At 60.2% G+C, this 115,343-nt stretch carries 106 protein-coding genes and 1 pseudogene (2 of these 107 running past the window's edge); 72 read left to right on the top strand and 35 right to left on the bottom strand.

What is annotated here, in order from left to right; translation table 11 throughout:
• From nuoF to AC1U7K_RS12865, 28 genes are all read left to right on the top strand, one after another.
• Positions 1-958, top strand: the 3' portion of a protein-coding gene (nuoF, locus tag AC1U7K_RS13000; RefSeq protein WP_480251821.1) for an NADH-quinone oxidoreductase subunit NuoF. Its footprint begins 356 nt before the window's first position; only the last 958 of its 1,314 coding nucleotides appear in the window; its start codon lies beyond the left edge, outside the window; the stop codon is at positions 956-958.
• A complete protein-coding gene (gene nuoG, locus AC1U7K_RS12995; RefSeq protein ID WP_480251820.1) occupies positions 958-3,621 on the top strand; it encodes an NADH-quinone oxidoreductase subunit NuoG in 2,664 nt (887 codons plus the stop codon). The genes nuoF and nuoG overlap by 1 nt, the downstream gene beginning before the upstream one ends.
• A 31-nt stretch (positions 3,622-3,652) precedes the next feature.
• Positions 3,653-4,726 carry an NADH-quinone oxidoreductase subunit NuoH gene (nuoH, locus tag AC1U7K_RS12990; protein WP_480251818.1) on the top strand — a complete coding sequence of 358 codons (1,074 nt, stop codon included), beginning with the start codon at positions 3,653-3,655 and terminating at the stop codon, positions 4,724-4,726.
• Positions 4,727-4,749: 23 nt separating this feature from the next.
• The gene (gene nuoI / locus AC1U7K_RS12985) at positions 4,750-5,289 is read left to right on the top strand and encodes an NADH-quinone oxidoreductase subunit NuoI (protein WP_480251817.1); all 540 of its coding nucleotides are present in this window, start codon (positions 4,750-4,752) and stop codon (positions 5,287-5,289) included.
• Positions 5,290-5,291: 2 nt separating this feature from the next.
• Positions 5,292-5,810, top strand: a complete 519-nt coding sequence (locus AC1U7K_RS12980; RefSeq protein WP_480251815.1) for an NADH-quinone oxidoreductase subunit J family protein — start codon at positions 5,292-5,294, stop codon at positions 5,808-5,810.
• Positions 5,811-5,817: 7 nt separating this feature from the next.
• On the top strand, positions 5,818-6,120 hold the full coding sequence (gene nuoK, locus AC1U7K_RS12975) for an NADH-quinone oxidoreductase subunit NuoK (protein WP_480251814.1): 303 nt from the start codon (positions 5,818-5,820) through the stop codon (positions 6,118-6,120).
• A gap of 21 nt (positions 6,121-6,141) precedes the next feature.
• The gene (gene nuoL, locus AC1U7K_RS12970) at positions 6,142-8,031 is read left to right on the top strand and encodes an NADH-quinone oxidoreductase subunit L (protein ID WP_480251813.1); all 1,890 of its coding nucleotides are present in this window, start codon (positions 6,142-6,144) and stop codon (positions 8,029-8,031) included.
• A 25-nt stretch (positions 8,032-8,056) separates the two neighbouring features.
• On the top strand, positions 8,057-9,586 hold the full coding sequence (locus AC1U7K_RS12965) for an NADH-quinone oxidoreductase subunit M (protein WP_480251812.1): 1,530 nt from the start codon (positions 8,057-8,059) through the stop codon (positions 9,584-9,586).
• Positions 9,583-11,064, top strand: a complete 1,482-nt coding sequence (locus tag AC1U7K_RS12960; RefSeq protein WP_480251811.1) for an NADH-quinone oxidoreductase subunit N — start codon at positions 9,583-9,585, stop codon at positions 11,062-11,064. The genes AC1U7K_RS12965 and AC1U7K_RS12960 overlap by 4 nt, the downstream gene beginning before the upstream one ends.
• Before the next feature lie 27 nt (positions 11,065-11,091).
• Entirely contained in the window at positions 11,092-11,937 is an 846-nt protein-coding gene (locus AC1U7K_RS12955) for a YihY/virulence factor BrkB family protein (protein WP_480251810.1), read from the top strand.
• Positions 11,938-12,066: 129 nt separating this feature from the next.
• Positions 12,067-13,407 carry a hypothetical protein gene (locus tag AC1U7K_RS12950; RefSeq protein WP_480251809.1) on the top strand — a complete coding sequence of 447 codons (1,341 nt, stop codon included), beginning with the start codon at positions 12,067-12,069 and terminating at the stop codon, positions 13,405-13,407.
• Positions 13,407-14,201: a polysaccharide deacetylase family protein gene (locus AC1U7K_RS12945; protein ID WP_480251807.1), complete on the top strand. Its 795-nt coding sequence runs from the start codon at positions 13,407-13,409 to the stop codon at positions 14,199-14,201. Before AC1U7K_RS12950 ends, AC1U7K_RS12945 begins: the two co-directional genes overlap by 1 nt.
• The gene (locus tag AC1U7K_RS12940; protein WP_480251806.1) at positions 14,179-14,658 is read left to right on the top strand and encodes an N-acetyltransferase family protein; all 480 of its coding nucleotides are present in this window, start codon (positions 14,179-14,181) and stop codon (positions 14,656-14,658) included. Before AC1U7K_RS12945 ends, AC1U7K_RS12940 begins: the two co-directional genes overlap by 23 nt.
• A gap of 65 nt (positions 14,659-14,723) precedes the next feature.
• A complete protein-coding gene (locus AC1U7K_RS12935) occupies positions 14,724-15,122 on the top strand; it encodes a VOC family protein (protein WP_480251805.1) in 399 nt (132 codons plus the stop codon).
• 178 nt (positions 15,123-15,300) lie between these two features.
• Positions 15,301-17,106, top strand: a complete 1,806-nt coding sequence (gene uvrC, locus AC1U7K_RS12930) for an excinuclease ABC subunit UvrC (RefSeq protein ID WP_480251804.1) — start codon at positions 15,301-15,303, stop codon at positions 17,104-17,106.
• Positions 17,107-17,190: 84 nt separating this feature from the next.
• The gene (locus tag AC1U7K_RS12925; RefSeq protein ID WP_480251802.1) at positions 17,191-17,577 is read left to right on the top strand and encodes a response regulator; all 387 of its coding nucleotides are present in this window, start codon (positions 17,191-17,193) and stop codon (positions 17,575-17,577) included.
• Positions 17,578-17,711: 134 nt separating this feature from the next.
• A complete protein-coding gene (locus AC1U7K_RS12920) occupies positions 17,712-18,032 on the top strand; it encodes a ComEA family DNA-binding protein (protein WP_480251801.1) in 321 nt (106 codons plus the stop codon).
• A gap of 52 nt (positions 18,033-18,084) precedes the next feature.
• Positions 18,085-18,681 carry a LemA family protein gene (locus tag AC1U7K_RS12915; protein WP_480251800.1) on the top strand — a complete coding sequence of 199 codons (597 nt, stop codon included), beginning with the start codon at positions 18,085-18,087 and terminating at the stop codon, positions 18,679-18,681.
• Positions 18,682-18,811: 130 nt separating this feature from the next.
• Positions 18,812-19,675 (top strand): TPM domain-containing protein, encoded by an 864-nt coding sequence (locus AC1U7K_RS12910; RefSeq protein WP_480251890.1) that lies wholly within the window; start codon positions 18,812-18,814, stop codon positions 19,673-19,675.
• 286 nt (positions 19,676-19,961) lie between these two features.
• On the top strand, positions 19,962-20,597 hold the full coding sequence (locus tag AC1U7K_RS12905; RefSeq protein WP_480251799.1) for a TPM domain-containing protein: 636 nt from the start codon (positions 19,962-19,964) through the stop codon (positions 20,595-20,597).
• Between the two features lie 58 nt (positions 20,598-20,655).
• Positions 20,656-21,258, top strand: coding sequence for a TIGR00645 family protein (locus AC1U7K_RS12900; protein WP_480251798.1), 603 nt, complete (start codon positions 20,656-20,658; stop codon positions 21,256-21,258).
• A 663-nt stretch (positions 21,259-21,921) separates the two neighbouring features.
• Positions 21,922-23,841, top strand: a complete 1,920-nt coding sequence (locus AC1U7K_RS12895; RefSeq protein ID WP_480251889.1) for a hypothetical protein — start codon at positions 21,922-21,924, stop codon at positions 23,839-23,841.
• 28 nt (positions 23,842-23,869) lie between these two features.
• Positions 23,870-24,832, top strand: coding sequence for a hypothetical protein (locus AC1U7K_RS12890; protein ID WP_480251797.1), 963 nt, complete (start codon positions 23,870-23,872; stop codon positions 24,830-24,832).
• A gap of 23 nt (positions 24,833-24,855) precedes the next feature.
• Positions 24,856-26,061, top strand: coding sequence for a GNAT family N-acetyltransferase (locus AC1U7K_RS12885; protein WP_480251796.1), 1,206 nt, complete (start codon positions 24,856-24,858; stop codon positions 26,059-26,061).
• A 298-nt stretch (positions 26,062-26,359) separates the two neighbouring features.
• Positions 26,360-28,327: a peroxidase family protein gene (locus AC1U7K_RS12880; protein ID WP_480251795.1), complete on the top strand. Its 1,968-nt coding sequence runs from the start codon at positions 26,360-26,362 to the stop codon at positions 28,325-28,327.
• Between the two features lie 703 nt (positions 28,328-29,030).
• Positions 29,031-30,200 carry a lipoxygenase family protein gene (locus AC1U7K_RS12875; RefSeq protein WP_480251794.1) on the top strand — a complete coding sequence of 390 codons (1,170 nt, stop codon included), beginning with the start codon at positions 29,031-29,033 and terminating at the stop codon, positions 30,198-30,200.
• 45 nt (positions 30,201-30,245) lie between these two features.
• Positions 30,246-33,173 (top strand): c-type cytochrome, encoded by a 2,928-nt coding sequence (locus AC1U7K_RS12870; protein ID WP_480251793.1) that lies wholly within the window; start codon positions 30,246-30,248, stop codon positions 33,171-33,173.
• A 381-nt stretch (positions 33,174-33,554) separates the two neighbouring features.
• Entirely contained in the window at positions 33,555-36,929 is a 3,375-nt protein-coding gene (locus AC1U7K_RS12865; protein ID WP_480251792.1) for a hybrid sensor histidine kinase/response regulator, read from the top strand.
• Positions 36,930-37,031: 102 nt separating this feature from the next.
• Here the strand turns inward: AC1U7K_RS12865 and AC1U7K_RS12860 are convergent, their stop codons facing one another.
• The 9 genes from AC1U7K_RS12860 to AC1U7K_RS12820 form a co-directional block, all read right to left on the bottom strand.
• Positions 37,032-39,473 (bottom strand): ATP-binding protein, encoded by a 2,442-nt coding sequence (locus AC1U7K_RS12860; protein ID WP_480251791.1) that lies wholly within the window; start codon positions 39,471-39,473, stop codon positions 37,032-37,034.
• Positions 39,474-39,996: 523 nt separating this feature from the next.
• On the bottom strand, positions 39,997-40,218 hold the full coding sequence (locus AC1U7K_RS12855; protein ID WP_480251790.1) for a CsbD family protein: 222 nt from the start codon (positions 40,216-40,218) through the stop codon (positions 39,997-39,999).
• Positions 40,219-40,712: 494 nt separating this feature from the next.
• Positions 40,713-41,042, bottom strand: a complete 330-nt coding sequence (locus AC1U7K_RS12850) for a DMT family protein (RefSeq protein ID WP_480251789.1) — start codon at positions 41,040-41,042, stop codon at positions 40,713-40,715.
• 161 nt (positions 41,043-41,203) lie between these two features.
• Positions 41,204-43,714, bottom strand: a complete 2,511-nt coding sequence (uvrA, locus tag AC1U7K_RS12845; protein ID WP_480251788.1) for an excinuclease ABC subunit UvrA — start codon at positions 43,712-43,714, stop codon at positions 41,204-41,206.
• A 202-nt stretch (positions 43,715-43,916) separates the two neighbouring features.
• Entirely contained in the window at positions 43,917-44,138 is a 222-nt protein-coding gene (locus tag AC1U7K_RS12840) for a type II toxin-antitoxin system HicA family toxin (protein ID WP_480251787.1), read from the bottom strand.
• A gap of 2 nt (positions 44,139-44,140) precedes the next feature.
• Positions 44,141-44,350 carry a type II toxin-antitoxin system HicB family antitoxin gene (locus AC1U7K_RS12835; protein WP_480251785.1) on the bottom strand — a complete coding sequence of 70 codons (210 nt, stop codon included), beginning with the start codon at positions 44,348-44,350 and terminating at the stop codon, positions 44,141-44,143.
• A 481-nt stretch (positions 44,351-44,831) separates the two neighbouring features.
• The gene (locus tag AC1U7K_RS12830) at positions 44,832-45,575 is read right to left on the bottom strand and encodes a hypothetical protein (protein ID WP_480251784.1); all 744 of its coding nucleotides are present in this window, start codon (positions 45,573-45,575) and stop codon (positions 44,832-44,834) included.
• Entirely contained in the window at positions 45,572-45,742 is a 171-nt protein-coding gene (locus AC1U7K_RS12825) for a hypothetical protein (protein WP_480251782.1), read from the bottom strand. The genes AC1U7K_RS12830 and AC1U7K_RS12825 overlap by 4 nt, the downstream gene beginning before the upstream one ends.
• Positions 45,742-46,068, bottom strand: coding sequence for a hypothetical protein (locus AC1U7K_RS12820; RefSeq protein ID WP_480251781.1), 327 nt, complete (start codon positions 46,066-46,068; stop codon positions 45,742-45,744). Before AC1U7K_RS12820 ends, AC1U7K_RS12825 begins: the two co-directional genes overlap by 1 nt.
• A 204-nt stretch (positions 46,069-46,272) precedes the next feature.
• Between AC1U7K_RS12820 and mpqE the strand changes: the two genes are divergently transcribed.
• From mpqE to AC1U7K_RS12765, 11 genes are all read left to right on the top strand, one after another.
• Entirely contained in the window at positions 46,273-47,058 is a 786-nt protein-coding gene (gene mpqE / locus AC1U7K_RS12815; protein ID WP_480251780.1) for a methyl-plastoquinone biosynthesis methyltransferase MpqE, read from the top strand.
• A 70-nt stretch (positions 47,059-47,128) separates the two neighbouring features.
• Positions 47,129-48,745, top strand: coding sequence for a B12-binding domain-containing radical SAM protein (locus AC1U7K_RS12810; RefSeq protein ID WP_480251779.1), 1,617 nt, complete (start codon positions 47,129-47,131; stop codon positions 48,743-48,745).
• 186 nt (positions 48,746-48,931) lie between these two features.
• Positions 48,932-51,037 carry a universal stress protein gene (locus AC1U7K_RS12805; protein ID WP_480251778.1) on the top strand — a complete coding sequence of 702 codons (2,106 nt, stop codon included), beginning with the start codon at positions 48,932-48,934 and terminating at the stop codon, positions 51,035-51,037.
• Between the two features lie 131 nt (positions 51,038-51,168).
• Positions 51,169-52,545: a radical SAM protein gene (locus tag AC1U7K_RS12800; protein WP_480251777.1), complete on the top strand. Its 1,377-nt coding sequence runs from the start codon at positions 51,169-51,171 to the stop codon at positions 52,543-52,545.
• Positions 52,546-52,630: 85 nt separating this feature from the next.
• A complete protein-coding gene (locus AC1U7K_RS12795) occupies positions 52,631-53,119 on the top strand; it encodes a DUF4149 domain-containing protein (RefSeq protein ID WP_480251776.1) in 489 nt (162 codons plus the stop codon).
• Positions 53,120-53,400: 281 nt separating this feature from the next.
• Positions 53,401-53,757, top strand: coding sequence for a DUF433 domain-containing protein (locus AC1U7K_RS12790; RefSeq protein WP_480251775.1), 357 nt, complete (start codon positions 53,401-53,403; stop codon positions 53,755-53,757).
• A gap of 137 nt (positions 53,758-53,894) precedes the next feature.
• Complete coding sequence (locus AC1U7K_RS12785) at positions 53,895-54,122, top strand: DUF4258 domain-containing protein (RefSeq protein ID WP_480251888.1); 228 nt, start codon at positions 53,895-53,897, stop codon at positions 54,120-54,122.
• Positions 54,119-54,358: a type II toxin-antitoxin system MqsA family antitoxin gene (locus AC1U7K_RS12780; RefSeq protein ID WP_480251773.1), complete on the top strand. Its 240-nt coding sequence runs from the start codon at positions 54,119-54,121 to the stop codon at positions 54,356-54,358. The genes AC1U7K_RS12785 and AC1U7K_RS12780 overlap by 4 nt, the downstream gene beginning before the upstream one ends.
• 576 nt (positions 54,359-54,934) lie before the next feature.
• Positions 54,935-55,066 (top strand): hypothetical protein, encoded by a 132-nt coding sequence (locus tag AC1U7K_RS12775; protein WP_480251771.1) that lies wholly within the window; start codon positions 54,935-54,937, stop codon positions 55,064-55,066.
• A gap of 263 nt (positions 55,067-55,329) precedes the next feature.
• Positions 55,330-55,614 (top strand): type II toxin-antitoxin system HicB family antitoxin, encoded by a 285-nt coding sequence (locus AC1U7K_RS12770; protein WP_480251770.1) that lies wholly within the window; start codon positions 55,330-55,332, stop codon positions 55,612-55,614.
• A complete protein-coding gene (locus AC1U7K_RS12765) occupies positions 55,611-55,895 on the top strand; it encodes a type II toxin-antitoxin system HicA family toxin (RefSeq protein WP_480251768.1) in 285 nt (94 codons plus the stop codon). Before AC1U7K_RS12770 ends, AC1U7K_RS12765 begins: the two co-directional genes overlap by 4 nt.
• A 96-nt stretch (positions 55,896-55,991) precedes the next feature.
• On the opposite strand, the gene AC1U7K_RS12760 is transcribed toward AC1U7K_RS12765, so the two are convergent.
• Positions 55,992-56,246 carry a hypothetical protein gene (locus AC1U7K_RS12760; RefSeq protein ID WP_480251766.1) on the bottom strand — a complete coding sequence of 85 codons (255 nt, stop codon included), beginning with the start codon at positions 56,244-56,246 and terminating at the stop codon, positions 55,992-55,994.
• Complete coding sequence (locus tag AC1U7K_RS12755) at positions 56,224-56,511, bottom strand: type II toxin-antitoxin system Phd/YefM family antitoxin (RefSeq protein WP_480251765.1); 288 nt, start codon at positions 56,509-56,511, stop codon at positions 56,224-56,226. The genes AC1U7K_RS12760 and AC1U7K_RS12755 overlap by 23 nt, the downstream gene beginning before the upstream one ends.
• Positions 56,512-57,243: 732 nt before the next feature.
• On the opposite strand from AC1U7K_RS12755, the gene AC1U7K_RS12750 reads away from it, so the two are divergent.
• The 21 genes and pseudogenes from AC1U7K_RS12750 (at position 57,244) to AC1U7K_RS12650 (ending at position 82,123) form a co-directional block, all read left to right on the top strand.
• Positions 57,244-57,738, top strand: a complete 495-nt coding sequence (locus AC1U7K_RS12750) for a TonB-dependent receptor (RefSeq protein WP_480251887.1) — start codon at positions 57,244-57,246, stop codon at positions 57,736-57,738.
• A gap of 308 nt (positions 57,739-58,046) precedes the next feature.
• The gene (locus AC1U7K_RS12745; protein WP_480251764.1) at positions 58,047-59,072 is read left to right on the top strand and encodes a TonB-dependent receptor plug domain-containing protein; all 1,026 of its coding nucleotides are present in this window, start codon (positions 58,047-58,049) and stop codon (positions 59,070-59,072) included.
• A gap of 218 nt (positions 59,073-59,290) precedes the next feature.
• Positions 59,291-59,665, top strand: a complete 375-nt coding sequence (locus tag AC1U7K_RS12740) for a hypothetical protein (RefSeq protein ID WP_480251763.1) — start codon at positions 59,291-59,293, stop codon at positions 59,663-59,665.
• 143 nt (positions 59,666-59,808) lie between these two features.
• Positions 59,809-60,015 (top strand): hypothetical protein, encoded by a 207-nt coding sequence (locus AC1U7K_RS12735; RefSeq protein ID WP_480251762.1) that lies wholly within the window; start codon positions 59,809-59,811, stop codon positions 60,013-60,015.
• A 98-nt stretch (positions 60,016-60,113) separates the two neighbouring features.
• Positions 60,114-61,202, top strand: a complete 1,089-nt coding sequence (locus AC1U7K_RS12730; RefSeq protein ID WP_480251761.1) for a TOMM precursor leader peptide-binding protein — start codon at positions 60,114-60,116, stop codon at positions 61,200-61,202.
• Between the two features lie 12 nt (positions 61,203-61,214).
• Positions 61,215-62,531: a YcaO-like family protein gene (locus tag AC1U7K_RS12725; RefSeq protein ID WP_480251760.1), complete on the top strand. Its 1,317-nt coding sequence runs from the start codon at positions 61,215-61,217 to the stop codon at positions 62,529-62,531.
• A gap of 15 nt (positions 62,532-62,546) precedes the next feature.
• On the top strand, positions 62,547-63,365 hold the full coding sequence (locus AC1U7K_RS12720) for a SagB/ThcOx family dehydrogenase (protein ID WP_480251759.1): 819 nt from the start codon (positions 62,547-62,549) through the stop codon (positions 63,363-63,365).
• A 14-nt stretch (positions 63,366-63,379) separates the two neighbouring features.
• A complete protein-coding gene (locus tag AC1U7K_RS12715; protein ID WP_480251758.1) occupies positions 63,380-64,819 on the top strand; it encodes a hypothetical protein in 1,440 nt (479 codons plus the stop codon).
• A 139-nt stretch (positions 64,820-64,958) separates the two neighbouring features.
• A complete protein-coding gene (locus AC1U7K_RS12710; protein ID WP_480251756.1) occupies positions 64,959-66,209 on the top strand; it encodes a YcaO-like family protein in 1,251 nt (416 codons plus the stop codon).
• Positions 66,206-67,588 carry a TfuA-like protein gene (locus tag AC1U7K_RS12705; protein ID WP_480251755.1) on the top strand — a complete coding sequence of 461 codons (1,383 nt, stop codon included), beginning with the start codon at positions 66,206-66,208 and terminating at the stop codon, positions 67,586-67,588. Before AC1U7K_RS12710 ends, AC1U7K_RS12705 begins: the two co-directional genes overlap by 4 nt.
• A gap of 149 nt (positions 67,589-67,737) precedes the next feature.
• Positions 67,738-69,131: pseudogene (locus AC1U7K_RS12700) on the top strand (flavin monoamine oxidase family protein).
• Between the two features lie 378 nt (positions 69,132-69,509).
• Positions 69,510-70,562 carry a M4 family metallopeptidase gene (locus AC1U7K_RS12695; RefSeq protein WP_480251754.1) on the top strand — a complete coding sequence of 351 codons (1,053 nt, stop codon included), beginning with the start codon at positions 69,510-69,512 and terminating at the stop codon, positions 70,560-70,562.
• Positions 70,563-70,584: 22 nt separating this feature from the next.
• Positions 70,585-70,974 carry a protealysin inhibitor emfourin gene (locus AC1U7K_RS12690; RefSeq protein WP_480251753.1) on the top strand — a complete coding sequence of 130 codons (390 nt, stop codon included), beginning with the start codon at positions 70,585-70,587 and terminating at the stop codon, positions 70,972-70,974.
• Positions 70,975-71,157: 183 nt separating this feature from the next.
• Positions 71,158-71,991, top strand: coding sequence for a nuclear transport factor 2 family protein (locus AC1U7K_RS12685; RefSeq protein WP_480251752.1), 834 nt, complete (start codon positions 71,158-71,160; stop codon positions 71,989-71,991).
• A gap of 259 nt (positions 71,992-72,250) precedes the next feature.
• Positions 72,251-72,427, top strand: coding sequence for a hypothetical protein (locus AC1U7K_RS12680; RefSeq protein ID WP_480251751.1), 177 nt, complete (start codon positions 72,251-72,253; stop codon positions 72,425-72,427).
• Positions 72,428-72,503: 76 nt separating this feature from the next.
• Positions 72,504-72,875 carry a hypothetical protein gene (locus AC1U7K_RS12675; protein ID WP_480251750.1) on the top strand — a complete coding sequence of 124 codons (372 nt, stop codon included), beginning with the start codon at positions 72,504-72,506 and terminating at the stop codon, positions 72,873-72,875.
• Positions 72,876-73,368: 493 nt separating this feature from the next.
• Complete coding sequence (locus AC1U7K_RS12670; RefSeq protein WP_480251748.1) at positions 73,369-75,531, top strand: PAS domain S-box protein; 2,163 nt, start codon at positions 73,369-73,371, stop codon at positions 75,529-75,531.
• Between the two features lie 22 nt (positions 75,532-75,553).
• Complete coding sequence (locus AC1U7K_RS12665) at positions 75,554-76,501, top strand: ABC transporter substrate-binding protein (protein ID WP_480251746.1); 948 nt, start codon at positions 75,554-75,556, stop codon at positions 76,499-76,501.
• 47 nt (positions 76,502-76,548) lie between these two features.
• Positions 76,549-78,720, top strand: coding sequence for a sensor histidine kinase (locus tag AC1U7K_RS12660; protein WP_480251745.1), 2,172 nt, complete (start codon positions 76,549-76,551; stop codon positions 78,718-78,720).
• 209 nt (positions 78,721-78,929) lie between these two features.
• Entirely contained in the window at positions 78,930-81,674 is a 2,745-nt protein-coding gene (locus AC1U7K_RS12655) for a PAS domain S-box protein (protein WP_480251743.1), read from the top strand.
• A gap of 11 nt (positions 81,675-81,685) precedes the next feature.
• Positions 81,686-82,123 carry a response regulator gene (locus AC1U7K_RS12650; RefSeq protein ID WP_480251742.1) on the top strand — a complete coding sequence of 146 codons (438 nt, stop codon included), beginning with the start codon at positions 81,686-81,688 and terminating at the stop codon, positions 82,121-82,123.
• Between the two features lie 58 nt (positions 82,124-82,181).
• Here the strand turns inward: AC1U7K_RS12650 and AC1U7K_RS12645 are convergent, their stop codons facing one another.
• The 8 genes from AC1U7K_RS12645 to larC all read right to left on the bottom strand — a co-directional run bounded on the left by AC1U7K_RS12645 (position 82,182) and on the right by larC (position 91,132).
• A complete protein-coding gene (locus AC1U7K_RS12645; protein ID WP_480251740.1) occupies positions 82,182-82,931 on the bottom strand; it encodes a 2OG-Fe(II) oxygenase family protein in 750 nt (249 codons plus the stop codon).
• Positions 82,932-82,964: 33 nt separating this feature from the next.
• Positions 82,965-83,663 carry an outer membrane lipoprotein periplasmic chaperone LolA gene (gene lolA / locus AC1U7K_RS12640; RefSeq protein ID WP_480251738.1) on the bottom strand — a complete coding sequence of 233 codons (699 nt, stop codon included), beginning with the start codon at positions 83,661-83,663 and terminating at the stop codon, positions 82,965-82,967.
• Between the two features lie 218 nt (positions 83,664-83,881).
• Positions 83,882-86,230: a DNA translocase FtsK gene (locus AC1U7K_RS12635; protein WP_480251737.1), complete on the bottom strand. Its 2,349-nt coding sequence runs from the start codon at positions 86,228-86,230 to the stop codon at positions 83,882-83,884.
• A 421-nt stretch (positions 86,231-86,651) separates the two neighbouring features.
• Positions 86,652-87,449, bottom strand: coding sequence for a 16S rRNA (adenine(1518)-N(6)/adenine(1519)-N(6))-dimethyltransferase RsmA (gene rsmA, locus AC1U7K_RS12630; protein WP_480251735.1), 798 nt, complete (start codon positions 87,447-87,449; stop codon positions 86,652-86,654).
• 4 nt (positions 87,450-87,453) lie between these two features.
• Positions 87,454-87,756, bottom strand: coding sequence for a hypothetical protein (locus AC1U7K_RS12625; protein ID WP_480251734.1), 303 nt, complete (start codon positions 87,754-87,756; stop codon positions 87,454-87,456).
• Positions 87,753-88,910, bottom strand: coding sequence for a 4-hydroxythreonine-4-phosphate dehydrogenase PdxA (gene pdxA / locus AC1U7K_RS12620; protein WP_480251733.1), 1,158 nt, complete (start codon positions 88,908-88,910; stop codon positions 87,753-87,755). The genes AC1U7K_RS12625 and pdxA overlap by 4 nt, the downstream gene beginning before the upstream one ends.
• Complete coding sequence (locus AC1U7K_RS12615; RefSeq protein WP_480251732.1) at positions 88,900-89,898, bottom strand: sodium:calcium antiporter; 999 nt, start codon at positions 89,896-89,898, stop codon at positions 88,900-88,902. The genes pdxA and AC1U7K_RS12615 overlap by 11 nt, the downstream gene beginning before the upstream one ends.
• Positions 89,899-89,929: 31 nt before the next feature.
• The gene (gene larC, locus AC1U7K_RS12610) at positions 89,930-91,132 is read right to left on the bottom strand and encodes a nickel pincer cofactor biosynthesis protein LarC (RefSeq protein WP_480251730.1); all 1,203 of its coding nucleotides are present in this window, start codon (positions 91,130-91,132) and stop codon (positions 89,930-89,932) included.
• 295 nt (positions 91,133-91,427) lie between these two features.
• Between larC and AC1U7K_RS12605 the strand changes: the two genes are divergently transcribed.
• A complete protein-coding gene (locus tag AC1U7K_RS12605) occupies positions 91,428-91,877 on the top strand; it encodes a hypothetical protein (RefSeq protein ID WP_480251729.1) in 450 nt (149 codons plus the stop codon).
• A 120-nt stretch (positions 91,878-91,997) separates the two neighbouring features.
• Here the strand turns inward: AC1U7K_RS12605 and larB are convergent, their stop codons facing one another.
• Positions 91,998-92,753 carry a nickel pincer cofactor biosynthesis protein LarB gene (gene larB, locus AC1U7K_RS12600; RefSeq protein WP_480251727.1) on the bottom strand — a complete coding sequence of 252 codons (756 nt, stop codon included), beginning with the start codon at positions 92,751-92,753 and terminating at the stop codon, positions 91,998-92,000.
• A gap of 71 nt (positions 92,754-92,824) precedes the next feature.
• The gene (locus tag AC1U7K_RS12595; RefSeq protein WP_480251726.1) at positions 92,825-93,838 is read right to left on the bottom strand and encodes an NAD(P)H-dependent glycerol-3-phosphate dehydrogenase; all 1,014 of its coding nucleotides are present in this window, start codon (positions 93,836-93,838) and stop codon (positions 92,825-92,827) included.
• A 129-nt stretch (positions 93,839-93,967) separates the two neighbouring features.
• Between AC1U7K_RS12595 and AC1U7K_RS12590 the strand changes: the two genes are divergently transcribed.
• Positions 93,968-94,315: a zinc ribbon domain-containing protein gene (locus tag AC1U7K_RS12590; RefSeq protein ID WP_480251725.1), complete on the top strand. Its 348-nt coding sequence runs from the start codon at positions 93,968-93,970 to the stop codon at positions 94,313-94,315.
• 37 nt (positions 94,316-94,352) lie between these two features.
• Here the strand turns inward: AC1U7K_RS12590 and AC1U7K_RS12585 are convergent, their stop codons facing one another.
• The 9 genes from AC1U7K_RS12585 to AC1U7K_RS12545 form a co-directional block, all read right to left on the bottom strand.
• Positions 94,353-95,150 carry a dimethylarginine dimethylaminohydrolase family protein gene (locus tag AC1U7K_RS12585; RefSeq protein WP_480251724.1) on the bottom strand — a complete coding sequence of 266 codons (798 nt, stop codon included), beginning with the start codon at positions 95,148-95,150 and terminating at the stop codon, positions 94,353-94,355.
• A complete protein-coding gene (locus AC1U7K_RS12580; protein ID WP_480251723.1) occupies positions 95,147-96,382 on the bottom strand; it encodes an ornithine cyclodeaminase, nickel-pincer nucleotide-dependent in 1,236 nt (411 codons plus the stop codon). Before AC1U7K_RS12580 ends, AC1U7K_RS12585 begins: the two co-directional genes overlap by 4 nt.
• Positions 96,383-96,522: 140 nt before the next feature.
• Complete coding sequence (locus AC1U7K_RS12575; protein ID WP_480251722.1) at positions 96,523-96,894, bottom strand: hypothetical protein; 372 nt, start codon at positions 96,892-96,894, stop codon at positions 96,523-96,525.
• A gap of 137 nt (positions 96,895-97,031) precedes the next feature.
• Positions 97,032-98,843 (bottom strand): ATP-binding protein, encoded by a 1,812-nt coding sequence (locus AC1U7K_RS12570; protein WP_480251721.1) that lies wholly within the window; start codon positions 98,841-98,843, stop codon positions 97,032-97,034.
• Positions 98,844-98,879: 36 nt separating this feature from the next.
• On the bottom strand, positions 98,880-99,272 hold the full coding sequence (locus AC1U7K_RS12565) for a phage holin family protein (protein WP_480251720.1): 393 nt from the start codon (positions 99,270-99,272) through the stop codon (positions 98,880-98,882).
• Positions 99,273-99,310: 38 nt separating this feature from the next.
• Positions 99,311-99,631 (bottom strand): hypothetical protein, encoded by a 321-nt coding sequence (locus AC1U7K_RS12560; protein WP_480251719.1) that lies wholly within the window; start codon positions 99,629-99,631, stop codon positions 99,311-99,313.
• A gap of 27 nt (positions 99,632-99,658) precedes the next feature.
• Positions 99,659-100,273, bottom strand: coding sequence for a c-type cytochrome (locus AC1U7K_RS12555; protein ID WP_480251718.1), 615 nt, complete (start codon positions 100,271-100,273; stop codon positions 99,659-99,661).
• 134 nt (positions 100,274-100,407) lie between these two features.
• The gene (hpnA, locus tag AC1U7K_RS12550; protein ID WP_480251717.1) at positions 100,408-101,394 is read right to left on the bottom strand and encodes a hopanoid-associated sugar epimerase; all 987 of its coding nucleotides are present in this window, start codon (positions 101,392-101,394) and stop codon (positions 100,408-100,410) included.
• A gap of 66 nt (positions 101,395-101,460) precedes the next feature.
• A complete protein-coding gene (locus tag AC1U7K_RS12545) occupies positions 101,461-102,351 on the bottom strand; it encodes a polyprenyl synthetase family protein (RefSeq protein WP_480251716.1) in 891 nt (296 codons plus the stop codon).
• A 368-nt stretch (positions 102,352-102,719) separates the two neighbouring features.
• Here AC1U7K_RS12545 and AC1U7K_RS12540 point away from each other — a divergent pair, with 368 nt between their 5' ends.
• Genes AC1U7K_RS12540 through AC1U7K_RS12505 form a run of 8 tightly spaced genes read left to right on the top strand, consistent with a single transcriptional unit; the run spans position 102,720 to position 107,801 of the window.
• Positions 102,720-103,058: a hypothetical protein gene (locus tag AC1U7K_RS12540; RefSeq protein ID WP_480251715.1), complete on the top strand. Its 339-nt coding sequence runs from the start codon at positions 102,720-102,722 to the stop codon at positions 103,056-103,058.
• Between the two features lie 13 nt (positions 103,059-103,071).
• Positions 103,072-103,431: a hypothetical protein gene (locus tag AC1U7K_RS12535; protein ID WP_480251714.1), complete on the top strand. Its 360-nt coding sequence runs from the start codon at positions 103,072-103,074 to the stop codon at positions 103,429-103,431.
• 28 nt (positions 103,432-103,459) lie between these two features.
• Entirely contained in the window at positions 103,460-103,819 is a 360-nt protein-coding gene (locus AC1U7K_RS12530; protein ID WP_480251713.1) for a PilZ domain-containing protein, read from the top strand.
• The gene (locus AC1U7K_RS12525) at positions 103,813-104,436 is read left to right on the top strand and encodes a hypothetical protein (protein ID WP_480251712.1); all 624 of its coding nucleotides are present in this window, start codon (positions 103,813-103,815) and stop codon (positions 104,434-104,436) included. The genes AC1U7K_RS12530 and AC1U7K_RS12525 overlap by 7 nt, the downstream gene beginning before the upstream one ends.
• A 15-nt stretch (positions 104,437-104,451) precedes the next feature.
• Entirely contained in the window at positions 104,452-104,904 is a 453-nt protein-coding gene (locus AC1U7K_RS12520) for a zinc ribbon domain-containing protein (protein ID WP_480251710.1), read from the top strand.
• A 25-nt stretch (positions 104,905-104,929) separates the two neighbouring features.
• Positions 104,930-105,559, top strand: coding sequence for a hypothetical protein (locus tag AC1U7K_RS12515; RefSeq protein ID WP_480251709.1), 630 nt, complete (start codon positions 104,930-104,932; stop codon positions 105,557-105,559).
• 33 nt (positions 105,560-105,592) lie between these two features.
• Positions 105,593-106,645 carry a hypothetical protein gene (locus tag AC1U7K_RS12510; RefSeq protein ID WP_480251707.1) on the top strand — a complete coding sequence of 351 codons (1,053 nt, stop codon included), beginning with the start codon at positions 105,593-105,595 and terminating at the stop codon, positions 106,643-106,645.
• A 31-nt stretch (positions 106,646-106,676) separates the two neighbouring features.
• Entirely contained in the window at positions 106,677-107,801 is a 1,125-nt protein-coding gene (locus AC1U7K_RS12505) for a DUF2914 domain-containing protein (protein ID WP_480251706.1), read from the top strand.
• Between the two features lie 58 nt (positions 107,802-107,859).
• Here AC1U7K_RS12505 and AC1U7K_RS12500 read toward each other — a convergent pair whose 3' ends face one another.
• Positions 107,860-108,258: an IPT/TIG domain-containing protein gene (locus AC1U7K_RS12500; RefSeq protein ID WP_480251704.1), complete on the bottom strand. Its 399-nt coding sequence runs from the start codon at positions 108,256-108,258 to the stop codon at positions 107,860-107,862.
• Between the two features lie 499 nt (positions 108,259-108,757).
• Between AC1U7K_RS12500 and speD the strand changes: the two genes are divergently transcribed.
• Both speD and AC1U7K_RS12490 read left to right on the top strand, forming a co-directional pair.
• The gene (speD, locus tag AC1U7K_RS12495; RefSeq protein WP_480251702.1) at positions 108,758-109,201 is read left to right on the top strand and encodes an S-adenosylmethionine decarboxylase; all 444 of its coding nucleotides are present in this window, start codon (positions 108,758-108,760) and stop codon (positions 109,199-109,201) included.
• A 13-nt stretch (positions 109,202-109,214) separates the two neighbouring features.
• Positions 109,215-109,547: an SCP2 sterol-binding domain-containing protein gene (locus tag AC1U7K_RS12490; protein ID WP_480251701.1), complete on the top strand. Its 333-nt coding sequence runs from the start codon at positions 109,215-109,217 to the stop codon at positions 109,545-109,547.
• 80 nt (positions 109,548-109,627) lie between these two features.
• On the opposite strand, the gene AC1U7K_RS12485 is transcribed toward AC1U7K_RS12490, so the two are convergent.
• The 4 genes from AC1U7K_RS12485 to AC1U7K_RS12470 all read right to left on the bottom strand — a co-directional run.
• A complete protein-coding gene (locus AC1U7K_RS12485) occupies positions 109,628-112,834 on the bottom strand; it encodes an efflux RND transporter permease subunit (protein WP_480251700.1) in 3,207 nt (1,068 codons plus the stop codon).
• A gap of 119 nt (positions 112,835-112,953) precedes the next feature.
• On the bottom strand, positions 112,954-114,132 hold the full coding sequence (locus tag AC1U7K_RS12480; RefSeq protein WP_480251699.1) for an efflux RND transporter periplasmic adaptor subunit: 1,179 nt from the start codon (positions 114,130-114,132) through the stop codon (positions 112,954-112,956).
• The gene (locus tag AC1U7K_RS12475; protein WP_480251698.1) at positions 114,132-114,779 is read right to left on the bottom strand and encodes a TetR/AcrR family transcriptional regulator; all 648 of its coding nucleotides are present in this window, start codon (positions 114,777-114,779) and stop codon (positions 114,132-114,134) included. Before AC1U7K_RS12475 ends, AC1U7K_RS12480 begins: the two co-directional genes overlap by 1 nt.
• Before the next feature lie 111 nt (positions 114,780-114,890).
• Positions 114,891-115,343: the end of an isocitrate lyase/phosphoenolpyruvate mutase family protein gene (locus AC1U7K_RS12470; protein ID WP_480251696.1), read on the bottom strand. 1,227 nt of this gene lie beyond the right edge of the window; only the last 453 of its 1,680 coding nucleotides appear in the window; its start codon lies off the right edge, out of view — the gene reads right to left on this strand; the stop codon is at positions 114,891-114,893.

The following is a 115,343-nucleotide window of genomic DNA, read 5'->3' as shown; positions in this document are numbered from 1 at the left end:
TGAGACGGCCTACATCTATATACGGGGCGAGTTCGCGCTCGGCGCCCAGATTCTGGAGCGGGCGCTGGCCGAGGCGCGAGCCTCCCGCTACGTCGGTGCGAATATTCTCGACACCGGCATCACCGTCAACATTTGGGTCCACCGCGGGGCCGGCGCCTACATTTGCGGGGAGGAGACGGCGCTGCTGGAATCGTTGGAAGGTAAGCGTGGCCTGCCCCGCGTCAAACCACCCTTTCCCGCGACTCACGGGCTCTATCAAAAGCCCACCGTCGTGAATAACGTCGAAACGCTGGCCAATCTGCCTCATATCATCAATCGCGGAGCCGAGTGGTTCGCCTCGATCGGCTCGCCGCCCAAGAGCACCGGTACGCGGCTGTTCTGCGTGAGCGGCCACATCAAGCGGCCTGGGAACTACGAAGTACCGATGGGCATCACGTTTCGTGAGCTGATCTACGAGCATGCGGGCGGCATGCGGTCGGGTAAGCCGCTCAAGGCCATTATCCCGGGCGGTGCGTCGGCGGCCTTCTTCACGCCCGAGCATCTCGATGTGAAGCTCGACTTCGAATCAGTGGCCCAGGCTGGCTCGATGCTGGGGTCGGGCGGCGTGACGGTGATGGAGGAAGGCACGAGCATGGTGTGGGCCGCGCTCCGCCTCATGGAGTTTTTCTATCACGAGTCGTGCGGCAAATGTACCCCGTGTCGCGAAGGCAGCTCCTGGTTGGTGCAGACCATGTGGCGGATCGTGGACGGCCACGGCCGGCGAGCTGACCTTGAAACGCTCGTCGACCTGTGTCAGAACATCGCCGGCCGGACGGTCTGTGCCTTCGGCGATGCGGAAGTGGCGCCGATCATGAGCACGCTGAAATACTGGAGACACGAGTACGAGACCTTGATTCAGCACGCGGAAGCGAATGGAGTGGGTGGCCTGATTATGCCGGCGATGGCGGGACACGAGTGATGACGACTATCACAGACACCGTCAAAGTGACCATCGACGGGCAGTCGATCACCGTGCCCAAGGGGACCTTGGTGATCGAGGCGGCCCGGCAAGCCGGGGTGATGATTCCGCATTTTTGTTATCACCCCAAGCTCAAGCCGGATGCGAATTGCCGGATGTGTCTCGTTGAGATCGAAAAGATTCCGAAGTTGCAGACATCCTGTAGTACGCCGGTTGCCGACGGCATGGTGGTGCGCACCACGACGCCGATCGTGAATCAGGCGCGTAAATCCGTGCTGGAGTTCATTCTCGCCAACCATCCGCTCGACTGCCCGGTCTGCGATCAAGGCGGGCGCTGTGATCTTCAGGACTTCTCGCATCAGTACACGCCGACGACCAGCCGCTTCATCGAGATCAAGCGGGTCTTCCAAAAAGAATACTTCAGCCCGCTGATCGAAAAAGAGATGAACCGGTGCGTGCAGTGCCTCCGCTGCGTCCGCTACTGTGATGAAGTGATGGATGTGAAAGCGCTCGCGCCGGTGGGCCGCGGCACGATGACCGAGATCAAGCATTTCGGCCCGCATGAGTTGGAGTGCGAATTCTGCGGCGGCTGCGTGCAGATTTGTCCGGTCGGCGCGATCACCAGCCGGTTGTCGATGTATGAGTTCCGGCCGTGGATGCTAAAGCGCGCCGATACGATTTGCACCTATTGTGGGGACGGCTGTCGGATCACGATTCAAACCAAGAACAACGAGTTGATCGAGGTCAACTCGTCGCAAGGCTCCGGCCGCAACAACGGCGATCTGTGCCCGCGCGGGTTCTTCGGCTATCACGTCAGCACGCACCCGGAGCGGCTTCGCCATCCACTGATTCGTCGTGATGGCCGCCTCGTCGAAGCGACCTGGGAGGAAGCGCTGGAGACGGTGGCGGAACGGTCGGTCGCTATCAAATTGAAGCAAGGTCCCAACGCCTTCGCCGGGCTCATCGGCGCGCGGTGCACCAACGAAGATCTGTACGTCTTTCAGAAGTTCATGCGGCTGGCGATCGGTACGAACAAGATCGACAGCAGCGCGCGCTACGGTCATATCAACGGCGTTCATGCATTGCGACGCGTGCAGGGAACGCACCGCTGGACCGTCACGTTCGAGGACGTCGCCACGGCCGACGTGCTGCTCTTGGTCGGGACCAATGTCACCGAAGCGAATCCGATCACTGGGCTCCGAGTGAAGGAGGCGGTCAAGAAACGCGGCGCGACGCTCGTTACCATCGAGACGTTGATGCCGGCGGTCGGGACGATCAGCAACATCACGAACCTCGCCCGTCATCATTTTGGCACCCATACCCATCGAATCGGAACGGTCGTGCTTGGGCTCATCAAAGCCCTGATCGAGGAGAACGCAATCGATGCCGAGCTGTCCAAGACGGCCGGTGACTATGTCGCGGCCATCAAAGAGGCCGTGCAAGCGATCTCTTGGCCGATGATCGAGGCGACGGCCGGAACGAGCGCCTCTTGCCTCCTAGAAGCTGCCCGGGCCATCGCGAACGGCAAGCGGGTCATCGTGCTCGCCGGCCAAGGCGTCCTGCGGCAACCCGATGGCGCAGCGATTTCGACCAATCTCCTTGATCTGCTCGTGCTGACCGGCCATCACGGGCGGCCGGGCTGCGGGTTCGCGCCACTGGCCGAGGAAAATAACGATCAAGGGGCCGTCGAGATGGGGACGGTCGCCGAATTTCTCCCTGGTCCGGTGGAGGTGAGTGATCGGCAGGCCCACGAGCGGTTTGCCTTGGTGTGGAAAGAAGAGTTGCCGCAGGGGCCGGCGCGCACGCTTACCGAGATCCTTGGCGAAGCGCGGGCCGGCACGGTGAAAGCCTTGTTCGTCGTCGGCGAGAACCCGGTGGGATCCCTGCCGCCATCGACGAAGACAAGGGACGCGCTCGAGCAGCTGGAGTTTTTGGTCTGCCAAGAAGTCTTCATGACCGAGACGGCGGCGCTGGCGGACGTTGTGCTGCCCGCGTGCTCGTATGCCGAGAAGGACGGCACGTTCACGAACACCGAAGGCCTCGTCCAGCAGGTCCGGGCGGCGATCAATCCCGTCGGCGAGAGTCGGCCGGATTGGGAAATTCTCTCCGCGCTTTCGGTCCTGATGGGCTACCCCATCGAGTATGGGGACGCGCGCGAGATTTTCAAAGAAATCCGATCGGTCATCCCCGGGTATGCGCTCCTCGGTCCGACGCCAACTCCTCCGCGTCCGGTACCAGAGGTCGTCCGACGCTATGTCACCGAGGGGTATCGTCACGACTTGCGCCGACGATATCGGCTGCCCGAGCACGCCTCGGTCGCAGGCGTGCTGACCTTGGTCGTCGGTCAGACGCTGTTTCATTCGGGGAAGTATTCCAGGCGGGCCAAGGGACTGTTGCGAGTGCAGGACCGCGCATTCGTCGGCCTGAATCCCTCCGACGCCGAACAGTTGCACGTCTCGAACGGGGACCGGGTGTCGTTGTCGAATGATCGGGGGCGAGTGGAAGCGACGGTGTCGCTCATGGACCGACTCCCGGCCGGCATTGCCTTCTTCCCCGAACATTTCGATGAGGACGTACGTCGTCTGCTGACCATGACCATCGATGCGGACACCAAGGCGCCCTATTACCGAACGGCACAGGTACAGGTACAGCGGCTTTCATGATCAACGTGGAACGTTCCAGGGAGCCAAGAGAATGGCAGAACTAGGGTTGAAGGCGGCCTTGTCGTTGGCGCAAATCGGCGCCGTCATGGGCGTCGTCATGCTCACGGTGATGATCCTCACGCTCGCCGAGCGCAAGGTCCTCGGGTGGATGCAGGATCGGATGGGGCCCATGGAGGTCGGACCGTACGGGATCCTTCAGCCGATTGCCGATGGACTGAAGCTCTTCTTCAAGGAGGACATCATCCCGGCCGGGGCCAACAAGTTCCTGTTCAGCCTGGCGCCAATCCTGGCGCTCGTGCCCGCCCTGATCGGCTTCGCGGTCATCCCGTTCGGGCCGAACGAGACGGTGGAGGTCTTCGGCATTCAATTCAAGCCGTTCGTGATCAGCGACATCAATATCGGCATCCTGTACATCCTCGCGTTCACGTCGATCGGTGCGTACGGGATCATCCTGGGCGGCTGGGCATCGAATAGCAAGTACTCCTTGCTGGGGGGGTTGCGGTCCGCCGCGCAGGTCATCAGCTATGAGTTGAACGTGGGGCTTGCGATCGTCGGCGTGCTGTTGCTCGCCGGCTCGCTGAGTCTCGTCAAGATCACCGAGGCGCAAGCCGGAGGGTTTTGGCATTGGTTTGCCTTTGCCTTTCCCGCGCCCCAGCTCTTGGCGTTCGTGGTCTATGTGATCTCATCGGTGGCCGAAACCAACCGCGTGCCCTTCGATCTGCCCGAGGCCGAGAGCGAGTTGGTCGCCGGCTTCTTTACCGAATACAGCGGCATGCGATTCGCATTTTTCTTCATCGCCGAATATGCGAACATGATCCTCGTGTCGTGCATCGCCGCAATTCTGTTCCTCGGCGGGTGGAACGCCCCGTATCCCGGAACGTTGATTGGACGCGTGCTCGGAGAGAACTACGGCTGGATCGAGAACATCATGTGGTTTACGATCAAGGTGTACTTCTTCCTGTTCCTGTTCTTCTGGCTCCGCGCGACGCTCCCGCGGCTCCGGTACGATCAGTTGATGCGCTTCGGATGGAAGGTCATGCTGCCGATCGCGCTCGGCAACATCGTGCTCACGTCGATCGCGGCTTACTTGTTCCCACGCGGATAGTCGAACGGCAAGACCGGCGCCATATGACGTTCAGAGCCTGGCTCAAAACGATCACGTTCTATGAAATTCTGGTCGGCATGAAGGCGACGCTCACGCACCTCCTTCGTTATAAACCGATCACAGTACAGTACCCGCACGAGAAGCGCACGTTGCCCGGCAACTATCGCGGGATGCTCGCCTTGTTGCGCTACGACGACGGCACCGAGAAGTGCGTCGGGTGTGATCTCTGTGAGGCGGCGTGTCCATCCCGCGTGATTCGGGTGGTCAGCTCGGAAGTACCCGGCGAGCCGACGAAGCGGTACGCGAAAGAATATTACATGGACATGACGAGGTGCCTGTTCTGCGGACTTTGCGTGCAGGCCTGCCCGGTCGATGCGCTCGGCATGACGCGTGAGTTCGAATGGTCCGTGTACGACAAGCGGCAGCTCCTCTTGAACAAACAACAACTGTTGGCCATCGGCGACCGCTCCTTCCCTGTTCGTGAAAAACGCCTCGAGTTCCAGCATCCGAACGTCGCGTTCTTCAACGTCGCCTACAAGCATCTTCCCCAGAAAGCCTCGTAGCAGTGGCGACGTCGTTCTTCTTCTACTTTGCCGGCGTGATCGTGCTGACCTCCATCCTGGTGGTCGCGCTCCGCAATCCGATCTACAGCGCGCTCTCCCTCTTGATCATGTTTTTCCACGTTGCCGGCCTGTACGTCACGCTCCACGCGGAATTCCTGGCGGCGGTTCAAATCATTGTCTACGCGGGCGCGATCCTCGTCCTCTACCTGTTCGTCGTCATGCTCTTGAATGTGAAACGAGAAGAGCGGTATCACGCGCAACTGCCGATTGCGGCCCTGCTCGGCCTGACCATTTTGACGGAGATCGTCCTTCTCACCCTGCAACATCGATTCGGCGGCGATGTCTCATCGACGGAAAGTGTGTCGCCGGCCGGCGAGGCATTGGGAAATACGGAAGCGATCGGCCAGGTGCTGTACTCGACGTATCTGTTCCCGTTCGAGGTGGCCTCGCTGATCCTCCTGGTCGCGATGATTGGAGCGATCTTGCTGGCGAAGCGCGATCTCTTCGAAGGCGCGAAGTAACGTCACGATGGTCCCATTGAGCTACTACGTCGTCCTCAGCGCGATGGTCTTCATCACCGGCGTCGTCGGCGTGCTGATCCGCCGGAACATCATCATCATTCTGCTGTCCGTGGAGCTGATGCTCAACGCGACGAATATCAACTTCGTCGCCTTTTCGCACTACCTTGGCAACGTCGCCGGTCAGGTGTTCGTCTTCTTCGCATTGACGGTCGCGGCCGCCGAGGTCGCCGTGGGATTGGCGATCATCATCGCGCTCTACCGAAGCCGCTCGAGCATCAACGTCGACGAATTCCAACTGCTCAAATGGTGAGGGACTCTTGACGCGCCGATCATGACGTACGTCCTCATCCCATTCCTGCCGCTGGTGGCCTTCATCGTCGTGGGGCTGTTCGGCCATTGGATCAAGGAGCGCGCGCATTTGATCGCGGTGCCGGCCGTCATCGGCTCACTCGTGCTGTCGATCGTCACGTTCTGGCAAATCGCCGACGGTGACCGGATCGCCGTCCCGCTCTACACCTGGCTCACGTCCGGCGACTTGAAGATCACCCTCGGCCTCTTCGTCGATCGGCTCACCGCGGTGATGCTCCTGCTCGTCACGATTGTGAGTTCCCTCGTCCACGTTTACACGATCGGCTACATGCGCGGCGAGCCCGGCTACGCACGGTTCTTCGCCTACATCGCGCTCTTCACCTTCTCGATGCTGATGCTCGTGATGGCGGATAATTTCCTCCAGTTGTTCGTCTTCTGGGAAGCGGTCGGGCTCTGCTCGTACCTCCTGATCGGGCATTGGTACGACCGTCCTTCGGCCGTCGGCGCGGCGACGAAAGCCTTCATCGTGAACCGCATCGGCGACTTCGGCTTCTTGTTGGGCCTGTTGCTTGTCTGGCTCACGTTCGGCTCCCTCGACTATCGGCTGGTCTTCGCCCAAGCCGATGACGTCGCCGGCGCGACCGTAAATCTCTTGGCGCCGTTCGGCGGCACGTGGACCGTCTCGACCCTGACCGTCATCTGTCTATTGCTCTTCACCGGGGCCGTCGGCAAATCGGCCCAGTTTCCGTTGCACGTGTGGCTGCCCGATGCGATGGAAGGCCCGACGCCGATCTCCGCGTTGATCCATGCGGCGACGATGGTGACGGCCGGCGTCTTCATGGTGGCCCGCCTTTCGCCGCTGTACTCAATGTCGCCGGTTGCCATGGACGTCGTGGCGATCGTCGGCGCCGCGACGATGGTCCTTGGTGCGACGATCGCGTTGACGCAAAACGACATCAAACGCATCGTGGCCTATTCGACCGTGAGCCAGCTCGGCTACATGATGATGGCGTGCGGGGTTGGAGCCTATGCGGCGGGGATGTATCACCTACTCACGCACGGTGCGTTCAAGGCTTTGCTCTTTCTCGCAGCCGGCTCCGTGATCATCGCGCTCCATCATGAACAGGACATCCGCCGGATGGGCGGGCTCAAGACCTCGCTCCCGACGACGTACTGGACGATGCTGATCGGCTTGCTGGCCCTGGCCGGCTTTCCGCTCACGAGCGGCTTCTTCAGCAAGGACGATATCCTGGCGTCCGCGTGGTCGGCGGGTCCGTTGGGACAGATCCTCGCGATCCTCGGAGTGGCGACGGCATTTCTCACCGCCTTCTATAGCTTTCGCCTGATCTTCGTCGTGTTTTGGGGCGACTCGCATGTCGATCCACATCACGCCGGTCATGTGCACGAACCGTCCTCGACGATGACGATGCCCTTGATCGTGCTGGCCGTGCTTAGCATCGTGACCGGCTATGTCGGCATCCCGGGCTTTCTCGCGCCGGTGTTCCCCGGCGGTGAGCATCACGGTGGACCACCAGCAGTGGGCATGATGCTCGTCGCCACTCTCACCGGCCTCGCCGGGATCGCGCTCGCCTACGTGCTGTACGTCCAGTCGCCAGGATTGCCGGATCGATGGGCGCGGCGCTGGCAGCAGGCGTATCGGCTTTCGCTCAACAAATGGTATGTCGATGAGGCGTACGATCGGACGGTCGTGCGGCCGACGTTTCGCTTGGCGGAGCGGCTGTGGACCGCCGTTGACGTCGCCGTGATCGACGGCGCCGTGAATGGCGTGGCGCGGGCCTTTGCCTGGTGGGCCTGGTTCATGCGGCTCCTCCAAAGCGGCCAGACGCAGCACTATGCGTTGGGTATGGCGCTCGGCGCCGTACTGATCTTGACGATGTATTTGGTCTTGTAAGTATCCCTGAACGTCAACCTCTTCTATGCTGTTGACCGTCGTCATCTTCTTGCCGCTGGTGGGCGTCGTGGCGCTGTTGCTGCTCGGCGAGCGGCTGTGGCGGCCGGTCGCGCTGCTCACGACGCTCGCGACCTTCGTCGTGTCGCTTCCCCTCTGGATCGGCTTCGATTCGGGCTCGGCCGACATGCAGTTCACCCAGCGGGTCGAATGGATCGCCAGTCCGCCGATCAGCTACAGCGTGGGGCTCGACGGGATCAGCCTGCCGCTCGTCGTCATGACAACGTTGCTGCTGCCGCTCTGCGTGCTCGCCTCCTGGCACGCGATCACCACGCGGGTCCGCGAATTTCTGATCAGCCTCCTGGTCATGGAAATGGCGATGATCGGCGTCTTCTCCGCGCTCGATTTCATCCTGTTCTACGTGTTCTGGGAAGCGATGCTGATTCCGATGTACTTGCTGATCGGCGTCTGGGGCGGGCCGAACCGGCTCTATGCGGCGATCAAGTTTTTCCTCTACACCCTTGCGGGGAGCGTCCTGCTGCTGGTCGCGATCATCGTGTTCTACTTCGAGGGCGGACAGACCTTCGATATTCAGCTCCTGAGCCGCGTCGAATACGCCGCCACGCTGCAGCCCTGGCTGTTCTGGGCGCTGTTCGTGGCTTTTGCCGTAAAGGTCCCGATGTTCCCGTTCCATACCTGGCTGCCCGACGCCCACGTCGAAGCGCCGACGGCGGGCAGCGTCATCCTGGCGAGCGTGTTGCTCAAGATGGGGACGTACGGCTTTCTGCGGTTCTCGCTCCCGATGCTCCCGGACGCGACACGGGTGTTCACCCCGATCATGATCGGCCTCTCGCTGATCGCCATCATCTACGGGGCCTACATGGCATTGGCCCAGGTCGATCTCAAGAAACTCATCGCCTACTCCAGCGTAAGCCACATGGGATTCGTCACGCTCGGCATCTTCGCGTTGAACGAGCAGGGCATCGAAGGCGCGGTGATGCAGATGGTGAACCACGGGATTACGACCGGGGCGCTCTTCCTCTGCGTCGGCGCGATCTATGAGCGGACCCACAGCCGGCTGATCGCCGATAATCGGGGGCTCGCCGGGCCGATGCCGCGGTATGCGACCTTTCTCGTGATCTTCGCGCTCTCCTCACTCGGTCTACCGGGGACCAATAGTTTCGTTGGCGAGTTCCTCGTGCTGATCGGGACGTTCGCGTGGAACCAGGCAGCAGCGGTCGTCGCGTCGCTGGGGATCATTCTCGCGGCGGCCTATCTCTTGTGGATGGTGCAACGGGTGGCGTTCGGGCCGCCGGAGGAGCGCAGCCATCTCACCGATTTGAATGTCCGCGAGATGGCGACCTTCGCGCCGCTCGTCGCCCTAGTGTTCTGGATCGGCATCTATCCCGCGCCAATTCTCAACCCCATGCATCCGACCGTGAATCAGCTCGTCGCCCGACTGGATCAGGACAAGGGCGTGCGGGCTGCGGACCGTCGGAGTCGAACCGCAGAAGGTGACAGAGCATCCTTGCTCTCTCACGCCGAGGGTGTCCGATGATCGCCTTTTCGATGGCCGATATGGCCGCGATCCTGCCCGAGTTGATCGTCGTGGGCGCGGCCTGTCTCGTGCTGGGGCTCGATCCCGTCACGCCGCGTGACAAGAAAGCGGCGTTGGCCTGGCTCAGCGTGGCCGCGCTCGCCATGTGTCTCGGCATCACGGCTTCCCAGATGCAGACGACGGTGCTTGCGTTCAGCGATCTCGTCATCATCGATCCCTACGCCTGCTTCTGGAAGCTGTTGCTGTACATCGTGACCGGACTGACGATCCTGCTGTCGTTCTCCTATCTCAAGGAGGAAGGCATCCATCTCGCCGAGTATTACGGCTTCCTGCTGCTCTCGTTGTCGGGGATGATGGTTATGGTTTCCGCGGCGGATCTCCTGACCATCTACCTCGGGACGGAGTTGATGTCGCTGTCCTTGTACGTGCTCGCAGGGTTCAAGCGGTACGATGCGCGCTCCTTGGAAGCGTCCGCGAAGTATTTCGTGCTCGGCGCCTTCTCCTCAGGCATTCTCTTGTACGGCATCTCCTTGCTCTATGGCCTCGCGGGCAGCACGCGCCTGGTCGATATCGCAGCGGCCGTGAATGCGGTGGGATTGGACTCCCCGGCCATGCTGCTCGCGATGATTCTCCTGGTCGTCGGCTTTGGGTTCAAGATCGCGGTCGTCCCGTTTCACATGTGGACCCCGGACGTCTATGAGGGCTCGCCGACCTCCGTCACGGCGTTCATGGCAGTCGCCTCGAAGGCCGCGAGCTTCGGCGCCTTCCTGCGTGTCTTCCTCGACGGACTCGGCGGGTTGAAGGCGAATTGGCAGGTGCTGTTTCTCGTCGTCTGCATCGCAACGCTGATCCTTGGCAACATCGTCGCGATCGTCCAAACGAACATCAAGCGCATGTTGGCCTATTCGAGCATCGCGCACGCCGGGTACGCCTTGATCGGCGTGGTCGTGGCCGGCCATCTGGAGGCAGACAGCGGCGTGCGGGCCCTCGGGCTCTCGGCCGTGATGCTGTATTTGGTGATCTATGCGTTCATGACGCTGGGCGCGTTCGGCATCGTCGCGATGCTGCGCAAGGGAGGCGTCGAGGGGGATGAGATCGAGGATTTCACCGGTCTCGCCAAACGACAGCCCATCGCGGCCCTGCTCATGCTGGTCTTCATGGTATCGTTGGCCGGGATTCCGCCGACCGCGGGCTTCATCGGCAAGTTCTATCTCTTCCTGGCGGCGGTCGAGGCCGGATTGACGTGGTTGGCGGTGATCGCCGTGATCCTGACCGCCGTCTCGGCCTATTTCTACCTGCGCGTCGTCATGGTGATGTACATGCGTGAGCCGGAGGCCGCCACGGCGCTCCCACGATTTGCGCCCTCACCCGCGATGACGGTCGTCTTGGCCTGTGCCGTGACCGGCGTCGTCTTGTTGGGCCTGTTCCCGAACGCGCTCGTCACGATCGCCACGCATTCGATCCTCCCGCTCAAATAGCATGGGCCTTTCCGCGCGCCTCACGCGTTGCGACCGACCATCGTGATCGCGGCGTTTCGCCTGCTGCGGCAGGTGGTATCTGACTTTCGCCGGCATGGCTGCACGACGCTCGCGGCCTCCGTCGCGTTTTTCTCGCTCCTCTCGTTCTTCCCGCTGATCTTCGTCCTGCTCTACGTCCTCAGCATCATCGTGCGCCACCACGTCGGATCCGATCTCGTGCTGAATGTTCTGCGCGGGTTCCTGCCGACGCTCGGGCCTGACCTGACGGAGGAAATCAAACGGGTCTCCGGGATCGAAGGCGCACGGTGGGTCATCGTGACGACGGCGATGTGGTTCGGGATGCAAGTCTTCTATCAGGTCGAGTACGCGGTCAACGTCGTGTTCGGGACACCCCGAAAACGCCATCCGCTCCTGTCCACGGCCTTGTCCGCCGTTTTGTTGGCGTTGGTCGGCCTGCTGTTCGCCGTCTCCTACTTGGTGACTCAGGTCCTCGGGCTGCTTGTCATCTATGCACCTCGGCTCCCGGGGTTCGACCTGGCGATCGTCATGACCTATCGCTTCCTTCTGTCTTACCTGGTTCCCTTTGTTCTGGTGCTCGTCGCCGTCGCCGGTCTCTATCGCTACCTGCCGCAGCGCCGCCCGGCGTGGCGAAACGCCGTGACCGGCGCCTTCATCTTCAGCCTGCTCTGGGAGATCGTCAAGCACGTGTTCAGCAGCTATGTCCCGACATTGAGCGTGTATAGCCGGATGTACGGATCGCTGCTGTTCGTCGTGCTGTTCCTCCTGTGGGTCTATTATTCCGCGATGCTTTTCCTTTTTGGCGCGGCCACGGTCAGACGGCTGCAGGGCGGGCACGAGCGTCGGTCGGATTGAACCGACCCCTGCGATTCCGCATTTTGTGCCGGCCGGACGGTATTGCACGGCTGGCCCGCCGTGAAAGACCAGGTACACTTGTTCCTGCTCGCAAAAGAGCCAGAACACGGCGTTTCGCGGAGGCACTCCATGGAAAAAGATGCGATGTTGCTGGCCGGCACGCTAGCCGGTTTTATCGCCGCCATCCTCTCGATCCTTGAAAAGCTGCTGGATCTCAAGGAGCGGTTCCGTCCGAATGAGCAGGAAGAAGAGACGCAGCCGTCGGCTCCTGCCGTGCGGGCGGCCCCCCGGCCGCGATCCATCCCGGCGTGGAAGCTCCTCCAGTGCTCTTCGTACTTATTATGGTACGAGCTGGCCGTCATCGTCGGCGCCGGCGTGGTCCTCAATTATCTGGGGCTCCTCCTGAGCCTGCGGTTGCAAAGCATTCTGTATTTGGACATGATTGGGACGGCACTCTCGGCGCTCCTGTTGGGTCCTTGGTGGGGCGCTCTGGTGGCGTTACTGTCGAGCGCGCTCGTCAACTGGCTGCTGTATCCGGAGCCGGGGGCCGATGTCGTCATCTTCCCGTGGGTTCTCGTCAACATGACGGGCGCGTTCTGCTGGGGTCTGATGGCCCGGCGGCCGATGTTTCGCAAATATGTGAAGAGCCCGCGTGCCTCGGCGGTGGCGCATGCGAGCTACCTCGTGGCGTTCGGCGTGCTGGCGGCCTGCGTGATGGCCGTCCCGGGTGCCGTCATTCAATCCGCCCTCGACGAGCCGAGTGTCTTTGCCTTGGATGCCGATGTCGCGCAAGCGATCCAGGGACTGATCGAGCAATGGCAGGAGGCGTTTGAGGATCAGGTGGACAACCTCTTCGGGATCGCGGCTGGCGGGAGTGTGGCATGGGCGCTCTTCAATTGGATTCAAAACTGTATCCGATACATTCCGGATAAGACGATCAGCGTGGCGATTGCGCTGACCCTCGTGAAATATGCGTTCCCCTTGTTCGAGCGCGAGTTGCTGCACGGACAAGGGAAGCACCGGCTGCGCGATACGGTGGCCGCGCCGTTGGTCCTTGCGGCGATGTACCTGCCCGTGTATCTCGCGCTGGTTCTGGCCAACGACCGGCTGGCTTCCTATTGGCCATTGTGGTCCGTCCCGTGGATCGTCATGCTCGGCGGATTGCTGGTGCTCGGTCGACGGGGCCCCAGCGATCAAGCGACTCACGCCGCCGGTCTCGCGCGGGCCGAGCGGTACGGTCAAGCCCTGAAGCCGGCCCGTCGGGAGCCCGCGCACGAATTCGGCCAGAGGCTCACGATCGCCACCTTGATTGCGAGTGTTCTCTTCGCGCTGGCACTGCCACTGGTCCTGACGGATTTCTATCAAGCGGCGTTCAACTTTTTCTGCGTCGTCTATGGTTTTCTTATCGCCGTGTTCCTCGTACGGGTCTCGATTTCGCAGAATATCTCGATGGCGCGAGCGGAGAAATAATGGAGCGTGAACGGCTTGGGAATGTTCGAGGTTCGACGTTCGACGTTCGAGGCGACGCGAGATTCCTCCCGCTGACCCGGGGGGCCATACTTGTGCTCGCGCTGGCGTCGTGGTTCTGCGTCGACTCCGTGCGTGCCGCAGGCGTGATCCGCGAAGGCCCGCGATCCTGCCGCTCGATCGCGCTGACCTTCGACCTGTGTCCCGTCCGCGAAGGGCCGGGCTATGATACCGAGCTCATCCGGACCCTGGTGGAGAAGCACATTCCCGCCACGTTCTTTCTCTCCGGTCGCTGGATGGCAAAACATGACGAGCAGGTGCGGGACCTGTTGACGGTCCCGTTTTTCGAGGTGGGGACGCACGGGCACGTGCACGCGCATCTGCCTGAGCTCAATGAGGGGCATCAACAGCACGAGATCGAGGAGGCGGTCGAGCTTCTCAGCACACGGTACCACCGCGCCGCTCCGCTGTTTCGGCCGCCGTATGGCGAGTACAATGAGACGACCGTGAAGATCGTCGACGCCCTGGGCCTTCGGTTCATTCTCTGGAGCATCGTGTCAGGAGACCCTGATCCTCAGCTTTCCCGTGAACAGATCGTCGAGCGGGTGATCTCGCGCGCGCGGAACGGCAGCATCGTCGTGATGCACGCGAACGGCAAAGGCCGTCACACGCGGGAGGTGGTGGAGGATCTCTATGCCCGCCTGATTGTGCAGCAACAGTATCGTGCCGTGACCGTGTCCACCCTTCTGGAGGGATGTCCCGTCCCTGGCCACGATGACCGACGCTCCGACCGTTAGGCCGTACCGCGCCGACGACCGAGCGGCCGTCATCGCCATGTTGGCCGATTCCGACCCATGGAAACGCCTAGGCTACCGAGCCGAGCATTGGCAGCGGCTTTTCAATCCCTTTCCGGCCGGCCGCGAAGGGTTTGTGATCGAGCGCGGAGGGCAAGTCCTCGGACTGGCGCTCATCCGGCGACAGTTTCTCTTCGGCGACTACCTCGAACTGCTGGCGGTGGCGCCTGGCGTGCAAGGTCAAGGGTTGGGACGCCGGCTCCTCTCCGCCGTCGAGTCGACGGTCTTCGCGCACTCGAAAAACCTCTTTGCGTGCGTGTCGGACTTCAATGCGGCCGCCCGTGCGTTCTACCGTCGGAACGGCTATGAAGAAGTCGGCCCGATTCACGACCTCTTGATGTCGGGATCCGCCGAAATCCTGCTCCGCAAGGCCACCGGTCCAGCCCGCTCGTCGTGTTAAGATAATCCGCATTACGCCGGTGCAACATCGCTCCTGCTCGAATCATCGCTGAAAGCGGGTGGATCATGCGCGTGACCAAATTGCTGCACACTCGGATGCGGGTCAGTGACATCGAGCAGACGATCAAGTTCTACACCGAGGTCTTGGGACTGGAGGTCGCCGAGCGGAAGACCTCGCCCCGCGGCTCGCATCTCGCGTTTCTCAAAGTGCCCAACAGCGAGGAGTTGATCGAACTGACCAGCTTTCCACCGAGCGGTCCGGTCAAAGTCCAGGAGGACCTGGTCCATCTTGCGTTTCAGGTCGACAATCTTGATGCGACGATTCGTGAGCTGAGCGCGAAGGGTGTGCCGATTACCGATGGGCCGACGCGGACCTCGTCGGGGAGCCGCTTCATCTTTATCGACGCCCCTGATGGCTATGAGATCGAGTTGATCGAGCGGCCGCCCGGCACCGCCATCGTCTAGGGGAGGGTCTAGTGGAAGCCGGCCGGCTCACAAGACACGGCCGGCTCACGATCTCGCCGGCGTGCAGAAGCGTAACGCGCCTTATTCGGCGCGTCGTGGACCTCGCCGGTCGCCCAAGCGTGGCGACACGTCTTCGTCACGCCGGGCGCTTCATCACTCAGCACTCAGCACGTTCACCATGACGCCAGTCCTTCAATCCAAACTTGATCACTTGCCGGATCAGCCCGGGGTCTATTTAATGAAGGACGCCCGCGGCGATCTGCTCTACATCGGCAAGGCGCGCGTGTTGGCCGACCGGGTCCGGTCCTATTTCCAGAAGGGGACCGATCAGACGCCGAAGACGGCCGTGATGGTCGGGCAAATCGCGGATATCGAAACCATCGTCACTCGGTCCGATCTGGAAGCGCTGATCCTGGAAAGCAATTTGATCAAACGGCATCGGCCGCGCTTCAACGTCGTCCTGCGCGACGACAAGCAATACCCCTATCTGAGGCTCCCGATCAAAGAGGACTTTCCGCGCCTCTCGATCGTCCGCCGCGTGCAGAAGGACGGCGCGCTCTACTACGGACCCTATGTCCCGACCGGCGCGATGCGGGAAACGCTCAAGGTGATCCGCAAGGTGTTTCCGCTCGCCACGTGTGAAATAGAAATCGATGGGAACGCGCCTCGCGCCTGCATCGAGTTCGAGATCAAGCGGTGCATGGCCCCGTGCACCGGCAACCAGACGAAACAGGAGTATCACCAGATCGTCAAGCAAGTGCGGATGTTCCTTGAGGGGCGGGACACCGAGCTGCTGGACCAGCTGCGGGCGGAGATGGAGGCCGCGGCCGAGCGCGAGGCGTTCGAGGAGGCCGCCCGACTGCGGGACCGCATTTTCAAGATTGAGCGCATGCTCGAGAAGCAGCGGGTCGCGCAGACGAGCTTTGTGGATCAAGATGTCATCGGCATCGCGCGGCAAGGCAAGGCCGTCGACCTCCAGATGTTGTTCGTGCGCGGGGGCCTGTTGGTGGGGCGCAAGGACTTCTTCTGGCCCGACGGGGCGGACACGTCCGATGAGGAACTGGTCCGGGCCGCGGTCGAGCAGTTCTACAATAAAGACGCGCCGCCGCCCAAGGAACTGTTGATCCCCGTGCCGCTGGACGAAGCGCCGCTCATCGAATCCTGGCTGTCGGAGAAGCGGGGCGAGTCGGTACGGGTGATTGCGCCCGAGCGCGGCGGCAAACACCAGCTCGTCCGTCTCGCCGAAGAGAATGCCGGGGCGGCGGCCGCGGACCATTTGCGGGACGAAGCGATCGATCGCCAGGCCGTCGAGGAATTGAAGCGCTTGTTTCGCCTCGACCGCCTCCCGCGCCGCATCGAGGCTTTCGACATTTCGAACACGATGGGCGATCAATCCGTCGCCTCCATGGTCGTGTGGGAGGAAGGCCAAGCCAAGAAATCGGACTACCGCAAATTCAGGGTCCGAACCGTCGAAGGGGCGAACGACTTCGCGAGCATGCAGGAAGTCGTGCGGCGGCGGTACGGGGACGCTGGCGACCTCCCGTTACCTGATCTGGTGGTGATCGACGGCGGATTGGGCCAGTTGGCAGCGGCGATGGAAGGTCTGAGGCAGGTGGGACGGACGGCACTGCCGGTCGTCGGCCTTGCCAAGGCGCGCGGCGAGAAGGACGAACGCATCTTTCTTCCGGGTCGAAAAAATCCTATCATCCTCCGGCCGGGCTCTCCGTCGACTCACTTGCTGCAACGGATCCGAGACGAAGCGCACCGCTTCGCCATTACCTACCATCGCAAGTTGCGTGGCAAAGCGCTCGTGGCCTCACAGCTCGACACGATCATCGGCGTCGGCGAAATCCGGCGCAACCGGCTGCTCAAGCGGTTCGGCAGCTTGGAGAAGATCGCCGATGCGAGCGACGAGGACTTGCGGCATGCGGGACTCGATGCGAAGACGATCGGGGAACTGCGAAAAACGCTCAGCTCGTCCTGATCTCTTCCGCTCAGCCCGCTCATTTGACCAGCCGTCATCTCAGTGCTATTCCTTACCAAGACGTTCATCACGTTCGCTGATCCTATGGCACACGTTTTGGTCATCGACGATGATAAGTTGATCGGCACGCTGGTCCGTGAAGTGCTCACGCAGCGAGGCCATCAGGTGAGCATTGCCTCGAACGGAGAGCGAGGGCTGGAACTGTTTCGCGAGCATCGCCCCGCGGTCACCGTGCTGGACCTCAGCATGCCGGGCATGAACGGTCTCGAGGTGCTCACGCAGATCAAAGCGTTCGATCCGGTCGCGACCGTGATTGTCCTCACCGGCGCCGGCCTCCACGGACTCGAAGCGGAGGCAAAGTCGCTCGGTGTCATGACCATTCTCTACAAAGGGAGCTCCCTCCAGCTGCTGACCAAAATCCTCGATGAGCTGAGCAAGGTGAGTGAAGGAACGCTTTCACCGCCTGCGTAATCCGTTTTTTCGCTCACATCAAGTCACGAAACGACTCGCTCACACTGTAAGACTGTTGTCGCGTTGTAGTCCGAACTGAACCGCTTGCACGGCGCCGTGCCGGGTATTACGATGCTGCGAGCAAGGAGGGAACCATGAACACTCGTTATCTTCCTTGGGCGCTCGTCGTCAGTGCACTGGTGTTCGGGCTGCTTGGGCCGCCCGTCTGGGCAGACACCAAGGCATCGACGGCACCATCGTCGTCGGCAGGCTCTGCGGTCTCGGGCGAGCCGTTGGACATCAACTCGGTGTCGGAAGAGCAATTGAAAACGCTGCCGGGGATCGGGGACGCCTATGCCAAAAAGATCGTGAAGGGGCGGCCGTATCGCGGGAAGGACGAGTTGGTGAAAAAGAAAATCATTCCGCAGGCAACCTACGAGAAGATCAAGGAGCAGATCATTGCAAAGCAGAAATAAGCCCGAAACCTGTTCGAGGTTCGAGGTTCGAGGTTCGAGGTTCGGCGGAGTATTGGATCGGTGGAAGCGGCTCGCGGTGCTGCCGGTCGCCATGGTGGTGTTGATGGCGGCCGGATGCGGCTATAACGAGATTCAGGCGCTCGATGAGGAGACCAAGGCGGCGTGGAGCGAGGTGATCAATCAATACCAGCGACGCGCCGATCTCATCCCGAACCTGGTCGAGACGGTCAAGGGCTATGCCGCTCATGAGCGGCAGACGCTGGAGTCGGTCACCCAGGCCCGCAGCCAGGTGGCGGGCATCAAGGCGACGCCCGAATTGATCAACGACCCGGAGGCGTTCAAGAAATTCCAGGAGGCACAAGCGCAACTCTCCTCCTCGCTCGCACGGCTTCTGGCCGTGGCCGAAAACTATCCCGATCTCAAAGCGAACGAGAACTTTCGCGACTTGCAAAGTCAATTGGAGGGAACGGAGAATCGCATTGCCGTCGCCCGCAAGCGCTACATCGACAAGGTGGCCGAGTACAACAAGCTCGTCCGGTTCTTTCCGACCAACCTCACCGCGCGGTTTTTGCTGCATGCCGACGTGAAGCCCAATTTCACCGTGCCGGATGAGAAGGCGGTCTCCACGCCCCCCGCCGTCAAATTCTAGTCAGAATGCTGAAAAAGGCCCCCAACTTCGTTCTCGGCTCGAAAAAATCCTCAACGTACCCCAAGAGGGTACGCCTGCGGTTTTTTCTTCGCCTGCGGCCTCGTTGGATGACCTTTTTGAGCATCCTGTGATGATCTCCTCCCTCACCCCACTGCTTCTCATCTCTTCAGCCCTTGCGCTCGAGGTGCCGCCGCTGACGGCGCGGGTGGTGGATCGGGCGCATGTCATCGCACCGGAGATCGCGGGAAAGCTTACGCAGGAACTCGCCGAGCACGAGCGGAAGACGGGGAATCAGATCGCGGTCTTGACGCTGCCGTCCTTGGAGGGCGAGTCGCTGGAGGAATTTTCGCATCGCGTGGCGACGACCTGGAAGCTCGGCAAGAAGGGTGTCGACAACGGCGTACTGCTGCTCGTCGTGCCGGGCGACCGACGCGTTCGTATCGAAGTCGGCTATGGGCTCGAAGGCGTCCTCACGGACGCCGTCAGTTCGCGGATCATCCGACATGCGATCATCCCGGCGTTTCGCGCGGGCGATGTTTCCGCCGGAGTGGCCGCCGGTGTCCGAGCGATCATCGAGACACTCGAGCGCGGCGCGCCGCCCGGGGAATCCAGCCACCGAGACGCGACCGAGGAAGGTGATGCGTCGCACCTGTTCATCATGGCCGTGCTCCTCGGCGCGCTGATTGGCGGCGTGCTGCTCGGCGGGCAGTTGAAGGCCTTGGGGAGTGCGCTTAGCGGCCTCATCTCGTTTTTCATCGCCCTGCCCACCGGCGTGATGCTTGCCCTCGGCGCCGCTGCACTCGCGATGGTGGCCGCGTTCGTCCTCTCGGTCATCTTGTCAGCGGGAGGTGGAGGTCCACGGGGGCGCCGGTGGCGCGGAGAGGACTTCGGTCCGGTGTGGGGTGGAGGATTCGGCGGTGGACTGCCGCCATCCGATTCGTTCGGCGGCGGGGGCGGCGATTTTGGCGGCGGCGGGGCGTCGGGACGATGGTAGAGGCGGCGCGTCTTGGCCTGGTTGTCCTAGTGCTCGCGCACCGCGCACGATCCGAATGTGCTCGGTGGACGCGCGCAGTGACGGACAACCAGGCCAAAACGCGCGTGAATGGCGGGTAAGGAGAAAAGACATAGATAAGGGGCGGCGGTGACAAAGGGCAGGCACGCACACAAAAGCCTAATGCCGCGAATGATAGCAGCCTACCCGCGCTGATTGGCATTCACTGCCGCACCTTCACCCAAGAACGGAGCGGCGTGCGGATTTGATAGGTCGAGAGACAAACGGAATGTTCTCGGAGCAGGATCAGGCGGGGATTCGGGCGGCGGTGGAGGCGGCGGAGCGGCGCACGCGCGGCGAGATTGTCCCGATGGTCGTGCCCCGATCGGCGGTGTATCGCGAGACGCGGCACCTGGCGGGCCTGGTGCTCGCGCTCGTTGCTCTTGCCGGACTCCTTGCTGTGGACGGGCTCAGGTCCAATGCCTTCACGATTCACCGCGGCTGGATCGTTGTTGGCGTGGTCTTCGCCTATGTCCTGGGCCATTGGCTCGGGACGGTGCCCGCCTGCATTCGGCTCTTGACGCCCGACGCGAGAATGGCGATGAAAGTGCGGCTCCGGGCGGAGCGGGCGTTCTTCGAGCACGGGTTGCACAAGACGCGTGAGGGGACCGGCGTCCTGATCTTCGTCTCGTTGCTCGAACGCCGCGTTCAGATTTTGGCTGACCGCGCGCTCGACGAGCGGGTTCCCCCCGGAACCTGGGATGGCGTGGCTCGGCAGCTCGTGCACGGTATCCGAGAGGGGCAAGCCGCTCATGCCTTCGTCAGCGCCATCCATCGCTGTGGTGATCTCCTTGCCGTGCACTTTCCACCACGTCCCGGCTCCAACCCCAACGAACTCCCCGACGACCTAATTCGGGAACGATAGGCTGTTGACATCCGGGCGGCCTTCGTTACAGTAGTAGCGTTTGCATCAAGGAGGCCTCATGTCCAGTGTTTCGCAATCGCACTCTTCGGCGCATTCGAAGACCCATGGCACCGTCGCCACTGTCGAGCCGGCGACGAATGGCAGCTCGATCAGCAAGGTCGAGCAGGCCTTTGAAACGATCGTCTTTGCCAGCCGCTGGATTCAAGCGCCGCTCTATGCCGGACTCATCGTGGCTGAATGTCTCTATGCCTACAAATTCTTGACCGAGCTGTGGGACATGGTGCATGAGATCCGTGACCTGACGGAAACGATCTTCATGCTGGGGGTGCTCTCGCTGATCGACATCACGATGGTCGCCAATTTGCTCACGATGGTCGTGATCGGGGGCTACGCGACGTTCGTGAGCAAGCTCGATCTCGAGGGACACCGCGATCGACCCGATTGGCTGAGCCATGTCGATCCCGGCACGATCAAGGTGAAGCTGGCCGCGTCCCTCATCGGCATTTCCAGCATTCATCTCCTCAAGGCATTCGTGAATATCACCAACGTCGACCCCGAGCACATCAAATGGCAGATCTTCATCCATATGACCTTCCTCGGCTCCGCAATCCTGCTCGCCTGGACCGACAAGATCATGCAGAAGGATCGGAAAACGCACTGAGAACACAGCCGACGCCATGAGGCGCGAGCGGCGTTCGAGTCTCCCGTTCCGACCTGACCTTTCGTCCATCGATGGACCACCCTCGCCGTCGGTGCGCACACCAATCCTCTCCTCTCCGAGTTAGCATCCACGTTTAGATCTGCGAAAAGCATTCCCCCGGCCCTTACTCTCCTCGTCCCGTCCATCCTGAACGTCTCTGCTCACGATGGCGCCGGCGTATCGAAGAGAATACGCGAGTTATCTGGATCGATACGCAGCCGTCTTGTTGGAAAAGGAGCGCGTTCGACTTGAGTGAGGAGAAGGGCCGCTTTGCACGAATAGAGAGTCGGAATGAGTCTTGCTAAACCCTTAGGATCGACTCGCCACACGCGCTGCCTTGTGGTGAGCCGGCATGACTGGAATCCCATGTCTCGTCGCTGCGTGTCGGCACTGACTCAGAGGAGCTCACTGCGACTTCTCCGAAACTAACGAAGGCTGTGATACGTTGGAGTCTCTGTGAGCGACACCCCGTCTTCCTCCTTCGACAAGGACGTCTTCCCCGCCGAACTCCGGTTCTTGAGAAAGAGACGCGAGCGCCGAGGAATCGGCTACAAGGTACTGGACAATGCCTTGCCTCCGCAAACCGGCGGGCGTACCGATAATTCTCTTCCGCCCCAATCCTATCTGGGCCTCGTCGGCCTGGCGCTCTCCGGCGGCGGAATCCGAAGCGCGACGTTCAATCTCGGCATTCTTCAAGCGATGGCGAAGGTGCAGTCTACAATTCCCGCCGAGCCTGATGAGCCGGGAACTGAGCCGAAGACCGAGCTAAAGACTCAGCCGGAGACCGAACGCAGGGACATCCCACGAAGTCTTCTGAGTTATGTCGACTATCTCTCTACGGTCTCGGGGGGAGGCTATATCGGGAGCTGGTTGACGGCATGGATGTTTAGGATGCGCCACACGTTCCTTCCGGACGCGCAGGCACTGGCGCCCGCCGCCGAGGTGGAACGGAGTCTCAACGAGCTGAAAGAGGGACGGGCCAATGGGCCAGAACCGCCTGCCATCGGCCACCTGCGAAGCTACAGCAACTATCTCACGCCGGCGCTGGGCTTCTTCTCACTCGATACATGGGCGGCCATTGCGGTCTATACACGGAACCTCTTCTTGAATGCGCTGATCGTCATCCCAGGCATTGCTGCGTTGATCATGGTGCCGTGGCTTCTTCTTAAAGCGCTCTTCCCCGACGTCCCATGTCCTAAAGCGGCGGCAGCCGCCACCGCTCATTCGCCGGCTATGGCCTGCGTTGCCAACCTCACGCAGTTTTCTAATGACAGCCGATGGTTCCTCGGAGCCATGTTGCTGGTGCCGGTGGCTCTTTGGGCTACATTGACCGGGCTTCAGCGAATGTCACGCAAAGGACACAAGGTCCCATACACATCGCTAGAGCTTAACCTGCTGGTTTGCCTTCCCCTGGCGCTGACCTTTGTCGTCATCACCGGCTTGATCATGCGTCACTATGCAGCCAGCGAAGCGCCCTCCTTGCACCATGTCGATCTGAAGGAGTGGGTGCCTCATGTTGTTTACCCTCCTCGGCCATCGAGCGATCTGGGCCACCAGCCCATGACGGTTCCCCGGTCTTGTTCGGGGCAGGATGATGAGTCCACACAACCTGGTTCAGCGTTTGACTGGTGCCGCGGGGGTCGATGGGCGATCGCGTCCGGGGTGGCGGGATTCCTGGTCACGCTGCTCTTTGAGGTATCGCGCCGAAGTCGGTGGGCGCTTATTTGGATCAGTCCGTTGATTTCTCTTCTAGCAGGCGGACTCGGCGGCTTGGTCTTCTACTTGGTCATCGACATTGGTGTCCGGCATCTCTCGTGGGTCGAAGAACCTTGGCATCTGTTGACATGGCTTCCGTCGCTTGGCGTTCTCATCTTCTTCTTGAGCGCCAGTCTTTGGATTGCCGGACGCGCGCGTCTCGACACAGAGCTGCACCGCGAATGGCTTGCCGCGAAGGGAGGCATGCTCTTGACGTATGCCGTCTTCTGGTCCGGCCTCTTGGCGGTGTCCTTCTATGGTCCTGCCGCATGGCTCGCGCTATCCGAGTTCACCACGGCGAAGTGGAGCGTGATTGCGGGATGGATCTTTAGCCTGATTTCGGCAGGCCTGCTGGGCAAGAGTCCGGAGACAGGAAGCCCCAGGTCCCAGTCATGGTTGGAACTTGCGACGAGAATCTTGCCGGCTCTGGCGCTGCTGGGGTTGCTCATCTTTATTGCCACCGTCTCCAAGCAGATCGTCGAATACGCGTCCGGCGTCCCCACTCCTCCATCCGTGGAGTTCAGGCGCGTGCAAGACGTCCACGTCGTGGAGAAAAGTGTCCACATCGCGATCAACGTGGAGGAGGGGCAACGCACGGCAACTCCTGCACCGGTCGATCAACCTTACTGGGATGTTCGACGCGTGCAACTGTCGATTCTGTTGATCGTCTTCGTTGTATCTGTGATCGTATCCGTCGCCATGGCCGGCCTCGTCGACGTCAATAAGTTCGATGCATGCGTTCTATCGAAATCGCTTGGTGCGCTGTTACCTGAGGGCGTCGAGGACTAGGCATTCCAAGCCCGACCCGGTCACGCAGTTGGACCCACACGATGAGTTGCCCCTTTCGGCATTGGCCTGTCATGCGTACGAGGGGCCCTACCTCTTGATCAACACCGCGCTGAATTTAACCGAGGTTAGGTCTCCGGAAGCAGTGTCGGGAAAGGCTTCGGCGGAAAAATACGATCGTCAACTGGCGTGGCAGGAGCGGAAAGCGGCCTCGTTCGTCTTGAGTCCTTCGTTTTGCGGCAGTAAGCAAACGGGATATCGTCCGACCGTGGAATTTTGTGACGGCATTCAACTCGGCACGGCTCTCGCCATCTCCGGTGCGGCAATCTCCCCAAATTGGGGCTACCATACCAGTCGGCTCGTCGCGTTCTTTCTAGCGCTGGTGAACTTGCGGTTGGGCTGGTGGGTAGGAAACCCCAAGAGCGTAAAAGGGACCTGGAGGAAATCCGGCCCCCCCGTCGGATTCTGGTACCTGCTTTCAGAGTTGCTAGGGCAAGCGTCGGCGGAAAGCCGGTACGTCTATCTCTCGGACGGCGGGCACTTCGACAATCTGGGGATCTATGAGCTCGTGAAGCGCCGCTGTCTCTACATAGTCTGCTGCGATGCCGCCGCGGATCCGACGAGCGGGTTCGAAGACTTGGGCAATGCGATTCGAAAAATCCGCATTGACTTCGGCATCGATATCGAGATCGATCTGACGCCACTTCGCCGAAAGAACGGGGAGCGGTACACCCAGTGGCATCACGCCATCGGTACGATCCGGTACGATCTTGTCGACGCAGGCACGCCGGTCGGCACGCTGGTCTACATCAAAGCCTCCCTGACCGGGGATGAGCCGGCGGACGTGCTCGAATACGCGACCCGGCACCACGATTTCCCCCACGAGACGACGGTGGATCAGTTCTTTTCAGAATCACAATTCGAATCGTACCGCCAACTCGGGTATCATATCGGGTGGGAAGTCTTCCGGGTGGCGCAAGCGAAGCTTTTATGAGTAGGCCGAGGTGAGGGGCGCCTGTGGATCATACCGCGGACGAATTCTTCCATAAACTGCGATCAGCCTGGATCAGCGTGCCGCCCGGCATTCGTGATTCCTTCTTGCGCGAGAACCAAGCGTTCCTCGATTTGGAACTCGCGCTCCGCGACAAGCCGTCTCTCAGGAAGTATGACGAGGAAATTTATCCCGAACTGGCCAAGCTGTTTCAATGGCCTCTTCCAAGCCAGGAGGGTTCGGCGGATCCGGTTGTCGTGACACACTTCTGCAATCAGCAGCTTCAGGTGATGGAGAACGCGTTCTACGCGCTGAATTTGGCGACGTATCATGCTCACGCCTTGAATCGGGGTTGGATGAATCTCTTCCGGCGCTGGACGAGCACCGAGACACTGAGGCGGGCATGGTCGAATCTCCGAAGTCTCTACAGTGTCGAGTTCGTGCAGTTTGCCGAGTATCAACTCAATTTGCCGCCGGTCGCCGATACGGCGAAGACGATCCTGTATCGCCGCGAGGTCGCTGAGCCTAAAGACGTTGGGAGTACTTTGAACGAACATCTGGGGAAAAAGAAACTCACATTGGAGGCGTTCCCTTCGGGATGGGTGACGCTTTTGACAGAGGCAAAGAACGCCATCGCTCATCGAAGGCCCTGCCGTTTCCCGCCGAGCGGCCTTCAACGAGTGTTCGAGGAATTGACGCAAGAATGGGCCCCAACCAAGTATGAGGAATTTTATGCGCCGTTCCTCAATCCCTGGGTCTTCGCCGTGATTTCGGACCCTGAACTGCCGGCTCCGCAGCACCCGGTCCCATCGGACGCCGCCATTTGGGGAATCGGCGCATTGGCTCCGCATTCGATACCTCAGCCTCCCTCAGCTTCGCATCCGATACCTCACACTCGCTCGCAAAACAAACGGGTCCGTCTGCTGGTCTGGATCAGGCCTTCCTACCGCGGCTCGGGGCTCGGGACGAGATTGCTGGATGCGTTGCTGAATGTATGTTCAGACCAATTGCGGGCGCAACTGCTCGTTCTCCTCCCTCCGCTTCCGCGCGATCGGCCCGGGTATGGCGAAGAGATGGCCGGATGGCTGCGGTTCTACGGTCGCAGAGAGCTTGTGCGTCGGCGATCGCAAGAAGCCGAACGAGTGAGCGGTTGGCAGCAGTTGCCACCCGATGCCTTTTGCCTGACCTTGCCCGACCGCACTCTGACCTCGGATCCGAACGAGCGCGAGTGAGTGGGTGCACTCACTCGCGGTGAACGGCTCTGGTCCTCTAGTTGAATCTCGCATTGGAGGATCGCCCAGTCCCATCCTCATATTGCGTATCCCTCTAGATACGACCTGAATCAATTTCGATACCTTTTATGCTAGTTCAGAGCCTGATCTCTTCTGCTCACACATCGATTCGAGCGTGATTTTCCTCTTGTTTCTTTCGTGCTCGCCGCCATGCCGAGGGGCATGCGTGTTGCGAATGCTGGCATTTCATCTAGGTGACCAACCACAGTGAACCTCCATCCTCGAGAGCGAGGGACCGATGCGGAAACAGGTCACGTTGATGGGACTGGCGGCGGCAGTCTTTCGCGTCATTAATCGGTTTGTTCCCTGGTATAAGCTCCCGTATCGGCCCTGGCCTGCGGTGAGCTTGCGGCTCTGGAACTTGCCGGCGCTCCGCCACGACCTCCGGCGCTGGAATCTCCACGATACCTCCTGCTTGCCAATCCGCGCCCAGCCACCCAATTATCAACCGCCCCCTGGTCCAGTGGGAAAGCCGCTTGCAAATCCGTTCCTTCAACCCGATCCGTTTGATCTCGACGACCTGCATTATCGCCGTGCCGATGGCAGCTACAACGATTTGCACAGTCCGAATATGGGGCGGCTGGCAGCCCGCTATGGCCGTAACTTTCCATTTGAGGACTCCTATCCCACTTATTGGAACGGCGATCAGCAGCGGTTCTGTCCCGTGACGGGGAATAGGGACCTGGAACGGGAACGGCCGACCCCGCGCGAGGTCAGTAACACGCTCATGGTTCGAACGACCTTTCGTCCGGCGGAGTCGCTTAACCTTTTGGCGACCGCCTGGATTCAATTTCAGGTGCATGATTGGGCCCGTCATATCGCGGACCTGTGTCCGGCGAACCGGATTCGCGTTCCGCTCCAGCCTCATGATGATTGGCCGGTGGACCAGCGAGTGGATACGGCGATGACCATTGACCGCACGTATCCTGACGAGACGCGGCCACCCGGGTGCACGGCAGGACCGCCGACGTATCTGGCCGACGGGACATTCTGGTGGGATGGCTCACAAATTTACGGGAGCGATCAGTCAAGACAACGCGAACTGCGATCCGGGCGGGGCGGCAAGCTGGCGCTGGTCGAGGGTGACACCCGTCTCCCCGATAGCCCCGCACCCGTGCAGGGAGTCGATCAAACCGGCTTCATGGGCGGCTGGTGGGCCGGGATCAGCCTCCTGCACACGCTGTTTGCCAGAGAGCACAACGCGATCTGCGACATGTTGATGCAGAGATATCCGTCCTGGGCCGGCGATGATGAACGGCTGTTTCAGACGGCTCGATTGATCAATGCCGCTCTGATGGCCAAGATCCATACCGTGGAGTGGACGCCGGCCATTCTCGGACAGCCGGTGTTAAAAGTCGGCATGAACGCGAACTGGTGGGGCTTGTTCGGCGAGCACATCCGAAAGACATTCGGGCGGGTGACCGAGAGCGAGGCCTTGAGCGGGATCCTCGGCTCCGCCGTCGACCACCATGGCGTGCCATACGCACTCACGGAGGAATTCATTTCGGTCTACCGACTCCATCCGTTGATCCCGGACGATTATCGAATTCACTGTCTCGTCGATGCCGATGAGGCGAGCTACGTCGGTTTCCATGATCTTGAAGGCGTCAGGACGCGCGGAGCGCTCGACCGGTTTGGCGTGGAGAACGTCTTCTATTCGTTCGGGTTGGCGCACCCGGGTGCGATCGCCCTGCACAATTACCCTCAGTCCTTGCGGATGTACCGTCCCCCCGATCAGCCGGAACGGCTCTTCGACGTGGCGACGATCGACGTGCTGCGCGACCGTGAGCGCGGCGTTCCCCGCTATAACCGTTTTCGCGAATTGCTGCGGATGCCTCGCGTGAAGACATTCGACGAGTTGAATTCACAATGGGCGAAGGAAATCGCCGATCTCTACGACAACAACCTCGATCGGGTCGATACGCTGGTCGGTTTGCTCGGCGAAGAACCGCCGGATGGGTTCGGATTCAGCGACACCGCCTTCCGGATCTTCATCGTGATGGCCTCACGGCGATTGAAGAGCGACCGCTTTTTCACCACCGATTACCGGCCTGAAATCTATACGAAGGCCGGCATGGACTGGATCGACGACAACGGCTTCGAGAGCGTCCTGCTGCGGCACTACCCGGCGCTCGGCCCGGCGGTTCACGGACTGGCGAATCCCTTCCAGCCGTGGCGCAATGTGCATGAGGGTGCTCCGGTGTAGGTCCCGGCGGGGGCCGTACTCGTCTGTGGCCTTCTTCGATCAATGGCCGACCACTGGCGGAGGGCGCCAAGAAAGGAATGGCCATGGGACTCCTTCTCGCAAAGGCATGTGCTGCCGTCGGCAAAGCCATCGCTTTGTCAGTGCTCGTGCCGCTGGTGGCTGTCACGCTCTGGCTGCCGGCGGGCGTCATCATGTGGCTGCCATTGCCCGGTCGAATCAGGGCGCGTGGTCTCTGGGCGCTTCGCCGCGGTCTCTGGAATCTGATCGCTGTGGTGAAGTTCAGAGGCAACAAGCCGGTGAAGATTCCGGTACCCGGCCGAATGAGCTGGTGGCGCTGGATACTGGTGTTCCTCTTCGGTAAGTCGCTGAGGGGCATCAATCGCGTCTCCTTCAATCAGATCTTTCCCGATATTCGCATTTCAGCCATCCAAGTCGCCGGTCACGAGCCCGCCGATGAATGGGATTGGAAAATGCGTGCTGGTACCTGGGTTCAGGTCATGCTCTATCGGCTCTTTCCCCCGATGCAGGCCGGCCTTCCACCTATCGACACGGATCCATACGAGGCGTTGCGGCAGGCCTACACGTCTCGGCACCGGAAACTCTTCGACCCGCCGATCATGCCGCTCGAATTCCAAGAAAGCGTCGACCTCGGGCCCTGGCGGTGCGAGGGCCGTACGCCGGGTATATCCGGAAATATCGGCGAGTGGGACAAGACGCGGGCAAAAATTTCGACGCTGACAGCAGCGGATGGGAGCTTCCTGATCCGGAGGCCTACGGTGAGGATCTGTACGAATGGGATTTTCGGCTCTTCAAGGAGAAGCCGTACGAACACGTCGAGGGCGTGTATAACCTCGGATGCCACGTCCTATTCTGTGTCGACCGGCCGACGCGTGCCGTGCGGCCGATCCGTATCAAGAGCGAGCTTGGCGTCTCCAGGCCGGGTGACGCCACATGGGAATTCGCGAAGCGGCTGGCCCTGTGTGCGGCCACGAACCACCTCTCGTTGGTCACGCACTTTAACGGTATCCATCTCGCGGCCGGCGCCCATGTGGCGATCGCGACGCGGAACTGCCTGTTCCCGGACCATCCGCTAGGCCGGCTGCTGTGGCCCTTCATCTTTCGCACCCAGGAAAGCAATCGGGCGGTCACTCATGCACAAATGGCGGCTGGTGGCGATTTCGACAGCATCTTTAGTTTCACGCGAGCCGGCATGTTGCAGCTATTCGAGGATACGTACAGGTCATACGATTTCTCGGTGAACCATTCCGAGCGAGATGCGGCCAGGCGCGGGATCAAGGGCGCCGGATTCGACACGCCGACGCAAGACGATCTCGAGCGATTCTTCACGATCTTCTTGGAGCACGCCAGGTCGTATATCACGATCTATCCCGATATCGCCCGCGACTCGGCTGTACTGAATTGGATCGAGGATCTCAAGACGTTCATTCCGAGCGTCGGGGACATGGTCAAAGATCTCACGGGTGGCGCGATCATGAACGAGCTGCTCGCGCACCTCGTCGCCTGCATCATGCAGCTCGTCACGGTCCGCCACGATCTCGTCGGGTCCTTTCTCTGGAATTATCAACTGTGGGCGCACAAACAACCACCGAGGCTCTCCCGTGACGGCAGCCGGTTGCCGCTCGACGTCTATCAGCGGTTGGTGAACGCCAATTTCAACCTCAATGTACCGCGCACCTCCCTGATGAAGAATGATTTCTCCACGCTGGCGGTCCCGCCGCACGCCGATGATGCGCGTAGGGTCATCAAGAGTCTGCAGAGCAAGCTGACCGAGCTGGAGGCCGAATGGCGAAAAGAGCCCTGGCACGTGTGGCGGGTGTATCCGAGTTTGCTCGAGGCGAACATCAACGCGTGATCCGAAGGAGACCGACAATGGCTGGCCGAGCCGAAGGGCGAACACATGCTTGAGTTCTTCGGCTTCATCATCCTCCTCGCGAGCATGGTCGCCATTGCCGCCACGCGTGAGCTGTCGACCAAGAGACGATGGTGGAGTGTGCTCGGCATTCTGGTCTCGCTGACCGGCGTCTATCTGTGGAAGGTGGGCCCCACACGGGTCCTGCTGAATCTGCTGCTGTTCTTTGAGTGGCATCCCATGGCGATGACGGCGCTCCTCGTGCTCAGCATGGGGACGTTGGTCTTTGCCTGGCAGGGACGGTGGACCGCGCGGACCGTGGCTGGTGGCGCACTGATTGCCGGCGGCGTGGCCCTGCTCCTCGGCTTCGGCTGGCACTGCGCGCTGATGGGCCTTGCCGTCTTAAGCGCCTTGGGCCTGTTGTGGTTCAGCCGCGCGGCCTCCGCGAAGCTGGGGTGGAAGCTGATCTTGATGATCGTCTTTTTAGCGGCGGGCCTCTTCGTCACGTATCTCGTCCATGGCAAACCGGAGAATCAGACGAGCTTCTGGGTCGCCATTGCGGCCAGCTTCGTCGTCCTGCTCCTGGCCTGGCGGCGGGGTTTCCGAATCCTCGCGTCGGTGTGCATGCTCATCATCGTCGTCGTGAGCGCGGGACTGCTCTTGTACACGCTGAATAAGCCGGTCCCATACATCGTCGACACGGTCGGAGACTATGTGATGATCGGGCTCGGCATGTTATGCGCGTATGTGGCCGTTCAATGGGTGCGGCGCGTGCCGAAGTTGCAACCGCTCGGGTGGGCGTCGGCACTGATGATCGCGTTTCTGGGGACCGGCCTCTTCCTGTCGACTCGACTCTATGGTGAGCCGGAAGACTTCGCGATGATCGAGGACCAGTTCAAATATGGCTCCATCGGCTCCGATCATTTCCTGGCGCGCGGCATTACTTACTTCATTTGGGAAGTCCTCCCAAAAGAGTGGCCACCCGAGAAAATTATCATGGAGAACGTTGTGCCGCCTGACGCGTCCGATCGGGACACCTATCGACCGCTCTACGGAGCGCGGGACGGGGACAGGGGCCATAGCTACGAAGCCTTCGGATTGATCAACGAAGACCGTCTCAAGCCTCGGGACACCCCCGCCCGGCGTATTGTCCGAGACCGACACGTTGATCTCAGAACATTTCGGGTCCTCATTGAGGAAAAATCAGAACCCATCGTCGTGGACCGGCCGATCGGCTTTTCCAAGCGGCGCGTCTTCGGAATGGACTTCGTGGGAATCAATTGCGCCTTCTGTCATGCGTCCACGATTCAAGCGAGCGCCAAAGGTCCTCAGACGATCGTGCTCGGGATGCCGGCGAATACCGTGGATATCGAACTGTTCTTTCTGTTCCTGTTCGGCGCAACGGACGATCCGGGATTTACGTCGGGCAATCTCGTCAGCGCCCTCGTGCAGGGCAGGATGGCGAATGTGAAAGACGCGATCGTCCGTCCCGATCGCACGATGAACAGCATTCTGAAGCTCCATCCGGAGATGGAACTCGGCAGGCAGGTGTACGATCACGGGTTCGCAGGTCTCTGTCAGGAAATCAGGAACGCGGTCCACCGTATGGCGTACCGGTTCGTGTTGATTCCCCTCACGTGGCGATATGCGACGTGGCTGAACGAATCGTTCGATTTCATCGATCCGAAGAAGGACGGCCATTTCCCAAGGTTCGGTCCGGGCCGCGTGGACGCCTGGAGCCCCGGCAAGCGCACCCTCGTCAAGCCGTCTCTCCCCGTGGAGTTTCCGGGCGGCATCATCGACCATACCTCGATCTGGAACCAAAAGGCGCGGACCGGGATGCGGTTTCACTGGGATGGGAATACGAACGTCATTGACGAGCGAAACATCATCGCCGGCCTTGTCGTCAACGGTCCGAACATCGAGACGCTGGACCTGAAGCGCGTCTTGCGGATCACCGACTGGATCAGCGAACGGCCGGCGCCGCGCTTCGATGACTTTGCGCCGTCCGGCAATTCAGGCCTCTACGATGGAGAAGTCACGACAAGACAGCAACTGGTGCAGAGAAGGGAAGAAGGCCGGCAGCTCTTTCAACAGTGGTGTGCGTCGTGCCATGCGGTGAACGGCGACCATGTGGGGCGTGTCGAGCCGATTGAAGCGCGCGAACTGGGGACCGACCCCGCGCGGATGAACGTCTTCACGACCGCGTTACAAAGCGCGCTGAATTCAATTGAGCGTCAGGCGCCGCACCCAGAAGATGCCTGGAAACTGCAACACTTCAGGACGCAGCAGGGCTATGCGAACATGCTGCTCGACGGCATCTGGCTGCGTGCCCCTTACTTACACAACGGCTCGGTGCTCACATTGCGGGATCTCCTGGAGAAACCGGAGCACCGGCCGGCCCAGTTCTACCGCGGGAACCCCATCTATGATTGGCAGAAGGTCGGCTTCAAGTATGAAATGACCCTCGAACCTGGCGATCATGTGCGGATCACCGCCGGCGGCGGACAAACGACAACCTTGACGGTCGATGAGCAGGGGACGGCGACGGCGTTCGGCGTGCGGACTGGTGTCGGGGGCCTGACGGAACGAGAAGCCGCAGCGGCGTTCAAAGATCAGCTCCACAAGCGCATTGACGCACTGCTGCAAGAGAAGGACATGAATTCGGTACACGACCTCCTCCGGGAGTTCGGGCTTCCTGTTCGTCACGTTGACGTACCGGCGCGGTCAGGTCAGAAAACAAAGGCGGCCGATCAGTATGACCGCACCCCCTGTGACCATGCGATAGCCCCGGCGCTCTGCAATGACGTGTGGAATCACCGTGTCGACGTGAAGATTCTCAACCGGGCGACACCATACAGGCGCTTTCTCTTCCAAACCCGCGAGCCGGGCAACAGCAACGCGGGACACCTATATGGGACCGATCTCGAACGTGATCAAAAAGAGAAATTAATCGAATTCCTGAAAACGCTGTAGCCAGGCTGGTGAATCATCGCTGTCGCTTGAGGCCTGCATGGAGCGCCGTTCTCAAGCCGTGCGTGACCATAAGATGGAGCGATGAAGGGCGATTCCACACTTCGCAGGGTCCTCGCTGGGCAGGGTTGCCGCTGGGACCTCGCTCGACACCCTCACATGAAGCTGGACGTCTTCTGTATCGTGCGACAACACCACTTCGATCTGCTCCAGGGCGGCACTAACGGGCATCAACGGGGTCGCTTCTAAATGTGGTCGAAAATTGTTGCGAAAGGGTATTGGTGTTGAGGTATCCTAACGGCTCATATCTTACATATAAGTACGGATCGAAACACGGCCATTCTGAAAGAGAGTCGGCCTTCTTCAGCGGGCTGCATCACCTCCATGATCGACCTCCTCTCCAACGAGCATCGGATTACCGAAAAGGGCATGATGGAGTTCCAGCCGTTCGGGATCGAAGCGGATGGGACGCCGATCCGGGACTTGAGCGGGGTCGTCATTCGGGCCGATATCGACTATCTGGAAGACTACGTCGGCCGGACTGGTGGCAAGGACGCGGCCCGAGCTGCGGTCGCAGAATTGGCCCGCCGCCTGAACGAACGCATCCCGGATCGCGCGTATCACGTCACGCCGGAGTTCCTTCGCAATCCGTGGAACAGCTATTCCGCTGAGTTTTCCGCATTCAACGCCGAATTCTGCATCGCCATCTCCGGCGATCGGGATTTTCTGTTCAACATGGCGCGCACCAAGGCCATCTCCTCGATCATCCTGGCCTTGGGCCGCCCCTTTACGGTTGCACAGATCTACAAGATGTCGGCTTATTTTGCGCAACGTTATGCCAAGGAGTCGTTCTACACAGAAGCGGTTCACGTCCTCGCCGAGTCGGCTGTCATTCGGATGCGGCTGAGCGAGCGGACCTACCGGCAGTTCGGCCGTTATCGCCGAGCCTGTGCCGAACACTGGTGCAATGCGCACAAGGGGTACTTTGTGGCGGTGCCGGAGCGGTTCCAAGCACTGGCTCCGGCCACCGTGATCGACCGGCGGTGTCTCGCCAAGGGCGATGACTATTGCGAGTGGGAAGTGATCTGGTCCAGAAAAGAGCAGCCCGGACGAGCCTTCGAGAGCGGAGCGAGGGGCGGCCGGCTCGCCGGTGTCGAGCAAGAGTCCCGCCGAGTGACGGTGACGCCGCGATCGGTCGCGCCGTCGAGTCCCGGCGCGGCGGAACTGTTCTCCCGCAACCACGTCATTACCGAAAAAGGCATGATGGAGTTCCAGCCGTTCGGCGTGGAGCCCGACCGCACGGCGATCCGTGACATCAACGGCATGACGATTCGAGCCTGCCTCGAATACTTGGAGGCGTGTGCGGTTCGAGGTGGAGGCCCGCCCGACGGACAGCGGGTCATCGACGAACTGGTCCGTCGCCTCAATGAACGCATTCCCGATCGCCGCTACCACATCACTGCCGAATTCCTCCGAAATTCCTGGAACAGCTATTCGTTCGAGTTCGTGGCCTTCCTTTGTGAGTTGTGCGCGGACATCTCCGGCGATCCGCAGTTCTCCTTCAATATGGCGCGAGAGAAGGCGATTACGCCCTTCAGCCAAATGCTCGGTCGCCCGTTTTCCATTCCCCGGATTTACAAAATGTCTCCGTACTTCGCTCAAATTTATTCGGGGAAGAATGCGTACTCCATTCAGGCCTTGCACGTCTCCGATCGGTCGGCCACCGTGCGCATGCGGTTCAGTGAGCGAGCATACCGGCAGTTCGGCCCGTATCTGCGCGCCTGCGCTGCGCAGTGGTGTCAAGCCCATCAAGGATATTTGGTCTCCGTGCCTGAAAAGTTTCGGCACTTGCCGCCTGCCGTGATCACGGATCGCGCGTGCCTCGCAAAGGGCGATCCCTACTGCGAGTGGGAAGTTGTCTGGTCGGCAAAGGAGCGTGCCCCGTGGGCGCGGTCGATGGTCATCTCGCTCGCCCGCCGAGTGTTGCGGAAGGAGATCGAAGAGCGCGAACAATTGATCGCCGACCAGGTGCAAACCCTCGACGCCCGTCATGTCGAACTGCAGGAGGCGTATGTCCAGCAGCAGCAGATTACGGCGGAACTCCAGCGCCGGGTGGAACAGCTCACCATGCTGCATGAAACGACGGTGGTCTTTGCCTCCACTCTCGATCGGGAAGTGCTGATGGATCGGGTACTGGAAACCATCACGCAGAAACTGAACTACGATCGGGCGATGATTGCCTTCTTCGACCCGGACCGTCAGGTCGTCTATGACACTCGGTTGCACGGGCTTCCCGACGATGTCGCCGACTTTGCCCGGCGGATGGAGGTACCGGTTACCGATCCCGACACGCTCGAAGGGCTGATCTTTCTAAAAGGTCAGGCCGTCATCGTCGAGGACGTTCGGGAGTATTGGGATCGCATGCACCCGCTGTACCGAACCTTGGCGACGCTGACGAACGCCAAATCGATCCTTGCGGTGCCGCTACAGGTCAAGGATCGGATCATCGGCTCGTTGACGGTTGATCGGCTCCCGGATGCCCCGTTGACCAAAGAGGACTTGGACCTGCTGATCACCGTCGGGGGGCAGCTCGCCATCGCGTTGGACAAGGCGGCGGCGCATCAACAAATCGAAGAATTGAACTTGAGCCTGGAGGCGAAGGTCCGTGAGCGGACGGCCGCGCTGGAGGAGTTCTTGGCGAAGGTCTCACACGATCTCCGCACACCGTTGACCAGTATCACGGGGTTTGCCGACAACATGCTAGCCGGATTGGTCGGCCCGCTGACGGACAAGCAGCAGCAGTACCTGGTTCGCATGCTCGCGAACAGCCGCCGGCTGGGCCGTCTCGTCGACAATCTACTCGACATGTTGCTCGATCGTGAGCAGGTGCAGCTCTCGCCGGCCGAATGTTCGTTGCACGCGCTCGCACTCGACGTCGTCGAGCAGCTGCGCCCGCTCGCCGCCAGCAAGCAGCAACGGCTCGAGATCGAGTGTGCGGACGAAGATCTGATCGTATGGGCGGACGCCGACAAGATCACCCGCGTTCTCACGAACCTCGTCGACAACGCGATCAAATACACGCCCCACGGCGGCGAGATCGCGGTGAAGATGGTCTCCGAGAAGGGGTACGTCGCGAGGCTGTCCGTGATGGATACCGGTGACGGGATTCCGCCTGAGATCTTGCCCCGGATCTTTGACCCATCGTTCCATTTGGACCGCATGAAAGCGCAGTACGTCAAGGGGCACGGCCTGGGCCTCTCGATCGTGAGGGATCTCGTCGAACGGCATGGCGGCACGATCGCGGTCGAGAGCCGTGTGGGGAAGGGGTCGACCTTCATCGTGACGCTGCCCCTCCGACGGACGATCGAGCGAAAGCTCGATCCCTCGGCAGAGGTCAAGCGTATTCTCGTTGCCGACGATGATCCGGACATTCGCCAGATGCTTACCGATCGGTTGACGGCCGAGGGGTACACGGTCCTGACGGCGTGTGACGGAAAGGAAGCGTTGTCTGCCTTACGCGCCGAGCGACTTCATGGATTGATCTTGGATATCGGGATGCCCCTCATGAGCGGCCTGGAGGTCCTCGATCACATTCGGGAGGAGCAGCCCGAGCTGCCGATCATCATGGTGACGGCGGCCGAGGCGCGTGAGCGGGCGATGATGGCGGTGCGAGCCGGCGCGCAGGCCTATCTGCTGAAGCCGTTCGATGCGTCCGAGCTGAGCCAGGTCATCGTCCAGTGGGTGGGGCCGGCGCGGTGAGCGACGCAGGACACGTGAATCTAATCCGGCGGACAGCCACTTTCCCCTCGAATCCTCCAATCACGGGGTGAGAGAAGAGCCTCGCACCGTTCCGTCTGCGCCTCATGAAGCCATCACGGCTTTTCCTTGAGGATCGATCCAGTACGGGGTCCAGGCAAGCGAGAGAAGGCGGATCGCGATGTTGCTCTTGGCCGGCCGGAGGCCGATGGTCTCGAACGTTTCCGTTTGCGGATCGAGGGCGGTCGCCAAGGAGTCCGTTTCTGCCTTGAACTCGGCTTCCAGTTCGGTCAGTTGCTGCTGAAGCGCCTGCACGTTCTCCTTGGCGAACCCCACGTCTTTCGAGTCCTTCATGACCCTCCCGGCGCCGCGGATCGCGGTCGTGGCTTTGCCGATCGTCGAGGCGCTGATCGTCTTGCGACCGAGGAAGGCACCGAGCAGTGTGGCACCGATCGACACGGCCGCCTGAATCTGACTTTGTCGGGCCTGCTCTTCTTCTTTCGCCACCGCCTGCTCGGCCCGCCGAATGCGATCGCGTAGTGCGGCGATCTTGGGAGCATATTTTTGACGAAGCCGCTCAGCGGCGGCATCCCGCTCCTCGCGCGCCCGTTGCTGCAACCGAATTCGAAAATCCCGCTCCGATTCGCCGGGCTTCGATGTTTCATTGAACGTCAGGCTCTTGAACAGGTCGAGCTTCTGCGTACGAAAGAGCCAGCCGGCGAAATCCTTGCCCCATGCCTCGTAGTTCTTGGCTTTCGTCGCGGCCGGCGGCACCTCCGCAAAGTTTGCATTGGGCGCCGGCGTCGATTCGAGATCGGCCATCTCGATCGTGACCGGCGTTGCACGATCCCAATCGACCGGCACGGGAGAGGTGCTGATTGACGCCAACAGGGTCACGCTCTCCGTCACATCGATGGCTTTCTTCGTGTCCGTAAACCGAATGTCCGCGATGCCGACCAGCATGGGCTGGTAAACGAGGGCCGCACCCGCCGGAGCCGATCCTCTGATCGGAATGAAGTGCTGCGGCACGTCGGGCGGCAGGACGGGACGCGAAGGCGAGAACGAACGACGTTCGAGGTTCGAGGGTCCGGATCCACCCTCGAACTTCGAACCTCGAACCTCCGCCGTTTGACGTTGCTGGGATTCCATCAGTCGCTTGATCTGAGTCCGGGTGAGCGGTCCGCGCAGATAGGACAGAGTCCAGCGGGTCTCGAACACGGCCGGCCGCTCGTCGTGCACGTTGTTCATCAGGAAGACGCGACTGCCGAGCCCGGCCAGCAGTTGTTCCATCCGTTGCCGGTCGAACGTTTGACCGGTCCCGCCGGCCGCGCCTTCCAGCCCGTCGAGCACCCGGGCCTTGTCGCGCTCGGTCTGCAGGCGTCCAATAAACCACGTTCCCGTATTGGCGAGGCCTTTGTAGTCGAGGTCGACGGGATTTTGCGTCGCCAGCACGACGCCCATTCCAAACGCGCGCGCCTGCTTGAGCAAGGTCAGGAGCGGCGCTTTCGAGGGTGGATTCGCGACCGGCGGGAAGTAGCCGAAAATTTCATCCATGTACAGGATCGCGCGCAACGTGGTCGTGCCCGATTGGCTTCGCACCCAGCCCAGAGTTTGATTGAGTAAGAGCGAGACGAAAAACATCCGCTCGCTGTCGCTGAGATGAGCAATCGAAAAGATGGCGATGCGCGGCTTGCCCTCCGCGGTATAGAGAATGGAATTCAGATCGAGGGCTTCGCCTTCGAGCCATGCGGTAAAGCCAGGCGCCGCGAGGAGATTGTTGAGCTGCATCGCGAGGGCGAAACGCTCTTTGGATGGATAGAAGGAATCGACATCGAGTACGCCGACGCGGGCGATCGGCGGATGCTGGATCTGTTCGATCAACCTCGGCAGATCGAGGTCCTCATTCTTCGTCCACGCGCGCTCGAGGATGGTCGCGATCAAGATATGCTCGCGGCTCTTGAGTGGGTCCGCATCGACACCGAGGAGGCCGAGAAGACTGGCCGTCGTCGTGTTGATGCGTTCACGCAAGAGCTCCACGTCCTGGACGATGGCCGCGCTCGGCGCGGCAAACGACTTCAGGATGGAGACCGGAAGGCCGGCGCTGCTGCCCGGGGTGTAAATCGTAAAGTCGGCGGCCTGCCAAAGTCGCGCGATCCGCTCGCCGTCCTGTCCCCATGCCGCCAAGCCCTTCTTCCACAGCTCGGCCTGCTGCGTCGCGTATTCGGATGGCGAGATGCCCTTCTTGCGCGCATCGTCCTCGTTGATCCAGGGGAGGAAGTCGTCGGGACGGAGCTCCGGAAACGTCAAGAGGAGGTTGCCGAGGTCTCCTTTCGGATCGATGACGACGGCGGGAATGCCGTCGATCGCGGCCTCTTCGAGCAGGCCGATGCAGAGACCCGTCTTCCCGCTGCCGGTCATGCCGACGCAGACGGCATGGGTGACGAGATCCTTGGAATCGTAGAGGAGCCATCCCGGCTTCGCCTTTTTCTTGCCGAGGTCGTAGGGGCGGCCGAGATAGAAGACGCCGAGTTTTTCGAAATCCTGCATGCCGGTCCTCGCGCGCAAACTGGCCGGCATTCTATTGCGCTGAGGAGCGGACTGCAAGAAAGCGATAAGGGACCGCGAAGCCTGGCGGCTGGATCACGCTGACGTAGTGGGGCGCGTGGCGGCGAACCAGCGGGTTGGCTCGCGGCCACGCAGGGGCGGGGGAGTGATCCATCGCATCAACTCGCGCATCAACTCGGCCGCCCACACCGGTTCGCTCGACGGACTTCTGACAGGAAGAGCCGTTTACCGCGCCAAGGACGCAATGATCATCGATGACAGGTAAATAGTGCCGTCATTCCTTTTCATTCTCATTGGAGCGCACCGGCGACGCCGTTCTTGTCCGCGCATGCTGTGCTCATCCGCGGCGTCGTCCCGTTGTCACGGGCGGCTTCAGTCACGTCCGCTGATATGCCCGTGACCAGTAGGGAGAGCACGGGCGCCGCGTCCATGCCTGTTGATTTTAGAAATTGCCGTCGTCGGCTCATCACCACCTCCGCGCACACCACATGCGTTCATGCATGACCTATGAAGCCTGCTTCCGGGATTCCTGCATGCGGTCATACCACTGATCCGCCCACCGATGAACTTCATCCTTTCGATCACCGTAGCGCTCTTGCAGTTTCCCGATGAACTTGTCGTAGTCGCCTTCGATTTGCAGGAGATCATCGTCGGTGAATTGACCCCATTGCCGCTTCAGTTCGCCTTTGAACTGACTCCAATAACCTTTGAAATGGTCGCGATTCATGGTGTCCTCCAGGATGTGCGGTTTGCGAGCACCGAGCTTCGCAAGGACCGCGCCACGGTATGATCAAGCGGATAGCAATCCGACTGGATTTAGGATTGCCTAAGCGGGGCTTCAGCCGGAGCGAAGTGAACCGATGGGGAAAATCGCGGGGATGAAAATGTCAGAACTGACGTGAGTCACTGTGCGCCGAACAGTTTGTCCTGACGAGAGACAGGCTGCCAGGGTCGACCCTCCTAGCTACCTGTGCGGCTAGTGACCTTTACACGAGGGATGTTCGCAGCGACACGGTCCAGACGGCGTGGGTGTGTTTCGGCAGGCATCGCTGCAAAATTCTTTTCCGGGTTGCACCTGACAGGTGCACGTCGGGTGAGCGCATTTCTTTTCCATACCGAGCCTCGTGTACTGTAACGCTATTCTTTCGGAAGCTCGGGCATCGAGGCTATCGGAACCGGAGTAGGGCGGATGTAGGAGGCAGGAGGAAGAGCCCGATTGGCCTACCATTCGCGAAAAATCACGAAGACCGCGCCAGCCATCAAGGCGAACCCGACGAGATAATTCCATTTCAGCTCTTCTTTCAGATACACCACGGAAAAGATACAAAAGACCAGCAGCGTAATCACCTCCTGCATCGTCTTCAACTGAGCGGCCGTGAATTGATAATGCCCGATGCGGTTGGCCGGGACCTGGAAGCAATACTCGACGAAGGCGATCGCCCAACTGATGACCACCACTTTCCACAGCGGGGACTGCTTGAACTTCAAGTGCCCATACCATGCGATCGTCATGAAGATGTTCGAAATCGTCAGCAATGCCACCGTCGCCATAGGGCCTCCGTATTAAGGTTCGAAGTTCGATGTTCGAAGTTGAAGGGCGAAGGAGCGGAGTGCTGGGCAATGGGAACGTGAGAAGGTAGGAGCAAGGTTGCGGCCGAGGGGCAGGAATGTCCCGAAACTCAGAACTTCGAACTTCGAACCTCGAACATCCGTTATCCGACGCCAGCCTCTCGCAACACCTGTCCCGTATAGGACCGGTTCACGCGTGCGACGTCCTCAGGCGTGCCTTCGGCCACGATCTGCCCGCCGCGGTCGCCGCCTTCCGGACCAAGGTCGATGATCCAGTCGGCATTCCTGATGACATCGAGGTTGTGCTCGATGACGAGCACGGTATTGCCGGCTTCCACCAGGCGGTTCAGCACATGGAGCAAGCGCTGAATATCGGCAAAGTGCAGGCCCGTCGTCGGCTCATCCAGGATATAGAGCGTGCGGCCCGTCGGCCGCTTGGACAACTCCCGTGAGAGCTTGACCCGCTGTGCTTCGCCGCCGGAGAGCGTGGTTGCCGACTGGCCGAGCTTGATGTAGTGCAAGCCAACGTCGTGCAGCGTCTCCAGCTTGCGCTTGATGAACGGGATGTGCGTGAAGAACTCCAAGGCTTGATCGACCGGCATGTCGAGGATATCCGCGATGTTCTTGTCTTTGTACCGAATGTCGAGGGTTTCGCGATTGTACCGCTGGCCCTTGCAAGCCTCACACGTGACGTAGATATCGGGCAGGAAGTGCATCTCGATCTTGATCAAGCCGTCGCCTTCGCAGGTCTCGCACCGCCCGCCCTTCACATTGAAACTGTAGCGCCCGGCCTTGTAGCCACGGACGCGGGACTCCGGGAGGTTGGTGAAGAGATCACGGATGAACGTGAACAAGCCGGTGTACGTCGCCGGGTTGGACCGCGGCGTGCGTCCGATCGGCGATTGATCGATGTCGATGACTTTATCCAACGCGTCGACGCCGGAGAGGCTCTTACAGCCGTCGATCTTCGGCTTCTTGTGATAGAGGAGTTGCGAGAGCGAGTGAAACAGGACTTCGAGCACCAAGGTGCTCTTGCCGGAGCCCGACACGCCCGTGACGCACGTGAGCAGGCCGAGCGGAATCTTGGCCGTCAGGTTTTTCAGATTGTGCTTGCGTGCCCCGACGACCGAGAGCCAGCTCTTCGGCGTTCGATGCCGGGTCGGCAACGTGACGGCGAGATCGCCGCGCAGATACTGGCCGGTCAACGACGCGGGATGTGCCATCACCTCCGCCGGCGTGCCTTGCGCGATGATCGCTCCGCCGTGCGCGCCCGCCCCCGGTCCCATGTCGATGATATGGTCGGCCGCATGCATCGTTTCCGCATCATGCTCGACGACCACGACGGTATTGCCCATGTCGCGAAGACGGAGCAAGGTCTGCAGCAGCCGCCGGTTGTCGCGCTGGTGCAATCCGATCGACGGCTCATCGAGGATGTAAAGGACGCCTACGAGCCCGGAACCGATTTGGGTCGCCAGGCGAATGCGTTGGCCTTCGCCGCCGGACAACGTCGCCGCCGGCCGATCGAGCGTTAGATAATCCAGACCGACATTGATGAGGAATCCCAGTCGCTCGCGAATCTCCTTGAGAATCCGCTGCGCGATGAACTGCTCCCGCTCCGTGAACTTCAAGGACTCGAAAAAGTCAGCGGCGCCGCGCACGGAGAGTTGCGTCACCTCCGCGATCGACCGGCGCGCGATCTTCACCGAGAGGCTCTCGGGCTTCAGCCGCGCGCCCTTGCACACCTCGCACCGGTCGAGCAGGGTGAAGTCCTCTTCTTCGGGGCACCCGGGACGAACGGCGTAGCCGATGCCGTCGCACGCGGGGCAGGCGCCGTGAGGGCTGTTGAATGAGAAGACGCGTGGCGTGATCTCCGGATAGCTGACTCCACAGCGAATGCAGGCGAGCTGCTCGCTGTAGAGGCGGACTTCGTCCCCGTCGGTGAGCACGCCGACCAAGCCGTGGGCGAGCTTCAAGGCCGTCTCGACCGAGTCGGCCAGCCGCCGGCTCAAGGCCTCGCTGCGCTTCATCACGAGGCGATCGACGACCACTTCGATCGTATGCTTCTTCTGCTTGTCGAGCGCGATGTCCTCGCCGAGGTCGACGATCTGGCCGTCGATGCGTGCCCGGACGAAGCCCGCCCGACGCATGTCGAGCAATTCTTTCTTGTACTCGCCTTTGCGGCCGCGGACGATGGGCGCCAAAATTTGCAGCTTCATGCCTTCCGGGAGCGTCTGGATCGCATCGACCATCTGCTGGACGGTCTGCGCGGCGATTTCTTCGCCGCAGTTGAAGCAGAAGGGATGACCGATGCGCGCGAATAGGAGGCGGAGGTAATCGTAGATCTCGGTGACGGTGCCGACGGTCGAGCGGGGGTTGTGGCTGGTGCTTTTCTGCTCGATGGAGATCGCCGGCGACAGGCCCTCGATCGAATCGACGTCGGGCTTGCCCATCTGCTCGAGAAATTGCCTCGCGTAGGCCGAGAGCGATTCGACGTACCGCCGCTGCCCTTCGGCGTAGATCGTGTCGAACGCCAGAGACGACTTGCCGGACCCGCTCAGCCCCGTGATGACGACCAACTTGTCGCGCGGGATCTCGACGTCAAGGTTCTTGAGATTATGCTCGCGGGCCCCGCGAATGACGATGGCGTGACTCATAAAGGCGAGGGATTATATCACGGCGAGGGGCTCCATCGGAGGGAAGCCGACGAGCGGAGGATGTCTTCGTTCTCACTTCAGAAGAGGCAATGTGTGCATGATCACGTCCCAAATATTCATCCCCATCCGATGGGGATGCCGCGAAGACCGACGATGTTTTTCCATTCGACAGCGGGACAGATTGTGAAACTCGTCGGCCTATTCAGCTACCGAGGAACTCTTCAACCGATAGGCCGACATCGTGGGCAATTTGACGGAGCAAAGACGGTGAGATATCTCGACCCGGATGGAAAGGAACAGTCGTGACGCGCCCATCGGTGTGTCGGAACTGCTCATGTGAGTCCCGTTGTCGCACTTCGCGAAACCCAAGCCGCTCCAGAATGGTCACCACCTCACGGGGCTTGAGGACAGGCGGCTTGCCCACAGTTAGCCGAGCTGGACCGTCTGAATCCCGACGATTTCGCTCTCAAGCGTCGGCTCTCCGTCCTCGAGTAGCATGGAAAGGACTTCCTGCAGGTTGCGGTTCAGCTCGTCAAGCGTTTCGCCCTGGCTATGCGCTCCCGGGAAGCCCGGGACATAGCCGACATACAGGCCCGTCGCAGGGTCACGCTCGACGACGGCGGTGTAGTGTTTCATAGAAAAAAGCCCTCCAAGCTAACCCACGATAGCAGAAACGCTTCTTCCGCTCCAGGGGCTCCCGTCAGCTTCAGGGCCGCGTCCTGCATTAGACGTCTTCAGACGTCTTCTAAAATTAGCCTTTTTGAACGTTCATCAAATCCCCTGAGATTGTTCGGGTCATAGATTGCAATTGTGACTTCCTTGCTCCAATCATCTGAATCGATGTGGCTGTGATGGTCACTCGGTTTATTTAGGAGGAGTCGCTCCAGGTCTCTCAATAGTTCTAGCCCTTCATTTCTAGTCAGATAGAGCATTACTCTCGCCAAAGGCTTGTCATTATCTTGATCAAGTAACCGCATTATGGTGTCCGTTGGGAATGTCCCTTAGCCGTTAAAGTCCCTCGGCATGACGCAGGCCTAACCGACGCACCCCATATTCCCGAATGGCATGACGATGCTCGGACAAGGCCCTCAGTATCTGGTTGCGACTTCTTCGCATATTACCTCGCGGCGGTCGTCGCGTTTGCGCTCCTGGCCCCCTGTGTGGTCTTCAGCAGTTCCTTGACGACCTCTTGATAGTACGGCTTCTCTTTCAGACTCGCATAGGAGCCGGGGAAGTAGACGATCGTCATGTTGGCGAAACCGTCCTCGAAGTTGTTCAGCGTCACGGCCACGCGCTGATCGTGCGAAAGGCGGGTGTGGTCGATCATCGGGAAGTCGTAGAAGCCGACCCAAAACTCCACGCTGTTGGTCGCGAATTCCGCACCGCCGTGGTCCGGCGTGATCACTTCCAAGCGCAACCGCAACTCCTGCGTCTCCTCGTTCACCTCCATCACGTAGACTCGGAACTCACGCTCGATGCCTTCGACCGTCAGCACGGCTTCCTCGAGTTCGACCGGCAAGCCGTCTTTGGCACGCGGGACATTTGCCAGAGAAAATTTGCGCTCGAACTTCTGCCCCGCGCCTTCGAGCACCACCATCTGTTTGCGCGTGATCTCGCGCGCCACCCGGTTCAACCGGTCGCGGTAGTCACCCTTCGCCGGGTCGTGCGAGACGCGAATCTGATGGTCGATGTACGCGAACAGCGGCTTGAGATTGAGCGACTCGTGAAAGTTGTAGGCGAGCAGTTCGAGGTTCAGCACACGCACGTCGAGGGACGGAGCCTGCGGCTTCAGGAACGTGTCGATGATCGACGTGAACATGTCCTTACGCAGCGCGCTCTCGGCCTCCTCGCGTTTGCTCATGAGCTGGTGTAGAGCCGGACGTTCGTATCGATCGCCTGCTTTTCTTCGAGATAGTGCGAGCCGAAGAGTCCGAGCAGCGCGACGGTCGCCGCGGTCACGAAGCCACCGAGCGACTGGAGAATGAGGCCGGTCTTATCCCATGCGTCGCGCTTCTTCTCGTCGCTCACTATTTTCTCCGCAGCACGTACTGGCCGCCTTCCTGCTCCAGGGTCATGTCATATCGCGTGGAGTCCTCGAACGAGATCACTTCACGTGTCGGCGTTTGGTTCCGGTGCGTGAGGGTAAATTGGCATTTGCCCTTTTCGGGAACGAACAGCCGATAAGCGCCATAGCGGTCGGTGGTCGTCGAATAGCTCTTCTCGCCGCACCGTACCTCAATCGCCGCACCCGCCCCGATCGATTTTCCACCTTCCGTGATCGTCCCGCGAATCTCACCAGCCCAGACGATCGAGGGGCCGAGCAGTATCATCAGCATGAAAAAGACGCGGATCATGGTAAATCCTCACGGTGAAGCCGGGAGGGATTGTAGGGAGGTCGAGAAAAGAAGACAAGATCGCGAAGGGTATTGACGCGACAGGGGCCTCGGTTGATCAACCGTCCGGCCATGGCGCGTCGCAGCCGGAGGGTGGTTCAACCCCTGGTTCCTGTCGCGCCCAAGCAGTTGACATTCCGATCGAGCGAATGCTACGTCCGTCGCATGCTCAACATCGAAGAAGAGCGTGCCGAACCGCTCGTCTCGTCCGCGTCGGTCGATGCCCGCACCATCTCGCACTGGTCCGGGAAGTCGCGCGAGCAGGCCGTCCAGCGCATGTTCACCGCGATTGCCCGTTGGTACGACCTCAACAATACCGTTCTAAGTTTCGGACTCCATCACCGATGGAAACGGATGACGGCGAGCTTCGTGCCGATGATCCCCGGCGGCCATGTGATCGATATTGGCGCGGGCACGGGTGATCTTGCGCTGTTGCTCTCGGGCCGCGTGGCACCGGATGGGCGCGTGCTCGCGCTCGACTTGAACGAGGCGATGCTCCGCGAAGGTTTGCGAAAGATCAATCGACGAGGACTCGCTGGGCGCGTCGTATGTTGCCAAGGCAATGGCGAATGGCTGGCGTTCCGGGACGAGAGCGTGGATGCGGCGACGGCCGGCTTCTGCATGCGGAACGTCGGCAATCTCATGCAGGCGTTGCGGGAGGTGCAGCGCGTGCTCAAGCCGGGCGGGCGGTTCGTCTGTCTGGAATTTTCGCGTCCGGTGTATGGCTGGCTGCGCGCGCTGTACGATTGGTATTCGTTTCGGCTGCTGCCGTGGATCGGGACGAAGGTCGCCGGCGATCGCACCGGCGTGTACGAATACCTTCCGGCCTCCATTCGGGCTTTTCCCGATCAAGAGCGACTCAGTCAACTCATGCGCGACGCCGGCTTTCGCCACGTCGAATATAAGAACCTCAGCGGCGGCATCGTGGCAATCCATGTGGCGGTGAAATAAGGTTCGACGTTGAAAACGTTCGAAGTTCGATGTTGAAGGGCACAACCTCGAACCTCGAACCTCGAACATCATGAACTCCATCCTCTACATCTTCCTCCCCTGTAAGAAGGTCTATCCCATCGGGGTGACGTATCTGGCTGATTTCATCCATCGGCGGCGGCCGGAGGTGCGGCAGCGCATCGTCGATCTCTCGCTCTACCCCCAGTCGCAACGATCGCGCGTCGTCTCGGATGCCGTTGCCGCCTTCCAGCCCGATCTCGTCTGCTTCTCGTGGCGCGACATTCAAATCTTCTCGCCGCACGAGGGCGACGCGTCGCTGGAGCATGCGTTCAACTTTTATTTCGCGAGCAATCCGCTCAAGCGCGTGGCGGCGTCCTTTCAAGGGCTCTCCCACCTGTACCGCTACTACCGCGACATCCGTGCGAATCTCTCGTATCCCGGGGTGGTACGAAAGGAGCGGCCGAACGCCCAGATTATGATCGGGGGCGGGGCCTTCACGGCATTCGCGGACCAGTTGATCGAAAAGCTGCCGGAGGGCACGATCGGCATCCTCGGCGAGGGGGAAGATGCGATTCTCAAGGTGATCGATGGGCAGCCGCTCACCGACGAGCGATATATCCTCCGCGAGCACGGCCGAACCGTGAAGGGCGAGAAGCATGCCCCGGCGCTGCTCGATGCCCTGACCGTCGATCTGCCCTATCTCACGTCCATCTTCCCGCAGTACACGGAGTACACGGGCGAGTGCATCGGGGTCCAGACGAAACGCGGGTGCCCCTACGACTGCGCGTTCTGCCTGTATCCTTACATAGAAGGGAAGCGGGTTCGCTATCGCCCGCCCGAAATGGTCGTGAAAGACATCTCCCAGCACTACCATCAGTGGGGCGCGCGGCGCTTCTGGTTCACCGACGCGCAGTTCATCACGGGCAAGGAAGCGTACCCGCAGTGCACCGAGATTCTGGAACGGATCGTCAAGGAGCGGCTGGAGATCGAGTGGTCGGGGTACATCCGGACGTCCCTGATCACGCCCGACCTGGCCAAGCTCATGGTCCGCTCTGGCGTCGGCGATTTGGAAGTTGCGATCACGTCCGGTTCCCAAGCCGTGCTGAACGACCTCCACATGGGGTTCAAGCTCGAACGGCTGTATGACGGGTGCCGCTATCTCGCCGAAGCCGGGTTTCGCGGCAAGGTCATTCTCAATTACTCGCTCAACTCACCGAACGAAACGGAGGAGACGCTGCTCCAAAGTGTGCAGTCCTACAAGACGGTCGCCGGGATCCTCGGCGAGGAGCGGGTCTTCCCCCTCATGTTCTTTCTCGGCATTCAGCCGAACACCGACCTGGAGCATCGACTCCTCGAAGAAGGCTACTTATCCGCCGGCTACAATCCGCTGATGCTGACGCCGACCAGCATCCGCAAGCTGCTGTACAACCCGGCGCCGTTGAACCGCCTGATTGCGAAGGCCTGCCTCTCGGCGTGGGAGAAAAAGCATGGCAGTCATGACCCGCGCCGCTGGTCGGGCTCGCTGTCCCAGGCGACCAAATATGCCGATCAGAATCTCGCGAGGGGCCTCGAGGCGAATTCCGGACGAGACGCGCTGTTAACGCTGGAAGAAATCTTGAAATCTCGACGCCGGCCCGCTCCATTGCATGATCGGACGTCCGTGTCCGCGACCGGGTCCCGACTCTAAGCCGCTCGCTATCCTTCGGATGCCCTCGTTCCGGCCTTCACCGCCGCATTTCTCTCGTCTTCCAATTGCTTGCATTTCGCGCGGGCGCTGCGCTATCATGCCCGATCTTCGAGCACTTATACTCTCGGCCCTCTCCATCCGAGAGCCGATTTCCAAGTGTCTACGCAGTGGTGAAGGAGGCGTCTGATGTATAGGACGATTTATATCCCAGTCGATAATTCCGACCATTCGAATACCGCGGTCGAACTGGGAGTGAGCTTGGCCAAAACCTTCGGCTCGAAAATCGTCGGCAGCCATGTCTATGCCGCCAAGATGCACGACAAGCGCTTCAAACAAATGGAGGCCGGCCTTCCGGAGGAGTACCACGACGAAAAGGAACTGGACCGCCAGCGCCAAATTCACGACTCCCTGATCACCCGCGGCCTACAGATCATCACCGATTCCTATCTGGATTACGTCGACAAGAAGTGCACCGAGGCGAATCTGCCACTCGAACGCCGATCGCTCGAAGGCCGCAATTGGAAAGTGCTCGCGGAAGATATCAACACCAATTCATATGATCTCGTTATCATGGGGGCGCTCGGCGTCGGGGCCGTCAAGGACAGCGTGATCGGCAGCAACACCGAGCGTGTCGTGCGCCGGGTCCGGACATCGGACATGTTCATCGTCAAGGACACGAAGCCGATGGAGCGCGGCAAGATCGTGGTGGCGGTGGACGGCAGCCCCTATTCCTTTGGCGGGCTCATGACGGGCTTGGCGCTGGGCAAGGCGCTCAATCGGCCGGTCGAGGCGATCTCGGCGTTCGATCCGTACTTCCACTATGCGGCGTTCCACAGCATTTCGGGCGTGTTGAACGAAGAGGCCGGAAAGGTCTTCCGGTTCAAAGAGCAGGAAAAGCTGCACGAGGAGATTATCGACAGCGGTCTGGCGAAGATTTATCAGTCGCACCTCGACATCAGTCGCGAGATCGCCCAGGCGGAAGGCACCGACATCAAGACGACCTTGCTCGACGGCAAGGCATTCGAGAAGATCATCCAATACGTGCGGAAGGAAACGCCGTGGCTATTGATCGTCGGCCGCATCGGGGTGCACAGCGACGATGATATGGACATCGGGAGCAACACCGAGAACCTGCTCCGCAGCGCCCCGTGCAATGTGCTGATCTCGAATCGCAAGTACGTCCCGCCGATCGACACGCAAGCCGAATATACGATTGCCTGGACCGAGGAAGCGCTGCGCCGGATGGAGAAGATTCCGGTCTTCGCGCGCGGCGTGGCGAAGACCGCCATCCACCGGTATGCCATTGAGAAGGGCCATACCATCATCAGCAACTCGGTCGTGGATTCGGCCGTCGGGCATATTCTGCCCAAGGGCGCGATGGAAGCCATGAAGGCGCTCGGCGGGAGCCTGGATGCGGCCGGCATCGATCGCGATCAGATGCAGGCGGACGATGCGGTGGCGAAGGACCTCATGGGCTCGACCCTGAGCGGCATGATGACCCAGATCGTGGAGGAGAAGCCGGCGGTGAGTGCCGGCACGCAGGCGTACCTGGATCGGATGACGCAGAACTACTTCGTGTGCGACGGCTGCGGCTACATCGGGAAGGGCGACACGCCGGTCAAATGTCCCGTGTGCGGTGCCGAAGGGAATCGCTTCAAGCAGGTCGACAAATCGATTTTCGAGGCGGCGGCGAAAGCCGAGGGCGGCGTCGAGACCGATATGGCCTACGACGACGTGCCGATGCAGTGGACCAAGGATGCGAAAGAGGCGATCCGCGCCGTGCCGGCGGGCTTCCAGCGGCGGCGCGCGAAAGCCAAGATCGAAAAGTCTGCACGCAAGCTCGGCATGACGACCATTACCTTGGAGTATGCCGCGCCGATGATCAAGGAAGCAGCGGCGGAAGATTATACGCCGATCTTTGGGAACAAGGGCACGGGGACGAGTGCGGAAGCCGCGGAGAAGCTGGAATCGGTGAAGAACGGCCACAACGGCCAGACCCATGCGAACGGGACCACGACCGATGCCGCGCCTGCTTCACCCAAAGAAGCCGAGTCGTCCTCTCCGTATACCTGGACGCCGGAGGCCATTGCACGCTTGGAGCGGGCGCCAGCCGGCTTCATGCGGGACTGCACGCGCGCGCTTATTCAAAAGCACGCGGACAAGGTCGGCACGACGCTGATCACGCTCGACGTGGCGAATGAAGGCATCGAACAGGCCAAAGACTACATGAAAGAGGCGATGCAAGGCGGGAACCTCAAGGACCTCATCGCCAGCCTGACGGGCAAGTCGTAAAGACAGTGCTGAGTGCTGAGTTTTGAGTGCTGAGTTTTCCGGATGAAGACCTCTGCCTCGAGACTTCCTCAGCTCTGAAGCGCAACTCAGCACTCAACACTCAATACGTATAATACTCACTGGTTATAATTATGGGTCGCTCGCTTCCCCTGTTCGGTGGGTCGTCATTACCTGCCTCTGTTCCAAACTCAGCACCCAGCACTCAATACTCGGCACTTCCGAGGGACGGCCGGACCGTCGATGACTTCAAGCCCTATCTCATCGCGTTGAATCTCACCAAGCGCTGCAACCTCAAGTGCGCGCATTGCTATTTGGATGCGACGACGAAGGCCGGCGGCGGCTCCGACGAGCTCACGACCGAGGAATGTCTGCGCGTCGTCAGCGAGATTGCCGAGGTCAACAAGAGCTGTCTGTTGGTAATCACCGGGGGCGAGCCTCTGGTCCGCCCCGACATCCTGGACATTGCGCGCCACGCGGTCAGCCTCGGCTTCATGGTCGTGTTCGGGACGAACGGCATGCTCATCAACGATCGGCTGGCCAAGGAGCTGGTCGAGATCGGCGTGATGGGTGTCGGGATCAGCATCGATTCGCTGGATCCGGTGAAGCACGACGGGTTCCGCGGCGTGCCGGGTGCGTGGCATGCGGCGGTCAAGGGCATCGAGGCGTGCAAGCGCAACGGACTCCAGTTCCAAATCCATTTCAGCGCACAGCCGATGAACTATCAGGAGCTGCCGAAGGTCATCGACTGGGCGCACGAGCTCGGCGCCCGCGTGTTGAACGTCTTCTTCATGGTCTGCACGGGCCGCGGTGAGGAGCTGACCGATATCACGCCTGCCCAGTACGAAGAGGTGTTGGGTTATCTGATCGAGTGTCAGGACAAGTATAAAGACATGCTGGTCCGCGCGCGCTGCGCGCCGCACTTCAAGCGGCTCGCGTATGAGAAAGATCCGAATTCGCCGATCACCAAGGCGCAGGGCTACATGGGCGGCGGCTGTCTGGCCGGGACGAACTATGCGCGCGTGACGCCGAACGGCGAGGTCACGCCCTGTCCCTATATGCCGCTTTCGGCCGGCAACATTCGGCAGCACAGCTTCGTTGATCTGTGGGAGCGCTCGGCGATCTTCGATTCGTTCCGCTATCCGCACCTCAAAGGGAAATGCGGCGACTGCGAGTACAGCGAGATCTGCGGCGGCTGCCGGGCGCGGCCGTACGTCGATCACGGTGATTGGCTCGATGAAGATCAGTGGTGCCTGTATACGCCGAAGGGCGGGGAGAAGGTCAAGGTCGCGTTCAACACGGCGGAGGAATGTGAAGCCGTGTGGGACGAGGCGGCCCAGACGCGGCTGAGCCGGATTCCGTATTTCCTCCGCGCCATGGTCAAGAAAGGCGTCGAGCGCCACGCGCGTGAGCAGGGGATCCCGGTCATCACCGTCGAGCTGATGGAAGAGTTGCGCAAGAAACGCTTCGGCAACGAGGCACCGGTCTTCAAGTTCGACATGAACCGCTAAACACCGTTATTCGTGAATCGGCATGACAGACTGGCTATTTGATGACGCTGAACGATTAACGAATCACGAATAACGACCTCCCCGCATGGCCCAACTCATCCCGATCATCAATCACTGGCTTCATCTGATGTCGGCGGTCGTCTGGATCGGGGGCCTCGCGTTCCTCGTCATGGCCGTGACGCCGGCGCTCCAGAAGGCGGTGCCGAAGGAATACATCAAGCCAATCCTGGATGCGTTCTATGCGCGCTACCGGACGATCATCGGCGGCCTGATGGCTGTCATCCTGATCACCGGTGGCGTCAACTTGCACTACATCAATCAAATGATGAAGGTGCAGACCCAGACCGAAGGCATCTCGCAGAACGCCAAATATCTCACGATCCTGTTCATCAAGCTCTCGCTCGTGCTCGGCATCGTGACCATCTTCCTCTACACCATCATCTTCAAGAACGAACCATCCGAGGAGACCGGTGACGAGGAAGTCTACGAGCCGGTCCCCTTCCAACGCGTCGCCCTCTGGATGGGCGTCTTCATCATCCTCTGCGCCGCGGCGATGAAGTATCTGCACTTCTGATTGAGCGGCAGAACAATCTGACCCCCTCGTTGATAAAGGAGGTACCTTTTACAGCTTGGCTATTGCTTGTATACTGGTGTGGATTGTTAGTATCGGCCGTCACTAGGGAAAAGATGCCTTTTGATCCGGAAGAACTTCTAGAAGACTCACTCGAATTCAAGCGATGGAAACACGAAGAGCCGTACAAGATGGATTGGGAGAGATATCTGAAGCAGCGAGGCAATAAAGAGCGGACTCAGCGAGATGAATAATCGTTCGGCGATCCGAACAAGGGCTCAGTGATGGACAATCGGATAATAGTGGATCCCAATATCTGTAGTGGGAAGCCCGTGATTCGAGGAACGCGAATCATGGTCACGACTATTCTGGGAATGATCGCTGGCGGCTATTCCCTCCAACGGGTCCTTGACACGTATCCGGAACTGAAGCGCGAAGATGTAACAGCGGCACTCGACTACGTCGCTCAAGTTATTGACGAGGAAAAAGTGCTCCCTCGTGCCTGGGCCCTTCTCCGTTCTCCTCGATCAAAATATTCCTCGTGCAAGAGCCACATGACCTCCTGGTTCATCTACTCGCGAGGCTTAGAATTGTTCTTTGCCAAGCCGTGCCGCCATAGGCCCTTTAGGCTCTTTGCCTGAATCGTTTGACTTTCAGTTCCAATTAAGAAACACTGACAGCGGAGGTAACGCTGGACCGGGGCGCTCTCAATAATGCGGTGCAAAACGGCCGTGTTGAATGGCAGCGTCACGCGCTGGAACGAATGTTTGAACGAGGAATATCTCGGGATGCTGTATTCGATGCGATTGCTGCAGGAGAAGTAATTGAGGATTATCCAGATGACCTTCCATTTCCTAGTGCCTTGTTTCTCCATTTCAAAGCGGGTATGCCATTACACGTAGTCGCCGCATTCGATCCGGTCACGCGATATGCTTTTATGATTACGGCTTACCGTCCGGATCTCGAACACTTTGAGCGCGATTTCAAGACACGGAGACGCCGATGAATCGAAGTATTGTCCCATCAGGCTGTCCTCTCTGCAGAGGAACGAAGAGACCAGGAAAGACAACCGTGACAGTAGATCTAACATTTGGTGTCGTCGTCGTCCGTGAGGTGCCGGCGACTGTCTGTGACCAGTGCGGTATGGACTGGATTGCAGATGATGTGGCGGCACGGCTCGAGGCTATTGTGGACGATGCAAAGAAAAGACGATTGCAAGTCGAAGTCACTTCTCTTGCATGAGTGGATCGACGACTGCTCTTCTCTGAAATACCAGCGTTTCTAATCGCCGGGCCCTGAAACCACTCAACGTATCGTTCTCGATACGCCCCTCACCTTCCCCGATACGAGTTTGAGTTGTGCCGCGGCACGACTGCTCCCCAGTATCAGTAGACAAACTGACCTCATGCGGCCTTGGGGACGCCATGGCCGTCGTCATGCAACGGCACAGTCGACGCTCACGTGCCCTGCCAGATGGACCGTCGCACAGCGATACCGCTTCCGGTGATCAATCGCAATGACAGGTCGGTACCTGGCGCGTCACGGCCGGTGGTTGGTGACCACGCGGTTCCCGGAGTCGCGCAGGGACACCACTTCCGGCGTTCGATCGCCATGACCCCATGGTAGCTCTGGCGCGTCACAGTCGGTGGTTGGCGATCACGCGGTTCCTGTCGCGCCAAAACTGGGATCCGGCGTCGCACAGCGACCCCGCTTCCGGTGAGCAATCGCAACGGCCCGTTCACTACCTGGCGCGTCACGGTCGCTGGTTGGTGATGAGGTGGTCCCTGTCGCGCCAAAACCATGGCGTGGGGAATCATCATGACGGTGTTCACACTGTTCGGGATGTTGGCATTGGCAATCGGCAGTGTGACGATCGAGAGTGGCCAGCAACAAGGGTCAGTGGCACAGCGGAAGTCGGAAGAAGCGGCGGAATTCAAGCAGGCGGCGTAAGGAGTGCGGCTGCCTGCTCTGGTTCGTCGGGCGCTGAGCGCGAGGACGAGAGGGAGCGTCGCACAGCGACACCGCTTCCGGTGTTCAAGCGCAACGAGAGGTCGGTATTTGGCGCGTCACCGTCGGTGGTTGGTGAGCACGCGGTCCCTGTCGCGCCAAAACTGGGGGCGACCTGTGCGTTAGCTCGCGCCACAGGGGCTTTCATGGCTCCTGAGCCATGGACAAAGAATATTGACTGCTATAGTATGACAGCACGATGCAGAGTGCGAATTCTCAGTGTGTTGCGAGCCATTGTAGAATCCGTCGCGATGAAAACCTACATTTACCCGATTGAGGTTGAGCAGGAAGAGGACGGTCGATGGAGCGCTGTGGTTCCGTCCTTGCCTGGATGCGCTGTCTGGGGCCGGAGTCAGCAGGAAGCGGTCAAGGCGCTCCAAGAAGCCATCGATGCCTACATTGCAACCCTCCGTGAGACAGGGCGTCCGATTCCATATCCTCCGCCTAATGGAGAAGTGATCGAAGCGCCTGCGCTTGCCGTCGTTGTATGAACGAGACGGGCAGTCTCGTTCACCTGCTGAGAAATCTTCCAGTGAGCCAACTCATTCGTGCTCTTGAGCGCGATGGATTCTCCCTTCGCCGCTCCACCCACACTGGTGCAAGGATCTACGCACATCCAGATGGCCGCTTGACGGTGATCCATTACCACCATGGCAATGACACTCTTCCCCCGGAAAACGCTGAAAAGTGTGTTGCAGGCTGTCGGGTGGGATCAGACAGACGCAAAACGTCTTGGGTTGATTCCCTGATCCGTTGGGACGAGAATCCGTAGGCTCTGCCTGGCGTTCCAAAGGCTCCCATTGAACCCGTTAGTTCCGGGGGCCGAGTTGACGTTACGAAAGGGCGAGGGGAGCAGGGATCCCACCGCTCACGCAAACAAGGTCGGGCGGCGGTAGATCGAGACGATCTCAATCGCGCCGCGTCTCACGCGATGCAGGATGCAGTAGCCGCCGGTTTCATAGGACCGAAGACCGCGCGGGCCGATATGCACGTCCTTGGCCAAGGATGGGGCGGAGGCGAGATGGCGAATGGCTTCCTTCAAATGCGCGCGGGTTCGGCCGTCGGCGCCATGCAACGATCGGACCGCGTGCCGAGACAGCCTAACGGTCTTGACCGCGGCCATGCAACGGTTCTCCGAAGACGCCCTCGAATGATTCCGTCCGACCCTCGTGAAGATCCGCCAGTCCTTCCTTGATCGCGGTCAACGCGTCCCTGTTCCTCAACAATTCCACCGTCTGCACCAAACTCTCGTACTCCTCGACACCAATGAGGACGGCTGCGGGCTTGCCATTCCGTGTGATGATGACGCGTGCCATGACCTTGCTCACATCGGTCACGAGCAGAGGCAGCGTCTGTCGGGCTTCTGAGACGGGAATCGTTCTGGTCATGGTTTTGTACAGAGTGACGTACGATTTCACAATTGGAAGGCAAAACATGTACCGGTACAAAAGCTTGTACAACGATCTCGTCATGACCTTCAGTGATGGTGAGTTGAACCGCCGGCCGACTCGTGAACGCCAAGAAACTGGGAAGCGATGGTATCGAAGAGGATACGGCCTGTATCAAATTGTGCCGCGGAATGGATACAGAGTTTCCAACCGGCCTGTCTAAAGAGACTCTCCGGATCCGTGCACAGAAGCTACGGATGAAGACTAGGTGCATTTGCATCTACCTAAGGGGCGTTCCCCTGACCGATTGGAAAAGAACGGCAATCTCCGTGAGCACGTCGCCAGAGTAAGCAACAGTAAACATTCTAAGGCGAGCGCAGCCGTACAATTAATCGTACAAGGCGACGCTCCTCTCTCTAAATCATCTTCTATGGTACGCGCTTTGCTGCACTGAAAGAACGCCATAGAGATGAACCAAGAGTCGTTCGCACGATAGATGCGAGCACGATCCGACAAGCGTTTGCGGCTATTAAGAGCCTATGAGCGAAGATCGCGTCACGTTGCACTTGTGCTGGTCGCGTGTCTAGCTTTTTGCAGAGTCGCCGCAGCTCAGCCTGGAGCAAGTACTGAAGTGGTGCCAGAACTCCAAATCCTGCAAGAAGAAACCGAGAGCATCTCAAGAGGCCTCGGTGAAGAACGGCCCATCTCCGAAGCGCCGTCTAATGTCTATGAATCACCGACGAAGACATTCGCCATTCAGGCGCGACGGATATCCCGACGATCCTCCGGCGTATCCCGGGAATGGAAATCATGCAAATGACGGCTGCTGACTTCAATGTCAGCGTGCGAGGAGACATTCAAACAGCGGCCAACCACCTATTGGTACTAGTGGACGGGCGGCCTATCTACGAGTACGCATTTGGCAGTGTGTTTTGGTTACTGCTGCCCGTGACTCTACCGGAAATAAAGAAAATAGAGGTGTGGAAAGGCCCCGCAGCGGCAATATTTGGATTCAACGCATTTGACGGAGTAGTCAACATCGTAACGAAATCGCCACAGGAGATGAAAGGGAACACGAACGGGACATTTGTGCAATTTGGAGGGGGAGAATATGGCACCATACCATCAGAGCTGCGGCGATTCAGGCGGGAACATACAAGAACCTGGGATACAGGTTGTCCTACGGCCATGACCAAAATCAGCAATGGAGCAATCGAGACGCATTAGCGTTGCGAGCGAATAAGTTTAATGTCCAAACCGAATATGCCCTCCCAGGGAATTCCAAGTTCGTGCTCTCTGGGGGGCTGGTAGATTCGAATCGATTCGATGGCTTCGTCTTTGACGTGTCGCGCAATGCCACGACCCTATCCAACGGTTATGTTTACGCAGCATATGAACGGCCGAATCTGTTCATTAGAACAAGTTGGACACGGTGGGACAAAACCAGTTTAGCGCTGCTGACACCGAATATATTAAACGATTTTACAAGCATTACAGATAGGAATGGTAGTACAACGCAGAATATTCGAAACGACGTGTACACGACGTGGGCGCAACACTCCTTCGAGATAACAAAATCGCTTAGGCTTACATACGGCCTCAACTATTTTCACAATGCCGTTTCACACGTCAACATATTTGACAATGCTGCAACAGAGGACCGATTGGGCCTGTATGTTCAAGATGAATGGCGACTGACGAGGACACTCACGGCGGTAGCAGGGATTCGATACGATCTCCATACCGAATTAAACCCGACTTACAGTCCGAGGCTGTCGCTCATTTACAAACCACACGAGAATCATACGTTTCGCATCTCGGGGTCTGTCGCCTACCGCCCGCCTAGCATTCTTGAAACAAGAGCAGACGTCCGTAACCCCATCCCTGTGTTTATGGTAAATCCGAGCGTCGTGGGGTCCAGAAATCTTCAACCAGAAAAAATCGTATCCTATGAGTTGGGATATCAGGGATGGTATTTCAAGCACCGTGTGCGGGCGAGGGCCGATGCGTTCTTCAATCACATTTCGAATTTCATTTCGGGGGCCGCCACCTCAGACCCTAACGTCTTCACGTTCGGTAATATCGGACAGGCTGACCTTTATGGAGCTGAGGTCGGAGCTGAATTTCTAGCTACATCCTGGCTCACGGGATTCATTAACTATGCTACCGTTCAAATCCACCAAACGTCAGATCTAGTGGCGGCGCAGTCATTCAGTGCTACGCGAGGGGCACCTCCGTATAAGATTAACGCCGGGCTACGTGCGGAGTGGGAGAATGGTTGGAATGCCGATGTCGTGGTGTATCATGTTGCCGCGGCGAGCTATCCTGTATCATTCGCATACACATTATTTAGCCAGCCTCCCTTCGGAGGGTTTGTGCCGCCGTCGAACAGCGTTGGAGCGTATACACTTTTGAACGGCCGAGTGGCGTATCGGTTTTGGAGGGAGAAGGCGGAGGTAGCGGTCGCAGTATTCAATGCGCTCAATGACCGTCACAAGGAGAATCCCATCGGCGAAGAGATTGGAAGCCGGGTCATGGGATGGCTGACGCTTAGATACTGACGCGCAGAATTAGCAGTGGGAGGCAATATGCCGCTCATCCAGATTGTTGCGATCTTAGTAGCAACGGTCATTCCAAGTGCTATGTTGGCTGCGACTGACAACCGTGGACGCATAGTAAACGGAGGCGGAGTTATGGGGGGGGAAGAGAAGACCTAACAATCTTCAGCTTGTTACCGCCGAGTTGGAGAGCGCCACTGGATAAGCCACGACTCAGAGATGTGACGGTTGGAGACTTCTATGTTGTCGGGAAGCAGCTTGAAAAATTTAAGGACAAAGACCCGGGTGCATTCGAGAACAAGACGAGAATGAAATTTGTGGCGATTGCTCCAGCGCATGCCGGATGGTACCGTGTGAGCTTGAGTGACGCAGAGAAAGTTGGGACGATTACAAGCCTTTTGCCACCGGAGTTAAAAGAGCCTCTCCAGAAACCTCTGCTTAAAGAGCTTACGCTTTACGACTATCTGGTCTTGTATTCGCAAGTGCAGAAATATGAAAAGAGCCACGCCAAATTCAGCCAAATAGTCGAGCTCCCCACATTTGGCGGTTTCTCTGGCGTTGTGCCAAATCCAGTAGGGTTGGTAATAGATCCTTGAAGGTGAATCCCTGACGGTGGAGAACAGCAAGATCGATGGCATTAAAATCTTGAGGGGGATGCAATTTCAAGCTTTCAGCGCAAGCGGGGTAGGCCTGGCGCCCGCTAATGTCAACAAACAACAATTCCAACAGGGGAGGGATTATGCCAAACAGGAAGAAGGCCGCACCAAAGGGGAAAATCATCGATGCCTTGCCGAAAAATTTGAAGGGCTCTCTGGATAAAGCGCGCATAAAAGATATCACGTTTGCCGACTTGCGGACCATAACCAAAGTGCTGGACGACTTTCACGACGCCGACCCGGCCGAGTGGATGGCAAGAGCCTGCCAGACGTGCATTAAATATCACTGAGGTGCAGAGAAAGAGAGCTGGCTTGTCGGCCGAGCCCTTATGGTCGGCCGATTAACATGCGGAGCATATATAAACGGGGGTATACCGAGTAAGCGGCCATGGCGCACGCATTTGTGAAAATGGAGCAGGCCAAGCTACGGGCCATGCAAATCCAATTGATCACCATACCGACAGGTGTGCTTGTTAAGCGGGGTTGCGCGGAAGTGATGATAACGGGAGCAAACGCGGCTGAAGCTGTGAAAAAGGTGTTTGCTGTAACGGGAGGAAAGGGCGCATCACTTCGCGACATCCGTCGATGCCTCCATCCCGCGAGCCGTTCTGAGGTAGACACTGTGGTGAGAAAGCTGCTGGAGCGGCGTCTGCTTGTGTGGGCTGAGGACAAGGAAAGACAGGACTGCCCACGCGAGACCCCCTTCGATGTATTTGCCTGGACCTGCGGTGACGAATCTGAAGTCGTCCTTCAACGCTTGAACAGGATCCGAATCGTTATCTTGGGCATCAATGCCATTTCGGTGAGGTTGGCAGCTGCACTCGTCGCCTGTGGTTACGAAAAATTGAGGGTCATAAATCATCAGTTTCTCCCCAACGGGACCTTCATCGAGTCCAAGAGGAGTGTGAACCGAAACGAGTGGCCAGCCTCATTGCCGCAGCCGGAAAGTTGGGACGAGCACTCTCTCAATCTCGAAGCTGACTGTCTCGTCGCGACGTCGGATTGTGGGGGACAGCGAGCGTTCTGCCAATGGAACAAGCTATGTCTAGATCGGCAAATTCACTTCATGCCGGTAATGCTTAAAAACCTCATTGGGTATGTGGGGCCAGTCGTCGTTCCAGGAGAAACGGCTTGTTATGAATGCGTGGTGTCTCGACAAAGAGCACATATGGCCAATCCGGATGTTGAGCAGATAAGTGACGATCTCGCCTTTGAGGGCCGAGAGGTGTCGGCGTTTCATCCTTCAATGGTTACCATTCTGGGTGATATCGCTGCATTCGAGCTTACGAAATTGTATGGCCTTAGCCTGCAACCTAGCGCTGTGAGTCGCTTTCTCGAGGTAAACCTCCTTCGCGGAACCATGACGGGGCGAGCAGTAGTCAAGATGCCTCGCTGCCCGGCGTGCAGTCACCTTCACAAGGCAGGATTACCGGACTTGGGGCGGGCCCTTTTCGGCGCCGAGCACGACGTTCGCTAAAATTGCGATCATATGCCGCAGAGTTCCGACATATTGGAAACACTGGTCGACGAACAGGTGGGTATTATTGATGAGGTTCGAGAGCGACGGAAGATGCCAGGTACCGCTGATTTTGTTTATATGTCGGCCAGAACCTGTAATTTAGATCGTGTGAAGGTAATGAAGGATCGTGAAAGGGTATTTATCGGAAGCGGAGTCTCGACGGATCGTTACACTGCAACACTGAAGGCAGTGGGTGAAGCGATTGAGCGATACTGCGCGGCCCACTATGCAGTCGACGATCTACCATTCGTCAGCTTCGATGCCGCAACGTTCCCATGTGTTGAGCCTGAATCGTTTGCACTTTTCAGCGAGAAGCAGTATGCAGCTAAGAGGTTTCCATACAAGCCTTTTAATCGCAGGGTTCCGATCCGTTGGGTGCCCGCTCTCGATCTCGCGAGCAGAAAGAAACAGTATGTGCCGGCCGCTATGGTTTTTTTGCCATATGACCAGATAAGAATGGGTGAAGTTCCGATTACCCAACAGATCTCTACCGGTCTCGCGTGCCATTCCAATCCGTTCCTCGCCACATTGACCGCAGTGTGCGAGGTAATTGAGCGGGACGCCATCGCCGTCACGTGGCAAGCAAAGCTGACACGGCAATTAATACGCCTTACGAGTGTATCCGACGAAAGTCGCGATCTCCTTGCACGGTTAAGCCGCCCCGAAGCGACGATCAGACTGTTGTACCTACGCATGGATCACGGCGTCCCTGTGATCTTTGCTGTAATGACGAACACGGTGATAGAGGCGCCGGCCTTAGTGGCCGCTGCGGCGGCTCATCCTGATCCAGAACGCGCCGTCCGGAAAAGTTTAGAAGAATTGGCTCAGATTGCCACCCTCTCGCAATGGATGAAATCACAGCGGGCGAAGTTCAACCCAGGAAAGCACTGGGAGAACGTTGTGGACCCAGATTCTCACGCCGCAACATACTTCCAGCATGAAAATACTCACTTAGCCGAGTTCCTTTGGAGCTCAGGCAACGAGATAGCGTTCAGCGAAATTGAAAACATAGCGACGGGGGAGCCAGAGGCGGACCTACGCTGCGTCATCGATAGGATAGAGGCAGTTCAGCATCAGGTCTTGGCAGCTGATGTGACGACTGATGATGTCCGGGCTCTTGGCTTTTGGGTTATTCGAGCAATCATACCGGGCTTCCATCCATTGTTTATGGGATATAAGGTACGGGCTTTAGGGGGAACGAGATTGCGGACAGTGCCAGAAAAACTGGGATATCGAACGGTTGGCGATAAGCGCCAGGATAACGACGCACCACATCCATTCGCCTAAAGGAGCATCGGGCAGATGAGCGATTCTATCCCCGTACGCCGTCTCCTTGGGTGCGACACTGAATCTCCCTTATGGGAAGTCTTTCATGAACAGTCAAAGATTGGTCGATTCGCGTTGTTGCCGTCACGGGCCGAAATACGACAGCACATGCTTACATCGCAAGAGTCGATGGTCTTTCATGGCTTCCCTACAGTGCGGTTACCAAAGCGAATGCCAGCCTTAAATATGGAAATAGGGAAAGCCATTCGTTCGCGGGTATCGACCCGCGAAATGAGGCCGCATAGGATACGATTAGGGCAACTCGCCGCACTATTGCATTTCAGCTATGGAGTTACACGACCAAAGGTCAATTCCGGGTTGTTACGGTCGCTCCGCGTAGTTCCATCTGCCGGTGCATTGTATCCGCTCGAGCTCTTCATAAACGTGTCCAGCGTGACGAGTCTAAATCAAGGACTCTATCATTATGACGCGCTGGCACACCGACTACAGAAAGTCCGCGATCGCGACCAGGCGCAGTACATTTCACATTGCTTCATTTCGAATACCCTACCGGAGCATGCTTGCGTGCTGGTATTCATAACCGGGCTATTCGAACGGTCGACAATTAAATACGGTGATCGTGGGTATCGCTTTACCTTGTTGGAGGCCGGACATGTCGCACAGAATCTAAGCCTGGTGTCCTGTGCTTTCAATCTTGCGACATTGAACATTGGCGGGTTCTTTGACAGGGAGCTGGACAAGGCGTTGCAGCTAGATGGTACGGCCCATTCCGTACTGTATGTGATCGCGATTGGAATGAAGCAACACAATGGCATAAGGAACAACACCTCTTAGAATGAGGCATAACGATGCGGTCTATAACACTAAACTTCCAGGAGCTGAATAGTCGTCTATTAGACACAGTGAATTTGTTTGAGCCTGGACCGGTTAAGAGTACTCCGTTTAGCACCGCGTCGCAGTTCATTCGGAAACTTCAAGAGAACATCGAACGCGCGGCAGGCCATTTCAACCGAGAATACCAAAAGGGGTACATCACTCCATTGCTGAGTAACCTGGAGCCGATCATCGCGAGGTTACTGCGAGCAGATCAACAGACGGGAGGAGAGGACGCACAGTCGTATGCGATTCTCACTATTCTTATCAATGCCGTGCTCCAGCCAGCTCAAAGAGGTATGGCTCAATATATTCGCGCCTCTCAAAGAGTCGTGAACCAACTGTACAACGCGTTTTTGGAAAAACGGGCAGTGGTGAGAAACGATATTGTGCAAAAGGTCCCACCGCTGGTCGGTTTCGTTGGCCCCCTTCCTACGATTAGCGGTATCCAGATCTCAGATCGCGTTCCTATGCCATGTATGCTGGAGGTTGAGCAACTCCAAGATCGTGAAGTATTGGGGAGTTTGGCGAGGGATTTCACGGTCGGAGTGGTTGGTCTCCCTGCGGGGTACAGAAACGATCCCCTGCTCTGGGGAGTATTAGGGCATGAAGTAGGAGGGCATTATGTGCTGACTGCCGATCAGCGCGACAGGATATTGCATGAGCTGCAAAATAAACTGTACGAGGAACTGTGCCAAATGTATAAGCGGGGTCCGTTGAGTAAAGTTCCGGCGCTCTGGCACTTTTGGACCGAAGAGACGGCGGCTGAAGTATGTGGGGTTCTGAATCTGGGCCCATCCTATGGGATAGGAGCCATAGCATTTTATACTGCCCTTCTCTATAAAGGAAACTGGGGGAAAAAGAATGTCTTGAGTGGGGCTTTTGAGAACGGAAATCGTCATCCTTGCCCGGCGTTGATTCCATATGTCATCTATGGAGCGGTTGAGGCGTTAAAGGAGTTGTCACCGTCACGACGCGGTCGATATATGGAACAGCTCGATGAAATTTCACGGTGTTATACAGGCCAGGCCCGTGCCATCACAATCAAGGCCGGAGCGCTTGTGCCAGATCCAGATAAAAAGGGAAAAGCGATAGCCTTACCACGAGCATTGCCATTAAAGGCGATGCAAGAAAGTGCGAGACACGTCGGCCATTATATGGCCACCGTGGCTCTCAAAGCACTTAAGGGTACTAACCTGCAGTCCTTGGCGACCTGGCGGGATGAGGATGAGAATGCCGCCATCGCTGTGGCGGCTGCCCTTGCCAGTCGACCGGGAACAAGTCTCGTACAAATGAACGGGAAAAAGGGGAAGGACGTGCAGTTGCTTACAGGGGGTATACTGTCAGCGATTAGAAGCCCTGCGCGATACGAAGACATTAATATGGCACTCCAACAGACCCTGTGCCGGACGTGAGCAACCGTATAACACGCGTGCCAGATTGATGACCGTGTATCCTGCGTCCGGCGCGATGTGATGGTGCGGATGGATCGGCGTATAGTGGCTATCGGCGTGATTCATCGTCACACGGACGAGTAGCGCAAGGGAACGTGCAATGACAGGGGTATCAAGGGCCTTACAAAGTAAGGTTGCTAAAACGTACCTCGATGGCACCCACCGAATTCTCCATCCCGTAAATACTGTCGATCGGCTTTTGCCAATGACAAGTACATTCGGAATCACTCGGGTTGCAAACGTGACCGGCCTTGACTGGCTCGGCATTCCGGTCGTCACCGTGTGTCGTCCTAACTCACGTTCGTTGTCCGTGTCGCAGGGGAAAGGGCTGACTCTTGATGCTGCAAAGGCATCGGGTCTTATGGAAGCGATAGAGCTCTATTTTGCGGAGCGGATCACACTACCGCTGATAGCAGGGTCAGTGTCGGACTTGAAGGGGACCCATAATCTTGTGGATGTTAACAAGTTATCACTCGTCAATCGTTATTATTGGCATCAATACAAGCAGTTGCTGTGGCTAGAGGGGTACGACTTGCTTCAAGGAAGCCGAGTCTGGGTTCCTTACGACTATGTGAGTGTCAATGCAACGAGAAGCAATTTAAGCGGGGATGCTTGTTTTTTTCCGACATCAAATGGCTTGGCGTCCGGCAATCATCTCTTGGAAGCGATTCTGCACGGAATTTGTGAGGTCGTCGAACGCGACGGGACGACGCTTTGGTATAAGAGCGACCGGGCCACGCAGGCAGCAACTCGACTCGCAGTCGATAGCTGCACTGATCCGGACTCTGCGAGACTCATAATACAGATCCATGAAGCCGGATTGGAGCTGTTAATCTGGGAGACAACTACGGACGTCGGTATTCCCGCCTTCCTGTGTTTGCTATATGAAACAGGAGAGAATCCAGAGCGTCTAAAGTATACGTCGGCGGGAATGGGATGTCACTTGTCTAGCGGCATTGCTCTTATTAGGGCGATTATCGAGGCAGCCCAATGCCGGCTGACGCTGATCAGCGGAAGCCGTGATGACGTATTCCGAAATGAATACGAGGCGTCACGATTCCGCAGCGATGATCTCATGCGCTATTGTTCCCTCAGACCAGCCCACGAAGGTTATCGGCAATTCACACGGATACCGTCGTATGATCACACTATGCTTAACGATGACATAGAGTGTGCCTTGCAAAAGCTCCAATCCGCTGGTATTGACCAGGTGATTGCCGTACCGTTAACAGATCCCGATTGCGAGTATCAGATAGTAAAAATGATCATTCCGGGGCTAGAAGGCCCAGATGATCATCCTGGATATTCGCCAGGAGCGAGGGTGCAGCGACTGCGAGCATCGCGCTTATGAAAATCTATATTTTTACTGGCCCCACACTGAACGCAGAAGAGTGCCAAGAGGAGTTAAGTGCGATCTACCTGCCGCCTGTCTCACAGGGGGATGTCTATCGCGTCGCCCAGGAAAGGCCCTTCGCAATCGGCATTATTGATGGTTATTTTGATCGCATACCCGCCGTCTGGCACAAAGAGATTTTGTGGGCAATGTCGCAGGGTATTCATGTCTTTGGAGCCGCCAGCATGGGGGCATTACGGGCGGCTGAACTGTATGAATTCGGCATGGAAGGAGTCGGCTGGGTCTACGAGGCATTTCGCGACGGCATACTGGAGGATGATGACGAAGTGGCCGTCACCCACAACGAGTGCTATGTGCCCCTATCGGAAGCGATGGTCAATATTCGTTGTACGCTTCGGAAGGCAGAAGCGCACGGCATCATAAGTTCCGCCACTCGTACGGCCCTCGAGCGTCTTGCAAAAGCCACCTTCTACCCTGAACGCACCTATCCATATCTCTTGAAGGCCGCAGAAGAGGCAGGCGTAGCGGCTCAAGAGATATCATCTCTGGAGCGATGGCTTCCGACAGGCCGGTGGGACCAGAAGCAAGAAGATGCCCTTGCAATGCTTCGAGCCATTCGCGGGAAAAGCGAAAACAGTCGAGAGAGCAAAACGATAAATTACTGTTTTGAGAGGACGCATGTCTGGCGCCAACTGACGTCTCAGGCAGGGCAGCTGAGTGCCGATGCAGGAGCAGGAACGCCGGTGTTCACTAATGCGGTTATAGAAGAGTTGAAACTAGAAGGGGAGCGTTACACCCAAGCGAGTGAACGATGTCTTGTGCGGCTATTGCTAGCATACAACGGGAACGTGGGAAGTGACGAGGATGAGGACTACCGTGCCGTGCTCAGGACGATCGCGGAGTTCCGCCAAAGGCATAATTTGCTCACCGCAACGGCGTTAAGGGAATGGATTGCGATAAACCAATTAAGTGAAGATCATTTTATGGAGCTCATGTATCTAGAGGGCCGGCTGTACGCCGCGAGAAGGAGATTAGCCGGGAAGGTGGAGGCATTTCTGCCCGGTTACCTTCGCTTGACTGACGAATACCAGGCTCTTGCCGCTCGGGCCAGGAAAAAACGCGAAATCCTGCAGAGCAGGGGACTCGAGAATCCAACCGCCAATGATATCGGAATGGGCGATCGTAGTGTGGTGCGCTGGTATTTCCGAAGAAAACTCAGGCGCGATCCACCGAAGGATCTCTTATCATATGCACGACATGCAGGATTCCGTGATGAAGGAGAATTCTTGAGCGTCATCCGACGAGAGCGGTGCTATGCAATACATACCGGTCGGCAAGCGAAGGCGAAGCGGTCCTGTGCGCCAAATTCATCATAGGGCCCATGTTCACGCCATCTGTCGGTAGGGGAAAGAAAGGGCTCCCAAGGAGACGGCGTTAAGGGCGCTGGTAGGCACCGTATGGGATTCAGCATTGTTCATTCTAAAAAAGAACGCCGTATGAGCCGCCAGGCGGTTTCCGTCGGGCTATGCGTTCCAAAAAGGACCTTATGGCGACAGTCTCAAAAAAGGTTATAGTGATTGGCGCGGGCATGGCTGGGCTTGTGAGCGCTTTCCAACTCGTCAAGACCGGTTATGAAGTGGTCGTGCTAGAAGCGCGTGGCCGCCCGGGAGGGCGGGTGGAAACGCTTCGTAGGGGGTTTTCGCATGGTTTGTTCGCAGAAGCCGGAGCCTCGTACATTGCTGATGCACATAAACAAACGATGGCCTTAATCCAGGAGTTCAATCTTCCATGCGATTCCGTTCTCCCCGAAGATAAGAGCTTCAAGTATTTCTTCGGCGGAGAACTGTTCGATCCATTTACTCGCACCGATCCTTGGCCCGATTTGACTCCTGAAGAGCAGGCGATGGGCTTGGGTGGAATCTTAGCTGCCTATTCCGGCGGAAAAGATATAGGTAATGCAATGGCACCCGCATGGCCACACTCCTCAGTGAAACAATATGACGATATGAGCTTCTCGGAGTTCTTGCATTCACAAGGGGCTTCGGAAGGAGCCATAAAACTAATTCGCCCATGGTTTGCACCATGGTGGGACGATTTGGAAAAAGTCTCGGCACTGTTCCAGCTGCGCGACAGTATATTCGGTCTGTGCTCCGGATTGAACCCCAAGTGGTATACGATAAGGTCCGGAATGGATATGCTTCCCCAAGCTATCGCATCAACACTCAGCCGTAATATTAGGTATAACAGTCCTGTAGTTGAAATCAGGAGAGATGCCAAATCTGTGACGGTGTCGTATGTCGAGTCAGGTGCACGACGGGAGGAAAAGGGGAGCGTTGCGATTTGCACGATTCCCTTTCCAGCGCTGCGAAAGATCAAAGTGACCCCCCGTTTTCGCAACAAAAGCAGAGAGCAATAAAAGAGCTCCCTTACGCGTCAATTAGCCGAGTCTATGTGCAATGCAAGGAACGAGTCTGGGATCCCACTCGTGTGAACAATGGAATGACGTGGACCGACCTGCCTATTATGAATTTAATCGATTCCACCTTTGCACAGCCGGGAACCGGAGGGATTCTTCACTCGTTCATATCCGGTGAGCAAGCGCGGGCTATCATCGCGATCAATCCTAGCAATCGCGTTCCGCATGTAAAAAAGCAAATGGAATTAGTGTATCCCGAGATTGAAAAAAGCTTTGAATGCGGCACTTATAAATGTTGGGACGAAGATGAGTATGCTGGAGGCGCGTATGCATACTTCAAGCCTGGGCAGATGTTCTCACTCATGCCGCATATTGAGCAGACAGATAAAAGAGTATTTTTTGCTGGAGATCATACTTCTGCACGGCCAGGTTGGATAGAAGGCGCCGTAGAGTCAGGTCTTCGCGCGGCAGGCAGGGTCACTGAAGAACTTAGAAGAACTTAAATGAGGAAAGGCGGTATACGAGCTGCCGATTCCGCCGGTGGATGACATATGGACACATGGATGTAGCATATTTGCATACGTCCCTGATATGTAGGGGAAAGGTTATGAAGAGAATCGCCATCTTTGCCGATGAGTCCTTGCTCAACGCGCTGCAAGAGAGCCGCGCGAGGAAGGGGCGACGTTAGCTACCGTTACTCGTCGGGCACTGGAAGAGTTTGTGGGGCGCCGACAGAAGGTCCGTGCGTTGCTGTTATTCGTTGGCGTTGGCCGGAGCGGAAGAAAAGACGTCGCTGAACGAGCAGAAGACTTGCTTTGGGCGGCTTCAGGACGATGTGCCGGAGCCTTGATCAGCACATCACTTAATTGCGGAGTTGCTCTATGACCTCAGGCCGTGTGCCTCTGCACTGCATCCTTCCACCCCACATTCTCCGCCGCATCGCGCAGCATGGAGACGAGGAGCAGCGCGAGCAAGCTTTGCGAACGTTGGCCGTGTCGGAGCGGTTTCGGGGGCAGCGCGATGTGATGGGGAATCTCATGATCGCGGCCTCGCTCTCGACTGGCGAGAAGCGGCGAACGATTTATGATGCACGGCATGCCGAGGAGTTGCCCGGCAAGCTGGTCCGGAGCGAAGGTGGCGCCAAGTCGAAGGATCGGATGGTGAACGAGGCCTACGATGCGGCGGGGGCGACGTACGATTTCTATCAGAAGGTGTATGAGCGAAATTCGGTCGATGACCACGGCATGCGGCTCGATTCGACTGTGCACTATGGTCAAGACTACGATAACGCCTTCTGGGATGGCCGGCAGATGGTCTACGGCGATGGCGATGGCAAGTTATTTAACCGGTTCACGATCGCCCTCGACGTGATCGGCCATGAGCTCACCCACGGCGTGACCCAATACGAAGCGGGGTTGCAGTATTCCGGGCAGTCGGGCGCGCTCAATGAATCGTTCTCCGACGTCTTTGGCTCGCTGGTGAAACAGTACAAGCTCAAACAGAAGGCGGAGAAGGCGGACTGGTTGATCGGGAAGGGCTTATTGGCAAAAGGGGTCAAGGGAGTCGCGTTGCGATCGATGAAAGCCCCGGGTATGGCGTACGATGATCCGGTCCTCGGGAAAGACCCACAGCCTGCTCACATGAAAGACTATCACCAGGTCGCAGAGGACGACGGAGGTGTACACATCAATTCGGGGATTCCCAACCATGCCTTCTATCTCGCGGCCATGGAGATCGGCGGCTATGCGTGGGAAAAAACCGGGCGCATTTGGTATGTGACGCTTCGCGATCGACTCCGCCCCAAAGCCACGTTTCAGCAGGCAGCGGACTTGACGTTCCGTGTGGCGGGCGAGCTGTATGGGAAAGGCGGACTTGAACAAAAGGCCGTGCAGAATGCGTGGCGCCAAGTCGGCATTACGGTGAAGGCGGGCTAGCAAACGGCGTGTCGCCCCGCTGATGCCCGCGTTAGCCTTCGTGCTGTCGATCGCGGTCGTGCTCACGCACGCCGCGCTTATCGCCACCACTGCCCGTCCCGACGAGACGCCAATGCACATCCAATTCGAACGGTCCGGCGGATTTGCCGGCACGCGGTTGAACACGAGCGTTGATATTAACGCAATGCCGGCCGATGAAGCGGCAGAGCTCCGCAAGCTCGTGCAGTCCGCCGCCTTTTTCGACCTTCCGCAAACTCTTCAAAAGCAGTCACCCGGCGCCGATCGCTTTCAATACAAGGTGACGATTGAAACAAGCGATCGCCGACACACGGTCGAGCTTGATGAATCGGCGGCTCCGCCCGCACTCCGTCCTCTCCTCAACTGGCTTACGGAAAAGGCGAAACAGCGGTAATTCTCTGCCTCGCCTGCACCTGCCGTCTTTGAACCCTCCAGACAAAAACTCCACAGCCACGTTCATCCCGGCAGATGCGTTTTGTCTGGTCGTTCTGCTACGCTGCGGCGACAAACGGTGAGGGGCAGGAGATTAAAGGGAGGTCTTCCGATTGTGCGCATGCTGAGCTATTGGATCATTGTGATGACCACTGCCGTTCTCTGTACCAGCTGCGTCTCGAACCGAGGGCTCGAGAGCGTGCGGGCCGATACGCCCGAACTTGCCGTCCGCGGCATGCTGCGCGCCAACGAGCAGCGCGACCTGAAAGCGCTTCAGCAGTTCGTGGCGGACGATATGGTGGGCTATACGATCGGCGGACGCCGGTACGACGGTTGGCAGGATCTCGCCCGGGAGATGGAGTTGGAGTTCGCAGCCGTGACTCGGATCGAGATTCCGATCAAACGTGTTCGCACCTGGCAGTACGGTGATGTGGCGAGGTACACGGTCGAGATCGACTACATCAGGCATGAGGCCAATGGCACAGGAGAGAACGTGACCGTAATCCCGCTCCGGGAATCCGGCGTGTTCGAACGGCGGGACGGCCGCTGGGTCCTGGTGCAATGGCACGAGTCTGCGGATGGCACACCGTACGCATCCACCGCCGGCGGGAATGCTCTAGAGGCCGGAGGCTCGCTGCTATCCGCCTTGCCGCCGGATCTCAGCGGTGAATGGGAAATTCAGGAAGAGGACAAGTCCTACCGCGCCACGCTCGACGGCGCCGGCAACGGTTCCTATACCTGGCAAGAGGGACAGCTCCGGACCACTCGCCTGGCCGACGGCCGATGGGAAGGCACATGGCGACAGAGTGGGAACGACCGGGAAGGCGGCTTTGAAGTCGTCTTCACGGGCGACGGCTCTCGCGCACAGGGCCGGTGGTGGTACACGCGCGTCGGAAGCCGAAGCGTCCCGCCGCGGCAATGGGGCGGTGAGTATCGTTTGCGGCGCCTCACGCAGGGGGCAAGCGAACAGCCGCGCTGACAACGAAAAGACTCCGGGTCGTCGTTCGCGGCTCCCGCAACTGTATCACTCAAGATACCCTTCAGTATTCGATTCGATACGCTTCTCCACGCCTCCCGTTGACCACTTTGAGCGCTGTGCACGAGAGCGCCATTTTCCCTTCAGTATTCAACTCGTTCAACCCATCTTTCTAAAGGGTGATGCTCGGGTCTCCTGCCGGCATCACCCTTGCTGCATCTGCGGGATAGCACGTCCATCAAGGAGGATCGGAGGAGGACTTATGGACTGGGCACTCGTGATATGGGGCCTCTTGATCGGCATGGTGGGCATGGTCTGGATCATGGTGATGGCCGTCGTCCAAGATGCCGCGGAGGCCGGACAGGCTTCCGACACGAATACAGACACCGAGGATGAGCCTACCGAACATGAACAGTGCCGGCGGCAGGCCGCAGCCTGAGCCGACCACAGACAGGAGGGTGGATACCTTGAACACGATCATCCCTCAGGAAATGCCAGCGACAATGAGTAACGGAATGACGACCGACCGCGTGTCCCATCGGGGGCGGGCCAACACGGCTTGGCCGCACACGCATCAACCGACGACTGCGCCGGAAATCGGCCGCGCGACGCCGGCGTCCACGGTGACCCGTAAGCCGGTTGCCCGAAAACGGTTGACCATTTATTTGCCGGTCGATTTGCTCGAGCGCGCACGCAACACCGTCTATTGGACGTCGGGCACGACACTCGCCGGTCTCATCGAGCAGGCGCTGAGTCACACGCTGGACAGCCGCGAGTCGCTCAATGGCGGGCGATTTCCCCCTCGCCTGGCGGAACTCAAGGGCGGCCGACCGCGCGGCAAGCGCCGCATGACCGAGATGGACGGGCGATCGCCAGGGGCGCATTGAAGAGCCGTTGCGTCGAGGTGAACCGAGTCACCGCGGCTTTCTCTGGGGCGAGCTGTTACGGTGGCAACGGTCTGCGGAGGAGCGTTTGCGCCGTCGAGCCGGGTCAACCGGAAGGCGGCTTTTGTGACGTCAGGAGCGCCCGGCCGTCACGGCAACGCGATGAGCCTAGAGAGGTGCGATCATCACCGGGATCCGTACAAGGGGCGATCGAAGAGACTCCCTCGGAGGACGAGCGGGTGGAGTGGCACGCGACTGCTCTACCCGCTCATCCTCGCTTCTTCATCTATTCTTCCACGAGGTTAAAAGTCCTCTAGGCGATTGCGTCGTAAGGCGCGGGACACTCACTTCTCCCTTTTCTCCGGCCTCTCGTTTCCAAGCCATTGATTCAGCCATCAGCGTCGTCGTGCCACCGCGCGCGGCAACGGCTGCGCGTGTGCGGCCCGGGAAAGGATCGAGAGAGACCGATGGGATGAGCGCCTATACCCGATGAAGCGTGGCAGGTGACCGATACGGCGACTTAACGCGTGAGAGCGGCGGCATGCAGGTGGAGACGGCCGGTACGAACAACGACGTCCTCGTCGTCGATGACGATCCTGATATCTCGGAAGCACTCACTGATTTCTTGGAGCATGAGGGCTATCGAGTTCAGATCGCCAGCACCGGAGCCGAGGCGGTGGCACGATCCGCCCGGCATCAGTATGGCGCCGTGATTCTCGACTTGGGGCTTCCGGACCTGGATGGGCTGGAAGTGCTCACTCGACTGCAGGAGCAGGACTCCAAGCTGCCCGTCATCATCTTGACGGCGTACACGGCGTCTGAGAAGACCGCCGCAGCGCTCAACCACGGCGCCTTCGCGTTACTGACCAAGCCCTACAACCGCGAACAATTGAAAGGCACCTTGCGCCGGGCGATCGGCGTCAAGGTGCTTGCGGCGCGGGTCGAGACCGCGGAATCGGCTCTGGTCGCCAGCGAGGATCGATTCCGCTCGGTGGTGCAATCAGCCAGCGATGCGATCGTGCTGGCCGACCGCCGCGGCCACATCCTGTTCTGCAATCGCGCCGCCCAACGGTTGTTTCTCTACCGAGAGGACGAAATGCTGGGGCGCCCGCTCACCATGCTGATGCCCGAACGGTACCGCGAGGCTCATCAACGCGGCCTTGACCGCCTGGCGGCAGGCGGGGAAGCGCGTCTCTTCGGCCGAACGCTCGAACTGCACGGCTTGAAAAAGGATGGCACCGAAGTACCGATCGAATTGTCGCTCGGCACCTGGCAAGCGGGCGAGGGAACGTGCTATTGCGGTATCCTCCGGGACATTACCGAGCGCAAACACGCGGAGGAGGCGCAGGCCGAGCGTCTGCGGCTGGCGACGTTTCTGGCCGACATCGGCACGGCGTTGACGAAGAGCCGAACGGTCGACGAGATGTTGACGGCGAGCGCGGATGCGATGGTCCGTCATCTCGAGGCGGCTTTTGCGCGGATCTGGCTGCTCAGCGCCGACCGGACGGTGCTCGAGCTTCGCGCGAGTGTGGGCCTCTATACGAACCTCGATGGCCGCCACAGCCGTATTCGGGTGGGAGAACTGATGATCGGCCGAATCGCCGCCATGCAACGGCCTCATCTGACGAACGACGTCGTGCATGATCCGCATGCCAGTGATCCGGCGTGGGCGATGCGGGAAGGGATGGTCGCGTTTGGAGGGTATCCGCTGGTGGTCGAAGACCGTGTCATCGGTGTGGTAGGCGTGTTTGCGCGCCATCCCTTGACCGAGTTTGCGATGAAGGCCTTGGCGGCCGCCGTCGACGGTCTCGCCCTGGGAGTGGAGCGAAAGCAGACGCAAGAACGTCTGGAACGACTGAGCCGCTACAACGCCTTGATCCTCGACTCCGCCGGCGAAGGAATCTACGGCTTGGATCACCACGGTCGCACGACCTTCGTCAATCAAGCCGCGGCGCAGCTTCTGCAATGGTCGCCCGAGGAGCTGTTGGGCCGGCCGATGCATCGCCTCGTCCATCATTCGTACGCCGACGGGTCGCCGTATCCCGCGGAGGTGTGCCCGATCTACGCCGCCTTCAAGGACGGCGGTGTGCATGCGGTGGAGAATGAAGTGTTTTGGCGGAAGGACGGCACCTGTTTTCCCGTTGAATACGTCAGCACGCCCATCCGTGAAGGCGACCGCTTCGTCGGGGCCGTGGTCGTCTTCAAGGACATTACGGAGCGGAAACGGGTGGAGCAGGCATTGCGCGACAGTGAGGAGCGTTTCCGCCAAGTCGCCGAAAATATCAACGAGGTCTTCTGGATGACCAACTCCGACAAGACAGAGATGCTGTACATCAGTCCCGGGTATGAAGCGATCTGGGGGCGAACCTGCGCCAGCCTCTACGCCGCTCCGGAGTCCTGGCTCGATGCGATCCACCCCGACGATCGAGGACGAGTCCGGCAAGCGGCGATCGTGCAGACGCAGGGCACCTACGCCGAGGAGTACCGCGTCGTGCGGCCGGACGGGTCGATCCGTTGGGTCCGCGACCGGGCATTTCCGATCCGCGACGCATCGGGACAGGTGTACCGCATCGCCGGCATCGCCTCCGACATTACGACGTTCAAAAGCCGGCCGGACGATGAACACAGGGACACGGCCGCGACGTTGACCAGCGAGTGAGGCCGGATTGGTCCCGGATGTCGTGAAGTGCCTGGCGGGCCTCGCCCACCGACGTGCATTTCTCGTTTGCCAGGCCGTTCTCCTCGTCTGTCTCCTCGCCTCATTTTCTCCTGCCGCCGCTGCCGATATCGCCATCCTCAAATCCTCCGACATCGCCGCGTACGAGCAAGCCGTCCTGGGGCTCAAGGCCGAGCTCGCGGAGATCGGCACGCTCACCGAATACGACCTCCAAGGCGATCTCGCGAAAGGGCGAAAGCTCGCCAGGAAGATCCGCGCCTCGGATGCGAGCGTCGTCGTCGCGATCGGCCTCAAGGCCGCGCTCGCGGCGAAATTGGAGATCGTCGACGTCCCCGTCATCTACTGCATGGTGCTCGATCCGGAGAAGTACGATCTGCGGGCACCGAACTTGGCCGGCATCAGTCTCCGCGTGCCGGTGGAACGACAGTTGGCGACGATCCGATCGCTCCTGCCCAAAGCCAAACAGATCGGCGTTCTCTACGATCCTGACAAGACGGCCGGCCTGATCGAAGAAGCCAGACGCGCCGCAGCACGCGCGGGCGTTGAATTGGTCGAGCGCCACGTCCGATCGGAAAAGGAACTGCCGGCCACGCTCCGGGCCCTGCTGCCCAAGGTCGACGGGCTCTGGCTGGTGCCCGACAGCACGGTCCTGACCGAAGACTCCCTGCGATTCATCCTGAACACCACGCTGGACCACAACGTGCCCGTCGTCGGGTTCTCGTCGGAGTTCGTGCGTAACGGCGCGTTGGCGTCCCTGTCGATCAATCCCGAGGATATCGGTCACCAGGCGGGCGTGATGGCGCGGCGGCTGCTTGCCGCGGGCCACGTGTCCGGCCTGCAGCCGACGGTGTTGCCGGACCGCGTCCGCCTCGCCGTGAACCTGAAAACTGCACGGTATCTGGGCTTGATGATCCCGCAAGAGATCGTCGCCCGAGCAGACGAGTTGTTCTAATGGGCCCAGCACACACACCGACATCTACTGGGTCACGAGGGGTCATCATGAGATTGAGCCCGTTCGTGAGTCTCCGGACGAAACTCGTCCTGTTCATCAGCCTCATCATCATTTCCGTGTGTAGCGGCTTGAGCTGGTACTTCATCAAGCAGCAGGCGGACACGATGACCCGGGCGCTGGTCGAAACAGGGACGATTCTCGTCAAGAACTTGGCGCACAACAGCCGCTACGCGGTCATCACCGAAGACCGACAGGATCTTCAGCAGTACATCGACGGCGTGATGGAGGACGACGAGGTGGTGTACGCCGTCGTCACCCGGCATGACGGGAAGGTCCTCGTGGCCGGCACCAAAGGCGCGTTGAAGGAGCCCAAAGGCCTGCAACGGAGCCCGGAAACCGCACTCTATCCGGACCCCGGCGTGGCGACCCGGTTGTTCGACGTGACGGCGAAGGAGCCGGCCCTCACCGTCTATACGGCGGGCGGCGGCGGTCAGCCGGAGACGATGTACGATTTCGCGGTGCCCGTTCTTCGACGGACCCCACCCTCGTCCGCGATGCTGCCCTTCCCCTTGGAGATGGAGCGGAGCCCGGAACGCAGAGTCGACAAGCCGCCGCAGATCTTGAGCGTCGTGCAAATCGGGCTCACCGGGATGAAGATGCAGCAGGCGCTCAATGTCGTGATCAGAAACGTGATCCTGATCACGAGCTTGATCATCCTGATCGGTATCGCCGCGACGGTCGTGTTGGCGGATCGCATCATTATGCCGCTGAAGCGCTTGGCCGCGGTGGCGAAACGGGTGGCGGAAGGCGATCTCACCGCGACCGCGCAGCCGCGGACGCGAGATGAAGTGGGCGAGCTGACCGGGCTGTTCAACCGGATGACGCAATCGTTGAAGGAGCGTGATGCCGCGATCACCTCGCAGCTCCTGCAGCTACAGACGCTCAATCGGGCGGGCGCCGCCATTATCTCGACCTTGAACACCGATAAGCTGGTCTCCGCCGTCCTCCGGTTGCTGATTGAAAACCTCGGCTACCGGCGGATGCTGTTGATGTTGTACGACCCGCACCGGCAAGTGGCGTACCGCGCGAGGGTCGAAGGGGTGTCGGCCGTCGCCCAAGAGGCGTTGACCGGTGTCGAAATCCCCGTGGCCGACAATGACACTCTGCAGGCGGATCTGCTGCTGCGCGGGCAGCCGGTGTACGTTGATGACATCGACACGGTCGCGCACCGAATCGACCCCAGGATCCTGGCGCTCGCGCGTGAAGAAGGCGTCCGCTGTTTCGTGGCGGCGCCGCTCAAGAGCAGCCAGCGGATCATGGGCTTTCTTGCGGCGGATCGCGGGACTGCCCCGTGCCACGAACAGGACTTGGACCTGCTGGTGACGATCGCCAGCCAAATCGCCGTGGCGATCGACAACGCGCAAGCGTATCAGGACCTCGAAGAGCTCACGGAAACGCTGGAGCAGCGCGTGCAGGAGCGGACGCGGGAGTTGCAAACGGCGAACGAAAAGCTGCAGGAGCTGGATCGCCTGAAATCGGCGTTCGTCTCGATCGTGTCGCACGAGCTGCGGACGCCCATGACGTCGATCAAGGGCTATGTGGAAAATATGCTCGACGGCCTGACCGGAGCGCTGACCGAGCGCCAAAGCTACTACCTCAGCCGTGTGAAATATAACGTCGAACGGCTCACGCGGATGATCAACGACCTCCTCGACCTCTCCCGCATCGAGGCGGGCCGCGTTGAGTTGTCGTTGACGCCCGTACCGGTGACAGAGCTGGTGAACGAGATCAACGAGGCGTTGCAGCCTCTGGCTCAAAGCAAATCGATCGCGCTGCGAACGGCCGATCTCGGAGGGGCGATGAGCATTCTCGCGGATCGCGACAAGCTCCATCAGATTCTCACCAACCTGATTCAGAACGCGGTCAAGTTTACCCCGCACGGCGGCAAGATCACCGTCGAGGCCCGGCGGCGAGATGATCAGTTCGCCGAGTTCTGCGTCGCCGACACCGGCTCCGGTATTCCGCCGGGCGAGCAGTCGAAGATTTTTGAACGCTTTTACCGAGGCGAGAGCGTGCAGGTCGAGCAGCGCGGGGCCGGGTTGGGCCTTGCCATCACGAAGAGCTTGGTCGAGCTGCACGGGGGAAAGATTTGGGTCGAAAGCACGCCGGGCCGCGGCAGCCGGTTCTATTTCACGATCCCGCTCGCTCGTTCCATTTGACTACGAGAGATGAAGGGGCGTATCCAGGGGGATAATGGGCGTATGCAATCCGATACGGGGTCCGCGATCGAGTCGGATGGTCTTAGGGTGGAATATCACGAATCGCGCTCCCACCGTGTGCAATTGAAAGCGCCCGGCGGCTAGACTGGGATGGCACTGACCTTGCTGTTCCATAAACGAAGGGGCGTCCGAGCCCCCGAGAGGGGACCATGAATACACAGACAGCGAGCGGGGGCGCGGCCTCGGTCCTCGTCGTGGACGACGACGTCGATATTCGTGAAGCCATCAAGGACATGCTCGAGCATGAAGGCTACGTCGTCGATACGGTGAGCACCGGCAACGAGGGCATCAACTGCGTGCGGCGTCGGCGGTACAGCGCCGTCCTCCTCGATATCGGGTTGCCCGATCGTGACGGCCACTCCGTCCTCAACGAGGTGCACGAGGTCGATCCTCAACTGCCGGTCATCATCCTGACCGGTCACATGAGTGAACGGCACACGGTGGCCCCGCTGACGAAGGGCGCCTTTGCGTCCATTGTGAAGCCGTACAACGCCACCGGGCTGAAGGCGATGGTGCGACGGGCGTGCGACGTCCGAGCGCTGTCGGTCATGGCCGATACGGCGGTGTCGGCGCTCAGCGAGAGCGAGGAGCGATTCCGGTCGGTGGTGCAGTCGACATCGGACGCGATCATCGTGGCCGGAGACGATGGGCGCATCGTGTTCTGGAACGCGAGCGCCACCCGGATGTTTCTTTACACGGCGCAGGAGGTCGTCGGGCAGCCGCTCACCTGTATCATGCCGCCCCGTTTTCGCGAGGCGCATGAGCGCGGGATCGCGCGGGTCAAGGCGAACGGGCAATCGGCCCTCGTCGGCAAGACGCTCGAGCTTTTCGGCTTGAGAAAGGACGGCACCGAGTTTCCGCTGGAGCTGTCGCTCGCGATCTGGAAGACCGGCGACAACAAGATGAGTTTCGGCGGCATTATTCGGGATATCACCGAACGGAAGCGCGCCGAGGCGGCCCTACGCGGGAGCGAAGAGCGTTTTCGCCAGTTGGCGGAAAATATCGAAGAGGTGTTTTGGCTGACCAATGCGGATCAAGGCGAGCTGCTCTACGTGAGCCCGGCCTATGAAAAACTGTGGGGACAGTCGCGCGCGGCTCTCTATGCGAACGCGTCCGCCTGGTTGGATGCCATCCATCCCGATGATCGCAACCGGGTGATCGCCGCCCTGTCCAAACAAGCCAGCGGCGCATTTCACGAGGAGTATCGGATCGTCCAGCCAAATGGCACGATTCGATGGATCCGCGATCGCGCCTTTCCCATTCGAGACGAGCAGGGGCGAGTGACGCGCATCGCCGGCATCGCCGAATGTATCACGCATCACAAGATCATCGAGCAGCGGCAGGCGGCGCAATACGCGGTGACGCGGCTCCTCGCCGAAGCCATGGACTTGCCGGAAGCCGCGCCGAAAATCGTCAAGGCGATCTGCGAGGGGCTGAGCTGGGATGTCGGCGTCCTGTGGATCGCCGACGAAGCCGAACAACAGATCCACTGCGAGGAGCTTTGGCACAGTCCGGGTCTCGACGTCGGTCCCTTTATCGACGCGACCCAAGGCCGGCGTTTTGAGAAGGGGGAGGGGTTACCGGGGCGAGTGTGGGCGAGCGGTCAGCCGGTGTGGATCGAGGATGTCACCACGGACTCGAATTTTCCTCGAGCGGCAATGGCGGCACGGGCCGGACTGAAGGCGGGTCTGGCCTTTCCGATCATGCTGCACGGTCATGCGCTGGGCGCGCTGGAATTCTTCAGTCGCGACGCGCGCGAGATGGACGAGACGTTGCTCGAGATTCTCGCCTCGCTCGGGAGCCAAATCGGTCAATTCTGTGAACGACGGCATGCGCAGAAGGCGCTCAGGCACGCCTACGACAAGCTTGACGCGATCATGGTGTCGCTGCCGTGTCTGATTTTGATCGTCGATGCCGAGCAGCGCATCGTCTATGCCAATCCCTTGGCGGTCCAATCGTTTCAATCCGAGCACGGCACGCTCGTCGGCAGCCGGTTGTCCGAAGTCCTGCCCCTCACCTCCGAGCAGTGGGAGCGGCTGGTCGCCAATCTTCGAACTCAGGATCATCACGCGACGCGGGTGACCGAGCGCGAGGTGAAAGTCGGGAAGCGTATCTTTCGCTATCGGCTCTTTCCCGTCACCCTCACTCAGGATGATCGACAGCAGGTCGGCGTCGTGCTGTGGGACGTGACCGAGCAGAGCCAACTGCAGGATCAATTGATCCAGGCCGAGAAACTCGCGAGCCTGGGGACCCTTGTCTCCGGGGTGGCGCACGAGATCAACAACCCCGTGCAGGGGATCCTCGGCATGGCCGAAATCATTCTCTGCGAGGACGATCCCGAGAAGGTGAAGGAGTATGCACGCGACATCGTTCGCTACTCCGAACACGTCGGCATGGTGGTGAAGAATTTTGCGTGCTACGCGCGACCGGCGTCACGGGACAGCGAGATGGACGTGGACGTGCGGGAGCGGCTGTTGGAGGCCGTGAAGCTCGTGCAGCGGTGCCCGCAATTCGGAAAGGTGGAGGTGGTGACGGATTTTCAACCGACGCCGAAGTTCCGCGCGCGGCGGACCGAGATCGACCAGGTGTTCGTGAACGTCATCAGCAACGCCGTCGAGGCGATGGATGGGCAAGGGCGCTTGACCTTGTGCACCGCGCCTGAAGACGGAGGCGTCTGCGTGTCCATCGCAGATACCGGATGCGGCATCCCGAAGCCGTTGCTCAGCAAAATTTTCGATCCCTTCGTCACGACGAAGGACCCGGGCAAAGGGACCGGCCTGGGGTTGAGCATTGTCTACAAAATTGTCGCGAAATATGGTGGGCGAATCACCGTCGACAGCGAAGAAGGCAAAGGGACGTGCTTCACCATGCATTTTCGCTCTGGGACGGAGTAAAGGAGGGTGCGATGGTGACACCGATGCGCGAAGCGTTTGGACCTCGGCAAGGCAGAATCTTGATCGTGGACGATGAGGCGCAGGTGCGAAAGCCACTCTCGCTCATTCTGGCCAAGGAGGGGTACGAGGTCGTCGAAGCGGCACACGGAGGCGAGGCGATCGAGTTGCTCAACTCCGGCGACAATCCGTTGATGGTCGACACGATCCTCTGCGATATCCGGATGCCGAAGATCAATGGCAAGGAAGCGATTCTCTATTTTCGCCGGCAGTATCCTTCCGTCCCCGTCGTCGTCATGACGGGATACCCCGACGTCGAACTCGCGGTGGCGTTGATGCGACAGGGAGTCCGCGACTATCTCGTGAAGCCGGTGTCCAAGGATGAGCTCCTGACCGTGGTTCGCAAGTCGGTCGATCAGCACGTGCTCATGCGGGATCAATTTGCGGTGTGAAAGATGGGGTAGAGGGGTATGGGGTAAGGGGGTATGGGCTCTCCCTCTTACCTCGGTTTCATCTACCCCTTATCCCTTCTAAGATTCCCTTCAGGCCGAAGTAGCCGAACGCATCCTTGAGGTTCGAATACATCCGCTTGAACGGCCCCATCTCCTGATTCGTCACGTATTCGAGCGTCAGGACCACGCGCTCCTCGCCCTGCCCCAACGGTGTCACGGCATGCCAGAGCTTATCGCCGTTGAAGATCACCATCGTGCCGGGTTCCGTGGACAGCGACAACTCTTTCATCGTTCTTGACGGGTCGTCTTTGTAGAGCTGGCACACGAGCTTGCAGGACGGCGCGCGATCGACCAGGCCGAGGAGAACGGTATAGCGGGCGCCTTTGTAGTATGACGTGTCGTAGTGGTACCCGATGTGATCCCCGGGCTCCGTGTAATAGTACAGCGCGCAGGCATGCGGATCGTTGTCGGGGCACAGCATCAGATTCGCCCCGACAAGTTGGTTCAGAAAATTCATGAAGGCGGGCGACCGGTAGAGAGAAAGAAAGACGGGCGCCTCCTTGCGGAGCAGGAAGTAGCTCACGCTTCCGCCCTTCTTGTGGCCCGGAATGTAGTTCCGATTGAGCTTCGGCTTCATCTTCAGCACGGCGGGAACCAGGCAGTCTTCCACCACCGCAGGCGGAAGGAATTTGGGAAGACAGATGAACTCATTCTGCTCCCAATACTCACGGCGGACCCGCTCACCGTCGAGCGCGTGCACCGCGGAGTGAACCGCGTCGGAAAGTTCCTCTGTCGGCGATGCGATCATGGTCTCCTCGTCAATCCTGAACCCGGAAACGTCTCATGGCGGGCTCAGCGACGGTGCTTTGACGACCTCCACGCCGGGCGGCGGTGTGAAGTCGAACAGCGAGGCATTCAACCCGCTATTCGGCTTGAGATTCGTAAAGCGAAACGTCGAAATGTTTCCGCTGACCTCGTGAATCGTCACGGTCTTGATGTAGTACGTCTTCGGCTGCAGTTCAAGCACGATCCGCAACACGGTGCGGGTCGGGTCGGACTGCGACGCCTTGGGGATGAGCGTGAGGAGCGGGAGGCCGCCTTCGCCCCGCTCTCCACCGCGCGACGACTCGACCTCGAATTCCTCCTCGATCTTCGCCACGCCCTGCAACAGTTGGAGGGGCGCCTGCGAGGCCGCCATCTGTGTCAGTTTACCGACGAGCACCTGCTTGTGCTCCGGTACGTACATCATCACGTCGTTGCGGTTGACGTAGATCTCCTCGACGTTCGGCTCGCGATAATCCCACCGCAACAGCCCCGGCTTCTTGATCATCATCCTGCCGCTCGACTTCAACGGCGTCGCAAAGCCCTCGATCCGCGTCGTCTGCTCGAAGTCCGCCTGTAAATCCTTCGTCTGCTCATACCGCGCCTGCAGCTTCTTGACCGCCTCCCGTATCTCCTTCGCCGCCTTCTCCTCCTTCCCCTCGTCAGCCGCGAAGATTATGACAGTCCAGGAAGGAATTAGAATGAGGAACGGGAGCAACAGGAGGAGTTTCCATCTTCTCTTCCCTCCGTGAAGATGGGTGGGACGAAGTTCGGAGCGGACGTTGCCGGACGAGCGGGACCCCGCCGTGACTCGGGTGAGAAGGAAAGCGGAAACTGACCGAGTCCGCGAGGGAATTTCCGAAGGCTTCCGCTCACCCGAGTCCGAGCGGGTCGCTCGGGGAGGCGCGGGAGCGGAGAACTTCGTCCCATCCATCTTCACCCTTCCGCCTCTCCCACCGGCCCCCGCCGCCCGATCACTTCGCGCCGTCCGTCGCGGCCGGCCGCGCTGACGATCCCCTCCTCCTCCATGCGTTCGATCATCCGTGCCGCGCGCGGATAGCCGACGCGCAGCCGGCGCTGGATCAGCGAAGCGGACGCCTGTCCGGACGTCAGCACCAGATCCTTCGCCTGCTCATAGAGCTCGTCCTTGGCTTGCTCCTCCGCGGCCTCTTCCTGGCGGATCGCTTGGAGCGCCTCGTTGTACGTGGGGAGCGCCTGCTTCTTCACGAACTCTACGACCTGTCGCACGTCCTCATCGGGGACGAACGACCCGTGCAGTCGCGCAAGCCGGCCGGTGCCCGAGGCGAGATACAGCATGTCGCCACGCCCGAGCAAGGCCTCGGCGCCGTTGGCATCGAGAATCGTGCGCGAGTCGGTCTTCGAGGAGACCTGAAACGAAATTCGGGCGGGAAAGTTGGCCTTGATGAGGCCGGTCAGCACATCGACCGACGGCCGCTGCGTGGCGAGGACCAGATGAATGCCCGCCGCCCGCGCCATTTGCGCAAGCCGCGCGATCTTATCCTCGACTTCCTTCGGCGCCACCATCATCAGGTCCGCCAACTCGTCGATCATCACGACGATGTACGGCAGCGGCGAGGGCGGGGTGGGGCGAGCTTGGCCCTCCGTCGTCTCACCGGCCGACAGGCGCTCCTCCTCGCTCGCGAACTCCATCGGCAGTTCGGTCTGCTCGGGATGCCGCGGACCATGAGCTCCATGCGCGTCGGCCAGTCGCCGGTTATAGCCGTCGATGTTGCGGACGCCGGCATCGGCGAGCAACTTGTAGCGACGCTCCATTTCCTGAACGACCCAACCCAATCCGCGGTTCGCCGATTTTGCGTCGGTGATCACCGGGCGGAGCAAATGCGGGACGCCTTCGTAGGCTTGCAGCTCGAGCATCTTCGGATCGATCAGCAGCAGCTTGACCTCGTCGGGCTTTGCCTTGAACAGGAGGCTGAGGAGCATCGTATTGAGGCCGACGCTCTTGCCGGCGCCGGTGGCCCCCGCGACCAAGAGATGCGGCATTGACTTCAAGTCGGCCACCACCGGCGTGCCGAAGATATCTTTACCCAGCGCCAAGGTCAGTTTGGAGCGCGAATGCGCATAGGCGTCACTCAAAATCACTTCTTTTAACGAGACGGTCTCGCGTTGCCGATTCGGGACTTCCACTCCGACGACGGACTTTCCCGGCAACGGGGCGACGATCCGGAGGCTAGCGGCCTTGAGCGCGAGCGCGAGGTCGTCACTGAGGTTCACGATCCGCGCGACCTTGACGCCGGGGGCCGGCTCGAACTCATACATGGTCACGACGGGGCCCGGATGGATCTCCGTCACCTTCCCCTCGATTCCGAAGCTCAGCAGGGCGCGGCTGAGGACATCGGCTTGAGCCTTCAGCTCGTCGTCGGTCATGCGCGCGGCTTCAGAGGGGAGGTCACTCAGCAGCCGGCGAGGGTCGGGCAGAATATAGCCTGAGGCTGCCGCATGGACCGGCACTTCAAGCGGCACGTCGGTTGATTCCTCATCGCTGGGGGCCGCTTTGCTTGCCGCCTTCACCGTCGGCATGGTCGGCATTGGGAGCGGCGGCGCGTCCGGCTGGGCGTCGTTCTCAGCCGTGCTGTCGGCTCGATTGATCTTGACCGGCTTGGGCCGTGTCTTTTTCCGGGTGCCCGGCTGCTCCACCTTCTCCGGTAACACGGCGGCGACGGTTTCGCAGAGCGAGACCCACCATTCAGGCACACGGCGAGCGAGCATGCTGAGCGAGACGGGCGTGGCGAACAGCAACGAGACGATCAATCCACCCAAGATCAGGATATGCGCGCCCGTGTTCGCAAAGTAATCGCGAAGGATGCCGGCGAGCAACTCGCCGAAGACGCCGCCTGCCAGGCCCTTATAAATGAAGCCGCCGGAGAACGTCGGGACGCCGATGACCTCGAGGTCCAACAGGCCGCTGAGGAACAGAATCGCGGCCGCCGAAGCGACACCACTGCGGACGGTGACATCCAATGCACCGTGCAGGAACGATCGGATTCCCACCACGGCGAGCAAGACCGGCAGCAGATAGGCGGCAGCCCCGATCAGCCAAAAGAGTCCCGTCGCCATCGAAGCGCCCACCGTGCCGATCATGTTCCGAGTCGCGTGCGGTTGACCCGGACCGGGCGGCGGTCCCGCTGTGAAGAAGGAGACATCGGTCGGCGCAAACGAGAGCAGGCTCAAGAGCACGAGCAGGCTCAGCGTGATGAGGACGACGCCGAGGACTTCGTGCTGCAGATGGGAAGACTGGCGAGACACACCGCGAGCGTCACCGCGCTTCGCCGTGGTGGAAAGACCCATAGCGCGGGATGGTAACACAAGTGAAATTGAATTCAAAGAAAGTGGGAGAGGAGGGGCAGGGCGATAGGCCGCCCTGTGCTCGCGGAACGCGCACGATCAGAATGTGCTCGTTCGACGCGCGCAGGTGGGGCGGCCTGTCGCCCCGCCCCTCCAGTAACGGAAGCATTCACTTGTGTTGGGGAGGGAGAGACGAAAAAAGAGGAGTGCGCGCGAAACACGCACGTAGGAAAGGTGCTCGCACGGGGAAAGGCGTGTCCCGGCGCGCCGGGGCGGGCGGGTGAGAAGGTGCGCGCAGTGCGGACGACCTCCGGTCCCTCCCGACCTCATTTGATAAAAGATCACTTCTGGAGGAGGGAGAGAGATAGAAGAAAGAACGCACTCAGCACTGTCTTAGTCCGTTTGCGAGCCCGGCGAACTCTTCGAGGGAGAGCGTCTCGGCGCGGCGGGTTGGGATGATGTGGGCTTGTGCAAGGGCGGCGGTGACGGCATCTGCTGGGAAGCCTTCCGTGCGGAGGGAGTTGGCGATGGTTTTCCGGCGGTGGGCGAAGGCGGCGCGGACGACGCGGACGAAATGGGACTCATCATGGACTTCGACCGGAGGCTCCGGGCGGACGGCGAGTGCCATGACGGCTGATTCGACGTCCGGCTTGGGATGAAAGCAGTTCCTGGAAACCTGAAAGGCGATCGTCGGGATGGTCCAGAAGTGGCAAAGCACGGACAGGATACCGTACTCCTTGCTCCCCGGGGTCGCGACGAGCCGGCGCGCGACTTCCGTTTGCAGCATCACGACCATGCGGTCGATCCGATGCCGCGCCTCAAACAGTGCGAAGAGGAGCGGAGTCGAAATGTAGTACGGCAGATTGGCGACGACGACCGTCCCGACGGGCAGGAAGTCATAGTCAAAGGCAAGCGCGTCGCCTTGCCGGATCTCGAGATTGGAACGATGACCGAGTGTCTGCCGTACGTAGTCGGCAAGCCGGGCGTCCAGTTCGACGGCGATCACGCGAGCCGCCGCGTCGCACAGCGCGGCCGTCAGGATGCCGCGGCCGGGTCCGATCTCCAGCACGGTTTCGTCCGGCCGAATCGCCGCCACGGCAACAATCTTCCGCACGATGTTGGGATCGGTGAGAAAGTGCTGCCCGAGATGCGTCCGCGGCGGAGGGGCAGTGGGACTCATGCCCTCAGGGCGCTTTCTTCAGCTTGGCGGCCAGCGCGACTAGAAAATTGCGGTACGGCTCGATCGCGTCGCTCAATTCTTCGAGGAGGTCGTTGGTAAACGACGGGCCGGGGGCGAGTGCGGTAAACTTGCGCGCTTCCGCTTCGCCGAGGTGGGTCGCCAACAAGGAGACGGTGCTGCTCTTCCAGGCTTTCAACCGTTCATGTCCGCGCACGGTGTTGAGGTCTTGCGCGGCCTGCCGATAAATCTTGTCGAGTTCCTGAATCTGGCGCTCCAGGAGAGCCAGCGCGGACGATCCGTCATTCATGCCGTCGTCCTCCTCCCTTTGGCGAGTTGTGCAGCGAGGCTGATAGCGTGGACGAGGCTTCCATGATCGGCGATGCCCTTCCCCACGATGTCGAAGGCTGTCCCATGATCGACCGAGGTGCGAATGATGGGCAAGCCGATGGTCACGTTCACGCAGGTGCCGAAGGCGACGGTCTTGAGCGGGATCAGGCCTTGATCGTGAAACATGGCGACGACCGCGTCAAACTCGCCTCGTACCGCCTTGCCAAAGAGCGTATCGGCCGGCATGGGATCGGTCGCGGTAATCCCGAGTCGTCTTGCACGGCGGCAGGCTGGCGCAATCATGCGTTGCTCTTCCGTGCCGAACAAGCCCCCTTCCCCGGCGTGCGGATTGAGTGCCGCGACACCGATCCGGGGCCGCTTGATGCGAAAATATTCTCTCATGCCACGCTCGGCGAGCCGAATCGCGCGAAGCACGCGGGCGGTCGTGAGCATGGGAGGCAGGTCACGGATCGCGACGTGGGTCGTGACGAACATGATCTTGAGCGGTCCACCGACGATCATCATCCCGGCCTCCTTGCTCTTCGTCACGTCCGCGAGCAGTTCCGTGTGTCCGGGATAGTGATAACCGGCGAGGTGAATGGCTTCCTTGTTGATCGGGCCGGTGACGATCGCATCCACACAGCCGCTTTCCGCAAGCTGTACCGCTTTTAAGATGAAGGCGACGGAGGCCGCGCCGGTGTTGGCCGAGACGGTTCCCAGGTGAAACCTCCCAAGCGGCCGTTCGAGCGGGTCCAGGACCGGCAATTCGCCTCGGCGAACCACAAGACCATGTCCTGCGACGGGGACGGTCTTGATCGACAGGCGTAGCGATCGGATCGTCGTGTCCATTACCGGGCGGGAGCCGATGACGATCGGCCGGCACATGGTCGTGATTCGGCCCTCGGTGACAGCCTTCGCAATGACCTCCGGGCCGATCCCCGCCGGATCCCCCATCGTGATGCCAAGGATAGGACGATCAGTGCTGAGTGCTGCGTGCTGAGTGCTGAGGCGCCCGGCGTCACGAATAAGTGAGGCCACGTTTGGGCGCGCCGGCGAGATGGTGAGCCGGCCGTGTCTTGCGGAGCGCGTCCCGAATCGTCGGGTGCCCGTCTTGGTCTGATCTTTACGCCGCATACACGTACACAGTGAAGGCCACGTAGAGAGCCGCGCTTCCGGCGATCAGCCATGGCCGCCAGTGGCCACCCCAGAGAAGCTGAGCGAAGCTCAGGCCGACGGCCAGCAAGGCCAGCCCCATGGCGCCGAGCGCCGTCGGGCCCAGATCCCAGTTGGTGCCGATCAAGCCGACCGAGACGGGAAAGGTGCCTTGGAAGACCATGGCGCCGGTGACGTTCCCGACCGCAAGCGTGTCCTTCTTCTGATAGAGCCACAAGAAGCTATTGGACATCTCCGGCAGTTCCGTGGCCAGCGGCGCGATCAAGAGCGCGAGCAGCAAGGGCGACACGTTCAGCTCCGTGGCCAGCGCTTTCGCGGCCGTGACGAACAAATGAGCGCCACCGGCCAGTCCGATCAGCCCAATGGCGCCCTGGATGCCGATCAAGAGATACGATGGCCGCTGGGCCTTTCTGGCGAGGTAGAGCGGCTCCAGCACCACGTCGTCGTCGTGGTCGGCCGCAAATTTGGTCTTCATGTACACACCGTACATGAGGATCAGCATCGCGGCGACGGCATAGCGCACGAGCGTCACCTGGATGAACACGCACGCCATGGCGAGTCCATAGGCGATCAAGAAGAATTGCAGATCAACCCGCACCTCGCGATAGTTCACTTTGAAGGCGGCGTGGCGTTTCCCGAGCCGTGCGTACAGCACGAGCAGAACGGCGAGGATCGGGAGCACGAGCGTGCTGAGCATGAACGGGGCACCGAGGATGGCCCCGAGTCCGACGGCGGTGCGTTCCTCCCCGGTCCCGAAGAAGATCGCAATAATCGGGATCGACGTCTCGGGAAGTGTCGTCCCCACGGCGGCAAAGACGCTCCCGACCGCCCCTTCGGGGACCTTCAGCCGCTTCCCCAGCCACTCGATGCCGTTGGTAAAGAGCGCGCACCCGCCGAGGGTGACGACGACGGATGCGAAGAAGAGCAGGACGTACAGTAGAATCGTCATGATGAGGAACGAGCGGCGGCACGCAACGGCATTAGGCCTTCCCCTTTCGTTTGACGGCCGCGGTTCGCCGCCACCGCAGCAGCGCTTCCTCCATGATCTCCCGGACCGGCGTGCCCGTCTGCTCCGCGATCCGTTTACAATCCTGATACTCGGGCGCCGCCTTTGTACGGCCGTTCCCGAGGTCGGCGATCTTCATGTGAACCACCGCGCCGCGTACGGAAATCGCTTCCATCCGGCGGGGGACGACGTACCGCGTCATCTCTTGTACGCGCACGCCGAGCGTGCTCGTCTCCTTTAAGATCACCGCCACGATTGCTTCCACTTTGGCGGGCGACGCAAGTGCTGTCAGCAGAATCGCCGGTCTGCCTCGTTTCATAATCACGGGCGTGAGCAGCACATCGACGGCGCCCGCGGCAAACATCCGCTCGACCGTCGTCTCATACGTCTGTGGGTTGACGTCGTCGAGGTTGGTTTCGAGAACCACGATCGTATCCCTCGTCGCCGAGATGAGCGACGGCGATTCATCGAGGAAGATTCGCAAGGCGTTCGGCCACCCGCTGGGATCGGCGGTGCCGGCGCCATGGCCGACGCGGGCCGGCCTCATGAGCGGCATGGGACCAAACTCCTCGGTCAGGGTCCGGAGCAACGCGAGCCCGGTCGGGGTCGTCAACTCGCGCGTCGGCCCGGCGCTATAGACCGGGATGCCGCGTGCAAGCGCCGCCACGGCCGGGCCGGGAGCCGGCAATCGGCCATGCGCGGTCTCGACGAATCCGCTCCCGAGGTTGACGGCCGAGGCGGTGACGCGCGTCACGCCGAGTAAGTGGCAGCCCAAGAGCGAGCCGATCACATCGATCAACGAGTCGATCACGCCCACCTCATGAAACGTCACGTCGTCGGTCTTGACGCGATGCGCGATGCCTTCCGCCTCGGCCAGTCGCTCGAAGACGGACACGCTCTGATCCTTGACTGGCGGCGGCAGGCGGCTGACCTTGATCAGGCGGTGAATGCGCCGAAGCGAGAGAGGTCGGTCAAAGCCTGTTTCGATCAGCACATCGACTTTCGTGGCGTGGAGACCGGCTCGCGTCACCTGTCGCGATTGCAGGCGATACCCGCCGGCCGGAACCGCTTTGAGCGCGCGCGTCAGCTCCTTCAATGACAGCCCGGCGTCCACGAGCGCGCCCAGCGTCATATCGCCGCTGATGCCCGAGAAGCAATCGAAGTGCAGGTGCGACATAGTCGGATGCCGTCTACCGTAAACGGGGGCTCATCTTAACAAACGCCGCGGCGGACCAAAAGCGTCTTCGCCGCACTGCCTCGTCATTGACACCACCCGTGTGCTGTGCTATCCACAACCGGCTTTTGGGGGTTTTCAGTCGGCTCACCGCATGCACCACCGCGTACGGCTCTCCCGATCCCTTACCGACATACAGCGGCTCATACGACCACACAATCCTCGTCGCGCCGCATCAGCCCACTCTCTGACGATCATCGGTCTCTGCGTCATTCTTGCTCTCTCCTCGGCATCCGCGGTGTTTGCGGCGAAACGAAAGGCGCGTCCGATCATCCCCCCCGAGCTTCGCATCCTCTCCGTCGTCCTCACGCCCAATCCGTATACGGCTGGAAGCGGCACATTGGATTTTATGATTCAAATTGAATTACCAAAGGAGATCGATCTCGGTGCACTGCTCGAGGTCTCATCCCTCATCAGCTCACCATCGATGCGCTCCATGCGATTTCTGAGCAGCCGCCAGCCGGTCGCGGAGGCGGGCGAGGGGATGACCGCCACACCGGCGGCCACCGAACGGAAGTCGCGCATCGAGGTCACGCTGAGTTGGGATGGCCTCGATCAGGCGAAGGAGGTAGCGCACGGCGGTGAGTACAGCTACGAGATTCGCGCAAAATTGTTGACCGTCGGCGAGAACGGCCCGCGCACCCATATGGTCTCATGGCCGAAGCGCGGCACGGTGATGGTGAAGTAAGGAACGTTAACCGTTAATTCCGTTAGGTCCGTTCAGTCCGTTAGCGGATTAACAGAGGGCAACGATCCCAACCGACTGAGCGGATCCAACGGACCAAACGGACGCAACGGACATCACGATTCACGGCTTCTCCCCCAGCATGTTGATTCGATGCGCCAGGCAGGCGGCGCCGAAGCCGTTATCGATGTTCATCACCCCCACCCCCGCGGCGCAGGAATTGAGCATCGTGAGCAGGGCGGCGAGACCGCCGAAACTTGCGCCATAGCCGCGGCTCGTCGGTACCGCGATCACGGGGCAATCGACCAAGCCCCCGATGACGCTGGGCAGCGCGCCATCCATGCCGGCGACCACGATTACGACACGGGCCTTCAGCAGCCGTTCGTGTCGACTGAAGACACGATGGATGCCGGCGACGCCGACATCGTAGATCGTCTCGACACAGCTTCCCATCACCTCGGCCGTTATGCGCGCTTCTTCGGCCACCGGAATATCCGACGTGCCCGCCGAGACGATAAGAATATCGCCGTGCAAGGCCTGGCTGCGCTTTTGGATGGCGACCACGCGGGCCGATTCGTGGTACACCGCACGCCGGTCCAACTTCTCCAACGCTCGGGCGGCTTCCGGCGTGACGCGCGTGGCCAAGAGCGTCGGGTGAGCGTGCAGGAGGCGACGGGCGATGCCGGTAATTTGTTGCGGCGTCTTGCCCTCACAGAAGATGACTTCCGGGAAGCCTTGCCGAATGGCACGGTGATGATCGACGGCGGCGAACCCGAGGTCTTCGAATGGCAGGGACCGCAAGCGCTCGATGACGGCGTCGACCGAAACCTTCCCTTCCTGTAGCGCCGTCAACAGCTTTTGGAGCGTGGATTGATGCATCGCGAAGGCCGCCGTTCACTTCATGCCGTTCCGGATCTGACAACCTCGAACTTCGGAACCTCGAACATGCATCATCCTTCCTCCTTCGCCGCCCGTTCCATCAGATGGGTCACGGCTTGCCGCGGTGACGTCCCTTCGAAGAGCACCCCAGACACTTCCCGCACAATCGGCATCTCGACGTTGAACCGAGAGGCGAGGCCGGCCGCCGCACGCGACGTCCTGACGCCTTCGGCCACGGCGTGGCTGTCCTTCAGAATGTCGGCGAGTTTGTGTCCCTGACCCAACCGCAGCCCGACCGTATAGTTGCGGCTCAACGGCCCGGTGCACGTGAGCACAAGGTCTCCGACGCCCGAGAGCCCATAGAAGGTCCGCGGGTCCGCCCCCATCGCCACGCCGAGGCGCACCATTTCGGCGAGACCGCGTGTGATGAGGGCGGCGCGTGCATTGTGGCCAAGTTGCAAGCCATCGACGACGCCGGCCGCGATCGCCATGACGTTTTTCAATGCCCCACCCAATTGCACGCCGATGAGATCTGAACCGGCATAGACGCGAAACAGCGGCGTGAGCAGGGCGTATTGCAGGTGCCGGACGGTTTCCAGCGCCTTGCCTGCCAGTACCGTCGCAGTCGGTGTGCCGCGACAGACCTCCAATGCGAAGCTCGGTCCGGACAGCACCGTTAATCCGGCGTGCAGCGTGTTCGGCAGGACCTCTTCCATGACCTGTGTCATCAGCTTCAGGCTGTCCTCCTCGATGCCCTTTGTCGCGATGATGATCGGGTGCTGCGGTGGGATCGATGTCACCATTCGTTGCAAGACCGCCCTGGCGGCATGGGAAGGCACGGCAAAGATGGTGAAGACGGAATCGGCCACGGCTTCGGACAATGACACCGTTGCGGTCAGCGAGGGCGGAAGCGGAATGCCCGGAAGGAAAAGCGTGTTTTCCCGCTCGTTCCGAATCGTGTCGACGACGTCCTGCTCGTATGCCCAAAGTCGGACGGATGCACCGGTGAGCGCCAGATGGCGGGCGAGTGTCGTGCCCCACGCTCCCGCGCCGATCACTGATACGCGCTGTGGTGTGTGATTCATTCCAAGCCAGGTACGAAGCGTCGAATTATAGGAGTCGTCACGCGAAGCTGTCAAAACGAGCGAGAGCCGTCACCCTGGCCGCTCGTCTTTCCATCGTCAACGGCGTACGATGGCGGAAGGGAGTCGCTCATGCAGTGTCCGTCGTGCGGACACCGAATGGAACCAGAAGCGCGCTTCTGCAATCACTGTGGCGCGGCGCTGAGGGGTCGGTCGGACGGCCATGCCGGCGAAGATTTGAACCTTCCGATTCTCTACGTCATGGTCGCGGTGCTCATCGCGGCGCTTCTCGTTCCACCCTGGGAAAGCCCGGCCGGTGAGCCGGCCGAGTTTCTAGGATTTCACTTCATCCTCGATGCGCCGAGCAGCGCGCGCGGAGGTGCCGGCATCGTGAGCCGGCTGCTCTTGACGGTGGAGGTGACGACGATCGCGGTCGCCGGCCTCTATTTCTCGTGGCTGTTTCGGGGAAAAGGACGTTGATCGTGAACCGACAAGAGTCTCTGGACGATGAACGCCATCACAGCGCCAATGTGAGGCATTTGGCGGAGCCCCCGGCTTTCTTGAACTCGTCGAGCGGAAGCGGATGAGGCGTGTAGCCGCGTTCCCGAAGCCGCTGCTCGGTATCCGGACAGCCGAGCGGCAGCACGACGTGCCGGCCGACGCACACGGCGTTACAGGCGAACTCTAGCGCCTCGTGCTCCGGCACGATAATCTGCCGATCCTTGGCGATGCGCTCCGAGATCACCGTTTGCGCGTAGGGATCGAAGGCCGGGGGATAGAAGAGGAGTTCCCCGCCGCTCAGGGGGCAGAAGCACGTGTCGAGATGGTAGAAGCGCGCATCGATCAGCTCGACGGGGATGATCTCGCGCTGGAAGATTTCGCTCAAGGGCGTGTACGCGCGGATGTCGCTCCGCTGTCGATAGCCGCCGAACCAGACATCGGAAAACCCCAACAGATCGCCGGCGCCTTCGAAGAAGACGCCTTTCTCCAACAGACTCACCTCGTACCCGTGCTCGCGGAACCATTGCTCGAAATGCCGTTCCTCCCGTTGGCGTTCCGGATGGCGGAACCGACTGGGAACGGCGCGTTGTCCCTGGACGACCCCCGCATTCGCCGTGAACACCATGTCGGGAAGGCCGGGGACCGGCGTCATCCGCTCGAGCTGCGCCCCGATCACGTGCTCCAATTCGTGCGCCAATCCCGCCCACTGCCGGCGCGCGCGGTCGCGGTCGGCCGTATTCGACACGCGCATCCACGGATTAATCTCGTACTCAATCCCGAAATAATCCGGCGGGCACACCAGAAGTCGACTCATGGTTTCCACCCCAACTCCCTGGCCAGCTCGCGCAAGAAGGAGGCGGCATCCATGATCAGCCCGGCGGCCTGAAAGCTGCCACGGTCGGTGAGCTTCGTCGGCACGGCGGGATTGATGTCGACACAGACCGTCGGAATCGTAGCCGGCAGTAAATTCCCTGTGGCGATCGAATGGAGCGTGGACGCGACGAGCAGGGCGAGCTTGACGTCACGCAGCGACGCCCGCATCGCCGCTTGTGCCTGGACCGAATCGGTGATCACGCCCGGGAGCGGGCCGTCGTCGCGGATCGTCCCGGCCAGGACGACATGCACGCGCCGGCGCACGCATGCCGCCATGATCCCTTCCGTCACAAGCCCACTCTCCACGGCGCGTTCGATGCTGCCGATTGCGCGAATCCGGTTGATCGTCCGCAAATGGTGCTCGTGGCCGTGCGGCACCGCCCGTCCGGCCGTGAGCGCGTAGCCCAACGAGGTCCCGAAGAGCGCCGCTTCCAGGTCGTGCGCGGCAAGCGCGTTCCCGCAAAAGAGGACCTGGATGTAGCCCGAGTCAATCAGCCAGGTCAGCGCATCGCGACCGCCCGAATGGATGATCGCGGGCCCGCCCGCAAGCAGCACAGTTCCCCGCTCCCTCGGTGACTCGGCGAGCTGCCGCATCCGCCGCGCGACGTCCCGAATGATATGGCCGTGCGGGCGTTCCGAGGAGATCTGCGCCTCCATGAAGCCGAACACGTCGCGCTCTTGAGGGCGCTCCAGCGGCTGCACCCGAATCCCGTCACGGCCGGTCACGATCAGATCGCCGGCCCGCACGTTTGCCATTGGGACGGCTTGGGCGACAGGACGGTCGGGGTGCACGCGAATCGCCACGTCCATCTCGATGCCGTCAACGTCGATCCACTCGCCCTTGATCCGGACCTGAGTGGGGAGATGCGTCGTGGCGTAAAACATGTCGGGAAGGATGCCGTCGGCCGGGGCGGGCTCGTACGTGCAATCGCGCTCGCGTTCGAGCGTCGCGCCGTGCGGCTGAATGGCATTGAGGATGTCGTGCAGCAAGGCCGGGGTGGCCGCTCTCACCGTAATTTTCGCGCGCGACGGCCGGTCCCTGGTTGCGCCAATGTGCACATCGTGCAGGTCGAAGGTCCCGCCCATCATGACAATGGTGTCGAGCACCTTTGCCAGGATCAGAGAATCGATGATGTGGCCTTGGAGGAGAACGGTTTCGTGCGCGGTCTGCATCACGCCCTCGACGAAGCTGTCCTATGATACCACCGTGCGGTGGGCGCTGCCGAAGGGCGGGAGACGAAAAGAGAACGGCTGGAAAACAAAAAGGGAGAAGCCGAAGCTTCTCCCTTTCGTAAAGACTCGGCGGAGGACGATTAGTTGATCGTTCGCTCGCCCGTGATCTTGGTGGCGGAATTGACCGGCGGCTCGATCTTGTAATCATAGTAGCCGGGATGCTTCGGCACGCGGCCCGCGCCGTTTTCGTTGACGATCGCATCACGGCCGGTCTCCGGACGCAATTGCTGCATGGTGTGGGCGCCCGACTTCTCCGCCGCTTCGAGCAGCGCCTTCTCGCCGCTCATGTTCGTCTGGCCGGGGTCGTTCGAGGTGGATTGACCGGTCACCGGGCTTTGTGCGTTTGCGCCCGGGTAGCCGGGGTGTTTCGGCAGCAACGCCGGATTGGCAAAGACGAAAGAAGCCGAGACCATGATGCCGATTCCTCCTGCCAGGCTCAACAAGGTCTTCATAGCACACTCCTTTGAGAAGAATGGTGAATGCGGATCATCCGAACCGAGCCGAATCTATAAAATAGTAAGGCCGGCGCCATCTTAACTGCCCCCCGTATGGCTGTCAAGATGAGCAGAGGCGGGAAACTGCCGTCCGCTCAACGCCTTCGCTGTGGACGGCGTCCCCGCCCGCGGCCGCGATAGGGCGGCCGTTGCTGTGCCGGCAAGCGAATGATGACCGCCGTCCCTTGACCCGGGCCGCTGGCGATCGAGATATGGCCTTGATGCTCTTCGACGATTTTTTTCACCGTCGCCAAGCCGAGGCCGGTCCCGGCCCGTTTCGTGGTGAAGAATGGCTCAAAGACCTTGCCGACATGCTCCGTCGGGATCGGGACCCCATCGTTCTTGATCGTAATCTGCACCTGCCGGCTTGCCCGCGGTTGGGTCACTTCGATCGTCAGATGCCCGCCCGGCGCCATCGCCTCCAGCGCGTTCTTGAAAATGCTCAAGAACACCTGCTGCATCTTGGCGTCATCGCAGCGGACAGGGTTGAGGAACCCGGGATACTCCTTCGTGACGACGATGCGATTGACTTCGAGATCGGTGGCCACCACGGTGAGGGCATTCTCGATGATCTCGGTGATCCGGTGAATGCGGCGGTTCAGTTCGAGCGGTTTCGCGAAGTCCAGGATCTCATGGAGAATGGCCTCGATCCGAATCAGGTCACGCATCGCGTTCTCGACCCGGGTCTGGGAATCGAAATCAAGAACGCCGGGCGCCGTCACCTCTTCGAGTTGCGCTCGAATCGACGCCACCGGCTCGCGGATTTCGGTGGCGAGAAAGGCGCTGAACTCGCCGAGAGCGGCCTGGCGCTCCTGCTTTCGAATCAGCGGCTCGCTGGGGACGGGTGCGAGGGAGGCTTGTGGCGCATCGCTCTGGCCCGCCTGAACCGGTGGGGCGGGGGCGACGGGCGATTGGATCAATTCCGCCGCTTTCGCGAGAAAGGGCTCCAAGGTGCGCACGTCGCTCACGTTGTACTGCATCGGTGTTTTTGACGCGAACGTCATCGTGCCGCCGACTTGGCCGCGGACGAAGAACGGCGTGACCATCGCCGACAGGTACCCATCCTTGTAGAGGTGCTTGTGATCTTGGAACCGTCCCTGGGTGCTCGCCAAATCGTGATCCACGCGCGGCTTTCGGTGGCGAACCGTCCATCCCGACGCGCTGGACTCGAGCGCGAGCCGCTGCCCGGGTTTCAAGTCCTTCTTGTCGCCCTTGATCTCGCCGGAAATCCCGAGCACTTCGACGACCCCCGCAATCGGGTCGTACCCGGTGATCCACGCGCGATCGAAAGGCAGTGCCTCACCCGCCTCGTGCAGCAGGGCGGTGGCGCGTTCTTGGGTCGCGGGAGTCGCAAAGGAGCGAGGGGCTGAGAGCGATTCGATCGGCTGTGCGGCGGTCGGTTCGTTGGTGACCAGCGAGCGGGTCCAAATGACGGTCTGATCGAACAACGACGCACGTTCCAGGGCCTTCGTAATCTCGGCGCCAACGGAATCGAGGGTCGCCTTTTCCTTCTTCGAAAACGCCGTCGATTCCTTCCGTCCCACGACCACGACGCCGTAGGTCCGCTGGCGATAGCGCAGCGGTACGCCGAGCAGCGTCCTCGCCGCCGGTGTAATCATCTTCAGCCGGAGGACCCGGTCTCCCGCCTCGCCCGCCTCACCGGCTCCCGTCGGGTGGGCGGGAGCTGCGTCTCGCAGGTCTTCGCTAGAGAGGGCGCGGAGAATCGCTTGGGTGTCGCGCGGCGTGAACCCTCGGACGACTTGCGGGATGAAAGGGCCGGTTTCCGCTGTCTGGACGGCCACCAGCGCGGGATCGAGCCCGAGTTCATTCAGCGCGGAGGTCAGCGTGCGCTGGAGCGTGGTCTGTTTCGAAGTGACGGCGGTCTCCGCGGGCGTCGGCGTAGCCATACCGGCCGACATTCTAGCAGTGGGATGACGAGCAGATCAATTGACGATCCGGGGCGGCCGACGTTCGTACGCGACTTCCCAGCGGCCGTGCTCCGAGACCCACAGATTCAACACGCTGCTCACGATGCTGATGAGTACGGCGCCGAGCAGCGCGGGCCAGAGTCCGTCGATCTGGAATCCTTTCACGAGCCATGCGACGAGCTCGAGCAGCAGCGCGTTGATCATGACCATGAACAGGCCGAGCGTCAGGATGATCACGGGCAGGGATAGCACATACAGGACCGGCCGGACGATGGCATTGAGAAGGGCGAGCACGAGCGCGGCGGCCAGTCCCGCACCAAGCGTCTCCACGTGGATGCCGGGCACGATGTAGCCGGCCAAAAACACCGCCGTCGCGGTGACGGCGAACCGAATAAGCAGTCCTCTCATCGGTCATCTCGCCCCGTTAGGTCCATTGCTGCCCGCGGCTACGGCGTGCCTTTGGGCGAGACCGTGGAAAAGCGGACTTCATTCGCTTGAAGTCCGTTGCCCTCATTGTCCGAGAACTGCACGACGACACGGTCCCCGATCTTCGGCGTCGAACCGGTCTTCTCACCGCTCGGGCGATACCGCGTCTCGGGGGTGAGCGACAGCGATACCGTCTTCCCGTCGCTTGCCTTGATCACCAGCCGATCGATCTCGGCGGCCGTCACCGTGCCCGTGACAAAATGACTGTTTTCATGCGCCCAGGTCGGGGTCGACGCGAGGGCGGCCAGCATTACTGCCAGACTTACATCGCGCAATTTCATAGCCACAGTCCTTTCCTGTCTTTGTGCTCAGTGGTGATGCTCGGGGGCCGCTGGCGGCTCGGCCGCCTCGCCGCGCAGGAACTTCTGAAATTCCTCTTCTCGGGTGCGTTCGCTTGGCGTCATCGGATTGAGCCGGCGCATTTCCTCCTGCTCCTCGCGGGTCAGCTTCGGGAGGTGCCGGATGAAATGCACCAACCCCCAGCTGTCCTTGTCTTGCTCGGGCGGCCCCGACCCCCAGGCCGGCATGGCCGTGAAGCGAATGCCGTTGTGGATGATGAAAAACAGCTCGCCGTCGGTCAGCGACTGCGTTTCTTCCTTTCGCAGATCGGGCGCCTTCGGGTACACGTTCCGGCCGATCACCGTGTCGCCGCTTCCGTCGTTTCCATGGCACGTCGCGCAGTGGTCGGCGAAATGCGACCGCGCGCGGGCCAGCTCCGCCGGCGTCGCGGGCACGGGATTCGACATCTCACGCTGAGAAGCCGGAATGGCGAGGCGGCGGAGATTGCGGGCGAGGCTCACTTCCAGCGCGTTGGGCTCGGCTTTCGCGCTGAATCCCGTGCTGAAACTCCGATAGCCAAGCCAGAGGATCGGAAGCGCGACCACGATGATGAGCGCCAAGATGATCTTTCGGCCGGTTCGCATCGCTTGCCCCTCAGCCGCACTGCTCTCTGCAGTATACCGACTCCCACAGCGCATCGCCATCGTCCGGCTGATGCGCCGATTGCGGAATCCCGTGCCGGATTCTGGCTGGTTAAGGTCTGCCGTTGGTCGTGCGACTATGCGTAGCCATGGTCCCGAAACCACCGCACGGCCTTCTCGAGCGCGATTGACGCCGGCGTCTGAGGCAGGCCTAATTCGCGTACGGCCTTGCTGCAATCGTAGTGCATCCGATACTTGGCCATGCGGACACCTTCGAGCGGGATGCGGGGCGGCCGACGCGTGACATAGTCGGCCAGCCAGCGGTTGGCATACGCGAGGGGCAGAATGGCGTGACGCGGAAGCTTGAGGCCGGGCGCCTTCACCCCGGTGAGGCGACCGAGCATGTCGAAAATATCGCGGAGCATCAAATTTTCATGGCCGAGGATATAGCGCTCGCCGATGCGGCCGCGCTCCATGGCAAGCAGATGACCAGCCGCGACGTCATCGACGTCCACGATGTTCATCCCGGTCTCGATGTAGGCCCACATGCGCCCCTTCATGAAATCCACAATCATCTGGCCGGTGGGAGTCGGCTTCACATCGCCTTCACCAACCGGCGCGCTGGGATTGACGATGACGACCGGCAGCCCTTTGCGGGCGAGCGCGAGCACCTCTTGCTCGGCAAGGTACTTGGAACGTTTATAGTGCCCCGCCATCTGGGACAGCGAGATCGGGGTCTCTTCCGTGCCCGCGCCGCCGCCGGCCGGGAGACCGATGGCGCCGATGGTACTGGTGTAGACGATGCGTTCCACTCCGACTTCGCCCGCGGTCTCGAGCAGGGTCCGGGTTCCGGCCACGTTGACGTCATAGAAGATCGACGGATCTTTGGCCCAGAGAGCGTAATGGGCCGCTACGTGGTAGAGCTGCCGGCAGCCGGTCAACGCCTTTCGCAAAGACTCGGCATCGCGGAGGTCGCCCGGCACGGTCTCCACCGGGAGGCCGGCAAGATTGCGAAGATCACTGCCGGGGCGTGCGAGAACGGCGACGTGCTCGCCTCGACGGACGAGCGCCCGGGCCACTGCGGCTCCGATGAATCCTGTTGCGCCGGTCACGAGTACTTTCATAGCGCTCAACGTTGAGTGAATGTGTTGAGTGAATGTTGAGGGAAACGGAGGGAGGCGGGTCGCCCCCTAATTCTTCCGTGATGTGATGTACCGCGCCACCTCGCGCAGCGGGTCGGCGCGATGATCGAAGGCCTCGAGCCGCGCGATCGCCCGGTCCACGCACTCATCCGCCAACCGACGCGCGCCATCGACGCCATAGAACGTCGGATAGGTCTTCTTGCCGCGTTGCGCGTCCGTCATCGCATTCTTCCCGAGTTGCTCGCGCGTGCCTGTGACATTGAGGACGTCGTCGGCAATTTGAAAAGCGAGGCCCACGTCCTCGGCATAGCGCGTGAGGTGATCCAGCTGCTCCGCGGTCGCGGACGAGACGATCCCCCCCATGCGGACCGCCGCGCGAATCAGCATTCCCGTCTTATGTGCGTGAATCGTGCGGAGGGTCGGGAGGTCGATGTCTTTGTGCTCGGCCTGAATATCGAAGACCTGCCCGCCCACCATGCCGAGATGGCCCGAGCCGACGGCCAACTCGTAGATGATACGGACCTGCCGGGCGGGGTCGAGCCGCTCCATGAGATCGGCGCGGCTGCACAGTTCGAAGGCCAGGGTGAGCAGCGCATCGCCCGCCAAGATCGCCATCGCTTCACCGTAGACCTTGTGGTTGGTCAACTTCCCGCGGCGGTAGTCGTCGTTGTCCATCGCCGGCAGATCGTCGTGGATCAAGGAGTACGTATGGATCAACTCGAGGGACGACGCGACCGGCAGGATGGCCGCCGGCGGCTCGCTGACGGCTTCAGCCGCGGCGAGCGCGAGAATCGGCCTGACCCGCTTCCCGCCCGCCAGGAGACTGTAGCGCATGGCTTCGTGCAGCGTCGTCGGCTCGGTTTTCTCGTTGGGGATGATGCTGTCCAGGAAGCGATCGACGATCAGTCGTTTCTCCTCGAGATACTGAGCAATGTTCACGGAGAACTCCTCTGCTTGCGGCGGCGAGAGAGTAGCAAACCGACTGCGGCGAGGCAAGCCGCGCTTGTCATCTCGCGCACCCGTTCGGTATACTCGCCGGTCATGAGCATTCGCAAAGCTGGCGGGGATTGGCAGCCGATGCTGCTGGGCATCGAGCCCCGGACGTGCAAAGTTTGCAAGAAGGGCCTGTACCGCAATGTCACGCTGTTTCGCGGCGGCTGGTCTCGGTGCACGCTGTGCAACGAGTTCGTGCACTACAGTTGCCTGGCCAGCGGCTCGGTCTCTTTTCTGAAGAAAAGACCGCGAGTGTGCAAGAGCTGTCAGCAGGCGAGTGAGGCACGCGAATCTGTTCCCGCCGCGGTTGCCCCGTGACACCTCTCACGTCACCCACATCGACGACAAAAGCGGCCGGTCTGTGGCAGAGCCGCTTGGCTCACCTCGTCCGCTTCGCGGTCGCGCCCGCGTTGCTCGGCATGGCGGGGTTCGTGACGGCCGATTTTGCGCTCAGCGGCGTCTATACGTGGCCGCGGACCAGCCGGATTCTCGCCCTGACGCTGACGATCGTGGTGCTGGGGTATGAGTTCATCTACAAAGAGCAGTCCGGCGGGTCCATCCACGACCGGATGAAACCGCTCGTCTACTCCTGCCTCGTGCCGTACGGTGTCGGGGCCCTCGCGTTGATCGCACTTGCTCGACTGGCTGGCTGACGGCTCGACCGTCATGTCCCCTATCTTCAAAAGCGGCGCCTTCGTGCAACAGTGCTTCTCGGTCCATCCGCTGTGTTTGACCGTCAAGCGACTGGCACCACCCGACCACCTCGTCCTCTCCTGCACGTCATGCCAACTGGCCCATCGGCTGACCCTCCGTTCGCTTCGCTCGCGCCTGCCTGGGCAAAACGAGCCGGCCGGCGAGGCCGGCGACTCGGCGTTCGATCGGCTGGCCGGCTGTGTTGAGACACACCGGGCGGCGCTCGGGGTCTCGGCCGTTGATGTCGTGCGGGATGCCGCCGAGATTCGCTGTGCCGAGTGCCGCAAGCTGTTCGTCCTCGACGTCGCGTTGTTCGAAACGCACCAACGGTAAGCGGTCACCGGATTGCAATGGAGATGCTATGGCGATGAAGGAAGAGCCGAGTGAGAAGCGACAGAATCCGCGCTTTCCGGTGGGTTTTCGCAGTTCGTTTTCATCGGTCAGCCGGGTGCAAGGGGAAGGCGTGCTCGTGAACCTGTCCGTCAAAGGGTGCCGGATCGAGAGTCGAACGGAAGTCCAACCCGGGGCCGAACTGGAACTTGAAATCCAGCTCAATGAGGCCGAGCGGCTGCGGATCGCAAACGCTGCTGTCCGGTGGTGCCGGATGCCTGCCTTCGGTGTTGAGTTCATGGACATGGCAGATGAGGACTGGAAGCGACTGTGCACGGTGATGCGGGAACTGGAGCAGCGTGACCAACGCCGACGCGAGCGGTCGTGCTGAATTCGTCGTCGCTGTTCACTTCCCAGGAGTTGCGGTTGATCGCCGACCGGGACTTCTTCCTCGCCAAGGCGCGCATCATGAAAAAGGTCCGCGGCCTGTTGGAAGAGCTGCACGGAGTGCTCCAGGGAGAGTTGCGGGATGTCGACCTCCTGACGCCGCCGGGCTTCGACCCAGCCAAATGTCAGTTTGTGAAGGGCGAGCATCTTGAAGAGTATCCCTACCAATACCTCGACTTTCCCAAACACTTCCAGGGAGATGAGAAATTCACCTTCCGCTCGTTGTTCTGGTGGGGGCACCATTTTGTCTTCGCGCTGATTCTTGAAGGCCATCTCCTTCTTCGCTACAAACAAAACATGATCAATCGCTATCATCAGGTGGCGGGGCGGGGCCTGGAGCTGGCACTCGCCCCGTCACCCTGGAACTGGCACGCGGGCGAAGGCTACACCATGTCGCTCGCCCACGATCGGAAATCGCAGGTCTCGGCCGTGCTGTCCGGCCGCCGGTTTTTCAAAGTGGTTCGCGTGATTCCGCACGACGACCCTGTCGTCGGCGAAGGTCGATTGGTCGACGTCGGCCGGGAGACGCTCCGCGCCGTGCTGCCCATTATCACCCCTTGATCGCCGGATGGTTGCGTGGCGTGGTCATTGGAAATCGGCGCGGGGCTCTACGCGCTGCTTGCGTTCGCGGTCGCAATGCTCGCGGCCAAGGAATTCGGGCGCTCGCTGGTCGGCTGGTTTCTGCTCTCGCTGCTCTTCACGCCGCTCGTGGGACTGCTGCTCTTTATCCTGCCGGCCCGTCGACGGCCGTGTCCGTATTGCGCGGAGCCGATCCAGCCGGCGGCCGTCCTGTGTCGGTTCTGCGGCCGCGAACTCGGTGGCACGGTTCAGCCACCGGCCTTGCCGATGACGACCCGCGTGGCGTTGCTGGTCCTGATCGTGGCGGTGCTGCTCGCCGCGACATCCCAGTGCCGATCACGCCTGTACTGGTGGTCGCCCGAGAATCCATCCGTTCCGGTTCGCATCGGCCCGGCGTTGATCGATTTCGCGGAGGGATGGCGAGTCATGCCTGCAACAGAGAGCGGGTGAGGTGGCTTCAAACGAAGGAGGTTCCGTGCGTCAATCGATGATGATGCTGATCGTCCTGGTCGCCGCGGCGCTGCCAGCGTGTGTCGGGCAAGACGAAACCATCAAGCTCTATCCCAAAGTGACGGAGTCGGCCAAGCCCGGCGTCTCGGTGCCGCATGACCGTCTCGTCGTGTGGATCGTGCCATTTGAAGACCGGCGGGTGACCAAGGGCGTGACGAAGCGCGTCCACGCGGCTGGAGGTCAGACGTACTACCGGATTTGGGATGAGCGACCCGGGGAAGGGCTGGCCCGGTTCCTCGCCGATTACTTGACGGCGAAGGGGTGGGACGCGAAAGTGGAGCGGACGGCCGACGCCGGTGACCGTCAACGGCCCGACGTGATTGTCACGGGACAGATCATGGACTTCTCGGCGAAGGTCAGGAGTGTGTTAGGCTCGAGCACAATCGATGTCTCGGTGCTGGTGGCCCTGCAGACGCGAGGGGACGGACAGCCAGGCGAGCGGATGACGCTTCAGGCGTCACGCAGTGAGAAGCATGTGCTGTTCGACGATCGCGACCTTCAAGAGGCCATTGCAGGGGCCATCATTGATGGGTTGGACCGATTAATGGCCGAGACGACCGTCGTCGATAGAGTCTGGCGGCCCAAGTTGGATTGACCCGGGGATACTAGACCGCCAAACGAGGACGACATGCGAGAGCGGCGGTGGGAATCGCGAGAGACGCTGGATTTCAACCAGGTGCTGGCCGTCGGCGAGCGGTTGCGGCAGCTGGGATTGAAGCCCGCCCACCCCGCCAAAGACATTATCTGCTACATCGAGGAATGGGAGGTGAAGGCGCCGGAAGACATCGATCAGTTGGACGCCTGGGCCACGGAGGATATTACCCTCGTGCTAGTGCACGAGAACTGGGAGGGTGATTTCTTCCTCTATGCGGGGGCCTTCCACACGCTCTACCGCCAACACGAAGACGTGACGACCTATTGCTCGGTCAGTCATCCCTGGCGCCTCACCGCCCGTGAGACGATTCTCCCGCGCGCCATGCTGTGGCTCGGCTTTCGCCACACGCATGCCTTTATCCGGGTTCGGCTGCAGACAAGCGAAGTCGTGACGCCCGGCGAGCGCCGAGAGGATGCACGGCGCCCGCGATGGCTTGAAGACCGTCGGCATGCCTTCGACGAAGCGATCACCCTGTTGACCCTGCCGATCCGCGTGGCCGTCGACAGAGGGCAGGTGCGGCTCGAGGCCGACTCCGCCGTGCCGTTGTTCTGCTCATGGCCGGATGCGTTCGGGCCATGTCAGTTCGAGTACAATTCGCCCGATCCGTTCGAGTTCCTCGTGCCCGCGAGCCGGCTGGTCGCGACATGGCGGGAACCCGCCACGGTACGCACCTACGTGACGGGCTTTCCAGAGCAGGTGCTCGGGCGCTTTCAGGCGCTCGATCCGGCCTCTCGGCTGGCATATCGCTGTTCGGCACATTGTGCGTTGGACGAAGTGCCGGAAATGCTACAAGCTATTGCACCGACCGGTCGACTCTATGCCACGCTGTGCGAATTTCAAAGCCAGGAGTTTCTGCCCGACGTGGAGGATGCATCTGTGATCATCGGGATCGTGGGCGCGAACGGTGCCTTTCAAATTGAAGCGAGACTGAATCGGGCGCCGCTTCCGGAAGAGGCTGTACCCGGCTGGCTTGAAAGCATGCTCGGCATGCCGGTCAGCTACGCCCCGCTCCCGCCATTCGTGTGAGCGAGCGCATGCGGCTCCTATCACTCATCCGATGTCCTGGGGCGTGAAGACGCTCGCCGCACGAATTCGCGCCGCGCTCGCCAGGCCTGTCGTTCCCGTCCTCTTCTTCTTCGCCGGTGTCACGTACGATTCGATCACGCTCACCCGCATTGACCGATTACTCGATAACCTCATTCTCCTGCTGTATCTCGCTCTCCTGGGTGTCCTGATCGTCTTAAAGGGGCGGGCTGACCGTCAGGTCGCTTCCAGCCCCGCTCCTCCGTCCGCGATCGTTGCACGGTGGGTGTCCAACGCGGAGCCGTACTACGGACGAGCGATTCAGTTTCTCTTCGGCAGCCTGTTCAGCGCCTATGCCGTCTTTTATTCGCGCAGTGCCTCGTTCACTGCGACGGCGATTTTCTTCACGCTCCTCGTGGTGCTCCTGGTCGCCAACGAGTTCTTGCACGGGCGGGTGGCGAGCGTCTCGCTCCTTGCGGCGCTGTACGCGATCGTCGCGTTCAGTTTCTTCACCTTTTTTCTTCCCGTCGTGACGGGATGGATGAACGCGGCGATGTTTCTCCTCGGTGCCGCGCTCAGTCTGTTGCTGGCACTCCGGCTGGTAGAGTTGATCGATCACGGCGCGTCGAAGGCGTCGCGTTGGCAGGCCGTGAAACGAAGTCTTCCTGCCGGCGCAGCGATCGTGATCCTCATCCTCTTTTATTTTCTGAACTGGATCCCGCCGGTGCCGCTCTCGCTGAAATTCGGCGGGGTCTATCACCACATCGCCAAATCGCCGGACGGCTTCCATCTGACGTTCGAGGAGGGCCCCTGGTATCGCCCGCTCAAGCGGTTCGACGACCGTTTTCACGGGGAAGGGCCGGTGTATTGTCTCACAGCCGTCTTCGCCCCGGTGGATCTTAAAACCACCATCTATCATCGATGGCAATATCGGCCGACGAACGGCAAGGGGCGGGTGTTCTCGACGACCGATCGGATTCCGATTCAGATCGCCGGTGGCCGGGAGGAGGGATATCGCGGTGTGACGATGAAGCAGCGGGTGGTGCCGGGTGACTGGCGTGTGGACGTGGAAACGGAAGACGGACGGGTTATCGGACGGATCGGGTTTCGGGTGGAAGCGGGAGAGGCGCTCGGGAATCAGCGAACGATTGTGTATTGAGGCGGAAGGACCTGGAGGCCCGGCTGCCGCGTGCCGCGGGCAGCCGGGCGATGCACACTCACTTCGCTTGGACGAGGATGACGGATTCCGAGGTGCCGCCTTCTGTCATGATGTGCACCGGCATCAGGCCGGTCTTCGACGGCGGAACCGTAGCTTCCAAGGTCGTGTCGTTCACGTACGTGTAGGTGGCGGTGGCCGATCCGAACGTGACGTTGTGGAAGCACTGCTTGTTCCCGAAGTTCTTTCCTTTGATCGTGATCTTATCCCCCGGCTTCACCGTGTCGGGCGTGATTTTCACGATCTTCGGATGGACCGACGGATCGCAGACCGGGGAATTGGCCACGCTCGCCGGAGGAGCGGAGTTTCCGGCATGTGCCATCGTCGCCGACAGCATCGTGAAGAGAGCGGCCGCTGCAGCCGATCGCAATCGCCGTCGTGTGTTCGCGCCTCGCTTCATCGTTGGAGCCTCCTTGTTGGGGGTCGGATCGACCCGACCGACCATTCAAGTATAGTGGAGATTCCCAAAGTGGAAGGCCGAGGAGTGGTAGTGGCTCACCGCCGTACATTTTTGGCAGTGAACGACAAATTGGCGCGTCGGAGCAGGGTCAGGACAGGGGCGGGGTACGCAGTCACGACATCGATGATCGAGGTTCGACGGAGAGCTTGGTCGTGTGCTGGAAGACGCACTTCGGGCAGGTATAATGAATGAACTGCCCCCCGGCCACCAGACGTTTCACCATAGGTATTTTGCACCATGTGCAGAGACGGTCGGGAATCGCCGGCGCCGGCGGGTTGGGGTTCGGATGGTTGGTCGGGGTCGACACGAGACGATTTTCTCCGACGCTTCCGCTGGAAGTCAATAAATTCGGAAAAGTCTCTAGACACCCGGCGGCCTCTGCTATATAGTGCGGCGCCAATTGTCGGCCGTCCACCTTTTACAGGAGGGAATCCCACGCATGAGCGCTCCCGTTTCCGCTGACACCTCGATCTTACCAACGCAGGCCGCCACGCCTGCCTCGACGGACATCACAGAAACGATCGTCGGGGAGGGACAGGCGTGGGGCCTTTCCACCGCCGTCGACCTTCACGAGTGTGACCCCGCCGCCATTCGAGACCGTGACCGGATCCACGATTATGTCGTCGCCCTCTGCGAGTTGATCGGGATGAAACGGTACGGTGAGTGCCAGATCGTCCATTTCGGCGAAGGGCGCGTCGCCGGCTATTCGATGATCCAGCTGATCGAGACGTCGTTGATCAGCGGTCACTTCGCCAACGATACCAATCGCGCCTACCTCGACATTTTCAGCTGTAAGGGGTACGATCCGGCCATCGTCGAGACCTTCTCCAAACAATTCTTCGGAGCACGCAGCAGCGTGAAATCCGTTGCTCTGCGCTATTAGCGTTCCACCGGCCATGACACCGCCGTCGGTCAAAGAGTTCTTCCGCCGCCTCCCTGAGCAGTTCGATCCGGAGGCGGCGGAAGGGCTGACGGTGGTGTATCAATTCGACCTGACCGGGCCGCACGGTGGGCAATATCAACTCGTCATCGATGATGCGGCGTGTTCAGTGCAGGAAGGCGAGCATCCGAATCCGCACGTGACGTTTTCAATGTCGGCGGAGGACTGTCTGGGCGTGTTGAGCGGACGCTTGGACGGCTACTCGGTCTTTCTCTCCGGGCGCGTGCGCGTCTCGGGGGATCTTGGGCTCGCCATGCAGCTCAAGTCTCTCTTTCCGACCGTTCATTAGCTTTCGACAAGGCTCTCCGATTCCAGATTGGTCCGGCGATCGTGCGTGGTCGCCTGAGTCGTTGCCCCGGAGCTTCGCGGCTACACCTGCGCCGGTTGGGCCGCCGCCTTCGGAATGATCTCGCCTTTTCCGTTCCCTTCGACGCCCTGCCCCTCGATTTCCGGCTTGCGCGGAAATTTCTCTTCGAGCATCAGGTACAGGGTCGGGATCAGGAACAACGTCAACACCGTCGACACACTGAGGCCCCCGATCACGGCGCGCGCCAACGGGGCATTCGTCTCGCTGCCGGTCCCGAAGCCGATCGCCATCGGTAACAGACCGAACACGGTGGCGAGCGAGGTCATGAGAATCGGCCGCAGCCGGGTGCGGGCCGCGAGGATGACCGCCTCACGCAGAGGCGTTCCTCGACGCCGCAGGACGTTCGTATAGTCCACGAGCAGCACCCCGTTGGAGACCACGATGCCCAGCATCATGATGACGCCCATGAACGATGTCGTCGACAGCGTGGTGTTCGTCAAAAACAGCATGAGGATCACACCGGGAAATCCGAGCGGCACGGCGAACATGATGATGAACGGGTCGACGAGCGATTTGAACTGCGCCGCCATCACCATGTACACCAACGTGATCGCGAGGATGCTCGCGAAGATCAACCCCTCGAACGTTTCGCGCTGCTGTTGAATCTGACCTGCCATCCGGATGCTGAACCCGGCCGGCAACTGAAGCTCCGCAAACCGTGTTTCAAGGTCGTTGGCGATGGCGCCGAGATCGCGTCCGACCGGGTTCGCGGTAATGTGCACGACCCGTTGGAAGTACTTGCGCTCGATCCGGACCGGTCCGGAGTTGAGCCGCACGGAAGCGATGTTCTTGAGCAGCACGGGCTCGGCGTTCTTGGTCGTCAGCAAGAGATTGTCGAGATCGGTCAAATCCTTTCGATATTTCTCGTCCAACCAGGCGCTGATGTAGTACTCGTTCCCGTTGGACGGATCCGTAAAGATGATCGGATCGGTCTGGCCGTTGCCGTTCAACGAATAGAGCACCGCGTTCGCCACATCGGTCTCGCTGATCCCGAGCAGCGCGGCTTTCTCGCGATCGACTGTGATGTCGAGTTCGGGATAGTTTTCCTCGCGGCTCACTTCGATGTCGGCGAGCCCTCCGATCTGGTGCATGACGGACTCGACCTGCCGGATCACCCCGCGGGCCTTCTCCATGTCATACCCGTAGATTTCGACGTCCACGGCTTTCTGCGAGCCGAAGCTCGTCACCCGTTTGACCAGGCCTCCCGGATCGAAAAACATCGCGACACCGGGAAACAGCTTCAGGACCTTCGGCCGAACCGCGTTCATGATCTGCACCTGATTGCGCCGGCGCTGATCGGGCGGCTTCAGGTAGACCTGGATTTGGGAGGCGTGTGGTCCGGTATTCGTGTTGAACAGCGAGGAGCGGCCCTGCTGCAGCACGCCGGTGCTGGACACGATCGTCTCCAACTCGTCCGGCGGGATATTTTCGCGGAGCACGCGTTCGATTTCGGCGACCTGTTGTTCGGTCTTTTCGATCCGTTGCCCGACCGGCGCGCGAACCTGGATACGGAATTGGCTCTCATCGGTCACGGGAATGAATTCCGTCCCGATGAGAGGCAGCAAGGCCAACGAGGCCAGGAAGAAGACGACGATGGAGGTGATCAACAGCCGACGATGGATCAGCGTCCAGGCGAGCGCGTCCTGATAGCGGGCATCGAGCGCTTCATACTTGTCCCGGCTCCAGGCCATGAGGCGCCCCCACCAATCGGGCATCGGACGGCGACGGTCATGCTCGGACCGGAGGTATTTGTAGCAAAGGGCCGGCGTGACCGTCCGGGACACGAAGAACGACGTGAACAGGGCGATCGCGATCGTGAGGGTCAACGGAATGAAGAGCAGCTTGGCGATGCCGACCACGAAGAGGATCGGCAGGAACACGACCACGGTGGTCACGGTGGACGCGAGGATCGGCATGGCGACCTCGCGTGCCGCTTCGAGGATCGCCTCCCAACGCGACTGACCGCTGTTGAGATGCCGCTGGATGTTCTCCAATTCGACGATCGAGTCGTCCACCAGCCGTCCCACCCCGAGCGCCAGGCCGCCGAGCGTGAAGACGTTCAACGTTTGACCGGTGAAGTACAGCATGATGAACGTCACGAGAATCGACAAGGGAATCGCCACCGAGATGATGAGCGTGCTGGTGAGATTGCGCAGGAAGACCAGAATGATGGCCGCCGCGAGCAGCGAGCCGTGCAGCGCCTGCTCCATCAGGTTCTTGATCGACTGCCGGATATAAATGGACTGATCGAACGACACGCCGAGTTTCACGCCGGCCGGGATCCCGACCATTTTGGGAAGGGCCTCCCGGAGGGCATCGACGACTTCCACGGTATTCGCCGTCGGCTGCTTGTTGACGCGCAGGTACACCGATCGTTGGCCGTCGGTCCGGACGATATTCGTTTGAATGTCCGACGAATCGGTGACCGTGCCCAGTTCACGGACCCGAACCGGATTGCCCCGGGCATCGATTTTCACCACGACATCGTTGATGGGCTCGACGGTCTTGAACTGGTTGTTCGTAAAGACGTTGTAATCGAGATTGCCGGCTTTGAGATCCCCGGACGGCAGAATGAGGTTGGCTCCCTTGACGGCCTTCACGACATCGAGGATCGAGAGCCCACGCGCATTCAGCAATCCCGGATCAAGATTGATATTGATCTGCCGGATCTTGCCGCCCTCGACCGTCGCCGCGGCGACGTTGGGCAGTTGCTCGATTTGCGGGGCAATGACGTTGAACGCGAGATCGTACAGGCCGCGCTCGTCCAGGTTGCCGCCGGAGACGGTGACCACCGAGACGGGAATGTTCGAGACGTCGAACTTCACGATGAACGGCTGCAGGATGCCCGGCGGGAGCTGGTTCAAGATCTGGGTGACGCGCTGCATCACCTCCATCTGGCCGACGTTGATGTCGGCGCCCCAGTTGAACCAAATTTGGACCGCGCCGATGCCCAGCTTGGAGAACGACTCGACGTGCTCCACGTTCGAGGCGGAACTCACGGCCTTCTCGATCGGATAAATGACGCTCTGTTCGATGTCGATCGGGGGCGCCCCTTTGTAGACGACACCGACGAACGCAACGGGAACCTGGATGTTCGGAAACAGATCGACCGGCAGGCGCTGAAGTGACGTGATGCCCAGCACCACCATCGCGAGCGACAGCATCAGAATGCCGATCCTATTTCTGAGCGCGAGGAGGGTGAGCCACATATCGTTAAGTGCTGAGTGTTGAGTGCCGAGTGCTGGGTGAGAGGACGAGCATGGGAGTACAAGTTAAAAATCGGGATTCTACTGTCTTGTTCCTCGACTCAGCACTCAGCACTCGTTACTCATGACTGAGTGAGCGGTCTCGCTTCCACCGGCGTCCCGGTCGTCACGAGATCCTTGCCCGACACGATGACCTGCTCATCTCCGTTCAGGCCTTTCGTCACCTCGATTCGATCTTGGACGCGCTCCCCGACTTCGACCGGCACCTGGAGGGCTTTGCCGTCCTTGACCACGTACACGTATTGGAGTTCGTCCAGGCGCGTCAACGCGTCGGCCGGGATCTGGATCGCCTGCTCGTGCTTGCCGACCAGCACTTCCACCCGTGCAAACATGCCGCCCTTGAGCGCGTGGTCGGTATTGGGCAGGTCGATTTCCACGGTCATCGTCCGCGTCGCGCGGTTCAACGCTTGGACGATGCGGCTCACCTGGCCTTCGAACACACGGTTCGGGTAGGCTTCCGCCTTGATCTGTGCGCGCTGGCCGATCTCGATCAGCGGCACGTCCTTTTCGACGACCTCAATGAGCGTGCGGACGGTATCGATCTCATGCAAGTTCAAGATACCGCGCGAGAAGGTGGACGTGCTCCCGGTCGAGCCGCTGACGAAGGCGCCGGCGTCCAGGTTGCGTTCGGCGATGTAGCCGGCGAACGGGGCGCGGATATAGGAATACGAGAGATTGGTCTCGGCCTGCTGCAGCGCCACCTCCATCTGCTTGACCTGGGCGCGAAGCGACTCCAATTGCGCGATGGCCATGTCGTAGGCGATCTGCGCGTTGTCGAGGTCCTGCTGCGAGATGAATTGATCTTTGATCAGCGCCCGCATCCGGTCAAGCTGCAGTTTGGCGTTTCTGACGTTCGCGTCCTGTCGGAGGACATCGGCGCGTGCCGCCGCGAGGTTCGCCTTCGCTCGATTCACCGCATGGACATAGTCGGTGTGGTCGATTTCCACGAGCAGCTGGTTGGCTTTTACGAAGTCGCCCTTGTCGACGTACAGTTTCGCAATGTAGCCGTCCACGCGTGAGAAAATATTGACCTGCTCGAACGGTTGAATGTCCGCGGTATAAGACAAGGTAATTTCCAAGTCCTGGCGCAGCGGCGTGACGGTTCCCACGGTAATCACCCGCGGCTTACGAGCGTCGGTTTTCGCCCCGCTGCTCGTCAGGCGAAAGACCACCAAGCCCGTGAGCGCGAGCACGAACAGCACGACGATGGTCAGTCCGAGGTGTTGTCGAAGGCGGACCATCACGTTGCGCTCCGCGCCTTCGAGCGGCCCTTCGCCGCGCGCATACCGTCCAGGAACACCCTCACGTAGGTCTCCACCGCCTCCTCGGGCGACCGATGGGCCGGGACCTTGAAGATTTCATGCAACAACCGGTGGTGCGCCACCATGCCCATGAAGGCGCGCGCGACGAGAAGGGGATCGACCGCGCGAAAGGCGCCTTCGGCGATCCGCTTCGCAATATAGTTCGAGAGATACTCGTAAAAGATGCGATGCTGGTTCTGGAAAAACATTTCCGACAACTCATGCCCCTCGAGCGCGCTGAATAGAAGCAGGCGCATCAACGTGGGGTCCGTCCCTCGACGAATCCGATGGCGCGCGATCAACGTGAAGACCCGCGCATCGTCCCGCTTCTTCGCGGCCTCTTCCACGACCTCGAGCAACTGGGAGATCGGGGCCTTCTCGGCCAGGATCGCGGCGTACAGCGCGCGTTTGGTCGGAAAGTACTTGAACACCAACGCTTCACTGATGTCGGCCGCCCGTGCAATCTCCCGGGTCGTCGTCCCTTTGAAGCCGTTCGCGGCAAAGAGCGAGGCAGCCGCCGAGATGATGTGTGCCTGGCGCTCCTGCCGGGAGAACCGCGCACCCTCGACTGGCTTGGCTGCTTTCACAGAACCCCCAAGTGAGTGAGTAATTACTCACGTACTGTACCACACGCCGCTGGGGGTGAGAAGGGCGGTCAACGGATGCCGAGAGACGAGCCAGGCGGGGGAAGGCGAGGACTAGCTGCGGAGCCGGGCCCACGCTTGCTGGTATTCCTCGAAGGAGTCGACTTCCATCCAGCCTTTGAAGATGGGCACGCAGTTCACCGTGTGTCCGGCGTCGATCATCTCCTGGATCAAATCGGTAAAGCCCGCATGTGTCAGGTCGGGTGCCTCATGGAATCCCGAGGATCGCCCCGAGGCCTTCGCGCGATGGTAGGTATCCTTGAATGCCGCGATCCCGCGCTCGGAGAACATGGCGAGGCCGATGAATTCGCCGTGGGCCTGATCATGGGGAAGGTGCTGGCCGATCTTCACCACGCGGTGCTGCTCGTCCGGCATCACGAATCGGAACAGGGAACTCTTGCCGAGCGGATGCTGCAACGTGACGAGATCGGGTTTGAGGTGCGGCGCCGGCTTCCCGTGCTGGTAATAGTCGTACCAGGCCAAGTCGACGACGAGCGTGATGTCGGC

The organism is Nitrospira sp. Vd2, from assembly GCF_979581665.1.
Note: the sequence above shows the minus strand (reverse complement) of the source record. Positions and strands in the feature narration are given on the sequence as shown.

Excerpts from the sequence above, each read along its gene's own strand:
- AC1U7K_RS12900 (WP_480251798.1), top strand. The coding sequence starts at position 20,656 with ATGTCCAGTGTTTCGCAATCGCACTCTTCGGCGCATTCGAAGACCCAT.
- nuoK (WP_480251814.1), top strand. The coding sequence starts at position 5,818 with ATGGTCCCATTGAGCTACTACGTCGTCCTCAGCGCGATGGTCTTCATC.
- AC1U7K_RS12710 (WP_480251756.1), top strand. The coding sequence starts at position 64,959 with ATGACAGGGGTATCAAGGGCCTTACAAAGTAAGGTTGCTAAAACGTAC.
- AC1U7K_RS12675 (WP_480251750.1), top strand. The coding sequence starts at position 72,504 with ATGACGACCGACCGCGTGTCCCATCGGGGGCGGGCCAACACGGCTTGG.
- AC1U7K_RS12575 (WP_480251722.1), bottom strand. The coding sequence starts at position 96,894 with ATGAAGACCTTGTTGAGCCTGGCAGGAGGAATCGGCATCATGGTCTCG.
- AC1U7K_RS12485 (WP_480251700.1), bottom strand. The coding sequence starts at position 112,834 with ATGTGGCTCACCCTCCTCGCGCTCAGAAATAGGATCGGCATTCTGATG.
- AC1U7K_RS12760 (WP_480251766.1), bottom strand. The coding sequence starts at position 56,246 with ATGGCCGCGGTCAAGACCGTTAGGCTGTCTCGGCACGCGGTCCGATCG.
- AC1U7K_RS12625 (WP_480251734.1), bottom strand. The coding sequence starts at position 87,756 with ATGAATGACGGATCGTCCGCGCTGGCTCTCCTGGAGCGCCAGATTCAG.
- AC1U7K_RS12490 (WP_480251701.1), top strand. The coding sequence starts at position 109,215 with ATGACACCGCCGTCGGTCAAAGAGTTCTTCCGCCGCCTCCCTGAGCAG.
- pdxA (WP_480251733.1), bottom strand. The coding sequence starts at position 88,910 with ATGCGGCGTAAAGATCAGACCAAGACGGGCACCCGACGATTCGGGACG.
- uvrA (WP_480251788.1), bottom strand. The coding sequence starts at position 43,714 with ATGAGTCACGCCATCGTCATTCGCGGGGCCCGCGAGCATAATCTCAAG.
- AC1U7K_RS12680 (WP_480251751.1), top strand. The coding sequence starts at position 72,251 with ATGGACTGGGCACTCGTGATATGGGGCCTCTTGATCGGCATGGTGGGC.
- AC1U7K_RS12730 (WP_480251761.1), top strand. The coding sequence starts at position 60,114 with ATGGCGCACGCATTTGTGAAAATGGAGCAGGCCAAGCTACGGGCCATG.
- AC1U7K_RS12585 (WP_480251724.1), bottom strand. The coding sequence starts at position 95,150 with ATGAGTCGACTTCTGGTGTGCCCGCCGGATTATTTCGGGATTGAGTAC.
- AC1U7K_RS12510 (WP_480251707.1), top strand. The coding sequence starts at position 105,593 with ATGCGAGAGCGGCGGTGGGAATCGCGAGAGACGCTGGATTTCAACCAG.
- AC1U7K_RS12715 (WP_480251758.1), top strand. The coding sequence starts at position 63,380 with ATGCGGTCTATAACACTAAACTTCCAGGAGCTGAATAGTCGTCTATTA.
- AC1U7K_RS12570 (WP_480251721.1), bottom strand. The coding sequence starts at position 98,843 with ATGGCTACGCCGACGCCCGCGGAGACCGCCGTCACTTCGAAACAGACC.
- rsmA (WP_480251735.1), bottom strand. The coding sequence starts at position 87,449 with ATGAGTCCCACTGCCCCTCCGCCGCGGACGCATCTCGGGCAGCACTTT.
- AC1U7K_RS12655 (WP_480251743.1), top strand. The coding sequence starts at position 78,930 with ATGAATACACAGACAGCGAGCGGGGGCGCGGCCTCGGTCCTCGTCGTG.
- AC1U7K_RS12685 (WP_480251752.1), top strand. The coding sequence starts at position 71,158 with ATGACCACTGCCGTTCTCTGTACCAGCTGCGTCTCGAACCGAGGGCTC.
- AC1U7K_RS12855 (WP_480251790.1), bottom strand. The coding sequence starts at position 40,218 with ATGAATCGCGACCATTTCAAAGGTTATTGGAGTCAGTTCAAAGGCGAA.
- AC1U7K_RS12880 (WP_480251795.1), top strand. The coding sequence starts at position 26,360 with ATGCGGAAACAGGTCACGTTGATGGGACTGGCGGCGGCAGTCTTTCGC.
- AC1U7K_RS12940 (WP_480251806.1), top strand. The coding sequence starts at position 14,179 with ATGACCGACGCTCCGACCGTTAGGCCGTACCGCGCCGACGACCGAGCG.
- AC1U7K_RS12780 (WP_480251773.1), top strand. The coding sequence starts at position 54,119 with ATGAATCGAAGTATTGTCCCATCAGGCTGTCCTCTCTGCAGAGGAACG.
- AC1U7K_RS12580 (WP_480251723.1), bottom strand. The coding sequence starts at position 96,382 with ATGCAGACCGCGCACGAAACCGTTCTCCTCCAAGGCCACATCATCGAT.
- AC1U7K_RS12960 (WP_480251811.1), top strand. The coding sequence starts at position 9,583 with ATGATCGCCTTTTCGATGGCCGATATGGCCGCGATCCTGCCCGAGTTG.
- AC1U7K_RS12500 (WP_480251704.1), bottom strand. The coding sequence starts at position 108,258 with ATGAAGCGAGGCGCGAACACACGACGGCGATTGCGATCGGCTGCAGCG.
- AC1U7K_RS12905 (WP_480251799.1), top strand. The coding sequence starts at position 19,962 with ATGTTCTCGGAGCAGGATCAGGCGGGGATTCGGGCGGCGGTGGAGGCG.
- AC1U7K_RS12695 (WP_480251754.1), top strand. The coding sequence starts at position 69,510 with ATGACCTCAGGCCGTGTGCCTCTGCACTGCATCCTTCCACCCCACATT.
- nuoG (WP_480251820.1), top strand. The coding sequence starts at position 958 with ATGACGACTATCACAGACACCGTCAAAGTGACCATCGACGGGCAGTCG.
- AC1U7K_RS12480 (WP_480251699.1), bottom strand. The coding sequence starts at position 114,132 with ATGGTCCGCCTTCGACAACACCTCGGACTGACCATCGTCGTGCTGTTC.
- mpqE (WP_480251780.1), top strand. The coding sequence starts at position 46,273 with ATGCTCAACATCGAAGAAGAGCGTGCCGAACCGCTCGTCTCGTCCGCG.
- AC1U7K_RS12830 (WP_480251784.1), bottom strand. The coding sequence starts at position 45,575 with ATGAGCAAACGCGAGGAGGCCGAGAGCGCGCTGCGTAAGGACATGTTC.
- AC1U7K_RS12950 (WP_480251809.1), top strand. The coding sequence starts at position 12,067 with ATGGAAAAAGATGCGATGTTGCTGGCCGGCACGCTAGCCGGTTTTATC.
- AC1U7K_RS12535 (WP_480251714.1), top strand. The coding sequence starts at position 103,072 with ATGTCCCCTATCTTCAAAAGCGGCGCCTTCGTGCAACAGTGCTTCTCG.
- AC1U7K_RS12660 (WP_480251745.1), top strand. The coding sequence starts at position 76,549 with ATGAGATTGAGCCCGTTCGTGAGTCTCCGGACGAAACTCGTCCTGTTC.
- AC1U7K_RS12645 (WP_480251740.1), bottom strand. The coding sequence starts at position 82,931 with ATGATCGCATCGCCGACAGAGGAACTTTCCGACGCGGTTCACTCCGCG.
- AC1U7K_RS12820 (WP_480251781.1), bottom strand. The coding sequence starts at position 46,068 with ATGATCCGCGTCTTTTTCATGCTGATGATACTGCTCGGCCCCTCGATC.
- AC1U7K_RS12805 (WP_480251778.1), top strand. The coding sequence starts at position 48,932 with ATGTATAGGACGATTTATATCCCAGTCGATAATTCCGACCATTCGAAT.
- nuoI (WP_480251817.1), top strand. The coding sequence starts at position 4,750 with ATGACGTTCAGAGCCTGGCTCAAAACGATCACGTTCTATGAAATTCTG.
- AC1U7K_RS12720 (WP_480251759.1), top strand. The coding sequence starts at position 62,547 with ATGAGCGATTCTATCCCCGTACGCCGTCTCCTTGGGTGCGACACTGAA.
- AC1U7K_RS12615 (WP_480251732.1), bottom strand. The coding sequence starts at position 89,898 with ATGACGATTCTACTGTACGTCCTGCTCTTCTTCGCATCCGTCGTCGTC.
- AC1U7K_RS12965 (WP_480251812.1), top strand. The coding sequence starts at position 8,057 with ATGCTGTTGACCGTCGTCATCTTCTTGCCGCTGGTGGGCGTCGTGGCG.
- AC1U7K_RS12725 (WP_480251760.1), top strand. The coding sequence starts at position 61,215 with ATGCCGCAGAGTTCCGACATATTGGAAACACTGGTCGACGAACAGGTG.
- AC1U7K_RS12835 (WP_480251785.1), bottom strand. The coding sequence starts at position 44,350 with ATGAAACACTACACCGCCGTCGTCGAGCGTGACCCTGCGACGGGCCTG.
- AC1U7K_RS12595 (WP_480251726.1), bottom strand. The coding sequence starts at position 93,838 with ATGAATCACACACCACAGCGCGTATCAGTGATCGGCGCGGGAGCGTGG.
- nuoL (WP_480251813.1), top strand. The coding sequence starts at position 6,142 with ATGACGTACGTCCTCATCCCATTCCTGCCGCTGGTGGCCTTCATCGTC.
- AC1U7K_RS12795 (WP_480251776.1), top strand. The coding sequence starts at position 52,631 with ATGGCCCAACTCATCCCGATCATCAATCACTGGCTTCATCTGATGTCG.
- AC1U7K_RS12810 (WP_480251779.1), top strand. The coding sequence starts at position 47,129 with ATGAACTCCATCCTCTACATCTTCCTCCCCTGTAAGAAGGTCTATCCC.
- AC1U7K_RS12690 (WP_480251753.1), top strand. The coding sequence starts at position 70,585 with ATGCCCGCGTTAGCCTTCGTGCTGTCGATCGCGGTCGTGCTCACGCAC.
- AC1U7K_RS12775 (WP_480251771.1), top strand. The coding sequence starts at position 54,935 with ATGACGGTGTTCACACTGTTCGGGATGTTGGCATTGGCAATCGGCAGT.
- speD (WP_480251702.1), top strand. The coding sequence starts at position 108,758 with ATGAGCGCTCCCGTTTCCGCTGACACCTCGATCTTACCAACGCAGGCC.
- AC1U7K_RS12935 (WP_480251805.1), top strand. The coding sequence starts at position 14,724 with ATGCGCGTGACCAAATTGCTGCACACTCGGATGCGGGTCAGTGACATC.
- AC1U7K_RS12705 (WP_480251755.1), top strand. The coding sequence starts at position 66,206 with ATGAAAATCTATATTTTTACTGGCCCCACACTGAACGCAGAAGAGTGC.
- AC1U7K_RS12565 (WP_480251720.1), bottom strand. The coding sequence starts at position 99,272 with ATGAGAGGACTGCTTATTCGGTTCGCCGTCACCGCGACGGCGGTGTTT.
- AC1U7K_RS12735 (WP_480251762.1), top strand. The coding sequence starts at position 59,809 with ATGCCAAACAGGAAGAAGGCCGCACCAAAGGGGAAAATCATCGATGCC.
- AC1U7K_RS12910 (WP_480251890.1), top strand. The coding sequence starts at position 18,812 with ATGATCTCCTCCCTCACCCCACTGCTTCTCATCTCTTCAGCCCTTGCG.
- AC1U7K_RS12530 (WP_480251713.1), top strand. The coding sequence starts at position 103,460 with ATGGCGATGAAGGAAGAGCCGAGTGAGAAGCGACAGAATCCGCGCTTT.
- AC1U7K_RS12865 (WP_480251792.1), top strand. The coding sequence starts at position 33,555 with ATGATCGACCTCCTCTCCAACGAGCATCGGATTACCGAAAAGGGCATG.
- AC1U7K_RS12560 (WP_480251719.1), bottom strand. The coding sequence starts at position 99,631 with ATGAAATTGCGCGATGTAAGTCTGGCAGTAATGCTGGCCGCCCTCGCG.
- larC (WP_480251730.1), bottom strand. The coding sequence starts at position 91,132 with ATGTCGCACCTGCACTTCGATTGCTTCTCGGGCATCAGCGGCGATATG.
- AC1U7K_RS12925 (WP_480251802.1), top strand. The coding sequence starts at position 17,191 with ATGGCACACGTTTTGGTCATCGACGATGATAAGTTGATCGGCACGCTG.
- AC1U7K_RS12860 (WP_480251791.1), bottom strand. The coding sequence starts at position 39,473 with ATGCAGGATTTCGAAAAACTCGGCGTCTTCTATCTCGGCCGCCCCTAC.
- AC1U7K_RS12505 (WP_480251706.1), top strand. The coding sequence starts at position 106,677 with ATGTCCTGGGGCGTGAAGACGCTCGCCGCACGAATTCGCGCCGCGCTC.
- nuoH (WP_480251818.1), top strand. The coding sequence starts at position 3,653 with ATGGCAGAACTAGGGTTGAAGGCGGCCTTGTCGTTGGCGCAAATCGGC.
- AC1U7K_RS12870 (WP_480251793.1), top strand. The coding sequence starts at position 30,246 with ATGCTTGAGTTCTTCGGCTTCATCATCCTCCTCGCGAGCATGGTCGCC.
- hpnA (WP_480251717.1), bottom strand. The coding sequence starts at position 101,394 with ATGAAAGTACTCGTGACCGGCGCAACAGGATTCATCGGAGCCGCAGTG.
- AC1U7K_RS12650 (WP_480251742.1), top strand. The coding sequence starts at position 81,686 with ATGGTGACACCGATGCGCGAAGCGTTTGGACCTCGGCAAGGCAGAATC.
- AC1U7K_RS12590 (WP_480251725.1), top strand. The coding sequence starts at position 93,968 with ATGCAGTGTCCGTCGTGCGGACACCGAATGGAACCAGAAGCGCGCTTC.
- AC1U7K_RS12945 (WP_480251807.1), top strand. The coding sequence starts at position 13,407 with ATGGAGCGTGAACGGCTTGGGAATGTTCGAGGTTCGACGTTCGACGTT.
- AC1U7K_RS12850 (WP_480251789.1), bottom strand. The coding sequence starts at position 41,042 with ATGGCGACGGTGGCATTGCTGACGATTTCGAACATCTTCATGACGATC.
- larB (WP_480251727.1), bottom strand. The coding sequence starts at position 92,753 with ATGCATCAATCCACGCTCCAAAAGCTGTTGACGGCGCTACAGGAAGGG.
- AC1U7K_RS12790 (WP_480251775.1), top strand. The coding sequence starts at position 53,401 with ATGGACAATCGGATAATAGTGGATCCCAATATCTGTAGTGGGAAGCCC.
- AC1U7K_RS12765 (WP_480251768.1), top strand. The coding sequence starts at position 55,611 with ATGAACGAGACGGGCAGTCTCGTTCACCTGCTGAGAAATCTTCCAGTG.
- AC1U7K_RS12555 (WP_480251718.1), bottom strand. The coding sequence starts at position 100,273 with ATGCGAACCGGCCGAAAGATCATCTTGGCGCTCATCATCGTGGTCGCG.
- AC1U7K_RS12800 (WP_480251777.1), top strand. The coding sequence starts at position 51,169 with ATGGGTCGCTCGCTTCCCCTGTTCGGTGGGTCGTCATTACCTGCCTCT.
- AC1U7K_RS12755 (WP_480251765.1), bottom strand. The coding sequence starts at position 56,511 with ATGACCAGAACGATTCCCGTCTCAGAAGCCCGACAGACGCTGCCTCTG.
- uvrC (WP_480251804.1), top strand. The coding sequence starts at position 15,301 with ATGACGCCAGTCCTTCAATCCAAACTTGATCACTTGCCGGATCAGCCC.
- AC1U7K_RS12920 (WP_480251801.1), top strand. The coding sequence starts at position 17,712 with ATGAACACTCGTTATCTTCCTTGGGCGCTCGTCGTCAGTGCACTGGTG.